This window comes from Variovorax sp. CAN15, from assembly GCF_030462475.1.
Taxonomy (GTDB): Bacteria; Pseudomonadota; Gammaproteobacteria; order Burkholderiales; family Burkholderiaceae_C; genus Variovorax.
Window position 1 is genome coordinate 1 of sequence record NZ_JASMRZ010000014.1, and the last position, 110,183, is coordinate 110,183.

109 protein-coding genes and 2 pseudogenes are annotated in these 110,183 nt (G+C 67.1%); 41 read left to right on the forward strand and 70 right to left on the reverse strand.

What is annotated here, in order from left to right; translation table 11 throughout:
- The 8 genes from QMO14_RS12320 to QMO14_RS12355 form a co-directional block, all read left to right on the forward strand.
- Window positions 1-495: inner membrane protein YpjD (locus tag QMO14_RS12320; RefSeq protein ID WP_301507498.1), on the forward strand; the 495-nt coding region annotated here is incomplete at its 5' end.
- 1 nt (window position 496) lies between these two features.
- The gene (locus tag QMO14_RS12325) at window positions 497-754 is read left to right on the forward strand and encodes a PP0621 family protein (RefSeq protein WP_301507499.1); all 258 of its coding nucleotides are present in this window, start codon (window positions 497-499) and stop codon (window positions 752-754) included.
- Window positions 751-2,448 (forward strand): nitrogen regulation protein NR(II), encoded by a 1,698-nt coding sequence (locus QMO14_RS12330; RefSeq protein ID WP_301507500.1) that lies wholly within the window; start codon window positions 751-753, stop codon window positions 2,446-2,448. The genes QMO14_RS12325 and QMO14_RS12330 overlap by 4 nt, the downstream gene beginning before the upstream one ends.
- Window positions 2,449-2,453: 5 nt before the next feature.
- A complete protein-coding gene (locus QMO14_RS12335) occupies window positions 2,454-4,031 on the forward strand; it encodes a sigma-54 dependent transcriptional regulator (RefSeq protein ID WP_301507501.1) in 1,578 nt (525 codons plus the stop codon).
- The gene (gene ampD, locus QMO14_RS12340) at window positions 4,018-4,629 is read left to right on the forward strand and encodes a 1,6-anhydro-N-acetylmuramyl-L-alanine amidase AmpD (protein WP_301507502.1); all 612 of its coding nucleotides are present in this window, start codon (window positions 4,018-4,020) and stop codon (window positions 4,627-4,629) included. The genes QMO14_RS12335 and ampD overlap by 14 nt, the downstream gene beginning before the upstream one ends.
- A 350-nt stretch (window positions 4,630-4,979) precedes the next feature.
- Window positions 4,980-7,898, forward strand: a complete 2,919-nt coding sequence (locus tag QMO14_RS12345; RefSeq protein ID WP_301507503.1) for a ribonucleoside-diphosphate reductase subunit alpha — start codon at window positions 4,980-4,982, stop codon at window positions 7,896-7,898.
- A 192-nt stretch (window positions 7,899-8,090) separates the two neighbouring features.
- Complete coding sequence (locus QMO14_RS12350) at window positions 8,091-9,338, forward strand: ribonucleotide-diphosphate reductase subunit beta (RefSeq protein ID WP_301507504.1); 1,248 nt, start codon at window positions 8,091-8,093, stop codon at window positions 9,336-9,338.
- 196 nt (window positions 9,339-9,534) lie between these two features.
- Window positions 9,535-10,047 (forward strand): histone H1-like DNA-binding protein, encoded by a 513-nt coding sequence (locus QMO14_RS12355; protein ID WP_301507505.1) that lies wholly within the window; start codon window positions 9,535-9,537, stop codon window positions 10,045-10,047.
- A gap of 90 nt (window positions 10,048-10,137) precedes the next feature.
- On the opposite strand, the gene QMO14_RS12360 is transcribed toward QMO14_RS12355, so the two are convergent.
- The 7 genes from QMO14_RS12360 to QMO14_RS12390 all read right to left on the reverse strand — a co-directional run bounded on the left by QMO14_RS12360 (window position 10,138) and on the right by QMO14_RS12390 (window position 16,776).
- Entirely contained in the window at window positions 10,138-11,040 is a 903-nt protein-coding gene (locus tag QMO14_RS12360) for a carbohydrate kinase family protein (RefSeq protein ID WP_301507506.1), read from the reverse strand.
- Window positions 11,041-11,100: 60 nt separating this feature from the next.
- Window positions 11,101-12,588: a zinc-ribbon and DUF3426 domain-containing protein gene (locus QMO14_RS12365; protein ID WP_301507507.1), complete on the reverse strand. Its 1,488-nt coding sequence runs from the start codon at window positions 12,586-12,588 to the stop codon at window positions 11,101-11,103.
- 85 nt (window positions 12,589-12,673) lie between these two features.
- Window positions 12,674-13,567, reverse strand: a complete 894-nt coding sequence (gene prmA, locus QMO14_RS12370; RefSeq protein ID WP_301507508.1) for a 50S ribosomal protein L11 methyltransferase — start codon at window positions 13,565-13,567, stop codon at window positions 12,674-12,676.
- Between the two features lie 19 nt (window positions 13,568-13,586).
- Window positions 13,587-14,936: an acetyl-CoA carboxylase biotin carboxylase subunit gene (gene accC / locus QMO14_RS12375; protein ID WP_125948340.1), complete on the reverse strand. Its 1,350-nt coding sequence runs from the start codon at window positions 14,934-14,936 to the stop codon at window positions 13,587-13,589.
- Between the two features lie 120 nt (window positions 14,937-15,056).
- Window positions 15,057-15,530, reverse strand: a complete 474-nt coding sequence (accB, locus tag QMO14_RS12380; protein ID WP_301507509.1) for an acetyl-CoA carboxylase biotin carboxyl carrier protein — start codon at window positions 15,528-15,530, stop codon at window positions 15,057-15,059.
- 100 nt (window positions 15,531-15,630) lie between these two features.
- The gene (locus tag QMO14_RS12385) at window positions 15,631-16,179 is read right to left on the reverse strand and encodes a TlpA disulfide reductase family protein (protein ID WP_301507510.1); all 549 of its coding nucleotides are present in this window, start codon (window positions 16,177-16,179) and stop codon (window positions 15,631-15,633) included.
- On the reverse strand, window positions 16,180-16,776 hold the full coding sequence (locus QMO14_RS12390) for a hypothetical protein (protein ID WP_301507511.1): 597 nt from the start codon (window positions 16,774-16,776) through the stop codon (window positions 16,180-16,182).
- A gap of 114 nt (window positions 16,777-16,890) precedes the next feature.
- Here QMO14_RS12390 and mpl point away from each other — a divergent pair, with 114 nt between their 5' ends.
- On the forward strand, window positions 16,891-18,294 hold the full coding sequence (mpl, locus tag QMO14_RS12395) for a UDP-N-acetylmuramate:L-alanyl-gamma-D-glutamyl-meso-diaminopimelate ligase (RefSeq protein WP_301507512.1): 1,404 nt from the start codon (window positions 16,891-16,893) through the stop codon (window positions 18,292-18,294).
- Window positions 18,291-18,809, forward strand: coding sequence for a cupin domain-containing protein (locus QMO14_RS12400; RefSeq protein ID WP_301507513.1), 519 nt, complete (start codon window positions 18,291-18,293; stop codon window positions 18,807-18,809). The genes mpl and QMO14_RS12400 overlap by 4 nt, the downstream gene beginning before the upstream one ends.
- A gap of 6 nt (window positions 18,810-18,815) precedes the next feature.
- Here the strand turns inward: QMO14_RS12400 and QMO14_RS12405 are convergent, their stop codons facing one another.
- The 6 genes from QMO14_RS12405 to QMO14_RS12430 all read right to left on the reverse strand — a co-directional run bounded on the left by QMO14_RS12405 (window position 18,816) and on the right by QMO14_RS12430 (window position 26,160).
- The gene (locus QMO14_RS12405) at window positions 18,816-19,934 is read right to left on the reverse strand and encodes a 3-deoxy-7-phosphoheptulonate synthase (protein WP_301507514.1); all 1,119 of its coding nucleotides are present in this window, start codon (window positions 19,932-19,934) and stop codon (window positions 18,816-18,818) included.
- Between the two features lie 240 nt (window positions 19,935-20,174).
- Window positions 20,175-20,705 carry a hypothetical protein gene (locus tag QMO14_RS12410; protein WP_301507515.1) on the reverse strand — a complete coding sequence of 177 codons (531 nt, stop codon included), beginning with the start codon at window positions 20,703-20,705 and terminating at the stop codon, window positions 20,175-20,177.
- A gap of 84 nt (window positions 20,706-20,789) precedes the next feature.
- Window positions 20,790-22,250: a metalloprotease TldD gene (gene tldD, locus QMO14_RS12415; protein WP_301507516.1), complete on the reverse strand. Its 1,461-nt coding sequence runs from the start codon at window positions 22,248-22,250 to the stop codon at window positions 20,790-20,792.
- A gap of 116 nt (window positions 22,251-22,366) precedes the next feature.
- Entirely contained in the window at window positions 22,367-23,521 is a 1,155-nt protein-coding gene (gene rodA, locus QMO14_RS12420) for a rod shape-determining protein RodA (RefSeq protein WP_301507517.1), read from the reverse strand.
- A gap of 32 nt (window positions 23,522-23,553) precedes the next feature.
- Window positions 23,554-25,407, reverse strand: coding sequence for a histidine kinase (locus QMO14_RS12425; protein ID WP_301507518.1), 1,854 nt, complete (start codon window positions 25,405-25,407; stop codon window positions 23,554-23,556).
- 6 nt (window positions 25,408-25,413) lie between these two features.
- Window positions 25,414-26,160 carry a response regulator transcription factor gene (locus tag QMO14_RS12430; RefSeq protein ID WP_301507519.1) on the reverse strand — a complete coding sequence of 249 codons (747 nt, stop codon included), beginning with the start codon at window positions 26,158-26,160 and terminating at the stop codon, window positions 25,414-25,416.
- Between the two features lie 386 nt (window positions 26,161-26,546).
- On the opposite strand from QMO14_RS12430, the gene QMO14_RS12435 reads away from it, so the two are divergent.
- From QMO14_RS12435 to QMO14_RS12455, 5 genes are all read left to right on the forward strand, one after another.
- Window positions 26,547-27,140 (forward strand): YqiA/YcfP family alpha/beta fold hydrolase, encoded by a 594-nt coding sequence (locus QMO14_RS12435; protein WP_301507520.1) that lies wholly within the window; start codon window positions 26,547-26,549, stop codon window positions 27,138-27,140.
- 136 nt (window positions 27,141-27,276) lie between these two features.
- Entirely contained in the window at window positions 27,277-29,346 is a 2,070-nt protein-coding gene (locus tag QMO14_RS12440; protein WP_301507521.1) for a ribonuclease catalytic domain-containing protein, read from the forward strand.
- Between the two features lie 49 nt (window positions 29,347-29,395).
- Window positions 29,396-30,250 (forward strand): energy transducer TonB, encoded by an 855-nt coding sequence (locus QMO14_RS12445; protein WP_301507522.1) that lies wholly within the window; start codon window positions 29,396-29,398, stop codon window positions 30,248-30,250.
- A 59-nt stretch (window positions 30,251-30,309) separates the two neighbouring features.
- Window positions 30,310-31,158 (forward strand): shikimate dehydrogenase, encoded by an 849-nt coding sequence (gene aroE, locus QMO14_RS12450; protein WP_301507523.1) that lies wholly within the window; start codon window positions 30,310-30,312, stop codon window positions 31,156-31,158.
- Entirely contained in the window at window positions 31,159-31,902 is a 744-nt protein-coding gene (locus QMO14_RS12455) for a transglycosylase domain-containing protein (RefSeq protein WP_301507524.1), read from the forward strand. It abuts the gene before it with no gap.
- Here QMO14_RS12455 and QMO14_RS12460 read toward each other — a convergent pair.
- Window positions 31,868-32,296, reverse strand: coding sequence for a DUF2809 domain-containing protein (locus QMO14_RS12460; protein ID WP_301507525.1), 429 nt, complete (start codon window positions 32,294-32,296; stop codon window positions 31,868-31,870). The genes QMO14_RS12455 and QMO14_RS12460 overlap by 35 nt on opposite strands.
- On the opposite strand from QMO14_RS12460, the gene QMO14_RS12465 reads away from it, so the two are divergent.
- Both QMO14_RS12465 and QMO14_RS12470 read left to right on the forward strand, forming a co-directional pair.
- Window positions 32,297-33,187 carry a lysophospholipid acyltransferase family protein gene (locus QMO14_RS12465; protein ID WP_301507526.1) on the forward strand — a complete coding sequence of 297 codons (891 nt, stop codon included), beginning with the start codon at window positions 32,297-32,299 and terminating at the stop codon, window positions 33,185-33,187.
- A 7-nt stretch (window positions 33,188-33,194) separates the two neighbouring features.
- Complete coding sequence (locus tag QMO14_RS12470) at window positions 33,195-34,184, forward strand: phosphatidate cytidylyltransferase (RefSeq protein ID WP_301507527.1); 990 nt, start codon at window positions 33,195-33,197, stop codon at window positions 34,182-34,184.
- A gap of 150 nt (window positions 34,185-34,334) precedes the next feature.
- Here the strand turns inward: QMO14_RS12470 and QMO14_RS12475 are convergent, their stop codons facing one another.
- On the reverse strand, window positions 34,335-36,413 hold the full coding sequence (locus QMO14_RS12475) for a hypothetical protein (protein WP_301507528.1): 2,079 nt from the start codon (window positions 36,411-36,413) through the stop codon (window positions 34,335-34,337).
- Window positions 36,414-36,563: 150 nt separating this feature from the next.
- On the opposite strand from QMO14_RS12475, the gene ruvC reads away from it, so the two are divergent.
- Window positions 36,564-37,127: a crossover junction endodeoxyribonuclease RuvC gene (gene ruvC / locus QMO14_RS12480; RefSeq protein ID WP_301507529.1), complete on the forward strand. Its 564-nt coding sequence runs from the start codon at window positions 36,564-36,566 to the stop codon at window positions 37,125-37,127.
- A 19-nt stretch (window positions 37,128-37,146) separates the two neighbouring features.
- Here the strand turns inward: ruvC and glyA are convergent, their stop codons facing one another.
- Complete coding sequence (gene glyA, locus QMO14_RS12485) at window positions 37,147-38,472, reverse strand: serine hydroxymethyltransferase (protein WP_301507530.1); 1,326 nt, start codon at window positions 38,470-38,472, stop codon at window positions 37,147-37,149.
- 116 nt (window positions 38,473-38,588) lie between these two features.
- On the opposite strand from glyA, the gene QMO14_RS12490 reads away from it, so the two are divergent.
- Window positions 38,589-39,539 carry a LysR family transcriptional regulator gene (locus tag QMO14_RS12490; protein WP_301507531.1) on the forward strand — a complete coding sequence of 317 codons (951 nt, stop codon included), beginning with the start codon at window positions 38,589-38,591 and terminating at the stop codon, window positions 39,537-39,539.
- A gap of 207 nt (window positions 39,540-39,746) precedes the next feature.
- On the opposite strand, the gene QMO14_RS12495 is transcribed toward QMO14_RS12490, so the two are convergent.
- From QMO14_RS12495 to dksA, 21 genes are all read right to left on the reverse strand, one after another.
- A complete protein-coding gene (locus tag QMO14_RS12495; RefSeq protein WP_301507532.1) occupies window positions 39,747-39,923 on the reverse strand; it encodes a hypothetical protein in 177 nt (58 codons plus the stop codon).
- An 18-nt stretch (window positions 39,924-39,941) separates the two neighbouring features.
- Window positions 39,942-40,865, reverse strand: coding sequence for a UDP-3-O-acyl-N-acetylglucosamine deacetylase (gene lpxC, locus QMO14_RS12500; RefSeq protein ID WP_301507533.1), 924 nt, complete (start codon window positions 40,863-40,865; stop codon window positions 39,942-39,944).
- Between the two features lie 318 nt (window positions 40,866-41,183).
- Window positions 41,184-42,398, reverse strand: a complete 1,215-nt coding sequence (ftsZ, locus tag QMO14_RS12505) for a cell division protein FtsZ (protein WP_301507534.1) — start codon at window positions 42,396-42,398, stop codon at window positions 41,184-41,186.
- A 170-nt stretch (window positions 42,399-42,568) separates the two neighbouring features.
- Window positions 42,569-43,798, reverse strand: a complete 1,230-nt coding sequence (ftsA, locus tag QMO14_RS12510; RefSeq protein WP_081270183.1) for a cell division protein FtsA — start codon at window positions 43,796-43,798, stop codon at window positions 42,569-42,571.
- A gap of 30 nt (window positions 43,799-43,828) precedes the next feature.
- Window positions 43,829-44,617, reverse strand: a complete 789-nt coding sequence (locus tag QMO14_RS12515) for a cell division protein FtsQ/DivIB (protein WP_301507535.1) — start codon at window positions 44,615-44,617, stop codon at window positions 43,829-43,831.
- A 2-nt stretch (window positions 44,618-44,619) separates the two neighbouring features.
- A complete protein-coding gene (locus QMO14_RS12520; RefSeq protein WP_301507536.1) occupies window positions 44,620-45,591 on the reverse strand; it encodes a D-alanine--D-alanine ligase in 972 nt (323 codons plus the stop codon).
- Window positions 45,588-47,063: a UDP-N-acetylmuramate--L-alanine ligase gene (gene murC, locus QMO14_RS12525; RefSeq protein ID WP_301507537.1), complete on the reverse strand. Its 1,476-nt coding sequence runs from the start codon at window positions 47,061-47,063 to the stop codon at window positions 45,588-45,590. The genes QMO14_RS12520 and murC overlap by 4 nt, the downstream gene beginning before the upstream one ends.
- Before the next feature lie 130 nt (window positions 47,064-47,193).
- Window positions 47,194-48,258, reverse strand: coding sequence for an undecaprenyldiphospho-muramoylpentapeptide beta-N-acetylglucosaminyltransferase (gene murG, locus QMO14_RS12530; RefSeq protein ID WP_301507538.1), 1,065 nt, complete (start codon window positions 48,256-48,258; stop codon window positions 47,194-47,196).
- Window positions 48,259-48,334: 76 nt separating this feature from the next.
- On the reverse strand, window positions 48,335-49,633 hold the full coding sequence (ftsW, locus tag QMO14_RS12535) for a putative lipid II flippase FtsW (RefSeq protein ID WP_301507539.1): 1,299 nt from the start codon (window positions 49,631-49,633) through the stop codon (window positions 48,335-48,337).
- Window positions 49,630-51,795, reverse strand: a complete 2,166-nt coding sequence (gene murD / locus QMO14_RS12540; RefSeq protein ID WP_301507540.1) for a UDP-N-acetylmuramoyl-L-alanine--D-glutamate ligase — start codon at window positions 51,793-51,795, stop codon at window positions 49,630-49,632. Before murD ends, ftsW begins: the two co-directional genes overlap by 4 nt.
- A 19-nt stretch (window positions 51,796-51,814) precedes the next feature.
- Window positions 51,815-52,993 (reverse strand): phospho-N-acetylmuramoyl-pentapeptide-transferase, encoded by a 1,179-nt coding sequence (gene mraY / locus QMO14_RS12545; protein WP_301507541.1) that lies wholly within the window; start codon window positions 52,991-52,993, stop codon window positions 51,815-51,817.
- 22 nt (window positions 52,994-53,015) lie between these two features.
- Window positions 53,016-54,452 (reverse strand): UDP-N-acetylmuramoyl-tripeptide--D-alanyl-D-alanine ligase, encoded by a 1,437-nt coding sequence (gene murF / locus QMO14_RS12550; protein WP_301507542.1) that lies wholly within the window; start codon window positions 54,450-54,452, stop codon window positions 53,016-53,018.
- On the reverse strand, window positions 54,449-56,008 hold the full coding sequence (locus tag QMO14_RS12555) for a UDP-N-acetylmuramoyl-L-alanyl-D-glutamate--2,6-diaminopimelate ligase (protein WP_301507543.1): 1,560 nt from the start codon (window positions 56,006-56,008) through the stop codon (window positions 54,449-54,451). The genes murF and QMO14_RS12555 overlap by 4 nt, the downstream gene beginning before the upstream one ends.
- Before the next feature lie 2 nt (window positions 56,009-56,010).
- Window positions 56,011-57,765, reverse strand: a complete 1,755-nt coding sequence (locus tag QMO14_RS12560; RefSeq protein WP_301507544.1) for a penicillin-binding protein 2 — start codon at window positions 57,763-57,765, stop codon at window positions 56,011-56,013.
- The gene (gene ftsL / locus QMO14_RS12565) at window positions 57,762-58,133 is read right to left on the reverse strand and encodes a cell division protein FtsL (protein WP_301507545.1); all 372 of its coding nucleotides are present in this window, start codon (window positions 58,131-58,133) and stop codon (window positions 57,762-57,764) included. The genes QMO14_RS12560 and ftsL overlap by 4 nt, the downstream gene beginning before the upstream one ends.
- A 1-nt stretch (window position 58,134) precedes the next feature.
- Window positions 58,135-59,058 (reverse strand): 16S rRNA (cytosine(1402)-N(4))-methyltransferase RsmH, encoded by a 924-nt coding sequence (rsmH, locus tag QMO14_RS12570; protein WP_301507546.1) that lies wholly within the window; start codon window positions 59,056-59,058, stop codon window positions 58,135-58,137.
- Window positions 59,059-59,066: 8 nt separating this feature from the next.
- Window positions 59,067-59,495 (reverse strand): division/cell wall cluster transcriptional repressor MraZ, encoded by a 429-nt coding sequence (mraZ, locus tag QMO14_RS12575; RefSeq protein ID WP_081270207.1) that lies wholly within the window; start codon window positions 59,493-59,495, stop codon window positions 59,067-59,069.
- 271 nt (window positions 59,496-59,766) lie between these two features.
- Window positions 59,767-61,089 carry an ATP-dependent protease ATPase subunit HslU gene (gene hslU / locus QMO14_RS12580; protein ID WP_301507547.1) on the reverse strand — a complete coding sequence of 441 codons (1,323 nt, stop codon included), beginning with the start codon at window positions 61,087-61,089 and terminating at the stop codon, window positions 59,767-59,769.
- Between the two features lie 2 nt (window positions 61,090-61,091).
- On the reverse strand, window positions 61,092-61,637 hold the full coding sequence (hslV, locus tag QMO14_RS12585; protein WP_007832466.1) for an ATP-dependent protease subunit HslV: 546 nt from the start codon (window positions 61,635-61,637) through the stop codon (window positions 61,092-61,094).
- Window positions 61,638-61,693: 56 nt separating this feature from the next.
- Window positions 61,694-63,367, reverse strand: coding sequence for an STAS domain-containing protein (locus QMO14_RS12590; RefSeq protein WP_301507548.1), 1,674 nt, complete (start codon window positions 63,365-63,367; stop codon window positions 61,694-61,696).
- A gap of 49 nt (window positions 63,368-63,416) precedes the next feature.
- Window positions 63,417-64,256 carry an RNA polymerase-binding protein DksA gene (gene dksA, locus QMO14_RS12595; RefSeq protein WP_301507601.1) on the reverse strand — a complete coding sequence of 280 codons (840 nt, stop codon included), beginning with the start codon at window positions 64,254-64,256 and terminating at the stop codon, window positions 63,417-63,419.
- A gap of 527 nt (window positions 64,257-64,783) precedes the next feature.
- On the opposite strand from dksA, the gene QMO14_RS12600 reads away from it, so the two are divergent.
- Window positions 64,784-66,280, forward strand: coding sequence for a YdgA family protein (locus QMO14_RS12600; protein ID WP_301507549.1), 1,497 nt, complete (start codon window positions 64,784-64,786; stop codon window positions 66,278-66,280).
- 138 nt (window positions 66,281-66,418) lie between these two features.
- Here QMO14_RS12600 and QMO14_RS12605 read toward each other — a convergent pair whose 3' ends face one another.
- The 13 genes from QMO14_RS12605 to QMO14_RS12665 all read right to left on the reverse strand — a co-directional run bounded on the left by QMO14_RS12605 (window position 66,419) and on the right by QMO14_RS12665 (window position 78,538).
- Window positions 66,419-67,474 (reverse strand): GTP-binding protein, encoded by a 1,056-nt coding sequence (locus tag QMO14_RS12605; protein ID WP_301507550.1) that lies wholly within the window; start codon window positions 67,472-67,474, stop codon window positions 66,419-66,421.
- A gap of 109 nt (window positions 67,475-67,583) precedes the next feature.
- Window positions 67,584-68,798, reverse strand: coding sequence for a class I SAM-dependent rRNA methyltransferase (locus tag QMO14_RS12610; RefSeq protein ID WP_301507551.1), 1,215 nt, complete (start codon window positions 68,796-68,798; stop codon window positions 67,584-67,586).
- A 13-nt stretch (window positions 68,799-68,811) separates the two neighbouring features.
- A complete protein-coding gene (locus QMO14_RS12615) occupies window positions 68,812-69,765 on the reverse strand; it encodes a tyrosine recombinase XerC (protein ID WP_301507552.1) in 954 nt (317 codons plus the stop codon).
- A 119-nt stretch (window positions 69,766-69,884) separates the two neighbouring features.
- Window positions 69,885-70,520, reverse strand: coding sequence for a YdcF family protein (locus QMO14_RS12620; protein WP_301507553.1), 636 nt, complete (start codon window positions 70,518-70,520; stop codon window positions 69,885-69,887).
- Window positions 70,517-71,221: a DUF484 family protein gene (locus QMO14_RS12625; protein ID WP_301507554.1), complete on the reverse strand. Its 705-nt coding sequence runs from the start codon at window positions 71,219-71,221 to the stop codon at window positions 70,517-70,519. Before QMO14_RS12625 ends, QMO14_RS12620 begins: the two co-directional genes overlap by 4 nt.
- Window positions 71,218-72,093 (reverse strand): diaminopimelate epimerase, encoded by an 876-nt coding sequence (dapF, locus tag QMO14_RS12630; RefSeq protein WP_301507555.1) that lies wholly within the window; start codon window positions 72,091-72,093, stop codon window positions 71,218-71,220. The genes QMO14_RS12625 and dapF overlap by 4 nt, the downstream gene beginning before the upstream one ends.
- Window positions 72,094-72,149: 56 nt before the next feature.
- Window positions 72,150-72,464, reverse strand: coding sequence for a GNAT family N-acetyltransferase (locus QMO14_RS12635; protein WP_301507556.1), 315 nt, complete (start codon window positions 72,462-72,464; stop codon window positions 72,150-72,152).
- Window positions 72,465-72,545: 81 nt separating this feature from the next.
- Window positions 72,546-73,367 carry an alpha/beta fold hydrolase gene (locus QMO14_RS12640; protein ID WP_301507557.1) on the reverse strand — a complete coding sequence of 274 codons (822 nt, stop codon included), beginning with the start codon at window positions 73,365-73,367 and terminating at the stop codon, window positions 72,546-72,548.
- Between the two features lie 58 nt (window positions 73,368-73,425).
- Complete coding sequence (locus QMO14_RS12645; RefSeq protein ID WP_301507558.1) at window positions 73,426-75,027, reverse strand: MFS transporter; 1,602 nt, start codon at window positions 75,025-75,027, stop codon at window positions 73,426-73,428.
- Window positions 75,020-75,418 (reverse strand): DoxX family protein, encoded by a 399-nt coding sequence (locus QMO14_RS12650; protein ID WP_301507559.1) that lies wholly within the window; start codon window positions 75,416-75,418, stop codon window positions 75,020-75,022. Before QMO14_RS12650 ends, QMO14_RS12645 begins: the two co-directional genes overlap by 8 nt.
- An 11-nt stretch (window positions 75,419-75,429) precedes the next feature.
- Entirely contained in the window at window positions 75,430-77,325 is a 1,896-nt protein-coding gene (locus QMO14_RS12655; RefSeq protein ID WP_301507560.1) for an amidohydrolase, read from the reverse strand.
- Window positions 77,326-77,429: 104 nt separating this feature from the next.
- Window positions 77,430-77,723, reverse strand: coding sequence for a DUF1427 family protein (locus tag QMO14_RS12660; RefSeq protein WP_301507561.1), 294 nt, complete (start codon window positions 77,721-77,723; stop codon window positions 77,430-77,432).
- 161 nt (window positions 77,724-77,884) lie between these two features.
- A complete protein-coding gene (locus QMO14_RS12665; protein WP_301507562.1) occupies window positions 77,885-78,538 on the reverse strand; it encodes a hydrolase in 654 nt (217 codons plus the stop codon).
- 190 nt (window positions 78,539-78,728) lie between these two features.
- Here QMO14_RS12665 and QMO14_RS12670 point away from each other — a divergent pair, with 190 nt between their 5' ends.
- From QMO14_RS12670 to QMO14_RS12680, 3 genes are all read left to right on the forward strand, one after another.
- Window positions 78,729-79,646 (forward strand): LysR family transcriptional regulator, encoded by a 918-nt coding sequence (locus tag QMO14_RS12670; RefSeq protein WP_301507563.1) that lies wholly within the window; start codon window positions 78,729-78,731, stop codon window positions 79,644-79,646.
- A 23-nt stretch (window positions 79,647-79,669) separates the two neighbouring features.
- Window positions 79,670-80,410: an AraC family transcriptional regulator gene (locus QMO14_RS12675; protein ID WP_301507564.1), complete on the forward strand. Its 741-nt coding sequence runs from the start codon at window positions 79,670-79,672 to the stop codon at window positions 80,408-80,410.
- 67 nt (window positions 80,411-80,477) lie between these two features.
- A complete protein-coding gene (locus QMO14_RS12680) occupies window positions 80,478-80,858 on the forward strand; it encodes a VOC family protein (protein ID WP_301507565.1) in 381 nt (126 codons plus the stop codon).
- A 73-nt stretch (window positions 80,859-80,931) separates the two neighbouring features.
- Here the strand turns inward: QMO14_RS12680 and QMO14_RS12685 are convergent, their stop codons facing one another.
- Window positions 80,932-81,561, reverse strand: coding sequence for a 2-hydroxychromene-2-carboxylate isomerase (locus tag QMO14_RS12685; RefSeq protein WP_301507566.1), 630 nt, complete (start codon window positions 81,559-81,561; stop codon window positions 80,932-80,934).
- A 104-nt stretch (window positions 81,562-81,665) separates the two neighbouring features.
- Here QMO14_RS12685 and QMO14_RS12690 point away from each other — a divergent pair, with 104 nt between their 5' ends.
- The gene (locus tag QMO14_RS12690; RefSeq protein ID WP_301507567.1) at window positions 81,666-82,853 is read left to right on the forward strand and encodes an MFS transporter; all 1,188 of its coding nucleotides are present in this window, start codon (window positions 81,666-81,668) and stop codon (window positions 82,851-82,853) included.
- Here QMO14_RS12690 and QMO14_RS12695 read toward each other — a convergent pair.
- The 5 genes and pseudogenes from QMO14_RS12695 to QMO14_RS12715 all read right to left on the reverse strand — a co-directional run bounded on the left by QMO14_RS12695 (window position 82,840) and on the right by QMO14_RS12715 (window position 85,869).
- A complete protein-coding gene (locus QMO14_RS12695; RefSeq protein ID WP_301507568.1) occupies window positions 82,840-82,983 on the reverse strand; it encodes a hypothetical protein in 144 nt (47 codons plus the stop codon). The genes QMO14_RS12690 and QMO14_RS12695 overlap by 14 nt on opposite strands.
- 254 nt (window positions 82,984-83,237) lie before the next feature.
- Window positions 83,238-83,720, reverse strand: a pseudogene (locus QMO14_RS12700) (DUF1016 N-terminal domain-containing protein); the annotation flags it as partial.
- Between the two features lie 213 nt (window positions 83,721-83,933).
- A complete protein-coding gene (locus QMO14_RS12705; RefSeq protein WP_301507569.1) occupies window positions 83,934-84,674 on the reverse strand; it encodes an anti-sigma factor in 741 nt (246 codons plus the stop codon).
- Complete coding sequence (locus tag QMO14_RS12710; RefSeq protein WP_301507570.1) at window positions 84,671-85,243, reverse strand: sigma-70 family RNA polymerase sigma factor; 573 nt, start codon at window positions 85,241-85,243, stop codon at window positions 84,671-84,673. Before QMO14_RS12710 ends, QMO14_RS12705 begins: the two co-directional genes overlap by 4 nt.
- A 50-nt stretch (window positions 85,244-85,293) precedes the next feature.
- Window positions 85,294-85,869: a DUF3455 domain-containing protein gene (locus tag QMO14_RS12715; protein WP_301507571.1), complete on the reverse strand. Its 576-nt coding sequence runs from the start codon at window positions 85,867-85,869 to the stop codon at window positions 85,294-85,296.
- Window positions 85,870-86,188: 319 nt separating this feature from the next.
- Here QMO14_RS12715 and QMO14_RS12720 point away from each other — a divergent pair, with 319 nt between their 5' ends.
- The 8 genes from QMO14_RS12720 (at window position 86,189) to QMO14_RS12755 (ending at window position 90,279) form a co-directional block, all read left to right on the forward strand.
- On the forward strand, window positions 86,189-86,743 hold the full coding sequence (locus tag QMO14_RS12720) for a PAAR domain-containing protein (RefSeq protein ID WP_301507572.1): 555 nt from the start codon (window positions 86,189-86,191) through the stop codon (window positions 86,741-86,743).
- Complete coding sequence (locus QMO14_RS12725) at window positions 86,740-87,675, forward strand: 3D domain-containing protein (RefSeq protein WP_301507573.1); 936 nt, start codon at window positions 86,740-86,742, stop codon at window positions 87,673-87,675. Before QMO14_RS12720 ends, QMO14_RS12725 begins: the two co-directional genes overlap by 4 nt.
- 24 nt (window positions 87,676-87,699) lie before the next feature.
- Window positions 87,700-88,089, forward strand: coding sequence for a hypothetical protein (locus QMO14_RS12730; RefSeq protein ID WP_301507574.1), 390 nt, complete (start codon window positions 87,700-87,702; stop codon window positions 88,087-88,089).
- A gap of 13 nt (window positions 88,090-88,102) precedes the next feature.
- A complete protein-coding gene (locus QMO14_RS12735; RefSeq protein ID WP_301507575.1) occupies window positions 88,103-88,573 on the forward strand; it encodes a hypothetical protein in 471 nt (156 codons plus the stop codon).
- Between the two features lie 28 nt (window positions 88,574-88,601).
- Window positions 88,602-89,045 (forward strand): hypothetical protein, encoded by a 444-nt coding sequence (locus tag QMO14_RS12740; RefSeq protein WP_301507576.1) that lies wholly within the window; start codon window positions 88,602-88,604, stop codon window positions 89,043-89,045.
- Entirely contained in the window at window positions 89,042-89,356 is a 315-nt protein-coding gene (locus QMO14_RS12745) for a hypothetical protein (RefSeq protein ID WP_301507577.1), read from the forward strand. The genes QMO14_RS12740 and QMO14_RS12745 overlap by 4 nt, the downstream gene beginning before the upstream one ends.
- A gap of 104 nt (window positions 89,357-89,460) precedes the next feature.
- Entirely contained in the window at window positions 89,461-89,826 is a 366-nt protein-coding gene (locus QMO14_RS12750) for a hypothetical protein (RefSeq protein WP_126021448.1), read from the forward strand.
- Between the two features lie 15 nt (window positions 89,827-89,841).
- Complete coding sequence (locus QMO14_RS12755; protein ID WP_301507578.1) at window positions 89,842-90,279, forward strand: hypothetical protein; 438 nt, start codon at window positions 89,842-89,844, stop codon at window positions 90,277-90,279.
- A gap of 83 nt (window positions 90,280-90,362) precedes the next feature.
- Here QMO14_RS12755 and QMO14_RS12760 read toward each other — a convergent pair whose 3' ends face one another.
- From QMO14_RS12760 to QMO14_RS12770, 3 genes are all read right to left on the reverse strand, one after another.
- On the reverse strand, window positions 90,363-90,653 hold the full coding sequence (locus tag QMO14_RS12760; RefSeq protein ID WP_301507579.1) for a putative quinol monooxygenase: 291 nt from the start codon (window positions 90,651-90,653) through the stop codon (window positions 90,363-90,365).
- Between the two features lie 155 nt (window positions 90,654-90,808).
- Entirely contained in the window at window positions 90,809-91,747 is a 939-nt protein-coding gene (locus QMO14_RS12765) for an AraC family transcriptional regulator (RefSeq protein ID WP_301507580.1), read from the reverse strand.
- 102 nt (window positions 91,748-91,849) lie between these two features.
- Window positions 91,850-92,164, reverse strand: coding sequence for a hypothetical protein (locus QMO14_RS12770; protein WP_301507581.1), 315 nt, complete (start codon window positions 92,162-92,164; stop codon window positions 91,850-91,852).
- A 386-nt stretch (window positions 92,165-92,550) separates the two neighbouring features.
- Between QMO14_RS12770 and QMO14_RS33380 the strand changes: the two are divergent.
- The 5 genes and pseudogenes from QMO14_RS33380 to dkgB all read left to right on the forward strand — a co-directional run.
- Window positions 92,551-92,742, forward strand: a pseudogene (locus QMO14_RS33380) (AAA family ATPase); the annotation flags it as partial.
- A 21-nt stretch (window positions 92,743-92,763) separates the two neighbouring features.
- Entirely contained in the window at window positions 92,764-93,867 is a 1,104-nt protein-coding gene (locus QMO14_RS12775) for an AAA family ATPase (RefSeq protein WP_301507582.1), read from the forward strand.
- Window positions 93,864-94,511, forward strand: coding sequence for a retron system putative HNH endonuclease (locus tag QMO14_RS12780; protein ID WP_301507583.1), 648 nt, complete (start codon window positions 93,864-93,866; stop codon window positions 94,509-94,511). The genes QMO14_RS12775 and QMO14_RS12780 overlap by 4 nt, the downstream gene beginning before the upstream one ends.
- 127 nt (window positions 94,512-94,638) lie before the next feature.
- Window positions 94,639-95,841: an MFS transporter gene (locus QMO14_RS12785; protein WP_301507584.1), complete on the forward strand. Its 1,203-nt coding sequence runs from the start codon at window positions 94,639-94,641 to the stop codon at window positions 95,839-95,841.
- Between the two features lie 41 nt (window positions 95,842-95,882).
- Window positions 95,883-96,701: a 2,5-didehydrogluconate reductase DkgB gene (gene dkgB, locus QMO14_RS12790; RefSeq protein ID WP_301507585.1), complete on the forward strand. Its 819-nt coding sequence runs from the start codon at window positions 95,883-95,885 to the stop codon at window positions 96,699-96,701.
- Between the two features lie 19 nt (window positions 96,702-96,720).
- Here the strand turns inward: dkgB and QMO14_RS12795 are convergent, their stop codons facing one another.
- The 3 genes from QMO14_RS12795 to QMO14_RS12805 form a co-directional block, all read right to left on the reverse strand.
- Complete coding sequence (locus QMO14_RS12795; protein ID WP_301507586.1) at window positions 96,721-97,275, reverse strand: hypothetical protein; 555 nt, start codon at window positions 97,273-97,275, stop codon at window positions 96,721-96,723.
- A 55-nt stretch (window positions 97,276-97,330) separates the two neighbouring features.
- Window positions 97,331-98,320 (reverse strand): patatin-like phospholipase family protein, encoded by a 990-nt coding sequence (locus tag QMO14_RS12800; protein WP_301507587.1) that lies wholly within the window; start codon window positions 98,318-98,320, stop codon window positions 97,331-97,333.
- Between the two features lie 189 nt (window positions 98,321-98,509).
- Window positions 98,510-98,764 (reverse strand): hypothetical protein, encoded by a 255-nt coding sequence (locus QMO14_RS12805; RefSeq protein ID WP_301507588.1) that lies wholly within the window; start codon window positions 98,762-98,764, stop codon window positions 98,510-98,512.
- A gap of 242 nt (window positions 98,765-99,006) precedes the next feature.
- Between QMO14_RS12805 and QMO14_RS12810 the strand changes: the two genes are divergently transcribed.
- Complete coding sequence (locus tag QMO14_RS12810) at window positions 99,007-99,561, forward strand: hypothetical protein (RefSeq protein ID WP_301507589.1); 555 nt, start codon at window positions 99,007-99,009, stop codon at window positions 99,559-99,561.
- Between the two features lie 25 nt (window positions 99,562-99,586).
- Here the strand turns inward: QMO14_RS12810 and QMO14_RS12815 are convergent, their stop codons facing one another.
- Genes QMO14_RS12815 through QMO14_RS12835 form a run of 5 tightly spaced genes read right to left on the reverse strand, consistent with a single transcriptional unit; the run spans window position 99,587 to window position 104,285 of the window.
- The gene (locus QMO14_RS12815) at window positions 99,587-100,081 is read right to left on the reverse strand and encodes a nucleoside deaminase (protein WP_301507590.1); all 495 of its coding nucleotides are present in this window, start codon (window positions 100,079-100,081) and stop codon (window positions 99,587-99,589) included.
- A 5-nt stretch (window positions 100,082-100,086) separates the two neighbouring features.
- The gene (locus QMO14_RS12820) at window positions 100,087-101,367 is read right to left on the reverse strand and encodes a cyanate transporter (RefSeq protein WP_301507591.1); all 1,281 of its coding nucleotides are present in this window, start codon (window positions 101,365-101,367) and stop codon (window positions 100,087-100,089) included.
- Window positions 101,364-102,566: an amidohydrolase family protein gene (locus QMO14_RS12825; RefSeq protein WP_301507592.1), complete on the reverse strand. Its 1,203-nt coding sequence runs from the start codon at window positions 102,564-102,566 to the stop codon at window positions 101,364-101,366. The genes QMO14_RS12820 and QMO14_RS12825 overlap by 4 nt, the downstream gene beginning before the upstream one ends.
- Before the next feature lie 31 nt (window positions 102,567-102,597).
- Window positions 102,598-104,073: a sodium:solute symporter gene (locus QMO14_RS12830; RefSeq protein WP_301507593.1), complete on the reverse strand. Its 1,476-nt coding sequence runs from the start codon at window positions 104,071-104,073 to the stop codon at window positions 102,598-102,600.
- The gene (locus tag QMO14_RS12835; protein ID WP_301507594.1) at window positions 104,070-104,285 is read right to left on the reverse strand and encodes a DUF3311 domain-containing protein; all 216 of its coding nucleotides are present in this window, start codon (window positions 104,283-104,285) and stop codon (window positions 104,070-104,072) included. The genes QMO14_RS12830 and QMO14_RS12835 overlap by 4 nt, the downstream gene beginning before the upstream one ends.
- Window positions 104,286-104,450: 165 nt before the next feature.
- Between QMO14_RS12835 and QMO14_RS12840 the strand changes: the two genes are divergently transcribed.
- Together QMO14_RS12840 and QMO14_RS12845 are read left to right on the forward strand one after the other, a co-directional pair.
- A complete protein-coding gene (locus QMO14_RS12840) occupies window positions 104,451-105,221 on the forward strand; it encodes a GntR family transcriptional regulator (protein ID WP_301507595.1) in 771 nt (256 codons plus the stop codon).
- A 74-nt stretch (window positions 105,222-105,295) separates the two neighbouring features.
- A complete protein-coding gene (locus QMO14_RS12845) occupies window positions 105,296-106,222 on the forward strand; it encodes a DMT family transporter (protein ID WP_301507596.1) in 927 nt (308 codons plus the stop codon).
- Here the strand turns inward: QMO14_RS12845 and QMO14_RS12850 are convergent.
- The 3 genes from QMO14_RS12850 to QMO14_RS12860 all read right to left on the reverse strand — a co-directional run bounded on the left by QMO14_RS12850 (window position 106,209) and on the right by QMO14_RS12860 (window position 109,388).
- On the reverse strand, window positions 106,209-107,216 hold the full coding sequence (locus tag QMO14_RS12850; RefSeq protein ID WP_301507597.1) for a tripartite tricarboxylate transporter substrate binding protein: 1,008 nt from the start codon (window positions 107,214-107,216) through the stop codon (window positions 106,209-106,211). The two genes, QMO14_RS12845 and QMO14_RS12850, sit on opposite strands and share 14 nt — an antisense overlap.
- Before the next feature lie 39 nt (window positions 107,217-107,255).
- On the reverse strand, window positions 107,256-108,329 hold the full coding sequence (gene add / locus QMO14_RS12855; protein ID WP_301507598.1) for an adenosine deaminase: 1,074 nt from the start codon (window positions 108,327-108,329) through the stop codon (window positions 107,256-107,258).
- 102 nt (window positions 108,330-108,431) lie between these two features.
- Window positions 108,432-109,388 (reverse strand): LysR family transcriptional regulator, encoded by a 957-nt coding sequence (locus QMO14_RS12860; protein WP_301507599.1) that lies wholly within the window; start codon window positions 109,386-109,388, stop codon window positions 108,432-108,434.
- A gap of 202 nt (window positions 109,389-109,590) precedes the next feature.
- On the opposite strand from QMO14_RS12860, the gene QMO14_RS12865 reads away from it, so the two are divergent.
- On the forward strand, window positions 109,591-110,183 hold a 593-nt coding region (locus QMO14_RS12865; RefSeq protein ID WP_301507600.1), incomplete at its 3' end, for a TorF family putative porin.

Here is a 110,183-nt window from a genome sequence, read left to right on the forward strand (position 1 = left end):
ATCCTGTTCCCCGGCACGCCGCTGCACGTGACGGCCTCGCCATGGCTGCCGTTGCACCTGGCGCTGGGCATCGCCTCGTACGGCCTGTTCGGCGCCGCCGTGGTGCATGCCTGGCTGATCACCCGCGCCGAAAAGCAGATCCGGCTGGCCACCGCCGAGCCGCAGGGCGGCGTGCCGCTGCTCACGCTCGAACGGCTCACCTTCCGTTTCGTCACCGCCGGCTTCGTGCTGCTGTCGGCCACGCTGCTGGCCGGGCTGCTCTTCAGCGAGCAGCTGTACGGGCTGGCCGGCCGTGCCTGGAAGTGGGACCACAAGACCATCTTCTCGGTGCTCGCCTGGATCACCTTCGCGATCCTGCTGATCGGCCGGGCCCGCTTCGGCTGGCGCGGGCGCACCGCGCGCCGCGTGCTCTATGCCGGCTCGGCGCTGCTGCTGCTGGCCTACGTCGGTTCGCGCTTCGTGCTCGAAGTGGTTCTCGCGCGCCCCCCCGTCTGAAATGAAATACCTCCTCGTCCTCGCGGTGCTCTGGGTCGCGATCTGGCTCTGGCGCAAGAACCGGCGCGAAGAAATGCGGGACGCCATGCGCGAGCGAACAGCCAAGGCACAACGCAAGCCCGCACCGGCCGGACCACCGCAGGCGATGGTGCGCTGCGCACACTGCGGACTGCACCTGCCGGCCACCGAAGCCGTCGCCGGCCCAGGCGGCGCGGTCTACTGCAGCACCGCGCACCGCGAAGCAGCCGCCAGGCAATGAGCACACCCCTCTGGTCGCGCGGCGAGCCGGTCACCGACTGGGACGTGCTCGACCAGGGCCCGGCCGAAAGCTCCGCGCTGGGCAGGCTCTGGCGCGGCTTCATGGGGGCGCGCTGCTTCGTCGCGCTGGTGCTGGTGCTGCTGCAGGGCGTGGCCTTCGCGATCGGGCAGACGATGCAGACGGCAGCCATCGCCGTCTCAGCCCTCTACCTGGCCGCGACCTGGCTGGGCATGCGCTACTCGCGCTTCCAGCCGCCGATCCGCGGCTTCACCACACCGTGGCTGATGACCATCGGCATCGACCTGGCGGCCTTCACCGCGCTGCAGGTGCTGCAGGGCGGCAACGTCAACTACACGCCGCTCTTCGCGCTGCCGGTGCTCATGAGCGCGGTGCTGGGCAGCATGATCGTGAGCCTGGGCACCACCGCCAGCGTCACGCTGCTGCTGCTGGCCGACGCGGGCTGGCACTGGCTGCAGCAGCCGGTTGATTCGTCGCCGCGCTTCGTGCAGGCGGCGCTCACCGGAACCGGCTTCTTCGTGGTGGCGCTGCTCGCCCACGAAATGGCCCGCCGGCTCGCGCGCGAGGAAGCGGTGGCGCAGCGCAACCGCAGCAGCGCGCAGATGCAGGCGCAGGTCAACGACCTGGTGATCGAGACGCTGAGCGAAGGCGTGCTGGTGATCGACGCCGAAGGCCTGGTGCACGCAGCGAACCCGGCGGCCGACGCCATCCTCGGCCAGGGCCTGGCCAGGCTGACGCTGCCCTTCCCGCTGCATGCCCAGCCTGCCTGGCATGCACTCGCAGCTCTGGCGCGCCAGACCTTCGCGCGCCGGGCGCCGCAGACCGAGGAAATCCCGGTGGCGCAGACGCGCGGCGCGGCGCGCGAGGTGCGCGTGCGCACACGGCTCACGCCCACCAGCGAGAAGCGCGCGGACAGCCTGTGCGTGATGTTCCTGCAGGACCTGCGCGAGCTCGAGGCCCGCATCCGCACCGAGAAGCTGGCGGCAATGGGCCGCATGTCGGCGGCCGTGGCCCACGAGATCCGCAATCCGCTGGCCGCCATCACGCAGGCCAGCGCGCTGCTCAACGAAGACCTGACCGACCCGGCGCACCGCAAGCTCACGAGCATGGTTCAGCACAACGCGCAGCGCCTCGCGCGCATCGTGGACGACGTGCTCGACGTCTCCCGCGCGCGCCAGCAGCGCGTGCTCTCGCTGGGCGAGCAGCTGGTGCTCGACCCGGCCGTGCAGGTGCTGGCCGAGGAATGGGTGCGCCAGACGCAGCGCAAGGGCGTGCTGGTGTCGCTCGATGCGGCCGCGAGCGAGGTGCGCTTCGACGCCGAGCACCTGCGCCGCCTGATCGTGAACCTGCTGGACAACGCATCGCGCTACGCCAGCACGCGCGAAGGCGCGATCCAGGTGCTGACCGCGATGCAGCGAGGCGGCGTCGCCCGGCCGAGCCTGATGGTGTGGAGCGACGGCGCGCCGCTCGAGCCCGCGGTGCAGCGGCACCTGTTCGAGCCCTTCTTCTCCTCCGAGAGCCGCTCCAGCGGGCTGGGCCTTTTCCTGTGCCGTGAGCTGTGCCGGCGGCATGGCGCCACCATCGGCTACGAGCGCCGCGCGCTGGTGCCGGGCGGGCCGGAGGGCAACGAATTCTTCGTCAGCTTCGCCCCCAGCGAAAACCGGCTGACACAATAGCGCCCGTGAGTACCCCCCCCTCTTCTTCCAGCCAGCGGCCAGCGCAGATCCTGGTCATCGACGACGAGCCCGACCTGCGCACGCTGTACGAACTGACGCTGCTGCGCGAGGGCTATCGCGTGGAGGCGGCAGGCAGCGTCTCGGAAGCCTGGCAGCACCTGGAGGCCGCGCGCTTCGACGCGGTGATCACCGACATGCGGCTGCCCGACGGACAGGGCATGGAGATCATCCACCGCATCCAGAAAGACCAGCGCAGCGAGCGCTGCGTGGTGATGACGGCCTACGGCTCCGCCGAGAACGCGGTCGAAGCACTGAAGGCCGGCGCCTTCGACTACCTCACCAAGCCGGTCGACCTGAAGCAGTTCCGCGCGGTCGTGGCTTCCGCCGTGCAGGCGCGAACGGCACCTCAGCCGGCGGCCAAGGCCGCGCAGGCCGTCCCCTCGAATGCTGGCAATGCCGCTGGCGAGGCGGCACCGGTCACGTCCGGCACCGGCATCGCCGCGCTCGACCGCCTCGTGGGCGAATCGGAGCCGATGCGGCTGGTCAAGTCGCGCATCGCCAAGGTGGCGCGCGGCATGGCGCCGGTGCTGGTGCGCGGCGAGTCGGGCACCGGCAAGGAACTGGTCGCGCGCGCGGTGCATGCCTGCAGCCAGCGCAGCGAAGGCCCGTTCGTCGCGGTGAACTGCGGCGCGATTCCCGAGAACCTGCTCGAGGCCGAGTTCTTCGGCGCGAAGAAGGGCTCCTACACCGGCTCCTCGCAGGACCGCGACGGCTACTTCCAGGCCGCGCGCGGCGGCACGCTCTTTCTCGACGAGATCGGCGACCTGCCGCTGGCCATGCAGTCGAAGCTCCTGCGCGCGATCCAGGAGCGCAGCGTGCGCTCGATCGGCTCGACGCAGGAAGATGCCGTCGACGTGCGCATCGTCAGCGCCACCCACAAGGACCTGCACGCCGAGGTGCAGGCCGGGCGCTTCCGACAAGACCTTTTCTACCGCCTCAACGTGATCGAGATCGCGGTGCCCGCGCTGCGCGACCGCCGCGAGGACCTGCCCGCGCTGTGCAGCGCCCTGCTCTCGCGCATCGCGCAGGACGGGGGCCTGCCGGTGCCGCACCTGTCGGACGAGCTGCTGCGCCGCCTCGCGCAGCATCCGCTGAACGGCAACGTGCGCGAACTCGAAAACCTGCTGCACCGCGCGGTGGCGCTGAACGATGGCGACGAGCTGCATCTGGATTTGATGGGCGGCTTCACGGCCGCGGCCGAAGCTGCTGCGTCTTCCACGCCGGCGCCGCTGTCGCCCATCGGTGCCGAGGCACTGGCAGTGCCGGCACCGGCGCCGAGCGCACCAGTGGTGGCACCGCCCAAGGCCGCACCGCCGCCGCTGCCTTCCGACCTGCAGGCCTACCTCGACCAGCAGGAACGCGAAATTCTCGTGCGCGCGCTGCACGAGAGCGGCTTCAACCGCACCGCGGCCGCCGCGCGGCTCGGCATGAGCCTGCGCCAGATCCGCTACCGCATCGCGCGGCTGGGCATCACCACGCCCAACGGCGACGATGGCGCGAGCAGCAGCCATGCCGACGAGTGAAGAAGCCCCCGCGGCGCCCGGCGACGCACTCTGGCAGGCCGGCTGGTACCGCTTCGCGAAGGCGCTGCCCTCGCCCAATTTCGGGCCCCGGCCGCAGGGCGCGCAGATCGACCTCATCGTGCTGCACTCGATCAGCCTGCCACCCGGCGAGTACGGCGGCGATGCGGTGCAGCGGCTCTTCACAAACCGGCTCGACTGGGACGCGCACCCCTACTTCCAGTCGATTCGCGGGCTGGAGGTTTCGTCGCACTTCTACGTGCGGCGCAACGGCGAACTCTGGCAGTTCGTGAGCTGCGACGACCGCGCCTGGCATGCGGGCGTGTCGTCCTGGCGTGGCCGCGGCAACTGCAACGACGACTCCATCGGTATCGAGCTCGAGGGCCTGGAAGGCCAGCCCTTCGAAGAGCCGCAATACGAGACGCTCGCCAGCCTGTGCGCCGCCGTCGCGCAGCACTTTCCGGTCGCGCACATCGCCGGCCACGAGCACATCGCGCCGGGCCGCAAGCAGGACCCGGGCACCGGCTTCGACTGGCGCCTGCTGCGCGAACAGCTCGGCTGGAATCCACAGATGTTTCCCGAGCAGGTGATCCGGCGCTAATTTTTTTCAATCGCGCAGCGCCTTGCGATGCGCCGCTCCCGCGCCGCAGCAAAGAGAAAGTTTCAGGCGCGCAATGCAGCAACCATGCGCCCTGCAGGCCCAAATCGGCCTGCAAGCCACGGCTCATGCGGGTTGCGGGACCATGGACCAGTATTCATGGGGCATCTCTGCAGGTGTTCTATTGCGGAAGTAATACCGGCAATCCTTGTATCCATTAGAAAACGCTACATCTAGTGGGTTGTATGCCCCCTGCACCCTAGATATAGTGTCCTCCGTCCGGCCCCATACACCGGCGCGGCGCCGGGCCAGGTGCCGCCATCCAACAAGAATTGCCAACCGAGAGGAAGCGAATGCAAACAGCCCTGAACCCCCAATCGACCCCGCGTGCCGTTCCCTCCACGCCATTGCAACAGCAGCGAGACACTGCTGGCTCCCCCGCCGGCCAGAACCTGGCCCACTACCAGATCATCCGCCGCAACGGCGCCGTCGTGCCCTTCGAGCCGAACAAGATCGCCATCGCGATGATGAAGGCCTTCCTGGCCGTGCACGGCACGCAGGGCGCGGCTTCGGCCAGCGTTCGCGAGACGGTGGACGTGCTCACGCAGGGCGTGATCCGCGCGCTGGTGCGTTCGCGTCCGGGCGGCGGCACCTTCCACATCGAGGACGTGCAGGACCAGGTCGAACTCGGCCTGATGCGCGGCGGCCACCATGAGATCGCCCGCGCCTACGTGCTGTACCGCGAACGCCGCACGCAGGAACGCTCGAAGCAGGGCGAGCAGGAAGTGCCGGCCGCTCCCGCGCTGCATGTGCTGGACAAGGGCGAGCTGGTCGCGCTCGACCTGAACGAGCTCAAGAGCCTGATCGAGTCGGCCTGCGAAGGCCTGGGCGACAGCATCACGGCCGCCCCCATCGTCGCCGAGACGATGCGCAACCTGTACGACGGCGTGCCGCTCGACGAGGTCTACAAGGCCTCGATCCTGGCGGCCCGCACGCTGATCGAGAAAGACCCCGACTACACCTTCGCCACTGCACGCCTGCTGCTGCACACGATCTTCAAGGAGATCGTCGGCCGCGAAGTGATGCCTGCCGAGCGCGCCACCGCGTACGCCGACTACTTCCCGCAGTTCATCAAGAAGGGCGTGGACAACGACCTGCTCGACGAGAAGCTGCTGCAGTACGACCTGCCCCGCCTGGGCGCGGCGCTGAAGGCCGAGCGCGACAACCAGTTCGACTACCTGGGCCTGCAGACCCTGTACGACCGCTACTTCCTGCACGTGCGCAAGACCCGCATCGAGCTGCCGCAGGCCTTCTTCATGCGCGTGGCCATGGGCCTGTCGCTGAACGAAATCGACCGCGAAGCCCGCGCCATCGAGTTCTATGAAGTGCTGTCGTCGTTCGACTTCATGTCGAGCACGCCCACGCTGTTCAACGCCGGCACGCTGCGCTCGCAGCTGTCGAGCTGCTACCTGACCACCGTGCCCGACGACCTGGACGGCATCTACGAGTCGATCAAGGAAAACGCGCTGCTGTCGAAGTTCGCCGGCGGCCTGGGCAACGACTGGACCCGCGTTCGCGCGCTCGGCAGCCACATCAAGGGCACGAACGGCGAATCGCAGGGCGTGGTGCCCTTCCTGAAGGTGGTGAACGACACGGCCGTGGCCGTGAACCAGGGCGGCAAGCGCAAGGGTGCCGTCTGCACGTACCTGGAAACCTGGCACCTCGACATCGAGGAGTTCCTGGAGCTGCGCAAGAACACCGGCGACGACCGCCGCCGCACGCACGACATGAACACGGCCAATTGGATCCCCGACCTGTTCATGCGCCGCGTGATGGAAAAGGGCACCTGGACGCTGTTCTCGCCCTCCAACGTGCCCGACCTGCACGACCTGTTCGGCGCCGAGTTCGAGAAGGCCTACGTCGCCTACGAGGAAAAGGCTGCCCGTGGCGAGATCAAGCCCGCGCGCACCATCCAGGCGACCGACCTGTGGCGCAAGATGCTCACGATGCTGTTCGAGACCGGCCACCCCTGGATCACGTTCAAGGACGCCTGCAACGTGCGCTCGCCCCAGCAGCACGCCGGCGTGGTGCACTCGTCGAACCTCTGCACCGAGATCACGCTGAACACCAGCGACACCGAAACCGCCGTGTGCAACCTGGGTTCGGTGAACCTGCTGCAGCATCTGAAGGACGGCAAGGTCGACCAGGAAAAGCTCAAGAAGACGATCTCCACGGCGATGCGCATGCTCGACAACGTGATCGACATCAACTACTACGCCGTGAAGAAGGCGCGCGACTCGAACCTGCGCCACCGTCCGGTCGGCCTGGGCCTGATGGGCTTCCAGGACGCGCTGTACGAACTGCGCATTCCCTACGCCTCGCAGGAAGCCGTGCAGTTCGCCGACGAGTCGATGGAAGCCATCTGCTACCACGCCTACTGGGCCTCGACCGAACTGGCCCGCGAACGCGGCAAGTACTCGAGCTACAAGGGCTCGCTGTGGGACAAGGGCATCCTGCCCATCGACTCGCTCGACCTGCTGGAAAAGGCACGCGGCGGCTACGTCGAGGTCGACCGCTCGGCCACCCTCGACTGGGACGCGCTGCGCCAGAAGATCAAGGCCGACGGCATGCGCAATTCGAACTGCGTGGCCATCGCCCCGACCGCGACCATCTCGAACATCATCGGCGTGGACGCTTCGATCGAGCCCTGCTTCGGCAACCTCTCGGTCAAGTCGAACCTGTCGGGCGAGTTCACCGTGATCAACCACTACCTGGTGCGCGACCTGAAGCGCCTGGGCCTGTGGGACGACGTGATGGTCATGGACCTGAAGCACTTCGACGGTTCGCTGCGTCCGATCGACCGCGTGCCGCAGGACGTGAAGGCGCTCTACGCCACCGCGTTCGAAGTGGAAACCACGTGGCTGGTGGAAGCCGCCGCGCGTCGCCAGAAGTGGATCGACCAGGCGCAGTCGCTGAACATCTACATGGCCGGCGCATCGGGCAAGAAGCTCGACGACACCTACAAGCTCGCATGGCTGCGCGGCCTGAAGACCACCTACTACCTGCGCACGCAGAGCGCGACGCACGCCGAGAAGTCGACGGTGCAGTCGGGCCGCCTCAACGCGGTGTCGTCGGGCAGCGAGTCATCCGCTTCCGGCATGAGCGCGCTCGAAGCCGCTGCTGCCGCTGCAAAGGCCCAGATGAGCGCGATCCCCGCCACCGACATCGCGTTTTGCGGCGTGGACGATCCGACCTGCGAAGCGTGCCAATAACGCGTCGATGCTCGCGACTGTGAATCAGTGAGGTGCATGCGAAAAATCGCGCGACGCTCATTCAATGAAGCCATTGACTGACATCGCGCGATGCATGCGAGCAACATAACAACCACATAAATGGCGTGCGATGTGAACGAGCACTTTGCAACTCACATCGTTACTCCGATAATTTGAGCATTGGATTTTTCTATGTTGACCTGGGACGAAGAAGTCAAGCCCTCCTTACCAAAGGATATGCAACAAGGTTTGCAGCACCACAGCGCATCGACCAGCGGCTTGCCCGCAGGCCGTTCGGTGGACGCTCCGACTTCGTCGATCGCGCAACCCGCCCTCCGCACATTCAGCACGCTCGATGACGGCGCTGCGGTGCGCCCGGTTGCCACCGCAGCAGCAACGCCTGCCGCCACCATCCAATCCACCCAGCGCGTCAAGGCTTCCGACAAGCGCATCATCAACGGCCAGACCGACGTCAACCAGCTGGTGCCGTTCAAGTACAAGTGGGCGTGGGAGAAGTACCTCGCCACCTGCGCCAACCACTGGATGCCGCAGGAAGTGAACATGACGCGCGATATCGCGCTCTGGAAGGACCCGAACGGCCTGAGCGAAGACGAGCGCCGCATCGTCAAGCGCAACCTCGGCTTCTTCGTGACCGCCGACTCGCTGGCCGCCAACAACATCGTGCTGGGCACCTACCGCCACATCACGGCGCCCGAGTGCCGCCAGTTCCTTCTGCGCCAGGCATTCGAGGAAGCGATCCACACGCACGCGTACCAGTACATCGTCGAGTCGCTCGGCCTGGACGAGAGCGAGATCTTCAACGCCTACAACGAGGTGCCTTCGATCCGCGAGAAGGACCAGTTCCTGATCCCGTTCATCGACGCCATCAGCGACCCCAACTTCCACACCGGCACGCCCGAGGCCGACCAGAAGCTGCTCAAGTCGCTCATCGTGTTCGCCTGCCTGATGGAAGGCCTCTTCTTCTACGTCGGCTTCACGCAGATCCTCGCGCTGGGCCGCCAGAACAAGATGACCGGCGCCGCCGAGCAGTACCAGTACATCCTGCGCGACGAGTCGATGCATTGCAATTTCGGCATCGACCTGATCAACCAGCTCAAGCTCGAGAACCCAGGTCTCTGGACCGCGGAGTTCAAGGCCGAGATCAAGGCGCTCTTCCTGCGCGCCGTCGAACTCGAATACAAATACGCCGAAGACACCATGCCCCGTGGCGTGCTCGGCATGAACGCCTCCATGTTCAAAGGCTACCTGCGCTACATCGCCAACCGGCGTGCACAGCAGATCGGCCTCGAAACGCTCTTCCCGAACGAGGAAAATCCGTTCCCCTGGATGAGCGAAATGATTGACCTGAAGAAAGAGCGCAATTTCTTCGAAACCCGCGTGATCGAATACCAGTCGGGTGGCGCGCTCTCCTGGGATTGAATCTTTCGACAAGAATTAATGAATTCAAGAATTGCTCTTGCCAACGATCGCGCCGAAGAGCGCGGCATGGACGAGAGCTCAGGTGTTCATGGTGCTGGAGCAAAGATTCCAACACCATGAATCGCTTCACGTTACCCAACGTGCGTGGAGTGCTTCAATAGGTTGATTTTTTCAACTTGATCAAGGAGAAATAGAAATGGCAACTGCAAAGAAAGCTCCGGCCAAGAAAGCCGCTGCAAAGAAGGCTCCGGCAAAGAAGGCCGTCGCCGCGAAGAAGGCTCCTGCCAAGAAGGTAGCAGCGAAGAAGGCACCGGCGAAGAAGGTCGCTGCCAAGAAGGCTCCTGCCAAGAAGGTAGCAGCGAAGAAGGCAGCACCGGCGAAGAAGGCCGCTGCCAAGAAGGCTCCCGCCAAGAAGGTAGCAGCGAAGAAGGCAGCACCGGCGAAGAAGGCCGCTGCCAAGAAGGCGCCTGCGAAGAAGGCCGCCGCCAAGAAGGCGCCTGCGAAGAAGGCTGCCGCCAAGAAGGCCCCTGCGAAAAAGGCTGCGGCCAAGAAAGCCGCGAAAAAGCCTGCTGCCAAGAAGCCTGCTGCGAAGAAGGCCCCCAAGGCCGCTGCCCCTGCCAAGGCTGCCGCCGTAGCGCCTGCCCCTGCGGCGCAAACGACGCTGAATCCCCAGGCAGCATGGCCGTTCCCCACGGCCAGCAAGCCCTGAGTTTCTCAGCGGCCTTGAAGGCAAAAAGCCCGGCACCTCACGGTGCCGGGCTTTTTTATCGCCCTTTCAGGCACTCTGTCAGAGGGAAGATCAGACGCCCAGCGCCTTGCGATCGATCTCGTAGTTCTGCGGGCCACGCTGCGCGATCTTGATCGCGCCGACCTTGTTGCCCAGCGCCGCGCACTGCGCGAGCGGCCAGCCCTTTTCCAGGCCGAAGAGCAACGCGCCGCGCCATGCATCGCCGCAACCCGTGGGCTCGACCACCTCGGTGGCTACCACGCCCGGCACGTGCTCGCGCTCGCCGTCGGTCCAGATCTCGCAGCCCTCGGCCGCCAGCGTGACCACCAGGCCGCGCACGCGCTTCGATATCTCGGCCAGGCTCCAGCCGGTGCGCTGCGACAGCATCTTTCCTTCGTAGTCGTTCACCACCACCCAGCTCGCCAGATCGACGAAATGGCGCAGCGCCTCGCCGTCGAACATCGGCAGCCCCTGGCCCGGATCGAACACGAAGGGGATGCCCGCGGCGGCGAACTGCTCCGCGTGCTGCAGCATCGCGTCGCGGCCATCGGGGGCGATGATGCCGAGCTTGATGTCCTCGCGCGCCGCCACCTTGGTGACGTGCGCCTGTTGCATCGCGCCGGGGTGGAAGGCGGTGATCTGGTTGTTGTCGACGTCGCTCATGATCATCGCCTGCGCGGTGAAGGTGTCGTCGAGCTGGCGCACGAACTCCGTGCTGATGCCCAGCGAGCGCATGCGCTCGAGGTACGTGGCACCGTCGTTGCCGAGCGTGGCCATGGGCAACGCCGTGCCGCCGAGCGCATTGAGGCTGTAGGCGATGTTGCCCGCGCAGCCCCCGAAGTCGCGCCGCAGCGTCGGCACCAGGAACGACACATTGAGGATGTGCAGCTGGTCAGGAAGGATCTGGTCGGCGAACCGGCCCTCGAAAGTCATGATGGTGTCGAATGCGAGGGAACCGCAAATCACTGCTGCCATGGTTAGCCGTTGGTTGTGTTGAGTGGATGAAAGCAAGAAGGACGCGCACGCGCGCCCCGCTCAGGGATAGAAAGCTTCGACGCGGTAACCCGCGACAGGCGGCAGCGCCGCGGCCTCCGAAGCGGACAGTGTCAGGGGCAGCGAGGCCGCGCGATCCGCACGCGCAGGCAGCACCGCCGGTGCGCCATAGTCCGCCGGCATCAGCACGCGGCGTACCACGGCACGCTCCTGCGTGTCGAGCAGCGAGAGTTCGACGGCCGGCATGGCGAGCGGCACCGTGGACCCATTGCGCAGGGTGAAGCTCAGGCGGTAGTCGTTGCCGCCGCTCTTCTCGCGTGCGAAGGCCGCGCCTTCGATCACGATGTCGCCGATCTGGCGCAGCGCTCCAATCTCGCAGCCCGTGTACTGGCACAGCGCAGCGAGCGCGGGACGCAGATTGGGCTGGCGCGCGACGATGCCATCGCGCTCATGGCGAACGATCTGGAACACGAGCAGCAGCACCGCAAGCGCCAACAGCAGGACCAGCGCCACGCGCACGCCCTTGCGCTGCCAGAAGCCCGAAGACCTCTCCGGCTGCTCGCCGTCTTCCGCGAAAGGATGCCCAGGCGGCGGCTCGAAGATCGGCGAAAGCACCGGGTCGGGCTCGCCGGGTCCGCTTTCGGTTTCGGTTTGCTCGCGGACCACCACGGCCGAGGCCTTCGCGGCGGCGCGCTCCTCGCGCGCCTTGGCGCTCGCGATCTTGGCCGACTTGGCGCGGGCGCGGCGCAGCGCCTTCTGCATCCGCACCTGGTCGTGGTCCTTCTCGAGCTGCTCGCGTTCGTCCGCCGCGCCGCCGTCCTCACTCTCGTCGCTCGCGCGCTCGATGAGTGCGCGCGTCTTGACGAGGCGCGGCTTGTCCAGCAGCGGCGGCGCCGGCGGTGGCGGCGCAGGCGGCGGAGACGCGAGATTCAGGTCGATGTTCGGAAACGGCGGCAGCGTGCTCGGCGGCGGCTTCCAGGCGGGCTGGGTGACGTCGAGGTCCGACCATGGCTCGTCGGCGGCAATGCCGTGCTCAGGCAAGGTCAGCGAGAAGGCAGGCAGCGGCGAGGCCGGCGCAGGGGGCGGCGACTGTGCCGGCGGCACGGTCTTCGGCGTGTGGTCGAGCACCAGTGCATCCGGCGCAAGCAGATGCTCTTCGTCCACAAGCCAATCCTTGCGCTGGCGCTGGTGCTCGGGCTCGTCGTCGAAGAAGTCGGCATCCTCGACGGATGACGACAGGGGTTGTTCCAGCTCTTCGCGTTCGGCTGGAGATGAGGGGGGCGGCGCCGATGGGGGCGAAGCGGAAGGCTGCTCGACCAGCCCCGGCATGAAGCCACTGCCTTGCACTGCAGGCGATACAGGCGTCACTGCGGTGCCGCCCGCCCCTTCCGATGTTTCGTGCAGGTCGAGCGTCGCGTCGAACACGTTGCTGCAGCGGCCGCAGCGCACCCAGCCGTCCGAGATGCGAAGCTGGTCGCGCACCACCTTGAAGGTGGTGGTGCAGGCGGGGCAGCGCGTGACGAGACTCATGACCGGGCGATTGTAGGGTTGAGCCCTCGCCATGCGAGGGGGCTCAGGGCCACGCAAGAAGCCGGCCGGGTGCTCCGCCGGCAGCTCAGCAGCGAGCGGTCATGAGGATCCAGCCGTCCTCGCTGTCGCTGACTTCGAGCGCCGCGTACGGCGCGTAGGCTTCTTTGAGTTCGTCGGCCTGGCGCTCGAGGATGCCGGCCATGACGAGCGATCCGCCCGCCTTCACATGGCCGCGCAGCAGCGGCGCGAGCAGCTTGAGCGGCGTGGCCAGGATGTTGGCCAGCACGATGTCGTACTCGCCCCTGGCGGCATCGGGCAGGCCGGCCTTGAGCTTCACGCCGTTGGCTTCGGCGTTGAGCACGGTCGAGGAGACCGCTGCTTCGTCGATGTCGACGGCGTCGATGTCCGTCGAGCCGAACTTCGCGGCGCCGATCGCCAGGATGCCGGAGCCGCAGCCGTAGTCGAGCACGCGCTTGCCAGCCAGGGCGCCTTCGCCGTGCGTCGCGATCCAGCGCAGGCACATGCGGGTGGTCGGATGCGTGCCGGTGCCGAAGGCCAGGCCCGGGTCGAGCCTGATGACCTGCTTCGCCTGCTCGGGCGGCTCGTGCCAGGTCGGCACGATCCAGAACTCGGGCGTGACTTCGACGGGCGCGAACTGCGATTGCGTCAGGCGCACCCAGTCCTGCTCGGGCACCGTTGCGATGCCGAGCACCTCGCAGCCTTCGTCGAAGAAGTCCTGCAGCGCGAGCACCGAAGCGGCGTCCCTGGCCTGCGCCTCGTCGGGAAAGAGCGCGATCACGCGCGAACGCTGCCAGCCCTCCTTGGGCGGCGGCATGCCCGGCTCGCCGAACAGCGCCTGCTCGGCATCGGTCTGCGCGTCGGCGTCTTCCACCGACACGCTCAATGCGTCGAGCGCATCGAGCGCTTCGCACAGCGTCTCGACCCGGTCTTCAGGCGCCATCAGGCGGAGTTCGAACATCGCGCTTTCGCTTTCCGTATCAGCGCTTGTGCGCGGCCAGCCACTCTTCGAGGTAGTGGATGTTGGTGCCGCCGCTCATGAACTTGGCGTCGACCATCAGCTCGCGGTGCAGCGGGATGTTGGTCTGGATGCCTTCGATCACCGTCTCGTTCAGCGCCGTGCGCATGCGGGCCATGGCCTGCTCGCGCGTGTCGCCGTAGACGATGATCTTGCCGATCATCGAGTCGTAGTTCGGCGGCACGAAGTAGTTGGTGTAGGCGTGCGAGTCGACGCGAACGCCCGGGCCGCCCGGCGGATGCCACATGGTGATGCGGCCGGGCGACGGCGTGAACTTCCAGGCGTCTTCGGCGTTGATGCGGCACTCGATGGCGTGGCCGTGCATCTGGATCTGGCGCTGCGTGAACGGCAGCTTCTCGCCGGCCGCGACCATGATCTGCGTCTTGACGATGTCGATGCCGGTGGTGAACTCGGTCACCGGGTGCTCCACCTGCACGCGCGTGTTCATCTCGATGAAGTAGAACTCGCCGTTTTCGTACAGGAACTCGAAGGTGCCGGCACCGCGGTAGCCGATCTTCTTGCACGCTGCGGCGCAACGCTCGCCGATCTTCTCGATCAGCTTGCGCGGGATGCCGGGCGCGGGAGACTCCTCGATCACCTTCTGGTGGCGGCGCTGCATGGAGCAGTCGCGCTCGCCAAGGTAGACGGCGTTCTTGTGCTTGTCGGCCAGCACCTGGATCTCGATGTGGCGCGGGTTCTGGAGGAACTTCTCCATGTACACGGCCGGATTGTTGAAGGCCGCGCCGGCCTCCGCCTTGGTCATCTGGATCGCGTTGACCAGCGCGGCCTCGGTGTGCACCACGCGCATGCCGCGGCCACCGCCGCCGCCAGCCGCCTTGATGATGACCGGGTAGCCGATCGCGCGCGCGATGCGCTTGTTGGTGGCGGCATCGTCCGAAAGCTCGCCCTCGGAGCCGGGCACGCAGGGCACGCCGGCCTTGATCATCGCCTGCTTGGCCGACACCTTGTCGCCCATGGTGCGGATGTTGTCGGGCGTCGGGCCGATGAACTGGAAGCCGCTTTGCTCCACGCGCTCGGCGAAGTTGGCGTTCTCGCTCAGGAAGCCGTAGCCGGGGTGGATCGCCTCGGCGTCCGTCACCTCGGCCGCCGAGATGATCGCCGGCATGTTGAGATAGCTCTGCGCCGAGGGGGCCGGACCGATGCAGACAGCCTCTTCCGCGAGCTTGATGTACTTCGCGTCGCGGTCGGCTTCCGAATAGACCATCACGGCCTTGATGCCGAGCTCGCTGCAGGCACGCTGAATCCGGAGGGCGATTTCGCCGCGATTGGCAACCAGGATCTTCTTAAACATGTGCGCCCCCGCGGCTGCATCGCCCGCACGCTGCGCGTGCCATGGCAATTTGACGGCCTTCGCCCGTCCGCGCCGAGGCGCGAGCCCCCCGGTTCACAACCAGAATCTTCTTGAACATGCTTACTCGATGATGAACAGCGGCTGTCCGTATTCGACCGCCTGGCCGTTTTCACCGAGGATCTGGGTGATGGTTCCGGACTTGTCGGCCTCGATTTCGTTGAGGATCTTCATCGCCTCGATGATGCAGAGGGTGTCGCCCTCGTTGACCTTGCTGCCCACCTCGACGAACGCGGCGGCGCCCGGGCTCGACGAACGGTAGAAGGTGCCGACCATCGGCGATTTCACCGCGTGGCCCGACGGCGCGGCTTCGGCCGCCGCAGCGCTGGCAACGGCGGGTGCCGCCACGACGCCGACCGCTGCGGCCGGCGCGGCGGCAGCGGCCTGAGGCGCTGCCAGGGTTTGCACATACTGCACCGGAGCGGCGCCGCCGCCCTTGACGATGCGAACCTTGCCTTCGGTTTCGGTGATTTCCAGCTCGGAAATATTCGATTCGGACACCAGATCGATCAGTGTCTTGAGTTTGCGCAGATCCATGGGACTCCAGTGCCGGCTGTGCCGGTCTTCAGGATATAACTTGTTCGAAAATCGTTGATTTTCGGCGTTCGGCGTCTAACGCCAGCGTAAGGAACTGATTCTAACCATGAACCAGTTCACGCCGCCAAGCCTCCAGGTCGGTCGCTTCGAGCTTGCCCATTTTACGGGCGGCCACCGAGCCGTTCGCGTTCAGGACCAGCGTGAAGGGCAAACCACCACCCGTGTTGCCCAGATTCTTGACCAGTTCCGTGCCCTGCAGGCCGGCCAGGCCGGTCGGGTAGGTGACCGGCGTGCGCTGCAGGAACTTGCGCACGGCGCTCGGCTGATCGATGGCCAAGCCGACCACTTGCCATCCGTTCGCGCTGTTTTGACGAAAGAAGGCGTCTATCATCGGCATTTCCTCGACGCAGGGCGGACACCAGGTCGCCCAGAAGTTCAGCAGCAGCGGCTTGCCGCGCAGGCTCGACAGGGCGAGGTCACCGCCCTCCGGGCGCTCGAAGCTCTGGGCCCAGAAGGCCGCGTCGAGCATCTCTCCCCCGCCCACGCCAATGCTGCCGCCCCGCTCCTTCCACCAGGCGCCGCCAAGCCCGGCGGCCGCAGCCGCCACGCCGGCATAGAGCATGCCGCGTCGGGTGGGCGAAGAAGTCATTCACTTGTCCTTTTCTCGTTCAATCAGTCGGCGCAATGCGGGCAGATCGCCGCGCGGCACGCGCCCCTGGGCATCGGGCTTCAGGGCCCCGCGCAGGTCGTCGAGGTCGTACACCAGCAGGTGCACGCCGATTTCCTCGCCAAGCGCGCGGCTCGGCGCATGCACGCTCAGAGCCTCGACCTGTTCGCCATGGAATCCGGTCACCATGCGCGGTTCGTAGTCCACGTGGTGATCGATCAGCGCTATCTCCGCCGATTTGGAATCATCGCAGAACAACTGAATATAAATGTCCGACAGCCGCGTTGCCGTTCCATGCCACACCGCACCGCCCACATGGGGCCGGAAGGCGGCCATCCGCTCCATCCATTCGAGCGCGAGCAGGCGCAATGCATGCAGTTCCTGCGGCTGGGTGTCTGCGCAGAAAAGCTCGATGTACTCGCGCACCTCGGCCTCGACCTCGTCGTTGTTAGGCAGCGCGGTGCGCGTCGAAAGGCCCAGGTCGCGCAGGGCGCGGCGTTTGGCCGGGCCGTACTCGAGCCCCTCCTCCACGACGAGGCGGGCTGCTGCGGCGGCGATTTCACGCTTGGACGAGTCCATCGGGGCATTTTGCCCGCAGTACGCGCCCCTCACATGAACATCAGTACGGCGCACGGGACAAACGCGCGGCCCCGTCAGGGGAAGCCTCCTGCATCGCTTACCTAGAATCGACCGATGCACATTCATATCCTGGGTATCTGCGGCACTTTCATGGGCGGAGTGGCAGCCCTCGCGCGCGAAGCCGGCCATCGGGTCACGGGCTGCGACGCCGGCGTGTACCCGCCGATGAGCGACCAGCTGCGCGCCCTCGGCATCGACCTGATCGAGGGCTTCGGCGCCGACCAGCTCTCCCTGGCACCCGACAGGTTCGTGGTCGGCAACGTGGTGTCCCGCGCCCGGCTGGCCGACGGAAGCCCCAAGTTCCCGCTGATGGAAGCCATCCTCGACGCCGGCAAGCCCTACACCAGTGGCCCGCAGTGGCTGGCCGAGCACGTCCTGCTGGGCCGCCATGTGCTGGCAGTGGCCGGCACCCACGGCAAGACGACCACCACCTCGATGCTCGCGTGGGTCCTGGAAAAGGGCGGCAAGACACCCGGCTTCCTGGTCGGCGGCGTGCCGCTGGACTTCGGCGTCTCGGCGCGGCTGGGCGACGGCCCCGCGTTCGTGATCGAGGCCGACGAATACGACACGGCCTTCTTCGACAAGCGCAGCAAGTTCGTGCACTACCGCCCGCGCACCGCCGTGCTGAACAACCTGGAGTTCGATCACGCGGACATCTTCGACGACCTCGCCGCCATCGAGCGCCAGTTCCATCACCTCGTGCGCACCGTACCGGGCACCGGCCGGCTGGTGGTGAACGCCACCGAAGAAAGCCTTCAGCGCGTGCTGACCCAGGGCTGCTGGAGCGAGCTCGCGCGTTTCGGCGCGGGCGGCGAATGGCAGGCGCGCGGCCCCCACGACGCCTTCGACGTGCTGCTTCGCGGCGAGGCTGTCGGGCGGGTCGAGTGGGAGCTTTCCGGCCTGCACAACCAGATGAATGCGCTGGCCGCCATTGCTGCGGCCGAGCATGTGGGCGTGGCGCCGGCTGACGCGGCCCGGGCGCTCGGCAGCTTTCGCAACGTGCGCCGGCGCATGGAGCTGCGCGGCACGGTCGAAGGCAGTGACGGCGCGATCACGGTCTACGACGACTTCGCACACCACCCCACCGCGATCCGCACCACGCTCGACGGCCTGCGCAGGAAGCTGGACGACGCCGGCAGGAAAAGTGAGCGCATCCTCGCTGCCTTCGAACCGCGCAGCAACACGATGAAGCTGGGCGTGATGGCTGCGCAGCTGCCATGGAGCCTGGAATCGGCCGACCTGTCGTTCTGCCACACGGCCGGACTCGACTGGGACGTCGCCGCCGCACTCGCGCCGATGGGCGAGCGCGCCCAGCTCGCCGGGGCGATCGAGCCTCTGGTGAAGCAGATCGTCGCCGCGGCCCGGCCGGGCGATCACATCGTCTGCATGAGCAACGGCGGCTTCGGCGGCGTGCACGACAAACTGCTTGCCGCCCTGCGCGCGGCGGCCGCATCATGACCGCCATGCCCATCGCCCGAGCCCGCGAACTGGTCGAGACGCTGCAGCTTCAGCCACATCCCGAAGGCGGCTGGTACGCCGAGGTGTTCCGCTCCGCTTCGAGCGTCACCCCGGCCGATGGACGCCCGCCGCGCAGCGCGCTGACCAGCATCCATTACCTGCTCGAGGCGGGCCAGCATTCGCGCTGGCACCGGGTGCTGTCCGACGAAGTCTGGGTGCACCTCGAAGGCGTGCCGCTCGCGCTGTGGACCTGCGACGCCGCGATGCGGACCGCGCCGGCCCACACGCGGCTGGGCCCGGTCGACATCCACGGCACTCGCCCTCAGCATGTGGTGCCCGCCGGCCAGTGGCAGGCGGCGCAGCCGATCCGCAGCCACAGTTCGGGCGACTACACGCTGGTCGCCTGCATGGTCGGGCCGGGCTTCGACTTCGCCGATTTTTCCCTGGTACCACCCGATAGCGACGAGGCTGCGTCGATGCGGCACCACTGGCCCGACCTGGCCGGTTTGCTCTAGGCCCGCTCAGCCCCGGCGGCGCTTGACCGCCTGCGAGAGCGTGTCCAGCACCTGAACCGAGTCTTCCCAGCCCAGGCAGGCGTCGGTGATGCTCTTGCCGTATTCGAGGCCCGAGAGCCGATCCTTGCCCGGCGTGAACTTCTGGGCACCGGGCTGCAGGTGGCTTTCGATCATCACGCCGAAGACGCGCTTGGAGCCGTCCGCGATCTGCCCGGCGATGTCCTTCGCCACGTCGATCTGCTTCTGGTGCTGCTTGGAGCTGTTGGCGTGGCTGCAATCGACCATCAGCGTGGGCGGCAGCTTGGCGGCTTCGAGGTCCTTGCAGGCGGCCTCGACGCTGGCGGCGTCGTAGTTGGGCGCCTTGCCGCCGCGCAGGATCACGTGGCAGTCGCGGTTGCCGTTGGTCTGCACGATCGCGACCTGGCCGTTCTTGTGGACCGAGAGGAAGTGATGGCCGCGCGCCGCCGCCTGGATGGCGTCGGTGGCGATGCGGATGTTGCCGTCCGTGCCGTTCTTGAAGCCGATGGGCGCCGACAGGCCCGAGGCCAGCTCGCGGTGCACCTGGCTTTCGGTGGTGCGCGCGCCGATGGCGCCCCAGGAGATCAGGTCGCCGATGTACTGCGGCGAGATCACGTCGAGGAACTCGCTGCCCGCCGGCAGGCCCAGGCGGTTGATGTCGATCAGCAGCTGGCGCGCGATGCGCAGGCCCTCGTCGATGCGGAAGCTCTCGTCCAGGTACGGGTCGTTGATGAGCCCCTTCCAGCCGACCGTGGTGCGCGGCTTCTCGAAGTACACCCGCATCACGATCTCCAGCGTGCCGGCGTACTTCTCGCGCTCTACCTTCAGGCGGCGGGCGTATTCGAGCGCGGCGGCCGGGTCGTGGATCGAGCAGGGCCCCATGATCACCAGCAGCCGGTCGTCCTTGCCGGCCATGATGTTGTGGATGCGCTGGCGGGTGTCCTCGATCAGCGTCTCGACCGCGGTGCCGCGGATGGGGAAGAAACGGATGAGGTGTTCGGGAGGCGGGAGCACGTTGATGTCCTTGATGCGTTCGTCGTCGGTCTTGCTGGTTTTTTCGACGCGCGCATACCAGCTGTCGCTGGTGGGGGAGTTGTTCGTGCTCATGGTGCTTCTTCCTTGTGTGCTGCTGGAGTTGGAATCGGGGGGACAAGAAAAAACCGCCGGGGCTTGAGGCCACCGGCGGTTTGAGGAGGGTATTCGTGTGTGCTGTTTACGCGCTCGCCTCTCGTCCGCCGGAAACCGGGAACCAAAAGTAGGCAAAAAAGTAAGCGCGGACGGCGGACATGGGGTGGCAATGTAGCACGGAAAAGCAAAACCCGGTCAAGGGACCGGGCTCGCCGTTGTTTACCGGTAGCCCGATTCGTTGGGGTTGTGGATGATCCAGATCAGGTTGCCGGAGGAGAAGTCCCCCATGCCGCCGCCAGCGAAGATCAGGCGTCCCTGGCCCTTGTAGGTCATCTCGAAGCGATGGCGGTCGCTGCCGAAATAGAAGGGAATGAAGGCCTTGCCGGTTACATATGCGCCCTGGTCCGTCGGCGGGCCGGCGAGGTCGGTGACCTGCTTGGCGCTCATGCCGATCTGCAGCCGTGCGAACTTGCTGTTGCGGGCCGGATTGCCGGTGATCTCGCCTTCGTAGCCGTTCAGGCCCTTCACGGTGCGGCCGCTGCCGGCCTCGACCTTGGACGAGTCGATCACGTTGCCCTGGGCGTCCATGCCGGCCTTGGCCCCGCCGCGCGCGGCGGGTGCCGCAGCGGCGGCAGGCGCCGCCTCGGGCTGGCTACCCGAGCCGCCGCGGGATGCGCAACCCGCGGTGGCCAGCGCCACCACGGCGGTCACGGCCCACAGCAGGGCGGGCGAATTGATCCTGTTCCCCATCGAGATGCTCCTTGAATGCGTTGTTCGCAAGAAAAGGAGCGCAGCTTAGCAACGGGAGGAAACGGTCCACAAGTGCCGAAAGTCCTAAGCCGTTCCACCTACAGTCAGGCCGTCGATGCGCAGGGTGGGCTGGCCCACGCCCACAGGCACGCTCTGGCCTTCCTTGCCGCAGGTGCCCACGCCCGAGTCGAGCGCCATGTCGTTGCCGATCATGGTCACGCGGGTGAGCGCGTCGGGGCCGTTGCCCACGATGGTCGCGCCCTTCACCGGATACTGGATCTTCCCGTTCTCGACCCAGTAAGCCTCGCTGGCGGAGAAGACGAACTTGCCGCTGGTGATGTCGACCTGCCCGCCGCCGAAGTTGGTGGCGTACAGGCCCTTCTTGATGCTGGCGACGATTTCCCCAGGTTCCTTGTCGCCGCCGAGCATGTAGGTGTTGGTCATGCGCGGCATCGGCACGTGTGCGTAGCTTTCGCGGCGGCCGTTGCCGGTGGGCTTGACCTTCATGAGGCGCGCGTTGAGCGCGTCCTGGATGTAGCCCTTGAGGATGCCGTCCTCGATCAGCACGTTGCGCTGGCTGGCGTTGCCCTCGTCGTCCACGTTGAGCGAGCCGCGGCGGTCGGCAATCGTGCCGTCGTCGAGCACCGTCACGCCCTTGGCCGCCACGCGCTGGCCGATGCGGCCCGAGAACGCGCTCGAGCCCTTGCGGTTGAAGTCGCCCTCCAGCCCGTGGCCGATGGCTTCGTGCAGCAGTATGCCGGGCCAGCCGGAGCCGAGCACCACCGTCATCTCGCCGGCCGGAGCCGGGCGCGCGTCGAGGTTGGTCAGCGCCGCCTTCACGGCGTGGTCGACGTACTCGGCGATCTGCTCGTCGGTGAAGTAAGCCAGGCCGAAGCGCCCGCCGCCGCCGCCGGAGCCGATCTCGCGGCGGCCATTCTGCTCGGCGATCACGGTGACCGACAGGCGTACCAGAGGCCGCACGTCGGCGGCCAGCGTGCCGTCGGCGCGGGCCACCAGCACCACGTCGTACTCGCTCGCCAGCCCCGCCATCACCTGCGCCACGCGCGGGTCGCGCGAGCGGGCGAGCTTCTCGACCTTCTCGAGCAGCTTCACCTTGGCGGTGCTGTCGAGCGTGGCGATGGGGTCGATGCCCTGGTAGAGGGAGCGGCTGGAGGCGATCTTGCGGGCCGCCGTCTTCACGCGGCCGGTGCGCCCGGCGGAGGAAATGGAGCGCACGGTGCGCGCCGCGTCGAGCAGCGAAGCCTCGGAAATGTCGTCGGAATAGGCAAAAGCGGTCTTCTCGCCGCTGACCGCGCGCACGCCGACGCCCTGGTCGATGCTGAAGCTGCCGGTCTTGACGATGCCTTCCTCGAGGCTCCAGCCTTCGCTGCGGGTGTACTGGAAGTACAGGTCGGCGTCGTCCACCCGGTGCGCGGTGATCTCGGCCAGGGCCCTGCTCAGGTGCGATTCGTCGAGGCCGAACGGCGTGAGAAGAAGCTGTTGCGCCGTGGCGAGGCGCTCGATGGTGGGTTCGCGGGAGATCATTGCGGGATTCTATGGCTCGCTCTCGGGCTGCGCGCACTTCGTGTCGCTTCGCCTTCCCCCTTCCGGGGGCAACACCAGCGGCCGGCAAAGCCGGTTCCGCGGTGTTCCTGGCATCCTCAGTTCTGGGCCAGCTTCCGGGCCCGCGCGATGGACATCAGGATGCCCAGCCCCAGCCCCAGCGTCACCATGGCCGTGCCGCCGTAGCTGATGAATGGCAGCGGCACCCCGACCACCGGCAGGATGCCGCTGACCATGCCCATGTTCACGAAGGCGTAGGTGAAGAAGATCATCGTTACCGCGCCCGCCAGCAGGCGCGAGAACAGCGTGCCCGCGTTCGCGGCGATCGCCAGCCCCCGGAAGATCAGCAGGATGAAGGCCGAGATCAGCGCCAGGTTGCCCATGAGCCCGAATTCCTCGGAATAGGCGGCGAAGATGAAGTCGGTGGTGCGCTCGGGAATGAATTCGAGGTGCGTCTGCGTGCCCTGCATGAAGCCCTTGCCGCCCACGCCGCCGGAGCCGATGGCGATCATGCCCTGGATGATGTGGAAACCCTTGCCCAGCGGGTCCTTGGTAGGGTCGAGCAGCGTGCACACGCGCTGCTTCTGGTAGTCGTGAAGCACGCGCCAGTCGACACCATCGGCGCACAGCCGCGACTCGAAGCTCACGATCAGCGTGATGGCCACCGCGCCGATCACCACCGGCGGCACGATCAGCTTCCAGGGCAGCCCGGCGAAGAAGATCACCGACAGCCCCGCCGCCAGCACCAGCAGCGAGGTGCCCAGGTCGGGCTGCTTCATGATGAGCCCCACCGGCACCGCCAGCAGCATCGTTGCCACCACGAAATCGAGAGGCCGCAGCTGGCCCTCGCGCCGCTGGAACCACCAGGCCAGCATCAGCGGCATGGCGATCTTCAGGATTTCGCTGGGCTGGATCACCACGCCCACGTTGATCCAGCGCTGGGCGCCCTTCTTGGTGATGCCGAAGAGCGCCACCGCAACAAGCAGCGCCACGCCCATGGTGTAGAGCGGCACCGCCGCCAGCATCAGCCGCTGCGGCGGCACCTGCGCCACCACGAACATGATGAAGCCGGCCAGCAGCATGTTGCGGCCGTGGTCGACGAAACGGGTTCCGTGGTCGTACCCAGATGAATACATGGTGAGCAGCCCGGCGAAGGCGAGCAGCAGCACGGCGAAGGCCAGGAAGCCGTCGAAGCCCTGGAAGACGGGCGCGATTCGACGCGCCAGGGAGGGCTGATTGAACACGGCGGACATGAGGGCGGATTATCCCAGCCCCGCCGGCCCCCTCAATCGAATTCGAGCTGAACGACCGTGCGCCCGGGTCGGCTTTCAACCGTCAGGCGCGCGCCGATGGCCCCGGAGCGCTCCGCCAGCGAACGCGGCATGTGCTTGGCGGTGTCGAAGCCCCTGCCGTTGTCGATCACCCGCAGCTGCACCGTCTTGCCCTGCATGCCGGCCTCGAAGCGCAGCACGGTGGCATCGGCGTGCCGCAGCACATTGGAGATCGACTCGAACAGCAGGAACTGCAGCTGCCGCATGCCGTGCGCGTCCAGCCCCTGCACCGGCTCCACCTCGTCCACCGCCCATTCGAACTCGATGCCCGAGGACGCCAGCCGCGGCTCCAGCCGGTAGCGTGCCGCCGCGAGCAGCGCACCCACGTCGCCCGGCGGCAGGTGGATGGAATCGATCTGCAGCTTGAGCTGGTCCAGCGAATCGCGCAGCGTGCGCAGCAGGTCGCCAGAGCTGCTCTGGCCCGACTGCAGCTGGCGGATGGCCGAGCTGATGTGCGAGCCCACGCCGTCGTGCATCTCGCGCAGGATGCGCTCGCGCTCGTGGGTGCGCGCCTGCACCTGCGCCGCGGCCTCGAGTTCGGCATAGGTGGCCGCCAGCTCGCGCTCGCGCTGTGCCACGCGCTCGGCCAGAGCCGCGACCGAGCCGCGCGCCTGCTGGGCTGCCGTGCGGAAGCGCCGCAGCACGATCAGGAGGAGTACCGCGCCGAAGAACACCGACGAATAGCGCACCCAGGTCGTTTCATCGTAGGCGTCGCTCAGGCGCACCACCAGCCAGTCACGCGCGGCGAAGGCCACCGTGACCAGCGCCGCGCCGGCCATCATCAGTCGGTCGTCGTTCGGGCGGCGCAGCGTGGCGAGGGCGAAGGCGGCGACGAAGGCGGCAACGAACACGAGCTCCACGGCAAGCCAGCCGGTGTACCACTCCGGCTCGTCCCGCTGCAGCGACAGCGTGCTGAACAGCAACGTGCCGGCCACGATGCCGGCCACCGGCCAGCGCACCCAGCGGTGGCGATGCTCGCTCGCCCAGCCCGCGAGGTGGTAGACGAACATCATGGAAGCGGCGGCCCAGCCGGCATAGAGGGCCGCCATCAGCACGCCCCACGCCCCCCACGATAGCGGCGGCTCGGCGACCAGCCCGTCGACCATGCGCACCGCCCAGAAGATCTCCGCCAGCGCGGCCCAGAAGTAGATGCCCACGCGCCGCGGCATACCGCTTGCATCGGCATCGAGCTGCGTGAGCCACAGCGCCAGCGCGATGCCGCCCACGATCAGGCTGAAGGCCATCAGCAGCACCGAGCCGGTGAAGCGCCATGCGTTGGCGCTCTCGAAGAGCTCGTTGCGCACCGAGGCGGCCGGCCCGATAACCACCTGCGAGAGCCCCGCGAGACGGGCGGAGTCTGCATGCAGCCGGATCTGCAGCAGGTTGTCACCCTTGCGCAGCAGCTTGCCGGGCACGGGCACGTAGATGGGTGCCTTGGCGTAGTCGGCGTCGTTGCCGCGCTTCATGTCGCCATAGGTCTGCAGCAGCGTGTCGTTGAGCTGCACCTCGAAGACGTTGCCCACGCGCGGGATGAAGATGCCCCACGGCGTCTCGGGCTCGGCCTCGAGCGTGAAGGGCAGCTCGAAGCTGGCGGTGCCGGGGCGTCCGTTGTGCTGCCGGTCCCAGTGGTAGGACAGCTCGACCGGCTCCGTGCGCGTGACGCCGTCCACCGTGGTCGTCACCGTGCCCTGGCGCAGCTCGATCGGCGCCTCGGCGGCGGCCGCGACGCCAAGGCCGAAAAGGCCGGCGAGGCCCATCACGAGCATCGCCAGCCATGGCATCAGCAGCGACACCCGGTTCGGTCGCATCTGCACTCAGCCCGGATGGGACAACAGGCCGAGACGCGTCGCTTCGAAGACCGCCTCGCTCTTGGAATGCACCGCGAGCTTTCCGTAGAGATTCTTGATGTGGGTCTGCACCGTGTGAACGCTCAGGCCCTTGAGCCTGGCGATCTCGGCATAGGAAAAACCGCGCGCGATCAGCGTCAGCACCTCGTGCTCGCGCGCCGAGAGCAGACCGCGGTCGGTTTCCTCGGCCGCTGCCTCGGGCACCGAGCCCGGTGCCGCGCCGGTGGGCGCCGCCGTCTGCAGGCTGCGGTACTTGGCGAGCACGCGCCGCGCGATCATGGGCGAGATCGGCGAGGCGCCGGCCTTCATCTCGACGATGGTCTGAGCGATGTCCTCGGGCGCCGCGTCTTTATGGATGTAGCCCACGGCACCGGCCTCGATGCTGGCGAGGACGTTTTCCTCGTCGCCGAAGACCGACACCACCAGCGGCTCGCAGCCCGGAAAGCGCGAGACGGCCTCGCGGATCACGTCGAGCCCGGTGCCGTCGGGCATGCCGAGGTCTACCAGCAATACGTCGGGAATGGTGGTGGTGCGGGAGAGCCAGCCCAGCGCTTCCTGCACGGTGCCCGCGCTGCCGAGCCAGAAAAGGCGCGGGCTGCGCTGCACGCTCGCCTCGAAAAAGGCGCGCGCGCGGCTGTCATCTTCGACCACGAGCACGCCCCAGCGGCGTAGCGTCGCGTCGTCCTGAGCCTCAATGTTCATTCCTCCGAGCATAAGCCTCGGCGCGCACCGGGAATCGGCACACACCTCCCCCGTTCATGGGATATGCCCGACAACATGCCTGCACGAAACTCTCGGCGCTTTTTTGCCGGGGATATCCATGCCCTCCTGCGCAGATGAAGTAGCCGGAATGTAGGTCATTCATGCCGTGCAGACCACGGCCTGAGTACTTTTGGATTCCAGATGCATGACGCGCTCCTGGCAAGGGCATGCGCAACACCGGCGTGCCCGGGGGCTCAGTAAGCTATGGCTTTACCGAAGAACCCGTACAGCCGGGTTTTTTGTATGTTGGAAGCGGCCTCGCGAGAACAGACCTCATGCAGAATTACCTGGTCCCGGCAAGCGAGGTGCGGCCACCGCACCTCCCTTCTTTTTCTCGCATGGATCCGCAAACCACTCACCTGCTCTACCTGCACGGTTTCCGCTCCTCGCCTCGTTCGACCAAAGCCCGGCTCGTCGCGGACCGCGTCGCGCGGCGGCATCCGAACCTGCAATGGTGGTGCCCGCAGCTGCCGCCGTCGCCGCACGACGCCATCGACATGGTGATGAAGGGCATCACGCACTGGCCGCGCAAGTCGATGGCGGTGGTGGGCTCGTCGCTCGGCGGCTATTACGCCACCTACGTGGCCGGCATGACGCGTTGCCGTGCGGTGCTGCTCAACCCGGCGGTACATCCCGCGCGCGACCTCATGCGCTACATCGGCGACCAGACAGCCTGGCACGACCCGGCCGAGCATTTCTACTTCCGTCCCGAATACATCCACGAGCTTCGCGCGATGGAAGTCGGCCCGCTCACGCGGCCCGAGCGCGTGTTCGCCATCATCGCCAAGGGCGACGAGGCGCTCGACTGGCACGAGATGTCGGCGCGCTACCCCGACAGCAACATCAAGCTGCTCGAAGGCGGCGACCACGCGCTGTCCGACTTCGAAAAGGCCCACCTCGACGACGTGATGGCCTTCATCAACCCGGTCTGAGCACTCCCCCAGGCTTCCCTCACTTCGTGTCGCTACGCCACCCCCCTCGCTGGGGGCGATGCCTGCGGCCCGGCAAAGGCGGTTCCGCGGCATCCCCGGAATGGGAGTGCCGGGTTCAGCATGGGACAATCTAGGGATGTTTGTATTGTTTGAAGAAGCCGGCAAGTACCTCGGCGGCCGCGTGCTGTCGGAGGCCGAAGCATCGGCGCAGGTCGAGCTCGACACCGGCAAGCGCGTCAAGGTCAAGGGCGCCAACATCGTCCTGCGTTTCGAGAAGCCCGCGCCCGCCGACCTGATCGCCGAGGCGCGCACGCTCGCCGCCGGCATGGACCTCGACCTCGCCTGGGAGTTCGCGCCCGAAGGCGAATTCGGCTTCGCCGAGCTGGCCGCCGAGTATTTCAGCGAGAAGCCCTCGCTCGCCCAGCAGGCCGCCGCCCTGTTCGCGCTGTTCGAGGCTCCGCACTATTTCCGCCGCGCCGGCAAGGGCCGGTTCAAGAAGGCTCCGGCAGAGATCGTCCAGCAGGCGCTGGCCGCCATCGAGAAGAAGAAGGCCATCCAGGCGCAGATCGCCGAATGGGCCGTGCAACTGGCCGAGGGCGTGTGCCCGGCGCCCGTGCGCGAGCAGCTCTACAAGATTCTCTTCCGCCCCGACAAGAACGCCGCCGAATACAAGGCCGTGGTCGAGGCGGCTCGCGCCACGCAGCGTGCGCCGCTCGACCTGCTGGAGCGCGCCGGCGCGATCGACTCGCCCTACCAGTTCCACTGGCGGCGCTTCCTGTTCGAGAACTTCCCCAAGGGCACCGGCTTCCCGGCGCTCGCGGCGCCCGCCATCGCCGACGACCTGCCGCTGGCCGAGGGCGTGCAGGCCTTCTCCATCGACGACTCGCAGACCACCGAGATCGACGACGCGCTCTCGGTGCAGGGCCTGGGCTCGGGCACCGTCACGGTCGGCATCCACATCGCCGCACCGGCGCTGGCGCTGACGCCGGGCAGCCCCATCGACAACGTGGCGCGCGCGCGCATGTCCACGGTCTACATGCCGGGCTACAAGATCACGATGCTGCCCGACGAGGTGGTCGACACCTACACGCTGCTCGAAGGCGGCGACCGCCCGGCCGTGTCGCTCTACGCGCGCTTCGACGAAGCCACGCTGGAGCTGCAGGGCACCGAGACGAAGCTGGAGCGGGTGCCCATCGTGGCCAATCTGCGCCACGACCAGCTCGACACGGTTGTCACGCAGCAGTGGCTCGAAGACGCCACCTTCAATGTCGACAACACGCCCGAGGCCGCGACCCGCATGCGCGCGCCGCTGTCTTTCCTGTTCCGCCTCGCAAAGCAGCTGAAGGCGCAGCGCGAGGTGATGCGCGGCAAGCCCGAGAACTTCAACCGGCCCGACTACAACTTCCGCCTCGTCGGCAACGACGGCGCGGAGCCCACCGGCAGCGAGCAGGTGCAGATCAGCACGCGCCAGCGCGGCGCGCCGCTCGACCTGATCGTGTCCGAAGCGATGATCCTGGCCAACAGCAGCTGGGGCGGCTGGCTCGGCGAACTCGGCGTGCCGGGGCTCTACCGCAGCCAGGCCAGCCTCGCGCCCGGCATCAAGGTGCGCATGGGCACGCGCGCGCTGCCGCACGCCGGCCTGGGCGTGAAGAGCTACGCCTGGAGCACCTCGCCGCTGCGCCGCTACACCGACCTGGTGAACCAGTGGCAGATCATCGCGGCCGCGCGCCATGGCAAGACCGCCGCGCTGGCCGCGCCGTTCAAGCCGAAGGACGCCGACCTGTTCTCCATCCTCTCGGGGTTCGACGCGGCCTACGCCGCCTACAACGCCTACCAGGGCGGCATGGAGCGCTTCTGGACGCTGAAGTACCTGCAGCAGCAGGGCGTCACCGAGCTGGAGGCCACCGTCATCAAGGACATGCCCAACGGCGCGCTGGTGCGTGCCGACACGCTTCCGCTGGTGTTCCCCGTGGCCGGGCAGCAGGAGCGCGGCGCGCGCCTGCGGGTGAAGCTCGGCGAGATCGACGAGATCGCCCTCGACGTGAGCGGCACGGTGCTCGAACGCCTCGACACGCCGAAGGCCGGCGAGGCCGCCGCCGAGGAGGAAGGCGACGACGGGGAAGAAGAAGTGGTCGCGGGCCCGATCGCCATTGCCGTCGACCTGAACGACAGCGAGGCCGCCCCCGAAGAAAAAACGCCTGCATGAACCCCGGCGGATCGTCCGGAGAAATGCGGCCCCTGGAGGAGTCTAGAGAATGAACTTCAAGGACCTCAGCACGCTGCAGATCGCTCTGGGCGTGTCGGTCGTTGTACACGCGGCGCTGCTCACGGTGCGCTTCGTCGATCCCGAATCCTTCAACAAGGTCTTCAGCGACACGCCGCTCGAAGTGATCCTGGTCAACACCAGGACCAACGACAAGCCCGACCCCGCCGCCCGGCTGCGCGCGCAGACCTCGCTCGCGGGCGGCGGCGACCTCGACAAGGGCCGTGCCACCAGCCCGCTGCCGCCGTCGAGCTTCACCACAGTGGGCGACTCGTTCGAGGACGCCCAGCGCAAGGTCGACGCCATGCAGGCCGAGCAGATGCAGATGCTCACCCAGCTCAAGCGCGACCTGGCCGCGATGCCCGCGCCCGATCCGCGCAACGCCGGCGATCCTTCCGAGGCCAGGGCGCAGGAGGAAAAGCGCCGCCAGATGATCAACCTGCTGGCCGAGATCGAGCGCCGCGTGAACGAGGAGAACGCGCGCCCCAAGAAACGCTTCCTGAGCCCCTTCACGCGCGAGGCCGCCTTCGCCACCTACGTCGATTCGCTGCGCCGCCGCGTGGAGGCGCAGGGCACGGCCAACTTCCCGACGCTGGCCGGCAAGAAGCTCTACGGCGAGCTCACGATGACCATCACCGTCAACTTCGACGGCCGCCTGCTCTCGACGGTGGTCGACGAAAGCTCGGGCGTGCCCGTGCTGGACAAGCGCGCCCAGGCCATCGTCGCGAGCGTCGGTAACTTCGGCACCTTCACCGACGCGATGCGCAAGGAGCACGCGGACCAGATCGTGATCCGGCCGCACTTCCGCTTCGCGCACGACGGCTCGGTCGAACTCTCCTCGCAGTAACCGGAATCCGGAAAGCAGCCGCACCTCAACGACAGGCGCAATCAGAAAAGGCAGACACCATGGACCTGTACTGTGTCATGGGCAACCCCGTCGAGCACAGCCGCTCACCCCGCATCCACGCGCGCTTCGCGCAGCTCTGCGGCCAGCAGATCGAGTACGGCCGGCGGCTGATTCCACTCGGCGCGTTCGCCGAAGGCATCGCGGCCTTCCGAAGCGAAGCCGCAGAACGCGGCGACGTCGCGCGCGGCTGCAACGTCACCGTGCCCTTCAAGTTCGAGGCCGCCGCGCTCGCGCAGCACACCAGCGAACGCGCCCTGCTCGCGCAGGCGGTGAACACGCTGCGCTTCGAGGCCGACGGCGGCATCCATGCGGACAACACCGACGGCATCGGGCTGGTCAACGACATCGTGCGCAACGCGGGCGTGCCGCTTCAGGGCAAGGCGCTGCTGCTGATCGGCGCGGGCGGCGCCGCTGCCGGTGTGCTGGGCCCGTTGCTCGACGCGGGCGCCTCGCGCGTCGTGGTCGCGAACCGCACCGTGGAAAAGGCCGTCGAGCTGGTGCGCCGCCATGCGGCCATCGCGTTGCGCCACGGCGCCTCGCTCGAAGCCTGGGCGCTCGACGAAGTGCCGGGCGCCTTCGACGTGGTGGTCAACGCCACCGCCTCCAGCCTCGCGGGCGACGCGGTGCCGGTGAAGGCCAGCGTGCTGCGCGAAGGTGGGCTCGCGGTCGACATGATGTACGGACCGGCTGCTGCGGGCTTCATGGCGTGGGCCAAGGCGCACGGCGCGGTGGCGCGCGACGGGCTCGGCATGCTGGTCGAGCAGGCGGCCGAGTCCTTCGAGATCTGGCGCGGCGTGCGGCCGCCTTCGGCGCAGGTGCTGGCCGAGATCCGCGCCGAGCTGAAATAAATGAAGGCCGTGCTGCGCCTCATCGCCTGCCTCGCGGTGGCGGGCGTGGCACTGCAGTTGTTCTTCGTGGTGCGCATCGCGGCGATGGCTGTGATCGATCCGCAGAGCACCGCCTTCCAGCGCTCCGAGGCTTTCCAGATCGCGGTTCATGAAGGCCGCGGCGGAGGCTGGCGCCAGGAGTGGGTGCCCTACGCGCAGATCAACGACACCCTCAAGCGAGCGGTGATCGCGAGCGAGGATTCCGGCTTCGTCGACCACAACGGCGTTGAGTGGGAGGCCATCGAGCGGGCACGCCAGCGCAACGCGAAGGCCGAGGAGCTGGCCGCCAGGCGGGCCGCGCGAGCCACGGCGCGCGGCAAGCCGGTGCGGCCCGTGCAGCTGCGCGGCGGCTCCACCATCACGCAGCAGCTCGCGAAGAACCTGCTGCTGTCGGGCGAGCGCACCATGCTGCGCAAGGGGCAGGAGCTGGTGCTGGCGACGCTGCTCGAGGTGCTGCTCGACAAGCGGCGCATCCTGGAGATCTACCTCAACAGCGTCGAGTGGGGCGAAGGCGTTTTCGGCGCCGAGGCGGCATCGCAGTACTACTTCCGCAAGCCGGCCTCGCGCCTGAGCGCCAACGAGGCCGCGCGCCTCGCGGTGATGCTGCCCAGCCCCAAGTTCTTCGAGAGGCGCCCCGGCTCGCCCTACCTGAGCGGGCGCGCCTCCACCGTCATGGCGCGGATGCCCGCGGCCGAGCTGCCCTGAGCGACGCGCCGCGCAGGCCTTCGATGGCCAGCACGGCGACAAAGCCGATGGTGTAGGCCAGCACGTCCCACCAGTCGGCCGTGCTGCCGAGCACGATGCGCAGCGCGCGGTTCGGAATGTGCAGGTGCCACGCCGCCGCGAAGTACTGCCCGAGTTCGACGGCAAGGCCCACGCCCAGCGCGGCCAGTGCCAGCGGCAGCACGCGCGCGCCGATCGCGGTCTTGAACACGAAGTACACCCACACCACGGCCAGCACGTCGCCGAAGAAGCTGCGCAGCCAGCCCCAGCGCGCGCCGGCGGTGGCCAGCAGCAGCAATACGAGAAACAGGGCCACCGCCCACGCCAGTGAAAGAGGATCGAAACGCCATCGCATGACCCGTATCATCGCGCCCATATGCTGGCAAAGCTCACGGGTTGGCTGCTTCTTGGGATCGTCCGCCTGCTCACGGGCGCGCAGGCGCGCTGGTACGGCTGTCCGCCCAAGGCCGAGCAGCGCATCTACTTCGCCAACCACCAGAGCCACGCCGACCTGGTGATGATCTGGGCGGCGCTGCCGGAAGAACTGCGCAGCATCACGCGGCCCATCGCGGCGCGCGACTACTGGGCCAACACGCCGGTCAAGCGCTGGATCACGACGGAGGTGTTCAACGCGGTGTATGTGGAGCGGCAGGCCACGAGCGCGCCTGCCGCAGCGCCCGCTGCACCGGCAACAGCTGCTGCTCCCGAAGCGCCGCCACCGGCGCCCGCCGCACACCCCGTCGCCCGAACACTGGACGATCGCATCGAGCCCTCGATGGAGCCGCTGCTGCCCCTGACCCCGCCGGCACCGCCCGCCGAGACCGTACCCGGCGCGCAAGGCCGGCTCGACCTGCCCGAGCCCCCTGCCCCACCGCCCCCGCCGCCAGCTGAACCACCACCGCCCGCGGCGCCCGAACCCGCGCCTGCACCGACTGCCCCTGCCCCCGACCCGCTCGCTCCGCTCGTCGAAGCACTGCGCAGCGGCGACTCGATCATCATCTTTCCCGAGGGCACGCGCGGCCATACCGGCGAGCCGCAGAAGTTCAAGTCGGGCCTCTACACGCTGGCCACCATGTTCCCCGAGGTGGTGCTGGTTCCGGCGTGGATCGACAACGTGCAGCGCGTCATGCCCAAGGGCGAGATCGTGCCGGTGCCGATCCTGTGCTCAGTCACCTTCGGCGCGCCGATCCGCGTGGAGCAGGACGAAGAACGCCGCCCCTTCCTCGACCGGGCGCGCGCCGCCGTGATCGCCTTGCGCGACGTCTGACGACGACATGAACCAGTTCCTGCGCAGCCTCAGCCCGACCCAGCAGGTCGCGGCGCTCTTTCTCATCGTCTTCGGCGTGCTCGCGATCGCGAGCACCGCCGCCCTCTTCCTGGGCTTCAGGGAAAGGCGCAACCCCGTGCACGACGCCGCCTGGCAGGCCGAGCTGGCGCATTTCCGCAAGCTGCTGGGCACCACCTGGTTCATGGTGCTGGTCTTCTGGATCGGCTGGGCGCTCGGCGAGACCGTGGCCACGGTGCTGTTCGCGCTCATCTCCTTCTTCGCGCTGCGCGAGTTCATCACGCTCTCGCCCACGCGGCGCGGCGACCACCGCAGCCTGATCCTCGCCTTCTTCGTGGTGCTGCCGATCCAGTTCTGGCTGGTGGCCACGGCGCGCTTCGACCTGTTCACCGTGTTCATCCCGGTGTACGTGTTCCTCGCGATCCCGGTGGCCAGCGCGCTGGCCAACGACCCGAGCCAGTTCCTGGAGCGCAACGCCAAGCTGCAGTGGGGCATCATGGTCTGCGTCTACGGCATGAGCCACGTGCCGGCGCTGCTGCTGCTGAGCTTTCCGGGCTACGAGGGCAAGAGCGCGTTCCTCGTGTTCTTCCTGGTGTTCGTGGTGCAGACCTCGGTGCTGGTGCAGCACCTGATCTCGCGGCGCATGCAGCGCGAGCCCTTCGCGCCCAACGTGAGCCGCAGCTTCAACTGGACCAGCTGGGCCATCGGCATCGCGGTGGCGAGCCTGGTGGGCGCGCTGTTCTCGTTCATCACGCCCTTCAGGTTCGGGCAGGCGCTGGCGGTGTCGGTCATCGCCTGCATCTCGGGCTCGATGGGGCACCTGGTGATGAAGGCGCTCAAGCGCGACCGGGGCATTCCGAACTGGGGCCGCAAGGATGCGGGCGTGACCGGCGCCAACGGGCTGCTGGATCGCGTCGATGCGCTGTGCTTCGCGGCGCCGATCTTCTTCCACTCGATCCGCTGGTACTTCAACGCATGAACTTGGCTAACCCCCAGGCTGCGCGCACTTCGTGTCGCTTCGCCAACCCCCTTGCAGGGGGCAATACCAGCGGCCCGGCAAAGCCGGTTCCGCGGTATTCCTGGAAGAACACCTGAGACAGCTCGACTCCGAGCATCGGAACGATTTGGTTCAGGCCTTGCGCCGCACCACGCGGCCGAAGACTTCCTTCGCCTTGCGACCCAGCGCCTTGGCCTTCAGCGCCTGCAGCTCGCGCGTGAGACGGGTGCGCTGCTCCGCCGAGAGCGCGGTGCCGAAGCGGCCCAGCGCGGCTTCGAGGGCCGCGCGCTGCGCCTCCACGCGCCCCTGGCGGCCTTCGGCTTCTGCGAGCCATTCACAGGCGTTGACCACGCGCTCGCGCAGCGCGGCGTCGCCCGAATCGCCGAAGCGGGCTATGAGAGTGCGATAGGCCTTGATCTGCCCGGCAGCGTCGCCCAGCTTGTCGAGCGCCCTGGCCTTGTTGATCATCGACTTGGCGGCCCAGAGTTGCAGCGAGCCTTCCCTCGCGCTGCTGGTGCGCGCGATGGCCTCGTCGTAGCAGGCCACCGCGGCTGCGAGCTGGCGGGCCAGGCGCAGCGTGGCGCCCTTGCGGAACAGCGCGCCCACCACGCGACCGCGCAGGTCGGGCAGCTCGGAATTGCCCCAGCGCGCGACGATCTCGTCGTGCACGCGCATCTCGTCGTCGTGCCGGCCGAGGCGTTCTAGCGCGGTGCTCTTGTACTGCAGGCACAGCGCGACGGTTTCCTGCATCTCGGTGGAAGGGTCGGCGCCGTAGCGAGCGTCCATGGCGTCGGCGGCGGCGATCACCTCGTCGAAACGCTCCAGCGCGACCAGGCAGAAGGACTTGTGGACCAGCGCCCGCGCGCACTGGCGGCGCAGCTCCGGATGCGGCGACGCGGCATGCGCGGCCAGCACCTCGTCGAACAGCGCGATGGCCTCGCGAGACTCGCCGGCGTCGCCGTGCCTGCGGCCCTGCCTGACCTTGTCGCGCACCTCGTCGCGAACCTCGAGCGGCAGCTCCGGCAGGTTGCCGTCGGCATCTGCCTTGCGCAGCTTCTTCAGGCAGGCCTGGCGGCCGGCGCTGGCCTTGGCGAGCGTGTCCTGCAGATCGGGCTCGGCCGCGCCCTGCAACTGCCTCGCGAGCTGCTGGTAGACCTCCAGCGCCTCTTCGGCACGGCCGAGCCGCTCGAGCAGCACGAAGCCCTTGTTGAGCAGCGCGCTCGCCACGGTGCGATGCACCACGGCGTCGGTGTCGGCGCCGAAAGTGGCGAGCAGCCGCTCGCAGGCGGCCAGCGCGGCCTCGCCGTCATCGGATTCGCGCAGGCCCACCGACCAGTCGTAGGCGCGCCGCACGGCCATGCGGCGCACCTGGGGCGAGTCATCGTGGCCGTAGCGCTCGAGCAGCCAGCCGACCAGCTCCGCGCGGTTCGCATGCTCGTCGATGCCGAAGCCGTCGAAGAAGAGCGTCAGCGCCCGCACGCCCTCGACGCGCAGCTCGGGCTCCGCAAGGGCCAGGCCGGCCTCGATCTGGTCGGCCACCGCGAGGCACATCACCTGTGCCTGCGCATGCTGCGCCAGTTCGCGAAGGTTCAGCACCGAAGCCAGGCGCGCACGCGCCACGCGCAGCACCACGCCAGGGTCGGTGCTGCTGTCGAAGCGCTCGATGACGGCCTCGAGCGTGGCCAGCGCGTCCTGCGGCAGGCCGCGGTGATGCTCGATTTCGGCCTTGAGCAGCCGGGCCTCCACGCGCCAGGCGTCGAGCGCGGCATCGGGCTGGCTGTCGAGCAGTTCACTCATGGCGTCGCAGGCTTCGCAGCGGGCGGCGGGCTCGTCGATCCACCATGTGCGCTGGTAGAGCGCATGCGCGATGTGCTCGCGGATCTCGGGCTCGGCGCGCTGGCCATGCGCCGCGATCAGGCGGTCGAGCGTGGCGAGCGCGTCGGCGCGGCGGTGCATCTGGCGCAGCATGTGGGCCAGCAGGCGCAAGGTCTGGCAGCAGGGCACGACCACGCCGGCCTCGGGCTTCGCCGCGAACTCGTCGAGCAGCCTCACGCTCGCGGCCACCGCTTCCTTGCGGCGGCCCAGATCGTCCAGCAGCTCGATACGGCGGAAGCTGGCGGCCGCGCGTTCGGCGGGATGCATCTGCAGGCGTGCGATCAAGGCTTGCACCTCGTCCAGTTGCTGCTGCGCGGAGGACTCGACTACATTCACATTCGCTTCCTTGAATGGCGCACCTCGCGCGCGGCGGGGCGGACGGTACGGACCGGGGCGCATTCTGCCCACGATCAGCCGGCTTTCGGCCCTCTCCTCGCAACTCTTTTGACAATCTTTTCCCGGGCTTAGTCCTTTACGTTTCCTTTCATGCGCATTCTCGGCATCGACCCCGGCTTGCAGACCACCGGCTTCGGCGTGGTCGATGCGGACGGCCATGCGCTGCGCTACGTCGCCAGCGGCACCATCAGCACCCGCCACCTGGGCACCGGCAACAACCTGCCGGCGCGGCTGAAGGTGCTGTTCGACGGCATCGCGGAGATCACCGCGCGCTACCAGCCCGATGCATCGGCGGTGGAAATCATCTTCGTCAACGTGAACCCGCAGTCCACGCTGCTGCTGGGGCAGGCGCGCGGCGCCTGCGTGACCGCGCTGGTCAGCAACAACCTCTCGGTGGCCGAGTACACGGCGCTGCAGATGAAGAAGGCGGTGGCCGGCCACGGCCAGGCCGCGAAGGCGCAGGTGCAGGAGATGGTGCGGCGCCTGCTCGAGCTGCCCGGCCTGCCGGGCGCCGATGCGGCGGATGCCTTGGGCATCGCCATCACGCACGCGCAGGTGGGGCGCTCGATGGCGCGTCTGGCCGAAGCGGCCGAGGCGTCGAAGAGTTCAGCGGCGCTGCCTGCCGGCACCTACCGGCAGGGGCGCTCGCGCTGAGCCGAAGCGGCTGCCTGCATCAGCGCACGACGTAGCGCAGCTCGCCAGGGCGCCTGCGGCGCTCGCGTACTTCGGCGGCCACCGAAGCGCCGTCGCCGTCGAGGGCACGCGCAATCCAGCCAGCGAGCTGCGGCATGTCCCCGGGCGTGAAGCCCAGCCGCACGATCTCGGGCACGCCGAGGCGCAGGCCGTTGATGTCGCCTTCCACGGGCGCGATCGGCAAGCCGATGCCGCACGCCAGCAGACCGCCCTGCGCGAGCTTCTTCGCTGCGTGCTGGCCGCCGCCCCAGCGCGCGGCCTCGACCGCGAACTGGTGCGACTGCGTGAAGCCGCGAGCCTTCGCGAACACGGGCAGCCCCAACTCATCGAGTTCGCGCGCCAGCACCTGCGCCGTCTCGCGCATCGCGGCCGCATAGGCGATGCCGTGTACCTTCCAGTCGAGCAGCCCACGAGCCAATGCGGCCGTGCGGCCCGTATCCGAGTTCGCCGTGAGGCCGGGGTAGGCGATGGCGTCGATGCGCTCCATCAGCGCCGCGTCGTTCGACACGATCAGCCCGCCCGCCGGCCCGCCCAGGCTCTTGTAGGTGCTCATGGTGATCGCATGCGCGCCCTGCTCGAGCGGCTGCGGCCACGCCTTGCCGGCCACCATGCCGGAGAGATGCGCCGCGTCGAACAGCAGCTTCGCGCCCACGCTGTCGGCGATCTCGCGGATCGCGGGCACCGGGTGCGGAAACAGGTTCAGGCTGCCGCCGATGGTGATGAGCTTCGGCTTCGCCTCGCGCACAAGCTTCGCCAGCGCGGCGATGTCGACCGTGTAGCCATCGGCATCCACCGGCGCGGAAACCGGCTTCAGGCCATAGAGCCCAGCGGCGCCCGCCGCATGGTGCGTGACGTGGCCGCCGATGCTGGGCGGCGGCACGACGATGGTGTCGCCGGGCTGGCAGGTCGCCATGAAGACGTAGAGATTCGACAGCGCGCCCGAGCTCACGCGCACCTCGGCGAACTTCGCGCCGAACACCTCGGCGGCCAGCTCGGCAGCGACCACCTCGATACGCTCGATGGCCTCCAGCCCCATCTCGTACTTGTCGCCGGGGTAGCCGAGCGAGGGGCGCGAACCGAGCCCGCGCGACAGCAGCGCCTCGGCGACGGGATTCATCACGTTGGTGGCGGGGTTGAGGTTCAGCCCGTCCACGTCGTGGATGCGGTGGTTGTCGGCCACCAGCCGTTCGATCTCGGCGGCCACGCCTGCGGCATCGCGGGAGGCGGCATCGGCGGCGATGGAAAGCACGTGGTCCTCGCTGGCAGCGGGAACCCAGGGGCGGCGTTGCAAGGCGGCGGCAGGCATGTGGCGAATCTCGCTATGAAAGGGGATGGCCGCATCGTCGCCCGCCATTCGCGTCGGGGCAAACCGGATAATCTGGCCCCGAGCTGTAGAAAAACTTGGCCTGAAGGACTCCTCCGATGCCGCTCGCACCGCCGCGCCCCCGCCTGCCGCCGCACACCGCCGTGCGCGCCTTCGAGGCGGCAGCCCGCCATGGCAGCTTCGCGCGCGCGGCAGAAGAACTCTTCGTCACGCCGGCGGCCGTCGCGCAGCAGATCAAGGCGCTGGAGACCTGGGCCGGCGGCGCGCTCTTCGAGCGCCACAGCCAGGGCATCCGCCTCAGCGCGCACGGGCGGCGCGCCTTGCCCGCCCTCAGCGCGGCCGTCGACCAGCTCGGCCTGGCCGTTCAGGCGCTACGCCACGAGACCCAGACTGCAGCGCGCCGCAGCACGCTGCAGGTGGCCGCGCTGCCGGCCGTGGCGCAGCTGTGGCTGTCGCCGCGACTTTCACGGCTGAAGGCAGAGCTGCCCGGTGTGCAGGTGTCTGTGACCGCGCTGGAGCAGCCGCCGAACTTCCGCCGCGAACCCTTCGATCTCGGCCTGTTCTATGCGCGCGCCGGCGAGCGCATCGAGAGCGCGGCCGGCGCACAGGCGATCCCGCTGGTGCGCGACCGGCTGCTGCCCGTGTGCAGCCCGCGCCTGCGCGAGCCCCTTCCCAGCGGCCGTCCGCGCACGCTCGAAGACCTTGCGCAGCTGCTGCAGCGCTGCGGCGGACTGCACGACACCGTCTGGCGCGACGACTGGCAGCGCTGGCTGCAGGCCGTGCGGCCCGGCTCCACAGCCGGCGAAGCCGAGGCGCTCGCGGCAGGGCCGGACTTCTCGCTCTACAGCCTTGCGCTCCAGGCCGCAGTGGATGGCGAAGGCGTGCTGATGGGGCGCGAACACCTCGTCGCACCGCTGCTGGCCCAAGGCAAGCTGCATGCCCCGTGGGGAAGGCCGAAGGCGCTGGGAGATACCGTGATGCTGCTCGTACCCGCGCATCGCAAGGGGCCGCTACTCACGCGGCAGGTGCAAGCCATGCAAGCGCTGTGAGAGCGAATCGGGAAACACCGAGGAACCGGCTTTGCCGGGCCTCAGGTGTTGCCCCCGGAAGGGGGTTGGCGAAGCGACACGAAGTGCGCGCAGCCTAGGGGTGAACCTGGAACACCGAGGAACCGGCTCTGCCGGGCCGCTGGTGTTGCCCCCGGAAGGGGGTTGGCGCAGCGACACGAAGTGCGCGAAACCTGGGGGCGAGCCTGGCTACGCGACCCGTTCCGCGATCAACACCGCGAAGAAACCGAAGGCCGCCAGCAACGTCCACTTCAGCACGACCCAGCCGATGCGGCGGTACTTGACCTGCCCCGTGCCCGCGTAGAACGCGAAGCACACGCCCGCCACCAGCAGAAGCAGCAGGATGGCCCAGCGAAACAGAAGCATGTGAGAGGAGCGAGCGGCCTACCAGGCCCGCGCGACTTCGCCGAAACCACTGGGGGCGCGCTTCTCGTCCTCGAAGGTCACGACCTCGTAGGCGTCGCTGTGCGAGAGCAGCTCGCGCAGCAGCTTGTTGTTGAGCGCATGGCCCGAACGGAACGCGGTGTAGGCGGCCAGCAGCGGTTTGCCGATGATGTACAGGTCGCCCATCGCATCGAGGATCTTGTGCTTCACGAACTCGTCGTCGTAGCGAAGGCCGCCTTCGTTCAGCACCTTGGTGTCGTCCATCACGATGGCGTTGTCGAGACCGCCGCCGAGCGCGAGGCCCTTGCTGCGCATGTACTCGACTTCCTTCGTGAAACCGAAGGTGCGCGCGCGCGCGATGTCGCGGCTGTAGGAGCCGGTGCCCAGGTCGAACTCCACGCGCTGGCCGGTGGAATTGACCACGCGGTGGTCGAAGTCGATCTCGAAGCTCAGCTTGTAGCCGTGGTAGGGCTCCAGGCTCGCCCACTTCTCGTTGGCGCCCTCGCCTTCGCGCACCTCGACCTTGCGGGTCACGCGGATGAAGCGGCGCGGCGCCTTCTGCAGCGCGATGCCCGCGCTCTGCAACAGGAACACGAAGGACGATGCCGATCCGTCGAGGATCGGCACCTCGTCGGCCGTGATGTCGATGTAGAGGTTGTCGATGCCCAGGCCCGCGCAGGCGGACATGATGTGCTCGACGGTCTGCACCTTGGCGCCGCCGGTGGAGACGGTGGAGGCCAGGCGCGTATCGGTGACCGACTCGGCGGTCATGCGGATCTCGGCCGGTTCCGGCAGGTCGACGCGGCGGAACACGATGCCCGTGTCGGCTGGCGCCGGCCGCAGCGTCAGCTCCACGCGCTGGCCGCTGTGGAGCCCCACGCCCACGGCGCGGCTGATGGACTTGAGCGTTCGTTGTTGCAGCACGGCCGGGATTTTAGGCGCGCGACGGCCGTGGCGGCCTATGCCCCTCGCTATGGCACCGATAGACATGGGTTCTGTGCAAATCCTTCGAATTGGCCCGGAATGGACGCAAAGGGCACGAGCCGAGCGCAGCGCCTAGAGCCAGCGGACGTCCCTTTCAGGTCGTCCCCGTGCCCCTTGCGCCCTCTCGTGCCCTCTGCGTCCGGCCGGTCCCTTCGCGAAACACCGCGGAACCGGCTCTGCCGGGCCGCAGGTGTTGCCCCCCGGTAGGGGGTTGGCGAAGCGACACGAAGTGCGCGCAGCCTGGGGTGCGAGCCAGGTTCAATCAGCCTGGCGACGCAGGAACGCCGGGATCTCGAAGTCGTCCATGCCGCCCGAGGACAGCGCGTCGACCTTCGCAGCGGCCATCGTGCGGTTGGTGCGCCACACGCTGGGAACGGCCATGCCGTCGTAGTTGGGCTGGCTGCCGCCCGCGCCGCCGGCGTGACCCACGCCACCGAGCGTCGGCACGGTGAACGGGATGTTGTCGGTGCCGGTGCGGATGACTTCCAGTGTCGGCTGCTGGCGGCGAGCGTCGGGACGCGAGAGGCCGGTGGCCACCACGGTCACGCGCATTTCGTCGCCCAGGCTGTCGTCGTAAGCGGCACCGTAGATCACATGCGCGTCCGGCGATGCATAGGCGCGGATGGTGTTCATCGCCAGCTTCGACTCGTTCAGCTTCAACGAGCCCTTCGACGCCGTCACCAGCACCAGCACGCCCTTGGCGCCGGAAAGGTCGATGCCTTCGAGCAGCGGGCAGGCCACGGCCTGTTCGGCGGCGATGCGCGCGCGGTCGGGGCCGGCGGCCGCGGCCGTGCCCATCATGGCCTTGCCGGGCTCGCCCATCACGGTGCGCACGTCTTCGAAGTCGACGTTCACGCCGCCGTACTCGTTGATGATTTCCGAGATGCCGCCCACGGCGTTCTTCAGCACGTCGTTGGCCTGCGCGAAGGCTTCGTCCTGCGTGACGTCCTCGCCCAGCACGTCGAGCAGCTTCTCGTTGAGCACCACGATCAGCGAGTCGACGTTCGCCTCGAGCTCGGCCAGGCCGGCGTCGGCGTTGGTCATGCGACGGCCGCCCTCCCAGTCGAAGGGCTTGGTCACCACGCCCACGGTGAGGATGCCCATTTCCTTCGCCACGCGGGCGATCACGGGCGCGGCGCCGGTGCCGGTGCCGCCGCCCATGCCGGCGGTGATGAACAGCATGTGCGCGCCGTCGATTGCGGCGCGGATGTCGTCCACCGCGAGCTCGGCCGCTTCACGGCCCTTGTCGGGCTTGCTGCCCGCACCCAGGCCGCTGGTGCCCAGCTGGATGATCTTGTGCGCGTTGCTGCGCTGCAGGGCCTGTGCGTCGGTGTTCGCGCAGACGAACTGAACGCCCTGCACGCCACGCTCCATCATGTGGGCGACCGCATTGCCGCCGCCACCGCCGACACCGATCACCTTGATCTGCGTGCCCTGGTTGAACTCTTCGACTTCGATCATTTCGATGGTCATTTTTAACTCCTTGAATCTTGCAGTTGCCGTTATGTGTCTGTGAATATTTCTTGTACGGTGACAGGCTCAACGATGAGACCGTCGCGATGGAGGACCTGTTCGTCGCCATCGCTCGTTGAAATGCATGGGAGGGCTGCCGCGCGCGAGCCAGAGTGGAGACTTGATCATGGCTAGAAATTCCCCACGATGAAGTCCTTGAAACGTCCGAATGCAGTCTTTACCGACCCATTCTTCTGCGCGACCTTGAAGCCGCGCATGCGCGCGAAGCGCGCCTCCTCGAGCAGGCCCATCACCGTCGCGGCGCGAGGCTGCGCGACCATGTCCGACAGCGCGCTCGAATACTTCGGGATGCCGCGTCGCACGGGCTTGAGGAAGATGTCCTCGCCGAGTTCGACCATGCCGGGCATCACGGCGCTGCCGCCCGTGAGCACCACGCCCGACGACAGCACTTCTTCGTAGCCCGACTCGCGCACCACCTGCTGCACCAGCGAGAAGATCTCCTCGATGCGCGGCTCGATCACGCCGGCCAGCGCCTGCTTGCTCAGCATGCGCGGGCCACGGTCGCCCAGGCCCGGCACTTCCACCTGCGTATCGGGGTCGGCCAGCAGCTGCTTGGCAAAGCCGTTCTCGACCTTGATGTCTTCCGCGTCCTTGGTCGGCGTGCGCAGCGCCATCGCGATGTCGCTGGTGATGAGGTCGCCCGCGATCGGAATCACCGCCGTATGGCGGATCGCGCCATTGGTGAAGATCGCCACGTCGGTCGTGCCCGCGCCGATGTCGACCAGCACCACGCCCAGCTCACGCTCGTCTTCGGTCAGCACCGCCTGGCTCGAGGCCAGCGGGTTCAGCATCAGCTGGTCGACTTCCAGGCCGCAGCGGCGCACGCACTTGATGATGTTCTCGGCCGCGCTCTGTGCGCCGGTCACGATGTGCACCTTGGCTTCGAGCCGCATGCCGCTCATGCCGATCGGCTCCTTCACATCCTGGCCGTCGATCACGAACTCCTGCGGCTCCACCAGCAGCAGGCGCTGGTCGCTGGAGATGTTGATGGCGCGCGCCGTCTCCACCACGCGGGCCACGTCGGCGGGCGTCACTTCCTTGTCCTTCACCGCCACCATGCCGCTCGAATTGATGCCGCGGATGTGGCTGCCGGTGATGCCGGTGTAGACGCGGCTGATCTTGCAGTCGGCCATCAGCTCGGCCTCTTTCAGCGCCTGCTGGATGCTCTGCACGGTGGCGTCGATGTTCACCACCACGCCGCGCTTCAGGCCGTTGCTCGGCGCGATGCCGAGGCCGGCCAGCTTCAGCTCGCCGCCGGGCAGCACCTCGGCCACGACCACCATCACCTTGGCGGTGCCGATGTCGAGTCCTACGACCAGGTCTTTGTATTCTTTGGGCATTGGGATATGTCCTCGATTCCTCGGTATTCGCTACTTGATTTTTCTTGGGGCCTCGGGCGAGACCGTGGTGACGCCGCGCAGCCGCAGGGCATACGCGTCGTTGTGGCGCAGGTCCGCGCCTTCGACGTCGGCCATGGTGCGGCGGTACTGGCCCGCGACCTGGGTCACGGTCTTCAGGAAGCGCTGCAGGCGGGCCGTCACCTCTTCGCTCTGGCCGCGGCCGAGCTCGATCTCCGCGCCGCTGTCCAGCACCACCTTCCAGCTGCCCCGGCTCGACAGTGAAAGCTCGTCGATGCTCAGGTCGTAGGGCTGGAACTGCGGCTGCAGCACGCGGTACATGCCCAGCACCTGGCCGGCCTGCTCGATCGGGCCGTCCAGGCGCGGCAGGCTGTCGTCCACCTCGGCCACGTTGGCCTCGAACACGTCGCCGAAGCCGTTGATCAGCTTCGAGCCGGCCTCGTCGCCCCAGGTGGCCACGGGCACCTGCTCGGTCAGCGTCACGCGCAGCTTGTCAGGGAACTCGCGGCGCACCACCGCGCTGCGCACCCACGGCACCGACTCGAAGGCCGCGCGCGCGCGGGCCAGGTCGATGGTGAAGAAGTTGCCCGACAGCTGCGGCGCCACGTTGGCGCGCAGCGTGACCGCGTTGTTGTGCGTGACCTCGCCGTCCACCTTGATGCCGGCGATGGGGAAGAAGGGCTGGCGCAGCACCCACCACGCGCCCGCCGCAAGCAGCATGAGCGCCACCGCCGCGAACGCAAGGTTGGCGACGATGTTCATGAGCTTGACGTCGAAGGGCGCGGGGATGCTGTCGGCCATGGCTATAGCGAGCCTCCCGTTGCGTCCAGCGTGGCGGAAGCCAGCACCCGCAGGCACAGCTCCTCGTACGGGATGCCCGCGGCGCGCGCGGACATCGGCACCAGCGAATGACTGGTCATGCCGGGCGAGGTGTTCATCTCCAGCAGGAAGGGCTTGCGGTCGCTCGCGCGGATCATCACGTCGGCGCGGCCCCAGCCGCGGCAGCCGAGCGTGCGGTAGGCGGCCAGCGTGATGCGCTGGATCTCGCGTTCCTCGGCCTCGGGCAGGCCGCTCGGGCACTGGTACTTCACGTCGTCGGTGAAGTACTTGTTCTGGTAGTCGTAGGCGCCCTCGGGCGCGGCGATGCGCACCACCGGCAGCGCGCGCGCGTCAAGCCCGTGGCCGAGCACGGCGCAGGTCACTTCCTCGCCTTGGATGAACTCTTCGCAGAGGACGTCGGCGTCGTACTTGGCGGAGAGCGTGACCGCGTCCTGCATCTGCGAGTAGCCCTCGACCTTCGTCACGCCGATGGACGAGCCCTCGCGCGGCGGCTTCACGATCAGCGGCAGGCCGAGCACGTCGGGCACGGCCATGACCTGCTCGCGGCTTTGCTGGTCGAAGGCCAGGCGCACGTACTTGGGCGTGGGCAGGCCGTCGGCCTGCCAGATGCGCTTGGTCATGACCTTGTCCATCGCCACGCTCGAGGCCATCACGCCCGAGCCAGTGTAGGGAATGCCGAGCAGTTCGAGCGCGCCCTGCACGGTGCCGTCCTCGCCGTGGCGGCCGTGCAGCGCGACGAAGCAGCGCGCGAAGCCTTCGCTCTTGAGTTCAGACAGGTCTCGCTGCGACGGATCGAAGGCATGCGCATCCACGCCGCGCGAGCGCAGCGCGTCGAGCACGCCGGTGCCCGACATCAGGGAGATTTCGCGTTCGGCGGAACTGCCGCCGAACAGCACGGCAACCTTGCCGAAGAGTTTGGGGTCCTGAAGGCTCATGAGGCCCTCCCTTTGCGCGAGCCGCGCTCGGATGTTGAAGGGGCGGCAACGCCGGTTGCGGCACCGGCCGCGCCGAGCTCGACCACCTTGGCAGGCACCGCGCCGATGGAGCCCGCGCCCATCGAGAGCACCACGTCGCCCGCTCGGGCGTTGTCGAGAATGGCGCGCGGCATGGCGGCGATGTCGTCGACGAACACCGGCTCGACCTTGCCCGCCACGCGCAGGGCGCGCGCCAGCGTGCGGCCGTCGGCCGCCACGATGGGCGCCTCGCCGGCGGCGTAGACCTCGCCGAGCAGCACCGCGTCGGCTGTGCCGATGACCTTCACGAAGTCCTCGAAACAGTCGCGCGTGCGGGTGTAGCGGTGCGGCTGGAAGGCCAGCACCAGCCGGCGGCCGGGGAAGGCGCCGCGCGCGGCCGCGATGGTGGCGGCCATTTCCACCGGATGATGGCCGTAGTCGTCGATCACGGTGAAGGTGCCCGTGGCCCCCTCGCCCTGCACCGCCACCTCGCCATAGCTCTGGAAGCGGCGGCCAACACCCTTGAAGCCGGACAGGCCGCGCTGCACCGCCTCGTCGGAAATGCCGAGTTCCACAGCCACGGCGATCACCGACAGCGCATTGAGCACGTTGTGCTGGCCCGGCAGGTTCAGCACAACGGGCAGGTCGGGCAGCGTCACGCCGTTGCGGCGCTGCGCGGTGAAGTGCATCTGGCCGCCGACGGCGCGCACGTCGATGGCGCGCACCTGGGCGTCCTCGCCGAAACCGTAGCTGGTGACCGGACAGGTCACGTCGGCCACGATCTCGCGCACCGCCGGATCGTCGGTGCAAAGAATGGCCACGCCATAGAACGGCATGCGGTGCAGGAAGTCGACGAAAGCCTTCTTGAGCTTCGCAAAGTCGTGCCCGTAGGTTTCCATGTGGTCGGCATCGATGTTCGTGACCACCGCCATCACCGGCAGCAGGTTCAGGAACGAGGCGTCCGACTCGTCGGCTTCCACCACGATGTAGTCGCCGCTGCCGAGCTGCGCGTTGGCGCCGGCGCTGTTGAGGCGACCGCCGATCACGAAGGTCGGGTCGAGCCCGGCGGCCGCGAGCACGCTCGCCACCAGGCTGGTGGTGGTGGTCTTGCCGTGCGTGCCGGCAATCGCGATGCCCTGCTTCAGGCGCATCAGCTCGGCCAGCATCAGTGCGCGCGGCACGACCGGAATTCGCTTCTCGCGCGCGGCCAGCACCTCGGGGTTGTCCGACTGCACCGCGGTGGAAGTGACGACCGCGTCCGCGCCGTCGATGTGCGCGGCCGCATGGCCCACGAAGGTGCCGATGCCCAGGCCCGCGAGCCGGCGCAGCGTGGCGCTGTCGGCCAGGTCGGAGCCGGAAATCTTGTAGCCCAGGTTGAGCAGCACCTCGGCGATGCCGCTCATGCCGGAGCCGCCGATGCCCACAAAGTGGATATGACGAATAGCGTGCTTCATGCCGGCACACCCCCAGTCTTCGCGCACTTCGTGTCGCTTCGCCAACCCCCTTGCAGGGGGCAATGCCTGCGGCCTGGCAAAGCCAGTTCCGCGGCATTCCCCGAAAGTCCATGGAACATCGACGGGAGCTTCATTTGGTTAACTCCTCGCAGGCGCGGACGACCGCCTCGACGGCTTCGGTCTTCCGCATGGTCTTGGCCTTCGCGGCCTTCTCTATCAGCGCGTCGCGCCCGGTTTTCTGTAGCAAGTCAGCCAGCAATTCAGGAGTGAGGTCGGCCTGCTGCACCAGCCATCCGCCGCCCGCGTCCACGAGGAAGCGCGCGTTGGTGGTCTGGTGGTCGTCGACCGCCGAGGGAAAAGGCACGAACAGCGCTGCTGCGCCGACGGCCGCGATTTCTGTGACGGTGCTGGCACCGGCGCGCGCGACGATCATGTCGGCGTCCGCATAGGCCTGCGCCGTGTCTTCGATGAAGGGCGTGAGCTCGCCTTCGACGCCTGCTGCCTCATAGTTGGCGCGCAGTTCGTCGATCTGCCTGGCGCCGCTCTGGTGCAGCACCTGCGGGCGCGCGGCCGGCTCGATGCGGGCCAGCGCCTGCGGCACCACGGTGTTGAGGCCGCGCGCGCCGAGGCTGCCGCCCACTACCAGGAGCTTCAGCGGCCCGGTGCGGCCCGCGAAGCGCTCTGCCGGTTCGGGCTTGGATGTGAACGCTGCGCGCAGCGGGTTGCCCACCCATTGCGCCTTCTTCAGCACATTGGGGAAGGCGGTGAACACGCGGTCGGCCACGCCCGCCAGCACCTTGTTGGCAAGGCCGGCCACCGAGTTCTGCTCGTGCAGCACCAGCGGCTTGCCCATCAGCACGCCCATCATTCCGCCCGGGAAGGTGATGTAGCCGCCCAGGCCCACCAGCACGTCGGGCTTCACGCGGCGCACCACGCCCAGGCTCTGCCAGAAGGCGCGCAGCAGCTTCAGCGGCAGCAGGAACAGCGTCAACGGGCCCTTGCCGCGCACGCCGCCGAACTGCACCGGCTCGAAGGCGAAGCCGCGCGGCGGCACCAGCTTCTCTTCCATGCTGCCGGGGGCGCCGAGCCAGTGCACCTTCCAGCCGCGCTCGCGCAGGGCCTCGGCCACCGCGAGTCCGGGGAAGATGTGGCCGCCGGTGCCGCCGGCCATGACGAGTGCGGTGCGGCCGGTCATACGCGGCCTCCTCTCATCAGCGGCGCATGCGCGCCGCAGCGCTTCGCGCAGACACGGTTTTGATGAAACCATGTCCTCATACGCGGCCTCCGCGCATGAGGACACGGTTTTCATAGTCGATGCGCAGCACGATCGCCAGCGCCACCATGTTCATCAGGATGGCCGAGCCGCCGAAGCTCATCAGCGGAAGCGTCAGCCCCTTGGTCGGCAACGCGCCGAGGTTCACGCCCATGTTGATGAAGGTCTGGAAGCCCAGCCACACGCCCACGCCCTGGGCCACGAGGCCCGAGAACACGCGGTCGAGCGCGATGGCCTGGCGGCCGATGTGCATGATGCGGCGCGTGAGCCAGAGGAACAGGCCGATGATCAGCAGCACGCCGACGAGGCCGAATTCCTCGCCGATCACGGCCAGCAGGAAGTCGGTGTGCGCCTCGGGCAGCCAGTGCAGCTTCTCGACGCTGCCGCCGAGGCCCACGCCGAAGATCTCGCCGCGCCCGATGGCGATCAGCGAGTGCGACAGCTGGTAGCCCTTGCCCAGCGCGTGCTCCTCGCTCCACGGATCGAGGTACGCGAAGATGCGCTCGCGGCGCCACGGGCTGCTCGCGACGATGGTGCCGAAGGCGACCACCACCAGCGCGGCGATCAGGAAGAACATGCGCGCATTCACGCCGCCCAGGAACAGGATGCCCATGGCGATCACGGCGATCACCATGAAGGCGCCCATGTCGGGCTCGGCCATCACCAGCATGCCGACCACCACCACCGCCACGCCCATGGGCAGCACGGCGCGGAAGAAGCGTTCCTTGATCTCCATCTTGCGCACCATGTAGCTGGCGGCGTAGAGCACCATCGCGAGTTTGGCCAGCTCCGAGGGCTGGAAGCGCATGATGCCCATCGGCAGCCAGCGACGCGCGCCGTTCACGTTGATGCCGATGTGCGGAATGAGCACCGCCACCAGCAGCAGCAGCGAGGCCACGAAGAGCCAGGGCGCGGCGCGCTCCCAGGTCTTCATCGGGATCTGGAAGGCCAGCAGCGCGGTGATGAACGCGAACACCACCGAGGCCGCATGCCGCGTGAGAAAGTACGAGGCGCTGTAGCCCGCGCGCGCGAAACGCGGGTTGTCAGGCAACGCGATGGAGGCCGAATACACCATGATCAGGCCCCAGGTCAGCAGCGCAACCGTGACCCAGACCAGCGCCTGGTCGAAGCCCAGCACGCGCATCGGCGTGGCTTTCGTCTGCGCGATGCCGGCGCCGCCCAGCCGCACGGGCAGGTGCACGGGCAGCGAGTCGATCCCGCTGCGCGCGCGCCTGAACCAGCCGCCGAAACGGCTGGTGGATGGGTTGGGCGTGGCGCCTGATGCGGCAGAGTTCAAACCTGCTCCTGCGTCGTCGAGTCGCCCAGGCCGCGCGGGCTGTCCTCGTAGGCCTGCACGGCCTCGCGGAACACCTCGGCGCGGTGCGCGTAGTCCTTGAACATGTCGAAGCTCGCACAGGCCGGTGACAGCAGCACGGCATCGCCAGGGTTGGCGCGCGCGGACGCGAGCTTCACGGCTTCGTCCATCGAGGCGGCATGCAGCAGCGAGACGCCGGTCGATGCCAGCGCGGCCTCGATGAGCGGCGCGTCGCGGCCGATGAGCACCACGGCGCGCGCGTACTGGCGAACGGGCGCGGCGAGCGGCTCGAAGTCCTGCCCCTTGCCTTCGCCGCCGAGGATGACGACCACGCGGCGTTCCTCGCCCAGGCCGGTCAGCGCGGCGGCGGTGGCGCCCACGTTGGTGCCCTTGCTGTCGTCGAAGTACTCGACCTCGTCGATGATCGCGACCGGCTCCACGCGGTGCGGCTCGCCCTGGTACTCGCGCAGGCCGTAGAGCATGGCGTTCAGCGGGCAGCCGGCGGCGCTGGCCAGCGCCAGGGCGGCAAGCGCGTTCATGGCGTTGTGGCGGCCGCGGATGCGCAGCGCGTCGGCGGGCATCAGCCGCTGAAGGAAGATTTCTTCCTCGACCACGGCACCGCGCTTGCGCTTCTGCGTTTCGTCGGCCTCCAGCGCACGCACCAGCCAGGCCATGCCGTTGACGCGCTCGATGCCGTAGTCGCCCGGGCGCAGCGGCATCGCGGAACCGAAAGTGACGTGCGTGCGGATCTGCGGACGCTGCAGCTTGACCTTGACGGGCGCGGGCAGCATGGCCATCACGCCGGCATCGTCGCGGTTGAGGATCATGAGCCCTTGCGCGCCGAAGATGCGCGCCTTGGCCGCACCGTACGACGCCATGTCGCCGTGCCAGTCCAGGTGGTCCTGCGTGAGGTTGAGCACCGTCGCGGCCGTGGGCTCGAAGCCCTGCACGCCGTCGAGCTGGAAGCTGGACAGCTCCAGCACCCACACGTCGGGCAGCGTCTCGGCATCCATGTGCGCCGAGAGCGTGTCGAGCAGCGTCGGGCCGATGTTGCCGGCCACGGCCACGGTCTTGCCCGCGCGCTCGACCAGCTGGCCGGTGAGCGAGGTGACCGTCGTCTTGCCGTTGGTGCCGGTGATGGCGAGCACCGCGGGCGTGTAGCCCTTGGGGGCCTCGGGCTCGACCGGAGGCGCCAGTTCGAGCTGCGGCGAAGGCTCTTCCTCGACGGCGGCCGAGGCCGGGTTGGTGGCGGAGAGCTCGGCGATGCGCGCGACGAACTCCGCAGCTTCCTTGGCTGCGGTCGGGACGTAGGGCTTGCCGGTGGTGGGCAGGCGCGAAATGGTCGCGGGCGCCGTGGCAGGCGCCGTTGCCGGAGCTTCGGGCGCTTCGGCAGCGAGGGCTTCCGGCGCTTCTTCGGCGCCGGTTGTTTCGGCGGTTTCCGGCGCCGATTCAGGCGCGGGCGCTGCTTCGGAGGCTGGTTCCGCAACGGCTTCGGCCGGCACGGCCACTTCGCCTTCCTGCGGTGGCGGCACGGCAACGCTGATCGACGGATCGCGCGGCATCGCTTCGGCCATCGCGGGGGTGGCCGGCTCGGGCTGGGCTTCAGCGGCCTCCGCTGTTTCTACTGGCGCAGGCGCTTCTGCAGGCTCGACCGGAGCTGCGGCCTCGGCAGGCGCGGGCTCTTCCAGCGCCAGCTCCGCCTGTGCTTCGGGCACGGCGGGAGCTTCGGCAACCGGCTCGGCTTCCACAGCAACGACAGCCTCCGGCTCCGGTTCGGCTTCGACCACCGGCACTTCCACCGTCCGCAGATCCAGCAGTGCACGCGCGAAAAGATCCAGCTCGCCGCCGACCGGCAGGCCCACGGCGCGCGCCGCATCCGCCACCGGCGCGATGGTCGCGGGCGACAGGCCCGGCGAGCGGTACACGGCGCGGATCGGCGTGCCCTCGACCAGCGCGGCCGAGAACGGCCCGCCGACGAAGTTCACGCCGGGCAGCTCCTCGCGCAGCTTCGGAAGCAGCGCCGGCGCCTCGCGCGTGTCGGCCACGGTCACGACCGCGCCGTGCCGCGCGCACCAGCGCGCCATCGCCAGCCCGGACGCGCCGAGGCCGAGGATGAGGACGGGGAGGTCTTTCAGGTGCCGCATGCTTTTCTTCTTTTCTCTTTCACCGCAGCTTCAGCGTCGAAAGGCCCACGAGGCACAGCAGCATCGTGATGATCCAGAAGCGCACCACGACCTGCGTCTCGCGCCAGCCGCTCTTCTCGAAGTGGTGATGCAGCGGCGCCATCTTGAGCACGCGCCGGCCTTCGCCGAAGCGCTTCTTGGTGTACTTGAAGTACGTGACCTGCGCCATCACCGAGATCGCCTCGACCACGAAGATGCCGCCCATGATGAAGAACACGATCTCCTGGCGCACGATGACCGCGATGGTGCCCAGCGCGCCGCCCAGCGCCAGCGCGCCCACGTCGCCCATGAAGACCTGCGCCGGGTGCGTGTTGAACCAGAGGAACGCGAGCCCCGCGCCGGCCATGGCCGAGCAGAACACCAGCAGCTCGCCGGAGCCGGGGATGTTGGGGAACAGCAGGTACTTGGAGTACACCGCGCTGCCCGTGACGTAGGCGAACACGCCCAGCGCCGAGCCCACCATCACCACCGGCATGATCGCCAGGCCGTCGAGGCCGTCGGTCAGGTTCACCGCGTTGCTCGCGCCCACGATCACCAGGTAGGTGAGGATGACGAAGCCGATGCCCCCCAGCGGATAGCTCACTTCCTTGAAGAAGGGCACCAGCAGGTTGATCTTGGGCGGGAAGTCGAGGTCGAAGCCCGACTGCACCCACGCGAAGAACAGCTGGATCACGCGCCAGTTGGAGCTCTCGGAGATGCTGAAGAGCAGATAGAAGGCCGCGATCAGGCCGACCACCGACTGCCAGAAGTACTTCTCGCGCGAGCGCATGCCTTCCGGGTCCTTGCGCACCACCTTGCGCCAGTCGTCCACCCAGCCGATGGCGCCGAAGCCCATGGTGACCCACAGCACGATCCACACGAACCTGTTGGAGATGTCGAACCACAGCAGCGTGGCGAAGGCAATGGAGAACAGCACCAGCACGCCGCCCATGGTGGGCGTGCCGCTCTTGGTGAGGTGCGTTTCCATGCCGTAGCCGCGCACCGGCTGGCCGATCTTGAGCGCCGCGAGGCGGCGGATCACGAAGGGGCCGGCCACCAGGCCGACCACGAGCGCCGTCAGCGCGGCCATCAGCGCGCGGAAGGTGAGGTACTGGAAGATGCGCAGGAACCCGAACTCGGGCGACAGCGTCTGCAGCCATTGGGCGAGGGTCAGCAGCATGTGGTTTCGCGCGGCTCATGCGTCATGACCGGCCTCCTTTTGTTGTTGTGTGTCGTTGTAGCTGTGCCTCGACGACCTGTACCACGCGTTCCATCTTCATGAAGCGCGATCCCTTGACGAGCACGCTGCCGACTTGCGGCAGGCGCGCGAGCACGGCCGCGGCGAGCGCGTCGAACTCTTCGAAATGGCGTCCGTCGGCACCGCCGAAGGCGGCGACGGTGTGCGCCGTCGCGGCGCCCAGCGTGTAGACGGACTCGATGCCGCGCCGGCGGGCATGCTCGCCGACTTCGGCGTGGAACTCCGGCGAGCGGTCGCCCACCTCGCCCATGTCGCCCAGCACCAGCAGGCGCGGGCCCGGCAGTGCGGCGAGCACGTCGATGGCGGCGATCACCGAATCGGGGTTGGCGTTGTAGCTGTCGTCGACCAGTGTGACGGCATGGCCGCCGGACAGCTCGATCTCGCTGGCGCGCGAGCGGCCCTTGACCGGCTCGAAGGCCGACAGGCCGGCGCCGATGGTCTCCGGCGGCACGCCGGCTGCCAGCGCGCAGGCCGTGGCGGCGAGCGCGTTGACGACGTTGTGCCGGCCCGCGATGTGCAGGCGCGCGTCGAAGGTGCCCACCGGCGTGCGGATGCTCGCGGCCCAGGCGCCCTGCTTCCATTCGGCGTGCTGCAGCGACACATCCGCGTCCTCGTGCTCGCCGAAGGTCAGGCAGCGGCGCGAGCCGCCGTCGTGCGCCATGTCGGTCCACAGCGGGGTGAACTCGTCGCCGCAGGGGAAGACGGCCGTGCCGTCTTCCGGCAGCACCGCGAACACGGCGGCGTTCTCGACGGCCACCGCCTCGACGGTGGCCATGAACTCCTGGTGCTCGCGCTGCGCGTTGTTGACCAGCGCGATGGTCGGGCGCGAGATGGCGGCCAGCCGCGCGATCTCGCCCGGGTGGTTCATGCCCAGCTCGAGCACCGCGCGCTGGTGCTGCGCGCGCAGGCGCAGCAGCGTGAGCGGCACGCCGATCTCGTTGTTGAAGTTGCCGGCCGTGGCGAGAGAGCGCTCGGCGCGGAAGGCGAAGAGCACGGCCGCGATCATCTGCGTGACCGTGGTCTTGCCGTTGCTGCCGGTCACGGCGATCAGCGGCAGGTCGAACTGCGCGCGCCAGCCCGCGCCGAGCGCGCCCAGCGCAGCCAGCGAGTCGGGCACCTCGAGGCCTGCGAGGCCCGCGGCTTCCAGGCCGTGGTGCGCGATGGCGGCCACGGCGCCCTGCGCCTTGGCCTCGACCAGGAAATCGTTGGCATCGAAGCGCTCGCCCTTGAGCGCGACGAACAGGTCGCCGGGCGCGAGCGTGCGCGTGTCGGTGTGAACGCGGGCGATGACGATGGAGCCGTCGCCCACCAGGCGCGAACCCGGAATCCATTGCTGGATCCGGGACAAGGTGATGTCGAGGGGCGTCGTGATGCCGGTCATGCCGCGGCTCCCCTCTTTGCCAGCGCCTGCAGCGCATGGGCCTTGTCCGAGAACTCGATGCGCTGGCCGGCTATTTCCTGCCAGGCCTCGTGGCCCTTGCCGGCGATCAGCACGACATCTTGCGGGGCGGCCTGCGCGATCGCGTCGGCAATGGCGGCCGCGCGGTCGGGCTGCACCTGCGCCGCGTCGGGGCGCGAGAAGCCTCGCAGCACCTGGCTGATGATCGCGTCGGGCTTTTCGCTGCGCGGGTTGTCGCTGGTGACGATCACGCGGTCGGCCTGGCGCTCTGCGACGGCGGCCATCATCGGGCGCTTGATCGGGTCGCGGTCGCCGCCGCAGCCGAACAGGCACCACAGCGCGCCGCCGCGCTGCTTTGCCAGCGGGCGCAGGCCGATCAGCGCCTTGTCGAGCGCATCGGGCGTGTGGGCGTAGTCGACCACGGCCAGCGGGGCGCCTTCGCCGGTGCCCGCGCGGTCCATGCGGCCGGGCACGCTGGTGAGGTTGGCGCAGGCGGCCACGGCTTGCGCCAGCGTGAGGCCCAGCGCGCGCAGCGTGCCGAGCACGCCCAGCAGGTTCGAGACGTTGTACTGGCCGATGAGCCCGGTCGGCAGCCGCTCCACGGCCGGCGAGCCCTGCTCGGCCACCGAGAATTGCAGGCCCTGCGCGTCGTAGCCGATGTCGCGCGCCATGAGGCGGGCCGGCTTGCCGGCGGCCGAGACGGTCCAGACGTCGAGCGCGCCGATGCCGGCGTCGATCAGGTTCGCGCACAGGCTGGCGCCGTGCGTGTCGTCGATGTTGATCACCGCGGCGCGCAGGCCTGGCCAGCGGAACAACTCGGCCTTGGCCTGCCAGTAGGCGTCCATGCTGCCGTGGTAGTCGAGGTGGTCCTGCGTGAAGTTGGTGAACACGGCCACGGCGATCTGCGCGCCGTCGAGCCGGCGCTCGGCAATGCCGATGGACGAGGCCTCGATGGCGCAGGCGCCGAAGCCGCGCGTGACCAGTGAGCGCAGTTCGCGCTGCATCATCACCGGGTCGGGCGTGGTGAGGCCGGTATAGGCCAGATCGGGCGGCACGCCGATGCCGAGCGTGCCCATCACCGCGCAGGGCGACGGCGCGTCGCGCTGCATGGTGCCGTCGGGCGTCATCACGCGCACGCCGCCCGCCGCGCGCAGCGTGGAGAGCGACTCGGCCAGCCACCAGGCGGTGGAGGTCTTGCCGTTGGTGCCGGTCACGGCCAGCACGTCGAGCAGGGCCGAGGGGTTGTCGTAGAAGGCCGAGGCGATCGGGCCGGTGGCGGCCTTCAGGCCGGGGTAGCTCACGATGCGGTCGTCGCCTTCAAAGCCGAAGGCCTCGACGCCCTCGTGCTCCACCAGGCAAACCGCCGCGCCCTGTGCCAGCGCGGCCGCCACGTGCTTTCGCCCGTCGGTGGCAGCGCCCGGCCAGGCGATGAAGACGTCGCCCGCGCCCACGGCGCGGCTGTCGGCGTGCAGCGCGGCCTGCGGCGCGCGCTCCTTCAGCCAGGCGGCGACCAGTTGGGGGGAAGTGAAGGTCAGCATGTTCAGAAGCTCTCGTCGACGCCCTGCGTCATCACAAGCGGTTTGACCGCCAGATCGGGCGGTACGTTCATCATGCGCAGCGTCTGCTGCACGACCTCGCTGAACACGGGAGCGGCCGCCAGGCCGCCGAAATACTGCCCGTCGCTGGGCTCGTCGATCATCACCGCGACGATGATGCGCGGCTTCTCGATAGGTGCCATGCCGGTGAACCAGGCGCGGTACTTGTTGCTGGCGTAGCCCTTGCCGACCTGCTTGTGGGCCGTGCCCGACTTGCCGCCGACCGAATAGCCCACCGTCTGCGCGCGCGTGCCGGTGCCGCCGGGGCCGGCGGCCATCTGCAGCATCCTGCGCACCGCCAGCGCGTTGGAGGGCGAGAACACGCGCACGCCGACCGGCGGCTCGGAGTTCTTCAGGATGGTCACCGGAATCAGCGAGCCGTCGTGCGCGAACGCGGTGTACGAATGCGCCATCTGGAACAGCGAAGCCGACAGGCCGTAGCCGTAGGCCATGGTGGCCTGCTCGACCGGCTTCCAGGTCTTCCAGGGGCGCAGCCGGCCCGTGACGGCGCCGGGGAACTGGATCTGCGGCTTCTGGCCGTAGCCGAGCGCGGTGTAGGTGTCCCACATCTCGTGCGGGGTCATCTTCTGGGCGATCTTGAGCGCGCCGACGTTGCTCGACTTCTGGATCACGCCCTCGACCGTCAGCGTGCCGTAGTTGTGCGTGTCGCTGATGGTGAAGCCGCCGATCTGGTAGCGGCCGGGGCCGGTCTCGATCAGCGTCGATGGCTTCACGCGGCCGGCTTCCAGCGCCATGGCCACGGTGATCGGCTTCATGGTCGAGCCGGGCTCGAAGGTGTCGGTGAGCGCTCGGTTGCGCAGTTGCTCGCCGCTGAGATTCTGGCGCTTGTCAGGCACGTAGCTCGGGTAGTTGGCCAGCGCCAGCACCTCGCCGGTGACGGAATCGAGCACCACCACGCTGCCGGCCTTGGCCTTGCGCGCGGTCACTGCGTCGCGCAGCTTCTGGTAGGCGAAGAACTGCACCTTGCTGTCGACGCTGAGCTGGATGTCCTTGCCGTCCAGCGGCGGCACGGTCTCGCCCACGCCCTCGACCACGCGGCCCAGGCGGTCCTTGATGACGCGGCGCGAACCGGCCTTGCCGGCCAGGTCCTTGTTGAAGGCCAGCTCGATGCCTTCCTGGCCGTTGTCTTCCACGTTGGTGAAGCCCACCACGTGCGCGGCTGCCTCGCCCTCGGGGTACTGGCGCTTGTATTCCTTGCGCTGGTAGATGCCCTTGAGGTTCATGGCCGCGATCTGCTTGGCGATGGGCTCGTCGACCTGGCGCTTGATCCAGACGAAGGTCTTGTCCTCGTCTTCCAGCTTCTTGTCGAAGTCCTTCTGCGGCATCTCCAGCAGCTTGGCCACCTGCTTGAGCTTGGCGCGCACTTCGGGGTCGTCGCGCTCGATGTCTTCCGGAATGGCCCAGATGCTGGGCGCCACCACGCTGGACGCCAGGATGAGCCCGTTGCGGTCGAGGATGCGGCCTCGGTTGGCCGGCAGTTCCAGCGTGCGCGCGAAGCGCACCTCGCCCTGCCGCTGGAAGAAGCTGTTGCCGATGACCTGCACGTAGGCCGCGCGGCCGGCCAGCACCAGGAAGCCGAAGGCGATGCCCGCGACGATGAGCTTGCTGCGCCACACCGGCGTCTTGCTCGCGAGCAAGGGGCTGGTGGTGTAGCGCACGCTGCGGTTGCCTCGGCTCATCGCGCGGCCCTCGCTGCCGTGGCCGGCTTGGCCGCCGGCTTTGCTGCCGGCTTGGTCGTGACGGCAGGCATGGGCGCCACTGGTGCAACGGCGGGGATCACCGAGCCATCGGGACGCACGTACTGCGTGATCGCCGGCGAGGTGGTGCGCATCTGCAGCTGCTCCTTGGCGAGCTTCTCCACGCGCAGCGGCGTGGCTTGCGCGCGCTTCTCGACCTGCAGGCGGTCGCGCTCGGTCTCGAGGCGGCGGGCGTCCTGCTGCGCGCGGTCGAGCTCGGTGTAGAGCTGGCGCGACAGGTACTGGGTGTGCACAAGGTACAAAGCCGTCGCGATGACGGCCAGCAGGAGGAGCAGATTTACGCGGGCCATGTCAGTCGGCCCCGGTACGTTCTGCCACGCGAAGAATGGCACTTCGCGATCGCGGATTGCCGCTCACCTCGGCTTCCGAGGGCTTGATGCGCTCCAGCGCGCGCAGCTTCATGGCCTTCGGCGCGGCGAAGGGCGCGCGGCGGTCGTAGACCTCCTTCGAGTGCTTGGCAATGAACTGCTTGACGATGCGGTCTTCCAGCGAATGGAAGCTGATCACCGCGAGCCGCCCGCCGGGCTGCAGCACGGAAAGGCTGGCTTCTAGCGCCTGTTGCAGCTCTTCAAGCTCGGCGTTGATGAAAATCCGAAAAGCCTGAAATGTGCGCGTTGCAGGGTTCTGGCCCGGCTCGCGGGTTTTGACCGTGCCAGCCACGAGCTCGGCCAGTTCGGTGGTGGTTGAAATTGGGCCCCGTTCTTGTCGGCGAGCAACAATCGCCTTTGCAATCTGAACAGCAAACCGTTCTTCGCCATAGTCACGGATCACCTCTGCAATCTGCTGGAGTTCGGCCGTTGCCAGCCACTCGGCCACGCTCTCGCCGCGCGTGGTGTCCATGCGCATGTCGAGCGGGCCGTCGAAACGAAAACTGAAACCGCGCACCGGGTTGTCGATCTGCGGCGAACTCACGCCCAGGTCCATGAGCAGGCCGGCGACGCTCGCGTCGGGCAGTTCGCCGATCGAGCGGAATCCCTGATGGCGGATGGAAAAACGCGCATCCGGGATGCGCGCTGCTTCGGCCACTGCTTCCGCATCCTTGTCGAATGCGATGAGCCTGCCTTCCGGCGCCAGCCGCGCGAGGATCGCCCGCGCGTGCCCTCCCCGTCCGAAGGTGGCGTCCACGTAGGTGCCGGTAGCCGCAGTGCTGCCGGATAGAAGAGCTTCCACCGCCTCGCCGAGCAAGACGGTCGTGTGGGTCCAGGGCGTGTTCACGGTGCCCCTCAGAACGCGAAGTCCTGGAATACGTCCGGCATCTCGCCCTGGGTGGCCTCGGCCTCCTTGGCCTCGTAGGTGGCCTTGTCCCAGAGCTCGAAGTGGTTGCCCATGCCCAGCAGCAGCGTCTCGCGCGTGATGCCGGTGGCCGCGCGCAATTCGGGCGACACGAGGATGCGGCCGGTGCCATCCATCTCGACGTCCATGGCGTTGCCCAGGAAGACGCGCTTCCACCACTGCGCCGACATCGGCAGCGCGGCGATGCGCTCGCGGAATTTTTCCCATTCGGGACGGGGGAACACCATCAGGCATCCGTGCGGATGCTTGGTGATCGTGAGCTGGCCGCCTGCCGTCGCGCTCAGGACGTCACGATGCCGGGTCGGCACGGAGAGCCGCCCCTTGGCATCCAGACTGAGCGATGAAGCGCCTTGAAACACGACCACGAAACCCCTGTGTTGGGAGTGCTGCGGCACCCGAAAGGGGCACTACCCGCACTTTTTCCCACTTAACTGCACTTTTTTGCACTGTAGCAGGAAACACTTCGGAAGCAACTGGCCGTTTGGGCTATTTTTTGTAATGGAATCAACGACTTAGCGCCGATTCCAAATCCTTGGAATCGGCGAATTTCGTTGAAAATGAAGTACTTAGCTCACGCAGTGAAAGTGATGCGTGAAGGATTCCCGCGTTACAGCGGAAGGAGAAGCGGCTTCAGAGGATGAAGCGCGAAAGGTCTTCGTCGTGACTTAGTGCCGCGAGGCGCTGGTCGACATAGGCGGCATCGATGCGGATCGATTGCCCTTCGAGGCGGGTCGCGTCGAAGCTTACCTCATCCAGCAGCCGTTCCATCACGGTAGACAAACGGCGCGCGCCGATGTTCTCGGTACGCTCATTCACCTCGAAGGCGATGGCTGCCAGCCGGTTCACGCCCTCGGGGGTGAATTCGAGCGTCACGCCTTCCGTCGCCAGCAGCGCCTGGTACTGCTTCACCAGCGACGCGCGCGTCTGTGTGAGGATGCTCTCGAAGTCCGCCACCGAGAGCGACTGCAGCTCCACGCGGATCGGAAAGCGCCCCTGCAGCTCGGGAATGAGGTCGCTGGGCTTGCTCAGGTGGAAGGCGCCGCTCGCAATGAACAGCATGTGGTCGGTGCGAACCACTCCGTACTTGGTGCTGACGGCGGTGCCCTCCACGAGCGGCAGCAGGTCACGCTGCACGCCCTGGCGCGACACGTCGGAGCCCTGGGACTCGCTGCGGGTGGCAACCTTGTCGATCTCGTCGATGAAGACGATGCCGTTCTGCTCGGCATTGGCGATGGCCTGTGTGCGGATCTCGTCCTCGTTGACCAGCTTGGCGGCTTCCTCGTCGGTCAAGAGGCGCAACGCTTCGGCGATCTTGAGCTTGCGCATCTTGCGCTTGCCGCCGCCGAGCTGGCCGAACATGCCGCGCAGCTGCTCGGTCATTTCCTCCATGCCGGCCGGGCCCATGATCTCGAGAGGCGCGCGGGTCTCGGCGAGGTCGAGTTCGATTTCCTTGTCGTCGAGCTGGTGCTCGCGCAGCTTCTTGCGGAAGGCCTGGCGGGTGGCGTTGCCGGAGTCGGCGGCAGCACCGTCGGCACCGCGCGCGGGAGGCAGCAGCACGTCGAGGATGCGCTCCTCGGCCGCGTCCTCGGCTCGCGCGCGCACCTTCACGCTCTCCGCCTCGCGGGTCTGCTTGACGGCTATCTCGGCGAGGTCGCGGATGATCGAATCGACGTCCTTGCCCACGTAGCCCACTTCGGTGAACTTGGTGGCCTCGACCTTGATGAAGGGGGCGTCGGCCAGGCGCGCGAGGCGGCGGGCGATCTCGGTCTTGCCCACGCCCGTGGGACCGATCATGAGGATGTTCTTCGGCGTGATCTCGTGGCGCAGCTTGTCGTCGACCTGCTGGCGGCGCCAGCGGTTGCGCAGAGCGATGGCCACGGCGCGCTTGGCCGCCGGCTGGCCGACGATGTGGTTGTCGAGCTCGGAGACGATCTCCTGGGGGGTCATGGACATGGTCAGAGCGCTTCCACCGTGTGGTTCATGTTCGTGTAAATGCAGATTTCTCCGGCGATCGCCAGCGATTTGCGCACGATCTGCTCGGCCGAAAGCTCGGTGTTCTCGATCAGCGCCTTGGCCGCCGACTGGGCATAAGCACCGCCCGAGCCGATGGCGATCACGCCGTCTTCGGGTTCCAGCACGTCGCCGTTGCCTGTGATGATGAGGGAGGTGGTGGCGTCGGCCACGGCGAGCATCGCTTCGAGCTTGCGCAGCACGCGGTCGGTGCGCCAGTCCTTGGTGAGCTCGACCGCGGCGCGGGTCAGGTGCCCCTGGTGCTTCTCGAGCTTGGCTTCGAAGCGCTCGAAGAGCGTGAAGGCGTCGGCCGTGGCGCCGGCAAAGCCTGCGAGCACCTTGCCGTGATAGAGGCGGCGCACCTTGCGCGCCGTGCCCTTGATGACGATGTTGCCGAGAGTGACCTGCCCGTCCCCGCCGATGGCGACCTGATCGCCCTGGGGGGTCTTGCGGCGCACGCTCACGATGGTGGTGCCGTGAAACTGTTCCATCGCAGCCATCTGGGGATGCGCGCCGGCAATGCAACCGCCGCAAGGCGGTGCGAATTTCAGTTTTTCCTAACAGCCACCGTGGCGTGATCGGCAATGCCTACCAGGTTGAACAGGGCCGCGATGAGCCGGTGCGCATCAACGAACTGCACGCGCTCGCCATTGGCATCGCGCGCGCGCACCCAGCTCAGCAGCGTGCCCGCGGCAGCGAGGTCCATGCGCAACAGCGCCGCGCACGAGATGACAGGCGCCGTGGTGTGGCGCAGGTGGTTGTCCAGCCGCTGCCAGTTCGACAGCGACTCGCCCCGCAGGTCGCCCGCCAGCGCGGCAAAACCGCTGTCGGTGGAAGGAAAGCTCTCGGAATCGCCACCGACGGACAGCAGAGACCACACCGAGCTGGGACGGCTCGCGGGCGGCGCGGCCAGCGTGGTGCACTCGCCCTTCGGGTCTGCCCAGGCGGGCGGCGACACCTCATAGGTGATGCAGTAGTTGAGCGCCACCAGCTCGAAGTCGTCGGGCAGGTGCATCATGCGCAGCGCCGCCAGGTGCAGCTGCCACCAGATGTCGTCGGTGCCCCGCTCGTTGTTGGGCGCTGCCTCGGACAGCACGGCCAGCAGTTGCGCCGAGCCCATGAAGCGCAGTTGCACCGGCGAATCGGCCCAGTGCGTGAAGAGCACGCGCAGCGGCGCGGCAGCCTCGGGCTCGATGGCATGCAGGCCGCGCCAGTCGAGCGTCCACACCGAGCCTGCCTTCGACAGCGCGCGGGTGAGGTCCATGAGGCCGTCGCGCGCCAGGCGTGCGGGGCAGACCCAGTCGGCGGAAGCACCACCTTCGGCGATGCCGGCAGCCTCCTCGCTGGCGGTGACGGCCTTGACGCTGCGCGCAAGCTCCTCCAGCGAGACCCAGTCAGGGCCCATGCGCCGCATGCGCTGCGCATAGCGCATGCGGGCGGCGGCGAACTTGGCGGCATCGCCAGTGGCACGGTACAGGTCGAAAAGCGCCCGCCAGCGGCTGTCGTCGCGCTCGGAGGCCGCGTCGGACGCGCTTTCGACGGGCGACACGCTGTCGGGTGGGGAAGCCAGCGCCTGCAGCAGGATGGCCTCGGCGCCGATGTCGTCGCCGTGGGCGAAGCGGATCACGGCTTCCTCGAGCGCGCCGTCGTGCGCAAGGCGCGACGAGAGCAGCGGCACGGCTGCCACGGCCGGAGCGGCAGCAGCCTCGTCGCCGCCCTGGGCCACCTCGACCGCCAGGGAGGGCGGCGCAGGCTCTGAAAGCAGCTCGTCGGTGTCCACCGGGGGCAGGGTCTCCGCGCCGGCATCGGGCGGCGGGTTGACCAGCGTTTCGCCGTTCGGGCCGCGCCCCTTCCACCACTGCTGCGACATCTGCTGCTCGATCTCGTCGATCTTCTTGAGCGTGAGCGCGCGGCCCTCCGATTTCCCGGAGGAGCTGTTGACGTTGAAAGAAGACGGCGTGACCGTCGCCTCGAAGGCATGCGCCGCGGCCTCGCGCTGGCGCAGCTTGCGCAGCATGTCGAACTCTCGCCGACGCACGAAATCGTTGCGCTGGCGCCGCTCGATCATCTCCTTGAGCATCTCCCGGCTGTAGGTCTGCGCGGGGAGCGAGGAGTCCGAACCGGAGGAGGAAGGCGCGTCCAGCTCCGACCAATCCTTCAGGGGATTGCGGACAAACTTGGCCACCTTCGAGAAAAGGCGCCCCGATTCTTCCTTTGGCATTCGGCGAAGGCTATCGAAGAGACTGGCTTTTATCTACCTTGGTCCCGTTTCAATCCCCGAACATCTTCTGCTTGAGTTCGCGGCGCTGCTGCGCCTCGAGCGACAGCGTGGCCGTCGGGCGGGCCAGCAGGCGGCCGACGCCGATGGGCTCGCCGGTCTCGTCGCAGTAGCCGTAGTCGCCGGCGTCGATGCGCTGGATCGACTGCTCGATCTTCTTGAGCAGCTTGCGCTCGCGGTCGCGGGTGCGCAGCTCGAGGGCGTGTTCTTCCTCGATGGTGGCGCGGTCGGCCGGGTCGGGCACGACCACCGTGTCTTCACGCAGGTGCTCGGTGGTCTCGCCGGCGTTCTCGAGGATGCCGCGCTTGAGTTCTTCGAGCTTCAGGCGGAAGAACGCCATCTGCTTTTCGTTCATGTACTCGTCGTCCGGCATGGCGATGACTTCGGCATCGCTCAGTTCGGCGGGCGACTTGGTCTTCCAGTTGTTGGCCAGTTTCGGGTCTTTCTTGATGGCGAGGGGCGGCGGAGGCACCAGCGCGTTGGAATGGCTCTGCGAGAAGGTGGACTTGGCGGCCGTCGATGCCACCGACTGCGGCATCGAGGGGACGGTCAGTTGCGACAGCCGGGACACGCGGCCACCACGCGCGGCGGGAGCGGGCGTGGCGGTTTGAGCGGGCATCGAGGGTGTCGCCGGGGCGGAAGTGGAGGCGGCAGCCGTTTTTTTCATGGGGATCGAGGGGACAGAGGAAACAGCCGCAGGACGGCCGACGGGTTTGGATGACGATGAGCCCACGCCCGCGGTCTTCGTCGCGGCGGTTGCAGGCTTGGCGGACTTCTTGGTCGCAGCGGTCGCGGCCTTGACCGGTGGTGCTGCGGGCTTTTTGGACGGCACGCCTTTCTCGTTGGTCACGGAGCCGGAAACCTTCCTGGCCACGGGTACAGCCTGCTTCGCAGCCGGCGCCTTTTTCGCGGCGGGCTTGGTTGCTGGCGTGGCCTTGGCGGCGGGTTTCTTCACGGTGACTGGCTCCTTGGACGAACTGGAACGCGCTTTCACTGGGTGTCTCCTCCCATCGGAGCCCTTTGCAGCCTCCAGGCCGCACAGGCTCCCGTTGTCGGGGTGCCCGCCAAGTGGCGAACCCCGGGGTTATACCCCCGAAAGCCTGCCAGAAACGTACGGCGCCCCGTGCCGGAAGTCACATCTTGTCCTCGGGAGCAGGACGTGGCTTGCGAAACAGGCGCGCGATTGTATAGAGAACTCGAAGGCGCGGGACATGTTCCGGCGTGCTGTCCGACTCCGTTAGCATCGCGCGGCGCCGCCGGAGGGGGCGGCGCGCGGCCCCGGCTTTTGCCCATATGGCGCCGGGGGCCTATCCGATCATTCCGATCAATCGCAAGACAGACACAAGAAAGCAACAAGCCTTGAACAAGAAAGCAGTTTTGGGAGTCCTGGCCGCGGCCATCGCCGTCGCCTACGGCGGCAGCACCTGGTGGGCCGGGTCGCAGATCAAGTCGCGCTACGACGCCGCGCTGGACGAATTGCCGAAGCAGACCGCGCTGGTGCGCGTGACCGAGCGCAAGTACGAGCGCGGCTTCCTGGGCGCCGTCAGCACCGTCACGCTGGAGATCGGCTGCGCGGCCGATGCCGCGGCAAGCGCGCAGCAGCCCGCCGCCGACCGGACGGGAGATGAAGAAGAACAGGCCGAGGAAGACGACGGCTCCGCCATCAAGCCCCCGAAGCAGCTTCGCCTGACCATCCGCGACACCATCCACCACGGCCCGCTGGCCGGCGGCACCCTGGCGGCCGCCACCATCGACAGCGAACTGGTGCTCGACGACAAGGCGCAGGCCGAGGCCAAGAAGCTGTTCGGCGAGGCCAAGCCCCTGTCGGCGCGCACCAAGGTTGGCTTCGACGGCGCCTTCACCACCGATCTGACGGTCGCGCCCGCCAGGCTGGCCGAGGAAGGCAAGGGCCGCCTCGACTGGCAGGGCATGAAGGTCCGCATGGAAGTCAACGCCGCACGCACCCAGGCCCGCTACGACCTGAGCATGCCCGGCCTCGACTTCAGCGACACGAAGAGCGGCGCGACCATGAAGATGGGCAAGCTCACCGCCAAGGCCGACATGGACAGCAGCGCCGGCTTGTTCCTGGCCACCGGCAAGACCGAGGGCAAGCTCGACAGCCTCGAATTCGCCGTGCGCAAGAAGCCCGCCGAGGACGGCGCCGCGCCGCCCAAGGCGCTGCCCACCGTCGTGCTGCAGGGCATCGACCTGGTGGGCGAGGCGAGCATCAAGGACGGCCTCTACGCCTCCACCGGCACCCTCAAGGGCACCGGCAAGATCGGCGAGACCAGGATCGACAGGTTCGAGCTGACCAGCGGCGCGCGCCGCATTCACGGCGCCGGCTACAGGAAGCTGGCCGACGCCTGGATGCAGTCCAGCGCCGCCAGCGGCTGCGGCAAGGGCGGCAGCAAGGCCTCCCAGGCCGCCATGCAGGCGCTGGCCGAACAGCTCGCGCCCGATCTCAAGGCCATGGCCAAGTACGCCCCCGAGGCCGGCATCGACAAGCTGGTGGTCGAAATCGACGGCAAGCGCGCCGAACTCGGCTACTCGGTCGGCATGGCCGGCGTGACCGACGAAGACCTGCAGTTGCCGGGCACGGCGCTGATGATGAAGCGCGGCGTGCTCAAGGCCCACGCGCGGCTACCCATGAAGTGGCTCGAGAAGCTGGCCGAGACCGGCGCCGAGAGCGGCCAGACGCCCCCGCCCGAAATGGTGGCCGGCCTGGTCGAACAGGGCGAGGAAAGCGGCTTCGTGAAGCGCGACGGCGACGACGTCACCGCCCAGGCCGAGTTCAGCGACGGCAGCCTGAAGGTCAACGGCAAGCCGCTGGGTGGCATGGGCAGCGCGGGCAAGTAAGCCGCGGTGTTTCTCCCTCCCCCGCTGGGGGAGGGCCGGGGTGGGGGCACGACGGCCGCCGAAGAAATCGCAGCGTCAGATCGAAGGCCTGCCCCCATCCCAACCTTCCCCCAGCGGGGGAAGGAGCAAGTCAGGGCCTCAGACCAGGCACTGCTCCAGGCCCTGCTCCAGAATTTCGCGCGGCAGCTCGATGCCGATGAACACCATGCGGCTCTGGCGCGCCTCGTCCTTGCCCCATTCCGGGCCCAGGTCGCTGCCCATCAGCTGGTGCACGCCCTGGAAGATCACCTTGCGCTCGGTGCCCTTCATGTTCAGCACGCCCTTGTAGCGCAGCATGCGCGGGCCGTAGATGTTGACGATCGCGCCCAGGAAGTCTTCCAGCTTGGCCGGGTCGAAGGCGCGGTCGGCCTTGTAGACGAAGCTCTTGACGTCGTCGTCCGTGTGGTGATGGTGGCCATGGCCGCCCTCGTGCTTGTGCGAGGGATGGTCGCAGTGCTCGCCATGCGCGTGGTCATGGTCGTGATGATCGTGGTCGTCTTCCTTGAGGAAGTCGGGGTCGATGTCGAGCTTGGCGTTCAGGTTGAAGCCGCGCAGGTCGAAGATGTCCTTCAGCGGCACGTCGCCGAAATGCGCCTTCTGCTGCGGCGCGCGCGGGTTCATGTGCTTCAGGCGGTGAATGAGCGCCTCGGTTTCCTCGGCCGACACCAGTTCGCTCTTGCTGATGAAGATCTGGTCGGCGAAGCCCACCTGGCGGCGCGCTTCCTGGCGGTCGTTGAGCTGCTGCGGCGCGTGCTTGGCGTCCACCAGCGTGAGGATCGAATCGAGCAGGTAGCTCTCGGCGATCTCGTCGTCCATGAAGAAGGTCTGGGCCACGGGGCCGGGGTCGGCCAGGCCGGTGGTCTCGATCACCACGCGGTCGAAATCGAGCAGGCCCTGGCGCTTCTTGGAGGCCAGCAGCTGCAGCGCCTCGCGCAGGTCTTCGCGGATGGTGCAGCAGACGCAGCCGTTGCTCATCTGCACGATCTGCTCCTTCGACTCGGTCACGAGGATGTCGCTGTCGATGTTCTCCTCGCCGAACTCGTTCTCGATGACCGCGATCTTCTGGCCGTGGGCCTCGGTCAGGATGCGTTTGAGCAGCGTGGTCTTGCCCGAGCCGAGAAAGCCGGTGAGGATGGTCGCGGGAATGAGGGCCATGGGGAAAGTGCTCCGGAAGCGGAAAACGGGAAATGGGGGCCGTGGACGGCGCGGCCCGGCAGTTTAGCCAATGCCACTGAGTTGCGTTGGCGGCAGGGTCAAGCCCGCTTCAGGCGGGCTTCCTGACCACCACCAGCCCTTTCAGGTACTCGCCTTCCGGGAACTCGATGGTCATCGGATGGTCCGGCGCCGCGCCAAGCCGCTCGGCGATGTAGCCGTCCACGCCCGCGTCGAGCCCCGCCGAGGCCACGATCTTGTGGAACAGGTCTGCGCTGATGCCGCCCGAGCACGAGAAGGTCAGCAGCACCCCGCCCGGCTCCAGGATCTTCAGCGCAAGGCGGTTGACGTCCTTGTAGGCCCGCGCGGCGCGCTCGGCATGCGCCACCGTGGGCGCGAACTTGGGCGGGTCGAGCACGATGGCGTCGAAGGTGCGGCCCTGGTCGATGAACTCGCGCAGCACGGTGTTGACGTTGGCGTCGAGGAACTCGGTCTCGATGCCCTGCCCCTCGAAGCCATTGAGCGCCAGGTGCCCGCGCGCCCGCTCCAGCGCCGGCAGCGAGGAATCGACCGACACCAGCTGCGCGCCCTCGAGCGCGCCCGCGGCCTTGAGCCCCGCCAGCGCCGCCACCGTGAATCCGCCCGTGTAGCAGAAGCAGTTCAGCACGCGCCTGAAGCGCCGGTGCTGCGCCAGTTCGGCAAAACGCTGGCGGCTGTCGCGCTGGTCGAGGTAGAAGCCGGTCTTGTGGCCGGTGGCGATGTCCAGCGACAGCTTCCAGCCGTGCTCGCGGATGACGATCTCGGTCGGCCCTTCGCCGCGCAGCCAGCCCGTGACCGGCTTCAGCCCCTCGCGCTCGCGGCCGCTGGCGTCGGAGCGCTCGTAAAGCTTCGTGAGGCCCGTGGCCTTGAGCAGCGCATCGGCCAGCGCGCCCTTCCAGCGCTCCACGCCGGCCGAGAGGAACTGCGCCACCAGCGTGTCCCCATAGCGGTCGACGATCAGCCCCGGCAGGCCGTCGGCCTCGCCATGGATCAGCCGCACGCCGTCGCTCTGCAGATCGAACAGGCCCCGCGCATTCACGGCACGGGCGCACAGCGAGGCAAGGAAAGCTGCATCGATGCGCTGCGTCTCGACGAAGCTCCAGGCCCGCGCGCGGATCTTGGAAGTCGGGCTGAACGCAGCCCACGCGAGGAAGGCGCCGTCGTGCGACTCGACGCGCACCGTCTCGCCGGAATCGGCGCCGCCGCGCGCGATGGCGGATTCGAACACCCAGGGATGGCGGCGCTGCAGCGAGCGCTCCTTGCCGGGTTTGAGGCGAAGGGTTTTCATTGTTTCTTGTTGCTCACTTGTCTTTGTCTTCGCGGGCCTTGGCGCGCGGATGCGCCGCGTCGTACACCTTGGCCAGGTGCTGGAAATCCAGCCGCGTGTAGACCTGCGTGGTCGCGATGTTGGCGTGGCCCAGCAGCTCCTGCACCGCGCGCAGGTCGCTGCTGGACTGCAGCACGTGGCTCGCGAAGGAGTGGCGCAGCATGTGCGGATGCACCGGCGCCGCGAGGCCGGCCTTGAGGCTGCGCTCGCGCAGCAGCTTCCACACCGCCTGCGACGACATCCGCATGCCCTTGGCGCTGATGAAGAGCGCGGCCGCCGCCTGCGGGTCGCGCAGCCGGGCCGTCGTCAGCCCGGGGCAGTCGCCGCGCACCGCGAGCCAGTCGCGCAGCGCCTCGGCCGCCTTGCTGCCCATGGGCACGATGCGCCGCTTGCTGCCCTTGCCGAGCACGCTGGCCTCCATGGCGTCCAGGTCGACCCAGCCGCGCGCCGTGCCGCTGGCCTGCGCATCGAGGCCGGTCAGCTCGCTCACGCGCAGGCCGCAGCCGTAGAGCACTTCGACGATGGCGCCGTCGCGCGCCTCGGTCCACGGGTCGGCCTCGGGGTCGTACAGTTCGGCGAGCCGCACCGCGTCGTCCACGCCCAGCGCCTTGGGCAGCGGCCGGCTGGCCTTGGGCGCGTGCACGTCCTGCACCGGGTTGAAGCCGACCAGCCCTTCGTGCCCCAGCCAGCGGTAGAAGCTGCGCCAGCACGACAGCACCAGCGCGATGCCGCGCGGCTCGCGCCCGGCGCTGTGCAGCTGCGCCATCCAGCGGCGGATGTGGGCGGTCTGCACCCGGTCCAGCGGCAGCTTCGCCTCGGCGGCGTGCTCGCGCAGGGACTGCAGGTGGAAGGCATAGAGTTCGACCGTGCGCGCCGCGAGCTGGCGCTCGACGCGCACGTGCTCCAGGTATTTCTCGATCCAGTCCATTTGCTCAGCGCAGGGTATGGCTCGGGAATACCGCGGAACCGGCTTTGCCGGGCCGCGGGTATTGCCCCCGGCGAGGGGATTGGCGAAGCGACACGACGTGCGCGAAGCCTGGGGGCGCACTAGAACAGGTAGCCATGGCCGGCATTGTTGATGATGGCTGCCGGCTCGCGCAATGCGCCCTTGGAGAACGGTCCGAGCGCCTGCCAGCACGAGGTGGGCGCCGCCGCGTACTGCACCTCGAAGCTCCGGTCGAAGCCGCTCATCTTCACCAGCCGCTCGACGCGCCACAGGTGGAAAGGCTCCGACACGATGACCACCCTGCGCACACCGGCCGCCAGCAGCAGCGGGCGCGACAGCGACAGGTTCAGCCGCGTGGATGTCGATGCGGGCTCCAGCAGCATCGGACCCGAGAAGCCCGAGGCGATCGCGTGTTCCCCCATCGTGATGGCCTCGATGCGGCTGTCCTCCTGATCCACGCCGCCCGAAAAGGCCAGTTGCCTGACCAGCCCGGCCTTCGCCAGCGCCAGGGCCGTATCGACCCGCCCGGTCAGGCACGGGTGCGGCTTGCCGTCGAGGTATGCGCGGCTGCCGAGCACCAGCGCCGCATCGGCCTGCTGCCGCGGCGGATTCGCGAGCAAATATTCGGAATGCCGCCAGATGAACGCCCCGATGGCCGCATACACCAGCGCCACAGCCACCAGCCCGAAGGCCAGCACGACCTGCCAGGGCCGCCTCAGCCAGCGCGGACGTTTCAAGGACGCAGCCGCGAAAGCGCGCCCGAGGCCAGCTCGGCGATGCGCTCCAGGAAGTCTGTGCCCATCTCGGCATTGAAGCGCTGCGCGTCGGGCGAGGCCAGCACCAGCAGGCCGAAGGCCGGCGACTCCGGGCCGGGGCGCAGCGGAATCAGCGCGAGCGACATCGCGGCGTGCGGCTCGGGCAGCCAGCTGGCTGCTTCGAAGCCCGAATTGAGCCCGCAGTACGGCGAGGTCAGCGAGGTGGCCAGCGCCTTCACGTCGTCGCTCACCCACTGGGCGTAGGCCTCGTTGAGGTATTCGCTGCCGCAGTCCCACACCTTGATGGCCGTCTGCGGCACCAGGAAGAGCGACTGCAGGTCGACCGCGATGCGGTACGGCAGGCTGCGCGGGTCGCGCGTGGTCAGCAGGCCCGTGGTCCAGCGCTGCAGGCGGTCGGCGATCACGACGTTCTCGGTGCCGTGGCGCATCATGTCCATCAGGCGATGCTCCAGCGCCTTGATCTTCTCGCGCAGCATCTCGGCCTGCCGCTCCTGCAGGCTCACGGCGCGGTTGCCGTGCGGGCTGGTGAGCTGCACCTGCGCCAGCAGCTGGGCATGGCGCTCGAAGAAGTCGGGCGTGTTCGCCAGGTAGTTGGCGATGTCGTCTTCGGTGATCGGGTTCATGGCGTTGGCGTCGTTGTTGTTGCTCGTGAAGTTGGTCATGGCAGCTCCGGCACCTCGATGTCTCCCTCGAAGACCGTGACGGCCGGCCCGGTCATCAGCACCGGCTGGCCCTCCCCCTGCCACTCGATCGTGAGAACGCCGCCGTGCGTCTGCACGTCCACGCGGCGCTCCAGCAGCCCGAGGCGGACGCCCGCCACCACCGCCGCGCAGGCGCCGGTGCCGCAGGCCAGCGTTTCGCCGGCGCCGCGCTCGAACACCCGCAGCCTGATGCTGGAACGGTCGAGCACCTGCATGAACCCCGCATTCACCCGCTGCGGAAAGCGCGGGTGGTGCTCGATCTGCGGGCCCTGTTCGGCCACCGGAGCGGTGTCGACGTCGTCGACCACCTGCACCGCGTGCGGGTTGCCCATCGAGAGCACAGCTACCGAAACGATAGCGCTGCCGGCCTGGGTGCCCAGGGCCAGGTGCCACTTGTGCCACGCGCCCTCGGGCAGAGGGTCGAGCCCCGCGGGGTCGAAGGGCACGCGGGCGGGTTCGAAGATGGGAGCGCCCATGTCGACCGTGACGCGGCCGTCGGCGCCCATGCGGGGTTCGATGACGCCGGAGAGGGTCTGGACGCGCACCTGCCTCTTCTCGGTCAGGTGGTGTTCGCTGACGAAGCGCATGAAGCAGCGCGCGCCGTTGCCGCACTGCTCCACCTCGCCGCCGTCGGAGTTGTGGATGACGTACTGGAAATCGATGCCTTCGCCCGGCGAGGGCCGCACGGAGAGGATCTGGTCGGCGCCGACGCCGAAATGGCGGTCGGCCAGGAAGCGGTATTGAGCGGCGCTGAGGCCCAGCGTGCCGCGCGTTTCGTCCAGCACGACGAAATCGTTGCCGGCTCCCTGCATCTTGGTAAAGCGGATTCGCATCCGGGGATTATCGCCACGGGCATCGCCCCTGGCGACCGGAGGGCTCATGCCCTGCCTCAAAGACCGAGCAGCTTGCGGCCTTCGTCGGCCAGCAGGTCGTGCGTCTCGGGGTGCTTGCGCATGTAGGCGGCGAACACGGGGCACTGCGGAATGACGCGCAGGCCACGCTCGCGCGCGGACGCCAGGCCCGCGAGCACCAGTTGCCTGGCGACGCCCTGACCCTGCAGCGCCTCGGGCACCAGGGTGTGGACGAAAGTGATGACATCGCCCGCAAGGGAGTAGATCGCGACCGCACGTTCGCCCTGCGATGCGAATTCGAATCGGTGCTTCGATGGATTGTCTTGAACGACGGGGGGAAGAGGCGTGGTCATGAAGATGGTCTCGAAATGGAGAAGGAGGCGTCCGCGCATGCGCGGCGGACGCCACGGACGCCACAGGCGTCCGACGACCGATCAGGCCCGGATGAACGCCAGCAGATCGGCGTTCACCTGGTCAGCGTGCGTGGTGCAGGTGGCATGCGGCGCACCCGCGTAGACCTTGAGCTGGCTGCCCTTGATCATCTCGGCCGCAAGCTTGCCGGTGGCCTCGAAGGGCACGACCTGGTCGTCGTCGCCGTGGATCACGAGCGTGGGCACGTCGATCTTCGCCATGTCGGGGCGGAAGTCGGTTTCCGAGAACGCGGTCACGCAGTCGATGGTGGCCTTGATCGAGGCCTGCAGCGCGATCTGCAGCGTCTGCTTGAAGACGCCCTGCGACACCTTGGCGCCGGGGCGGTTGGTGCCGTAGAAGAGCGTGCTGAAGTCGTCGAGGAACTGCGGGCGGTCAGCGGCCAGTCCGGCACGGATGCCTGCGAACAGCGAGGCGTCGGGGCCCACGGGGTGGTCGGCCGTCTTCATGAACAGCGGCGTCACGGCGCTGATGAGCGCCAGCCTGGCCACGCGCGAGCTGCCCTTGCGCGCGATGTAGCGCGTCACGTCGCCGCCGCCCATCGAGAAGCCAGCGAGGATCACGTCCTTCAGGTCGAGCTTCTCGATCAGCTCCGCGATGTCGTCGGCGAAGGTGTCGTAGTCATAGCCCGTCCACGGCTGGCTCGAGCGGCCGAAGCCACGGCGGTCGAACGCGATCACGCGGTAGCCGCGTTCCGCGAAGAACAGCATCTGGGCGTCCCACATGTCGGCGCTGAGCGGCCAACCGTGGCTGAAGAGAATGGGCTGGCCCGAGCCCCAGTCCTTGTAGTAGAGCTCGGTGCCGTCGCGCAGTGTGAGAGTGGTCATGATTTCTCCAGTGAAGTGAATAAACGAACGAATGAAGGGAAGAAGGAAAAAACGGAACTCAGATCGCAAGAAAGTGATGCACCTCGGGCTTGCCCGGCCCGATGTGGAAGCGCAGCGCCTCGCTCTGCAGGTCCGCGTCGGCGTGCGATACGCGGTGATGCTGGCGCAGATGCTCAGCCCACGACTCGACGAGGAACCACTCCATCACCCGCTGCGCGTCGGCCGTGTGCTCGTGCACGCCCCAGGCATAGGCGCCGTCGCGGCGGCGCTCCAGCGACAGGCGCTTCATCACGGCCAGGAACGCGGGGCGGTCTTCCTTGCGGATGCGGTACTCGACCTGGATCATCACCGGCCCGCGGTCGTGCGCCACCGGCTCGGCCAGCAAGGGCTCCGGCCAGTGGTTCGATGCCTGCAGATCGGCCTCGCCGGCCGGAAGCCGCACGCGGTGGAAGACCAGGCCAGCCACCACCAGCCCCACGGCACCGGCCACCAGCGTCATGGGCACGCCAATCTGGTGCGCCACCAGGCCCCAGCCCAGGCTGCCGGCCGCCATCGCGCCGTTGAACACCGTCAGGTACACGGCCAGTCCGCGTCCACGCACCCAGTTCGGCAGGATCGACTGCGCCACGCCGTTGAGCGTGGTCAGCGCCACGATCCAGCCCAGGCCCAGCACCAGCAGCAGCGCCACCGCCAGCCACTTCGGCGGGGCGAAGACCAGGCTGCCCATCACGGCAGCCGTGAGCAGCGAGGCCAGCAGCATCATTCCGTCGGCGTCGAGCCGGGCGCGCAGCCTCGGCATCACCAGCGCGCCGCCGATGGCGCCCGCGCCCACCGCGCCGAGCAGCACGCCGTAGAAGCCGGCCGAGCCGCCGAGCATCTGCCGCGCCACCAGCGGCAGCAGCGCCCATACCGAGCTTGCGAACAGGAAGAACACCGCCGCGCGCAGCAGCACCACGTGCAGCTCCTTGCTGGCGCGGGTGTAGCGCAGGCCGGCACGGAAGGCGCCGAGGAAGTTCTCCGTGAGCGCCGTGTCTTCCGCCGGCGGGCGCTTCCACCACAGCAGCGCCGCGATCACGAACACGTAGCTCAGCACGTCGACGCCATAGGTGGCCGCCGCGCCGAAGCTCGCAAGAATCAGCCCGCCCGCCGCCGGCCCGATGGAACGCGCGATGTTGATGCCCAGCGAATTCAGCGCCACCGCGCCCTTCAGGTCGGATCTAGGCACCAGCTCGGGCACGATCGACTGCCAGGTCGGCCCCATCAGCGCCGCGCCGATGCCGCCCACGAAGGTCAGCGCGATCAGGTACTCCACCGTGAGCGAGCCGGTGTGCGAGAGCACCAGCAGCGCGCCGCTGACCGCCGCGAGCACCAGCTGCACGAAGATCAGGAAGCGCCGCCGGTCGAGAATGTCCGACAGCACGCCCGCCGGAATCGCCAGCAGGAAGATCGGCAGCGTGGCCGCCGTCTGGATCAGCGCCACCGCCGTCGGGCTGGCCGACAGGTCGGTCACCAGCCAGGAGCTGGCCACGTCGCGCATGAAGCTGCCGATGTTGCCAAGCACGGTGGCGGCCCAGAGCACCGCGAAGACCGGCTGGCGCAGCGGCGCGAAGGCGCCGGGTTGCGCCGCGGGCGCGGTCGTGCCTTGCGAGGTTTCAGACATGTGCACGCTCCTTCAGGTCGTGCCAGGCGACGAGCAGGAAACCGCCGACCAGGCCCAGATGCTCGAAGAAGGAGTTTGCCGCCATGAAACGCTCCTGCCCCACTGGCATCTGCCAGAAGCGCAGCGCCACGAAAGTCGCCATCAGCGTGAATCCGCCGAGCGCCAGCGCGCCGAGCCAGCGCAGGCGGCCGGTGAGGATGAGCGCCGAGGCGCCCAGCTCCAGCACGATGACAGCCACGGCCAGCGGGCCGGCGGGCGAAAGGCCGAAGTGGTTCATCTCGGCAAGGGCCGCGTCGAAGTCCATCGCCTTGTTCAGGCCGCCTTGCAGGTAGGCGGCGCACAGCAGCAGCAAGGCGATCCAGCGCAGCAGGGGTGCGGTTGACCAGCGCATCGTCATCCTCCTCAGACCGCCCAGCAGGCGCAGCCGAGAGCGCCCCAGAAGCTCTTCAGGTCGCCAACGGGCAGCTTGCTGCTCCAGGCCGTGGCGTGGCTGTGGCCGTGCACGTTGCAGTTGTTGGCGCAGCCGCAGGACATGGCTGCATTGCGCATGACCTTCTGCAGCGGCGCCCCCTCCTTCTTGTCGGCCCAGCCGGCGTAGCCGCCGAAGGTGCGCGCGGGGGACCAGTCGGGCATGGCGGGCGGCGGCGCGCCCTCGTCATGCGCGGCGAAGGCGCCGACGCCCCAGACCACCTTGCCGCCCACCATGGTCAGCAGCGCGGTCGTGTCTGCGATGTCCGATTCGGGGCAGGCGAAGAAGTCGCGGTCGGGCACCACCAGGTCGGCGAGCTGGCCGGCCTGGATGCGGCCCTTCTTGCCCTCCTCGTTCGAGAACCAGGTGACGTTCTCGGTCCACATGCGCAGCGCCTGCTCGCGGTCGAGTAGGTTGCGCTGCGGCGTGATCTGCAGGCCACCCACCGTCTTGCCCGTGACCAGCCACGACAGCGACACCCACGGGTTGTACGAGGCCACCCGCGTCGCGTCGGTGCCGGCCGAGACCTTCAGGCCGCGCTCCAGCATGCGCTTGACCGGCGGCGTGGCCTCGGCCGCGGCGGCGCCGTAGCGCTCCACGAAATACTCGCCCTGGTAGGCCATGCGGTGCTGCACCGCCACGCCGCCGCCCAGCGCGGCGATGCGGTCCATCGACTTTTCCGAGATGGTTTCGGCATGGTCGAAGAACCAGTTCAGGCCGGCCAGCGGCGTCTCTTTGTTGACCTTTTCGAACACGTCGAGCGAACGGCTGATGGTCTCGTCGTAGGTGGCGTGCATGCGCCAGGGCCAGCGGTTCTGCGCCAGGATGCGGACCACGCCTTCGAGGTCGCCTTCCATCTCGGGCGCCATCTCGGGGCGCGGCTGGCGGAAGTCTTCGAAGTCGGCGGCCGAGAACACCAGCATCTCGCCCGCGCCATTGTGGCGGAAGTAGTCGTCGCCCTGCTTGTACCTGGAGTTGGCGGTCCAGTTCAGGAAGTCTTCCTTCTCCTGCTTGGGCTTCTGCGTGAACAGGTTGTAGGCCAGGCGGATGGTGAGCTGGCCGTCGTCGGCGAGCTTGCGGACGACTTCGTAGTCGTCGGGGTAGTTCTGGTTGCCGCCGCCCGCGTCGATGGCGCCGGTCACGCCCAGGCGGTTGAGCTCGCGCATGAAGTGGCGCGTGGAATTGAGCTGGTAGTCGAAGGGCAGCTTCGGGCCCTTGGCCAGCGTGGCGTAGAGGATGGCCGCGTTCGGCTTGGCCAGCAGCAGGCCGGTGGGGTTGCCGGCGCTGTCGCGCACGATCTCGCCGCCGGGCGGCGCGGGCGTGTCCTTGGTGTAGCCCACGGCGCGCAGCGCGGCGCCGTTGAGCAGCGCGCGGTCGTACAGGTGCAGGATGAAGACCGGCGTGTCCGGCGCCACCGCGTTCAGTTCCTCGATGGTCGGCAGGCGCTTCTCGGCGAACTGGTGTTCGGTGAAGCCGCCCACCACGCGCACCCACTGCGGCGCGGGCGTGACCGCCACCTGGCGCTTCAGCATGCCCATGGCATCGGCCAGGCTGCGCACGCCGTCCCAGCGCAGTTCCATGTTGTAGTTCAGGCCGCCGCGGATGATGTGCAGGTGGTTGTCGATCAGCCCCGGCAGCACGCGCTTGCCCTGCAGGTCGATCACGCGGGTGGCGCCGCCGGCCAGCGGCAGCACCTCTTCGGCGCGGCCGACGCGGGTGAAGCGGCCGTCCTTGATGGCCACTGCATCGGCCATCGGGTTGGCGCGGTCCAGCGTGGTGAAGCGGCCGTTGTGCAGGATCAGGTCTGGGGTTTCGGTGTTGGTGGACATGGTGTCGGAGAAGGAAGCGACCGCAAGGCCGGGAGCTGCGAGGGTGGCGCCGAGCGCTCCGAGAGAGCCAAGGAGACGGCGGCGGTTGGAATCTGCGGATGGGTTCATGCGTCGCGCCTGCCGGAGGACGGTGCCTCCGACTTGTTCACCGCCGTCGGCTGCGCACACTTCGGGAGTTCGCCGAACACATGCGGCTTGACCTGGTGGTGCAGCCACGAGGTGGCCACCGCATCGGGCCTGATCACGCTCTTGATGAGCGGCGGGATCTGCTCGCCGAGCAGGATCCCGAGAAGCCCCACCAGGGCGATGACCGGCGGCGCCGGCGAGCGCACCTGGAAGAGTGCGTAGATCACGCCGACCAGCAGGCCGAGCGCGAGGGAAACAACGTAGGTCTTCATGGTCAGCTTGTCCTTGACGAAGTTATCGAAAGCGCGACGCGAGGCGCGAAGAAACCGTAGCGAGCGCTCCGAGGTCGCGCCGAGGACCGCAGCCGTACCCAGGTACGGCGAGGACCGCAGGTGCGAGATCGGGGCGCGCAGTAGGTTTATTCGTGCCTCGATCAGCCTTCGTGGGCGCCGAACATGGTCTTGGCGTAGGTCACGCCCAGGCCGTAGGCGCCGCCCACCTTCTTCGCGATGCCGGTGGTGAGCTCGTAGGTCTCGCCGCGGGCCCAGTCGCGCTGCAGCTCCAGCAGGTATTGCAGCGAGGTCATCGGCTGCGCGCCGGCCTGCACCATGCGCTCCATCGCGCGGTTGTGCGCCTCGGTCGACACGTCGCCGCAGGCGTCGGCGATCACGTACACATCGAAGCCCTGGTCGAGCGCCGAGAGCGCCGGGCCGACGATGCACACGCTGGTCCACAGGCCCGCCAGCACGATGCGCGGCTTGCCGATCTGGTTCACGCGCTCGATCACGGCGGCGTCTTCCCAGGTGTTCATCGAGGTGCGGTCCAGCATCTTCTGGCCCGGGAAGGCGTCGGTGATCTCGCTGAACATCGGGCCCGAAAAACTCTTCTCGGCCACCGTCGTGAGGATGGTCGACACGCCGAAGCCGGCCGCCGCCTGCGCCACCAGCGCGGCGTTGTTGCGCAGGTTCACGGCGTCGATCGAATGCGTGGCGAAGGCCATCTGCGACTGGAAGTCGATCATCACCAGCGTGTGATCGGTGGGGGTCAGCAGCTTGGAACCGGCGGTGGGGGTGGCTTTGATGGACATGTGAAAAACTCCTGCGGGTTGGTTGAATGTTCGATCTGATTCACAATCGCTTCCGGAGAGAAATCTCCTTGGCATGGAACGAATCATCGAGGCCCCAATGGTCGTCATCGACGAAACTTTTCATCGCCAATGATCGAATTTTTCGAACATTACCCCTCCACCCCTTCTCCACCCTCTTGCAGGCCACCGCATGCTCAAACTCAGCCTGGAAGCCATCGAGATCGTCGACGCCATCGCGCGCCACGGCTCCTTCGCCGCAGCCGCCTCGCATCTCAACAAGGTGCCCTCCACCATCTCCTACGCCGTGGGCAAGCTGGAAGAGCAGCTCGGCATGCTGCTCTTCGAGCGCAACGGCCCGCGCGTGAGCCTCACCGCCGCCGGAGAGGAAATGCTCAAGGAAGGCCGCTGGCTGCTCGGCGCCGCGAGCGACCTCGAATCGCGCATGCGCCAGATCGCCACCGGCTACGAGTCGGAAATCCGCTTGGTGCACGACTCGCTCATTCCCACCCAAGCCCTCATTGGCGACATCTGCGCCTTCGAAGACCTGCGCTGCGGCACGCGGCTGCGCATCGGCTGCGAGGCGCTCACCGGCAGCTGGGAGGCGCTGCGCGAGGGCCGCGCCGACATCGTCATCGCCGCGGGCGACGGCCCGGCCGGCGGCGGCTACCAGGCCGTGACCGTGGGCAGCCTCGACTTCGCCTTCTGCGTGGCGCCCACGCACCCGCTCACGCGGCTGGGCCGGCCGCTGCAGCGCGGCGACCTGCTGGAGTGCAACGCCATCGTGGTCGGCGACAGCGCACGCACGCTCTCGGAGCGCACCGTCGGCCTGCTGGCCGGACAGCCGCGCATCACCGTGCCCTCGATGCCCGCGAAGATCGCCTGCCAGGTGGCCGGCCTGGGCCACGGCTTCCTGCCGCGCGCCTGCATCGTGAACGAGCTCAAGCGAGGCACGCTGGTCGAGCTGCCGACAGAAGAGCCACGCCCGCCCGAGGCCTTCTGGCTGGCGTGGAAGACCGGCGCGCAGGGGCAAGCGCTGCGCTGGTGGCGCGAGCGGATGAATCGCAAGCTGATTCCGGCGCTGCTGCCGCGGTCGTCAGTCGGGTTGTGAGCGGGAACGAACGCCGGTGCCGCATGTACGACCCAATTCAAGATGGCATAGAGAAGACCGCGCGCGCGGTCCGTTACACGGAAGCTAAGCCTCCGGCGCATTTTTCCGGCCTGGTGCATTGCTACTGGGAGCTCAAGACGGAAAGCCCCCTTGCGGACGACTTCTGCCTCCACGCCATGCCCGACGCCTGTGTGAACATCCTGTTCAACCAGATCGACACCGACATTGCCGGAGTCACCGCACTGCGCACGAGACACGAGGTACTCAACCTCGGGAGATCGTTTCACTATGTCGGCATACAGCTGCTGCCAGGGGTGTGGCGAGGCAATCCGCAGGAAATTGCCGATCAGTTTGTCGGCACTTCCTACCTCGGGGAACTGCCTCTGGTTGCCACGAGCAGGGAGATTGCTCCCTGCGACTTTTCCGCCAAGCAGCAAGTCATGTCAGCGCTGGTGCAGTGGTTCATCGACGCAGGAATGGCCGTAAGCAACCCTGTCACAGAAAGGATCCTGGCGAAGCTCGACAGCATTCGCACGGTGGCCGACATGGCGACAGTTGCATGCCTCTCGCCGCGCCAGCTGCAGCGCACATTGAAGACAACAACGGGCTTTTCACCACACGACCTGCTCAAGGTATTGCGCATCCAGCAATCGTTCAAGCGGCACTATCTGGACCTGTACGCCGACCAGTCCCACTACATCCATTCATTCCGCCGGATCACCGGCTACACCCCCGCCAAGTACGCGGGGAAGTTCGATGTCTGACTTACACAATACATGCAGCTGACAGCCTCCTAAATTGAGCGCTTCTTCATCAACAAAGGAGTGCCTCATGGCAAAGTCGAATGCAATCGGGTGGTTTGATATCTACGTCCATGACATGGATCGGGCCGTCACCTTTTACGAGGGCGTGCTGCGCCAGAAACTCGAGCCCATCGGCGACCCGACCGGCGAAACCCGGATGATGAGTTTCCCTACGGACATGGGTATCTATGGCGCGGGCGGCGCCTTGGTGAAATCCAGCCATGCCCGCCCAGGCGTGGGCGGCACTTTGGTGTACTTCAGCGTGGACGATTGCGCGACAGAAGAGTCACGCGTCGTCGCAGCGGGCGGCAAGGTGGCGCGGCCCAAGTTCTCCATTGGGGAGTTCGGCTGGGTCAGCCTGTTCGAAGACACCGAGGGCAATCTGGTTGGCCTCAGCTCCATGAAATAGCCGAGCAAGCACTCGGCCGGAGCGCGGCCTGCAACAAGCTCTGTTGCGGTGCCGAGCCCTTGTCCGTCCCCTCTCAGCCCGCCGTGCGCAGCTTGTCCAGCGCCCGGTCGAGGAACGCGAGCCGGTCCTGTCCCCAGAAGCGTTCGCCGTTCAGGATGAAAGTCGGCGCGCCGAACACGCCCGCTTCCACCGCTTCGGCACTGTTGGCGCGGTACACCGCCAGCACTTCCGCCGACTGCTCCATCGCCTGCAGCGAGGCGCCGTCGTAGCCGTTCTCGTCGGCCACGGCGATGCGCACCTCGGCCTTCGACGTGTCGCGCTCCTCGGCCCACAGCGCGCGCAGCAGCGCGTGCGACAGCGGCTGGGCATCGAGGCCCTTGAGTTGCGCGGCGATCACCATCCAGCCCGGGTACTTGTTCCAGTTCGGGTCGGTCGGCGCGCCCTTCGGGTAGTGCGCGGGCTCCAGGTTCATCGGCATGCCGAGGTAGTCGCTCCAGCGCGCGAGCTCGAGCGCGTGGTACGTGCGGCGCGGCTCGGGTCGCGTCTTCAGTGGAATGCCGCCGGTCTGCGGCACCACGGCCTGGAAGTCGTAGGGCTTGAGCACGAGCCGCACGTGGTGGCGGCGCACGATGTCTTGAAGTTGCGGGCCGCCGAGGTAGGCCCAGGGGGAGGAGAGGCTGTAGTAGCAGTCGAGTGCGATCATGGTTTCGATTATCTTCAGCGCATGCCCGCCAGTGCAGCGTTCCTCGCGCCCCTCACCCTTCTCCCCTCGGGGTCTGCGCAGGCTCGCGCCGTGACTGCGGCGCGATGAAGTTCCCGGCCTTTCTCTTCTCGCTCTTCCTCTCCAGGCTCGCCGACCAGATCCTGCTTTTCCTCGTGCCACTGGTCGTGTTCCAGGTGACGCAGGACGTGGCGTGGTCGGGCTATGCCTTCGCGGCGGAGACGCTGCCGCGGTTTCTCTCGTTTCCCATCTGCGGCGCGCTGTGCGACCGGGTGTCGCCGCTGAAGCTGCTGCGCGGCAGCCAGATTCTTCGCGCGCTGGTCTGCGTGCTCGGCGTGCTGGCCAACGAAGCCATGGGCGGCATCGGCTGGCTGGTGGGCCTCTCGGCGGTGTGCGGCGTACTCACCACGCAGGGCGTGATGGCGCGCGAGGTGATCCTGCCGCAGATCGCCAACGGCAACCGCTTCGACAAGGTGCTGGCCTACGCCCAGACCGCCGAGCAGACCGGCACCGTGCTCGGCCCGCTGGTGGCCGCGGCGCTGTTCGCGCTGTGGCCGTGGCAGGCGGTGGTCGGCGCGGCGGCCGGCTTCTTCCTGCTGGCCGATGTCGCGACCTCGTACTGGCGCCGCGGCAACCGCATGGAGCTGCACGAACCGCAGGGCGAGCCGGGCCACATCCTGCGGCCCATCGCGACCGCGCTCGGCCACGTGCTGAGACTGCCGGGCCTGCTTCGGCTGACCATGCTCACCTCGGGCGTGAACCTGATGCTCGGCACCACCCTCGCCTCATCCGCCGCGATGGTCACCGGGCTGCACCAGCGCTCGGCCACCTACTACGCGACGCTGCAGACCCTCGGGGCCGTCGCCACCATCGCGATCCTGCTGGCGATCATCCGCGGGTCGATCCCGCTCAGGCGCATGGGCGTCACCGCGTACGCGCTGATCTTCTGCGGCGGCCTGCTCACCGCCGCCAGCGCCAGCCATTGGGGCTACGCGGCTGGCTTCCTGCTGGTGGTCGGGTTCGACAAGATGTTCAGCATCTACATCCGCATCCACAGGCAGCGGATCATTCCGGCGCACGACTACGGCAAGACCACCGGGGTGATCGTGCTGCTGAACAACCTGACGCAGCCGCTGGCGGGGCTGGCCGTGGGGGCATTTTCGGATTCGGTGCACGCGCGCGGGGTGATATTTGCGCTGTGCATGGTGGTGGGAAGCATTGGCCTTGCTGCTGCCGTGGCAAACAGGCGAAAGCCTGCTGCTACCGGATCTTGACGGCGCGGACGACGTCCTGCAGTTGCCGTGGCGAGGGAAGCTTGCCTTTCATCTCCGTCGGCAACTTGCCCTGCAATTGGTATTCGGCCACCCCGATCGGGTTCGACTTGCTCTTGAGCGCGAACTCCACCTCCAGGCAATCCTTCTCTGCGCACAGGATGATCCCGATGGAAGGGGCGTCGTCCGGCGCACGCTACCTCTCATTGCTCGCCTGATGCCCAGGAATTCGAGGTTGTAGCTGCTCTTCAATGCTTCTTCGGCCTGCTCCGCCAAGTGGCCCGGCAGCGCAAGCGAGAAGTTGTGGCTCTTCCGGTCGGCGAGCGAGCGTTCGTACGCCTGAGCCTTGATCTGGTTGAGCAGCACGTTGCGACTCCAGCCCAACGCGGCGATCGCCCGCAAGTAGAAGAGTCGCTGCGCCGCAACTCCCAGCTTGCTCAGCAACAGCAAGTGATGGCCCCATGGAATTTCTGCGACAAGCCGTCGCACAAGCTCTTCAGCCCAATCGGGAAACAGCGCCACCGCAGACCGTCTCGGCGGGCGCTTGCCGCTTTCTGCGACAAGCTGTCGCAGAATTTCCGGGCTCGTGTATTCCTCGTACAACCGCCGCATGTCCCAGACGTTCCGCGCGGAAAAGCCTTGGGTGCCTGGGAACGATGCACGCAAGTCCCGGGCAATCTGCTCAACCACCGACTGCCCCCAGCCCCGAGTGCGTTGCTGCTCGACGATGGCCTTGCCGATATCCCAGTAAAGCGCGATCAGCTCGCGGTTCACCGCACGTGCGGCCGACAGGCGCGCGGCGGCTACGCGCGATTTCAACTCACTGATGAATGTGGCGTAGTCGTTCGAGATCTCGTTGCGGCGATTCATCGTTGGCACTTTAGGCGAGGCCTTCGCGCGCCCCGCCAACCCAACCGCAAAACTGCAGCTTGCGTGAGAAATTCCTGGCCGATCGATACTGGTCCACAAAGTCGACACATGCCTGCGTCGCCAACGGATCACTCCGGCGAACGACTGCCACAAGGCAATGGGGCGGAGACACCATAGGCATCACCGCCGCGGCCAGCAGTCAGAAGGCGGCCGCTACAACACCTTGACCGCACGCCCGATGAACTGGATCGGCCCGGTCGGCCTGTCGATGGGCGAGCCGTTCTCGGGCTCCAGCGTGAGTTCGAACAGCTGGTTCGGCTCCAGCGGCGGCAGCTTGTCGATGGGAATGCGCAGCGTCTGGCCCTGCTTGACCAGCCCCAGCGACACCGGGCCGCGCCATTGATCGGCCTTGGTCCAGAACTGCAGCGTCTTCTGCGGCGGCACCTCGATCGTGCCCAGCGGCACCAGGCTCAGCTGGCGCGACGACGTGGTCTGGATCACCCAGCCGGGCGACTTGTCCTGCGGGGCGACCAGCACCACCATGTACTGCGGCGTGGGCAGCGGCCGGGTGACAAGCACCGCCACCATCAGCGCAGCGGCCGCAAAGCCGCCCGCAGCCAGGCCGCGCCAGAGCTGCAGATTGTTCCACCAGCTCGCGAAGCCCGATGCACGCGCCGGCTGCCCGGCCTTCGGTGCGGCGGCGGCAGCGCTGCCCAGCGTGCGCTCGATGCGCGACCACAGCGCGGGTGAAGGATCGACCGGCGCCGCGAGCGAAGCCAGCGGCAGCAGCCGTGCCTCCCATGCCTGCACCGCCTCTCGCAGCGCGGGCTCGCCGCGCATGCGGGCTTCGACCGCCGCGCGTGCATTGGCCGACAGCGTGCCCAGCACGTACTCGCCGGCCAGCGCGTCGATGTCATCGAAGTTGCCGAGGCTGGAGGAAGCGGTGCCGCTCATGCCATGCACTCCCGCAGCGCGCGCATGCCGCGCTGGATCCAGGCCTTGACCGTGCCCAGCGGCGTCTGCAGCCGCTCGGCGATTTCGCCGTGCGAGCAGCCTTCCACATACGCATAGAGGATGCAGTCGCGCCGCGCCGGCTCCAGCCCGCCCAGGCAGCCTTCGAGCCTGCCCAGGTCCGCGCGCAGCTCGAACGGATCGGCGGAGGTGGCGTAGGCCGCGAGCGCGGCCTGGTCGTCGATGGCCTCTGCCGCGTCTTCGCTCACGTCCACCTGGCGTGCGCCGCTGCGCACCATGTTCAGCGCGGCATTGCGCACCACGCTGTAGATCCAGCCCCGGCCTTCGCCGCGCGCCGGGTTGAAGGTTTCCGCACGCTGCCAGATGCTGATGAAGGCGTCGTGCAGCACGTCTTCGGCCTGCTGGCGCTGGCGCACGATGCGCAGCGCCACGCCCAGCAGGTAGCGGCTCTCGCGCTGGTAGAGCTGCTGCAGGGCCTGACGGTCACCGCGTGCGCAGGCCATGAGGGCAGCGTCGTAGTCGAAGGGCGAAATGGGTGGCGGGTTCTGCACGGCCCGATGGTAGTGGAGCCGGCGGGCCCGCCGCCGAATCGCCCCCCCGATCAGGACGCCTTCCAGAAGATGTAGTCGGCCTGGTACTGCACCACCTGCTTCTGGCCCTTGGTGGCCGGCGTGCAAGGCACGGCCGCCGGCGCCACGCCGCCTTGCAGCGCCACGCGCTGGATGTAGGTCACGCCCGTCATCGCGCCGCTGCCCGTGGCCGGGTTGGCCTTCACCAGCTGGAACGGCAGGCTGGTCGGGCCAGAGGGCGCGACCGCCAGCTGCGTGGCCGTGAGCTTGGAGCCGTCGTTCGACTCCCAGGTGGCCGGCGGGCCGTAGTACTTGCCGACCTGCTTGCCGCTGCGGTCCCACAGCTTGGCGTCGGGGCCGACGAACACCCACTCGGTCTGGCCTGGGGCGTTGGCCTTGTCGCGGCATTCGTAGGTGATGTCGCCCTTGCCCACGGTTTCCATCGCGACCTTGTTGCCGGCCGGCACCTGGATGGTGGGGGGCAGGCTGGACTGGTTGAAGGCGGGGGTCATCGCGCCCGAAGACATCGAGCCACAGGCCGTCAGGAACGCTGCGGCGGAAACGGCGCCGAGAACGGCGAGCGAACGGGTGGAACGAGAGGTGTGCATGGAATTTCTCCTGGGTTGTAGAAGGTCAGCAGCTCCTCGCTGCTGAGGGGTCTACACGCCAGGGAGAGGTTTGGATGCAGGGGGGCGAAGTTTTCTTAGGCGCTCGTCTTTTATCGAATCCGAGTCGGATCGTGAAATACGAGCAGTCGATTGACGATAGACAACAGTGTTTTCAGCGACGCCCACGTACAACGCGCCGTCATCTATCCGAAGCGTATCGAATGAAACAAGGAAATTTCGTGAGCGGCGATCCGCCGAGCAACGGAGGCCGGGCGTTGCCCTGTCAGACATCAATCGCACTGATCAAGGGAGCGTAAAGATGGGAGAGATACTTTCAATCATCAGGCTGGGCGACAGGACTACGCACGGCGGGACAGTGGCCGAAGCATTCCCGATCGGAAGAGCAGACGTCTATGAAATCCCCGCGGCAGGGCTCGGCCACTTGACCATTTGCCCTCTCCATCCGGGACCACATCGCATAGCAGAAGGTGTTTCTTCGTACACGGTTGACGGCATTCCTGTTGCCGTCGAGGGCATGCTTACCACTTGTGGAGCGGCATTGATTCCTTCGCAGCACACCGCGAGAGTTGAACGAGTCAGCACAGCGGTCATCGCAGACTCGGATGAATTCCATCAAGATCATGCGGGCTACTGGCACTCGGGTCCCGCCCCCAAGATTCCTCACGACGAGCAATTCGTCTTGCTGGACATGAAGTCAGCAAGGCCTCTGGCCAACATGACCTACCAAATCAAGACCGAGTCGGGTGAGATCATTTCCGGCGTGACCGATTCAGAGGGAAAAACTCAACGCGTCACGACCACATTGCCAGAGCAACTTGTGTTCAGCATCGTTCATCAAGGCGTCAAGCAATGACTGAACAAGTTGCCGCAGTCGGCACGGGCGCCACAAACCAGACACCCGGCTCCACAGTTGTTGTATCGGTCGCCGATCTCACACTCGCATGGGAGATCCAGAGCAACACAATCAACAACGACAAGTTGCCGATCATCCCGACGGCGTCGCGGGTTCAGAGCGGCCAGATCCTTTACCGTTTGAAGATCAAGGCCACGGTAACCAGCATCGGCAGGAACGCGCCCGAGGCCGGGCACGCATTGACCGTCTCGAGCGACAGAGGGGGTGACACCATCAGGACCTCCTCTGCTGCGACAGATGCTGCAGGCACCGTGATCGTGACCTTGGAGAGCCGAGAAAAAGGAAAACTCAAACTGTCGATCTCGGAGAGGGACGTCACCTTTGTTCCGCTAGAGATCACTTTGTCGGATGCCTGGTATGAAAGTCCCTTCCTGCTGACGGGCTACAACGTCTGCAACGAGTCCGATTTCAACGGAGCAATGGTCACGGCGAACGGACTTTCAAATCAGCATCGCGATGACTTTCTCTTCGGCGCCAGAGGCGTCGTGATGCAGGGCACAGGAATGGCTCTCAATGGTCAGTACGTTCGGCCAACTCGTGTCGGTTCGACATGGGCAACAAATTCCCGGGGCCATCCAACCCGAATGGCAAACCCTGGAGGCGTCACGTTTGCCTACACGGCCGGAGTCCATGGCGCTTTTGGAGCAGTCACGGCGGGGCGGTCAATTGCGGTGGACCCCAGAGTTATCCCACCCCACGGGAAGGTAGAGATCGACTCTATCGGCACGCGATATGCGGACGATCGCGGAAGCAGAATTCGGGACTATCACATCGACAACTTCCTAGGTGCTGGAAACAGCGTGGTGCAAGCATGGCAAGCGAGCGGTTTCAACAGCACCCAACGCAAGGTCAAATTCATAGGAGGCCTCTAACCCATGAAACCACGATACGGCTCAATGCTCATCGCGCTCGGCGCACTTCTCTCGGCCGCACCGGCAGCTTGGGCCGACGGCACTGTCAGTTTCGAGCAGGACGTGCTGCCCATGATCAAGGTCAGGCCGGAGTTCGAAAAATTCCTGCTCGGGACACTCAAGGTCACCGATGCCGGATCAGGTACGCGCATCTCCGAACAGGCAATGCCTCACCTCGGTGGCGCTCGCATGGGGCCCTACGAGTTCAGAGCGACTTGGCGCAGTTCCAACGGCGACGTTCCGGTCACGCTCATCATCGACACCAACACCAAATTTTTCGACAGGGCTGGTCGGGAGATCAGGAACGGCAGCCTGAAGAAGGCAGTCAGCGTGAAAGAAACGTTCGACTCCATCGAGATCGAGCAACCTCGTTGAGCACCGCAGCCGCATGAAATACCTCAACGCCATCATCCCTCTTGCCTGCGCCCTGGTGCCCACGTGGACCCTCGCTTGCTCATTCGGCGGCCTCGAACACGACGTTCAGTTCGCCCCCGCAAGCACAAATCTCGAATCGCAGCAGGTCGTCTCGCTGACGAACTGGTTTGTCGAGCAGCAGAACCCGAAAAGGGCGACCGGAGGCATCTACCGTGCCGACATCCATGCAAGCGCCATCAAGGACGATGCCGCTTCGTTGAAGAAAGCGAACCTCCGGCTTGCCGAGATCGCCGATCTGTTGAAAACCTTGAGCACCACGGCCTCCGTCGAAGTGCAAGGGCACATCGATGAGTTCGAAAGCCAGGCGATAAGGCACCCGGAGCGTCTGGATGTTCTGAACGCAACCGTTCAACCCGCGTGCGCCAAAACAGTCTCGTGCTGCAAATGGTCAGAAGGATCTGCAGCGCCGCCCAAGCAGCAGTAAGCCGATGCACCGACGAATTCTCTGGGCTTTGGCCGCCATCCTCGCTGCGGGGCAAGCAACAGCATGCAGCTACATCGTGGCAACTCAGATCAGCTTTGAGAGCGGCTCTGCGGATCTGGACCGATCGCAGATCATCAAGCTCTCGGAGTGGCTGAACCGTTCCTACGCAGTCTTTCCCACGTACACGGGCGCAGGAGTAGAAACCGGGGCTTTCGGAGCCGTTCCCAGCGAGGCCAAGGCGTTGGCTGAACTGCGTGCGGCCAACACAGTGAGAGCGCTGCGCGTGTTGCTGCGCGCCGACCTTCCTGTGGAGACGCACTCCCAGGCATACCGCTCTCCAAAGAGCCCATTCGGTGAGAGCAACGATTTCGCTTCAATTCACCTCTATCCCGACGTTGAGGGACTGACGCTACTGAACTGCCGTCCGGCCCCAGCCCCGACGCCGAGCGTTGACGCAAAGGCCTCACCGTGAACAACCATCGGCGCAACGTGCTTGGATGCCTGAGCGTGCTGGCATGGTTCCTGACGATGCCGGCTGTATTCGTAGCCGTTGGGGCCTTGGACCAGCGCAAGTTCCAGTCGATCTCTGACAACATCGCGCCGATCATCGCCACGATTCTCTTTGCGTGGGCGATCTGGATTTACTGGCGCTTCGTTCCGGGCGCTCCCCGGATCTGGCAGCGAATCGGCTATCTGGCTGCTTTCCTGATGGGGATATGTCTGCTGGGGGTGAGCGCAATGTGGGTGACCTTCTGGGTCATGATGGCGATCCACGGTGCTTAGCGGACGTACGCCTGTACCAGACCGCCGAGGTATTCGGGACGGGGAGCAATTTCGGAAACCATCTGGAACATCAACATGCAAGATCGATTAGCCGCAAAGACGATATGCACGAACTGATTGAGCGGTGGCACAAATTTGCCGGGCAGTCCAAAGAGGAAATTGCCGCCCAGTTCAATGACGAGACCCGCGCGCTCTTCGCAGAGTTTTTTACGAAGAGCTTCCATGACACCGGCCCCCAAGGTGCCCGATGGGCCTCGGCTGATGAATTTGCACAGTACGTTCTTGAACTCAGAGCCAACGAGAGGGCTTGGTCACGATACCTGGGTGACACCATCCTTCGAGCGCACGATCTCATGGAGGAAGGCCGGCTGGACGAGGCCAAGCAGGAATTGCGCACCTTCCAGGATATTTGTCCGTGGATCTTCTTTGCAGGCGTCGCCGAAACACAGTTGCAGAGCTTGCCCGACTAACCTATGCCCCTTCTCTTGCGCTACTCCCGCCTTCCGCTTTTCTGCCTGATGGCGCTCAGTTCTCTGGTGCACGCTGAAGATAAAAATTGCGATCTGGCAGCCCCGCCAAAAAGCGCCGCCATCAACAGCGTCCACGGGTACTTCATATTCATGTTCCCCCGGAGCATCGCCTCGAACTACACCGGCTGCCGAACCATCTGGGGTGAGCGAGGAGAGGTGTTCATGACGGTGAAGTACGAGAACGGCCTCCCCTACACCCTGACGCAGTTCAATCCTGAAGATCGCAAGCCCGTACTTGAGTGCCGGTACAACAACAAGACGTTGAAGACGGCGCGGAAAGGTTGCCCGTCCTATGCGCGGATGGTTGAAGACGCCGCAAGAGAATGGCCACCGGTGGAAGAGAGCCAGCTGCTGCCTCTGCCAAGACCGGAGCAAGATCCGCGCAGAGATTGAGCCGGAGGCGTTGGCCTCAAGAGCACCTCACCCCACGGGACAAGGCATCGCCAACTGCGTCTCCGGCGCAACCGCCGCCCCCATCAAAGCTCATTGCAATAACAACTGACAGGCGCCCCAGCCAGCTCAGCCGCCATCGCATCCCAAGCACCTGACGCCACCACGCCCGCGATATGAGCCTCATGCTTGCTACGTGACTCCCACGACTCGACCAGCGTGAACACGCAGTCGTTGTCGGCGCGCCCGAACAACTGCACGCCACGGCATCCATCCGCCGATGGCAGCGACTGCTTGACCTGCTGCATGAGTTCGGCGAACGCGGATGCGCGCTCGGGCTTGGCTTCGAAAGTGATGATGACGTTGATCGGGTTCATGGAAATTTCTTTGTCGTTGGCTTGAAGAAAAAGGCAGACGGCAGGTTAGCCAGCCCCCTCCCCCGCGCCAAGGCGCGAAGCTGCGAAGAAATTGACCATGGCTGCGAAAGACGCAGCCGCCCCCACGTCGGTGAGTCAATCAGTCGGTCAGTCAATCAGCCCGACTGAACGCGCCGCACGTACTCGGCAGGCGTTGCCTCGAACCGCCTGCGAAACGCGCGATTGAAATGCGCCGCGCTCTCGAACCCCACCTTCGCAGCCGCATCGCCGGGCCGCAGCCCCGCGCCCAGCATCAGCATGCGCGCCTCTTCCAGGCGCAGGTCGCGAATGCAGCGCATCGGCGTGACCCCGGCCACCTCGCGAAAACTGTGCGCGAAGTGCGAAGGGCTCATGTGCACGTGGCTGGCAATTTCGGCCACCGACAGTGGCCGGCCCAGATGGCGGCGCATGAAGGCGATGGCCGTCTGTATGCGTGCACCGGCCTTGGTAACGGCGCCCGCGCTGCGGATGGCGGCCGCGGCCTCGGAGCGCAGCAGCCGCAGCACGATTTCTTCAACCGCCAGCGGCGCGAGCGTGCGGCGGTCCACCGGGTCGTCGGCCGCCAGCAGCAGTCGGGCGAAGGCCTCGACCACCTCCGGCCCCACCGCAGCCGTGAAGTTCTCGGTCACGCGGGCGGGCTCGGCCAGCGTGCCGCTTTCCGCCAGCGCGACAAAAGACTTCACCAGCATGTCGGGCGGCAGGTCGAGATGAATCGCGAGGTACGGATGCTCGGCGCTCGCCGCGACGACCGTGCCGAGGCACGCGACCTCGGCCCCGAGCACCAGGCACTGCGTGGCGCCGTAGTCGAGCGAACGACCGTCACCACCGAGGTACGCGGTCTTGCGGCCCTGCAAGACCACCACCACGCCCGGCGTGAGGCACTGGGTTTTCTCGTAACGCACAGGGCGCGAGAACCGGTAGCAGCGCAGCCCCGGATACAGCGCGTCGGTGCGGCCATCCGCAGGGGTTCGCGCCGCGACCATGTCGCGCAGATGGGCCCAGGCGGCGGTGGGAATGGCCTCGGGCTTGTTGTCGGCGACGGGCGCGGCTGGCATCGGCTTTGTTGTGGGGAGAAGAAGAGAAAGAAGAAAGCAAGCGCGATGCGCAGCGTTGCCAGTCGACCGGCGCGTGCCCGTTGCCGGGGCACGCGGCTGGCGCTATTGGGTGCTGCCGACGTTCTGTCGCAGCGCCTCGCGCACTGCGCTGGTGGCGCCGTTGACGGTATCAATGCGCGCCGTCAGCGCGTCGTTGAGCACACCGAGCAAGGCGCTCAGCTCGGTGCGGCTGGGGGTGAGCTCCTCGCTGTCGTTCAGGGCGCTGGTGTCGACGAGTTTCCTGAGCGCGGCGTAGGCGCGCATCACGTCGTTGAGGTTGTCGGCGTCGTCGCAGGCTTGTAGGGCGAGGTCGTCGAGGTTGGGGGATGCGGGGTCCGGGGCACAGGATTGTGCGGACACGCGAGCGGATGCAGCCATGAGAGGCCTCCCAAGGGATTTTGGTTTGCTACAACCGCCGCCCCCGCTTCCAAACGATGGCGGCAGCTCGAACAGGTTGGAAGACCGGAAAACCCCTTGAAGAGAAACCGGCAGGGCTCGCGCCCTCCCGTTCGAGCCGCCTAAAAAAGCAGCGCGAACGAAAAAGCCGCAGACCATGTGCGGTCCTGCGGCTCTCGTCGCAGGGGTTTTGGCGGGCTTCCAAACCCGATCGCGCTTTTTTTTGCGCGACGGGGCAGTATATCGATGTACGGCAAACTAATCGACACTCCAATGCCAAGCCCGATCCGGGCACGTCCCGAGCCCATATATTGCCGAGCAATACGACGCAGATAATCTCTGCAAGCGCAGAAAACATAAGGACCATTATGAGAATTGACTCGATACGGCTGGTGAACTATCGATGCCACCAAGACCTTCCAGTGGACTTTTCTCCTGGATTCAACGTTCTCGTGGGGGCCAACGGGAGCGGGAAGACTACGATCCTGAAAGGTCTTCGTGACTGCTTGGGAGGACTCACGATGTACTTCAATCTAAGGCGTGGTCAATCAAATCCACTCTTGGACCCCGGAGACGCAAGAGTGAGCATTGCAGAGGTTAAAAAACGTCGGCGCTTTGAGCCCTGCTATCCCATTGAGTTGATTGCGACGGGACAGGCTTTCGGCACTCCAATCGAATGGTCATGGAAGAAGGCTGGCTCCATTGAACCTCCTCTGATTTCGGGAAATCCCCCCGGACCACTCTGGGTATCACAGCGCCAGCTCCCGAACTCGAGCGATGAGACGCTTAGCAAAACATTGCCGATTGCAGTGTTTTATGGTGCGAATCGCAGATGGCTACAAGAAGCACCGAGTGAGTTAGAAGCTGCAACGGAGCGTCACGCAAGAGCAGACGGATACGAGAGATGGTGGGAAGCCTCCCTAGATTCGTCGGCTTTGGCAGGATGGATGATCTCCAAGAGCCTAGAGCGCCTTCAAACAGCAGCCGAGTTGAGGCACTCGTTTAATGAAGTCTTCGATGACGAACTAGGCCTAGTCAACTCAGCATTGGCAGGTGCTGTCGAAGGCCTAAAAGGCATTCGATATGACATGAAACAACGAGGGCTTCTTGTTGAGTGGGACGAAGGTCTATCCAAAGAACGCGCCCCTACGCTGTATGAGAACCTGAGTGATGGTCAGCGCTCCGTGATCTCTCTTGTTGCAGACATCGCTCGCCGAATGTGCCTTCTAAACCCACACCTTGGTCAAAGTGTGCTGAGAGATTCACCAGGCGTAGTGTTGATCGACGAGCTCGATATGCACTTGCATCCCAAGTGGCAACGGATGATCACCAATGGGCTGAAGGCCGCTTTCCCCGCTGTCCAGTTCATCGTCGCGAGTCATTCGCCGCAGGTACTTGGAGAGCTCATGCCAAATGAGATTATCTTGCTCAGCCCCAACGGCATCACGCACCCCAAGGTCAGCTATGGAGTTGATTCGAGCCGCGTTCTTGAGGAAATCATGGGGGCTTCTGCTCGCCCCCCAATCATTGAAGAAAAGCTATCCGAATTATTTGCTGCCTTGGAAAGGAATCAGCTGGAGCTAGCACGGGAGAAACTCAAAGCACTACAAAAAGAAGCTCCAGGTCTCGCGGAGCTTGCTGGTGCAACTGCGTTGCTAAAGAGGAAGGAGATCATTGGGAAATGAGATACGTGAACAAGAAATCCGCTCCTGAACTTTTTCAGCAATGGATGGAGCTTGAGAACGAAGACTGGCAACCGAGCTACGGTGACCTGCAGAATCCTCAAAAGCACGCCCTGCACGAATCGCTTCTATCCGAGCAAGGTTGGACTTGCTGCTACTGTGGGCAATCAATCGACTTCGACAGCAGTCACATTGAACACTTTCGCCCACAGGAAAGCCACGAGAATTTGGCTCTGCACTACGGGAATCTCTTCGTTTCCTGTGGAAGAAAATTCGAAGTGACAACGCCATCGCACTGCGGGCATGCCAAGAGCAATCAGTTCGACGAGCACCTGCACATATCGCCGCTGGACCAGACATGTGAAACTAGATTCCTCTATACGCTAGACGGGCAAATCTGCGCAAACGATCCTGCTGACGCAGGCGCGGACTACATGACTAGCTTGCTCAAACTAGACATCCCATTCCTGCGCAATCGACGTGAGGAAGTAATCAAAAGAGTTTTCGATGAAGACTTTATGAGCACCGCGACAAACGAGTCCTTGCTGGAGTTGAGCCGAGCCTTTCGCGCGCTAGACAAAGAAGGTAGAGCAGACGATCTAGGGCATGTTGTTGCGCGCTTCGCAGAGCAACAGGCGACAGGATGAAAGCTAGTTTGCAACACCAGCCTTTTTCTATTTATTGACTTGTAGTCAAATATTTTCTCTCTCAGCCGCTATTTATCCGCAAAGGTAACCGCAAGACACTCCCTCTCATCCCAGAAGGAGTGCCCTCATGCCCATCGCCCTACTAGCGCTAACCCTCAGCGCCTTCGCCATCGGAACGACCGAGTTCGTCATCGTTGGCCTCATCCCCACAGTCGCAGCCGACCTCCACATCGGCCTCCCCTCCGCCGGCCTGCTGGTCAGCCTATACGCACTGGGCGTCGCCATCGGCGCGCCGGTGCTCACCGCGCTCACGGGCAAGCTGCCGCGCAAGGCGCTGCTGCTCGGGCTGATGGCGCTGTTCACGGTCGGCAATCTGCTGGCGTGGAAGGCGCCGAGCTATGAATCGCTGATTGCCGCCCGCGTCCTCACGGGGCTGGCGCACGGGGTGTTCTTCTCCATCGGCTCGACGATTGCCACCGGCCTGGTGCCGAAGGAAAAGGCGGCGAGCGCCATCGCGATCATGTTCACGGGCCTCACGGTGGCGCTGGTCACGGGCGTGCCGCTGGGCACGTTCATCGGGCAGCACTTCGGCTGGCGCGAGACTTTCCTGGCGGTGTCGGCGCTGGGCGTTATCGCCTTCATCGGCAGCTGGATCTTTGTGCCCAGCAACATCCGCCACACGCCGCCGGCCTCGCTGGCGCAGCAGGCCAAGGTGCTGGCCGAGCCGCGCCTGTTGCTGGTGTATGCGAAGACGGCCATCGGCTATGGCGGCTCGTTCATTCCGTTCACGTTCCTGGCGCCGATCCTCACCGACGTGTCTGGCTTCAGCGCGGGCGCTGTGGGCTGGGTGATGCTGGTGTACGGCATCTCGGTGGCGGTGGGCAACATCTGGGGCGGCAAGCTGGCCGACCGCATGGGCCCGATTCCGGCGCTGAAGGTCATCTTCGCGCTGCTGGCCGCGGTGCTGCTGGTGTTCAACTTCGCGGCGCCGCACAAGTGGCTGGCCCTGCTGGCGGTGCTGATGTGGGGCGCGGTGGCTTTCGGCAACGTGCCGGGGCTGCAGGTGTATGTCGTGAAGCAGGCCGAACGCTTCACGCCGCAGGCAGTGGACGTGGCCTCGGGCCTGAACATCGCGGCTTTCAACCTGGGCATTGCCGGCGCGGCCTGGGCCGGTGGGCTGATCGTGACGCACCTTGGGCTGATGCACACGCCGTGGATTGGCGCGCTGGTGGTGCTTGTCTCTCTGGCTCTCACGCAATGGAGCGGATCGCTTGATCGGCGTGCAGGCATTCCGGTTCGCGCTTCGGGGCCGGTGCCGGTCGGTCACTGAACCTCCCCTCTTTTTCTCAACACACAAGGACAACACACATCATGAACACGAGCAACAACACCATTCCCGCCTTCGGCCTCGGCACCTTCCGCCTGAAGGGCCAGGTGGTCATCGACTCGGTGAAGAACGGCCTCGACGTGGGCTACCGCACCATCGACACGGCGCAGATCTACGGCAACGAAGCCGAGGCGGGCCAGGCCATTGCCGAAAGCGGCGTGGCCCGCAGCAGCCTCTTCATCACCACCAAGATCTGGACCGACAACTACGCCAAGGACAAGCTGGTGCCCAGCCTGAAGGACAGCCTCGCGAAGCTGCGCACAGACCATGTCGACCTGACGCTGATCCATTGGCCCTCGCCCGGCAATGCGGTGCCGGTGGCCGAATTCATGGGCGCGCTGGCAGATGCCAAGGCGCAGGGGCTCACGAAGCACATTGGCGTGTCGAACTTCAATATCGCGCTCATGAAGGAAGCCATCGCGGCCGTGGGCGCGGAGCAGATCGCAACCAACCAGATCGAGCTGCACCCGTATCTGCAGAACCGCAAGGTGGCCGAGTTCGCCAAGAGCGTTGGCATCCACATCACGTCGTACATGACGCTGGCCTACGGCAAGGTGCTGGGCGACCCGGTTGTCGAAGCGATTGCCAAGGCCCACGGCGCAACCACCGCGCAGGTGGTGCTGGCGTGGGCGATGCAGCTGGGCTACGCGGTGATTCCGTCGTCCACCAAGCGCGCGAACCTCGAAGGCAACCTGAAGGCGCTGCAGCTGAAGCTGTCGGACGCCGAGATGGCGCAGATCGCGGCGCTCGAGCGCAATGAGCGCCTGACAGACCCGGCCGGTCTGGCGCCGGCCTGGGACTGAGCCCCCTGAGCAATGCTCTTCAGCCCGCGTTGCCCACGGGCCTGAAGCCCCAGGCCTGCGCGCGGAACCCGGTGAAGCTGATGGGGCCGGCCACGGCGCCAGCCTCCGACTTGTTGTCCGTGAGCCCGATGACGAGCGGAGCATTCGAATTGCTCGCCCCCAACTTGCACTGGATGTACCAGTAGCCGGGTTCCTCGGTGGACAGAAGGCTCCAGAGTTGCCTGTCGGCATCGTCCAGGCCGGGAGGCATCATCACGAGGGGTGTGGGCACGCTCGTGGAGTCCGGCTTCAGCGTCAGGACGAACCCGGTGCCCATCTGCGTCTGCAGATACCACCAGCCCGGCGCCTGGGGCGAGGGAACGAACAGCCATTGCTGGTTGCCGGCCTGCGGCAGCTTGAGCGTGTAGCCGATGACCCCTGCGCCCTTGGCCGGGCTGTTGCCGTTCACGTCCAGCACGTAGTGGCCGTCGGGCAGGTACTGGATGTTGTACGGACCGAGATCCAGCTTCTCGATGGGAATCGCGGGTGAGGATGCGGGTGCTGGCGCTGCAGCACCTGTTGCGGTGATCGACATCGTCGTTTCTCCTTTCCTGGAATGCGTTTTCCTGCTTGCAGGTGGTGCTCAGTGCTCAGCCGAGCGCGTGTTCGACCCAGTACTTCCGCACCAGGGCCTCGGCATACGCGGTGTCCGCGTTGGCGCCTTTGTCCTGCAGCAGCTGCAGGGCCTGCGGGTAGACCGTGTTCTCCGGCACGAAGAAGGGCAGCGTCGGGTTGATATTGGTGTAGCGGTCGCCCAGCAGCATCTTGGCGAGCATCGGCATGAGCTCGGTCGAAGTGCCGTTCAGGCTCATGTCGAGCACAGGCGAAGACTTCGTCTGGTTCATGAGGAACGGCGGCGAATTGTTGAAGGGGTTCGCCACGCCGTTCATCCATTGGTCGGCGCCCCACTCGTGGGTGTCGCTGGCGACCCAGTCGGGCATGTAGCCGGTGCCGATGGTGATGGCCGCGATGTCTTCGAGCGCATGGCCCGCCTTCACCGCCAGCGCAATCGCCGCGACCGTGGGGTCGTGGTTGAAGAAGCAGCCGTCGACGTTGCCTTCGAACGAACCCAGCTGCCCCGGCATCGCACCGCTGGAAGTGGCCGCCTTGGCGATCTCCACGTCGCCATGGTCGGGGATCATGTTGGTGTACATGACCGGCTGCCAGGGTATGGCCGTCTGCACCGAGTTCTTCACCTCGAGCCCGCCGACGTTGAAGGTGACGAAGAGCACCTTCCTCGTGACGATGTCCTGGACCTTCGTGGTGCCATGCAGCGCGACCTGCGAGGCGTAGACCTCGTCGATGGGGTACGCGGGCCGCTTCGGATCGGTGTTCATCTTTTCGTAGAACCCGATCTCGCCCTTCTGGCTGGTGAAAAGGTTGATGAGGTCCTGCGGCGACTTGCCCGCCAACAGCTCGCTCGTGATGATCGAGCCGGTGGAGCACCCCGCGATGAGGTCGCTGTTGGCGATGATCTGCGGGTACTTCTGGTAAATCTTGTTCAGTACCGATACCGACATCAGCCCCCGTATGCCACCGCCTACGAACGAGAGGATGGTGAATTTCTGCGTTTCCGCCATAGCCAACTCCTTTCAAGAGAAATGACTTCCATGAAATGACTTCCCGGCCGGGGAAGCGGAGTCTGGGCGCGTCGGGCGTTTGCCGCTACGAGTGGAATCCCGTTCAATCCAACTCTGTAATTCCGCAAACCGCGCAAGCATTCGCAATGAAACCTTGCGCGGCAAAACTTGCTGCGAAGGTAGTCGTCTTCACGCCGCGGTCTCGCAAATCGAATCGAGCGCGTACCTTAGTTCGCGCTCTTCTTCCGGGGTCATCGCGAGCACGAGGTTGCGGAACTCGGCCTTGTAGCAAGGCAGCATCAACGCCGCGGTGAGCGAGTGAACGCCGCTGCCGCGCGCGATGTGGTCGTGGCATGCGATGACGCTGCGATAGGTTTCGAGTGCGCGTGCGACTCGGGTTGAGGTTCGGGTTGCAGTGCTCTCATCGCTTCTGTTGAAGATCATCGGCGGCTCCTCTTGGCGCACGATCAGTGACGCCGTGAAGTCACTCTATTCAGCGACGGAAAAAACGGTGAGTAACAACATCGTCGCGAATCGGACGGCGCACTCCCTAGGCCGCACCGGGAATCAGCGCCGAGTCGTGATCCGTGCTTTTCGTGAGAAATTTCTGAGCGTTTGACGATAGACAACAGTGTTAGCGCGCTCGGCCTCATACAACGCCTCGTCACAAGACGGGAGCGTATTGAATGGAACGAAAAATTCTCGTGGTCGGAGATCCGCCCATGCCTGGCGGCCGGGTGCTGCCCTATGACGGGCCCTTGCTCGATCTATTTCTGCGCATTCTGGCTCTCGCCCTTGCAATGCTCAGCCCGGTCGCCGCGCTCGCATGCAGCCCTATCAAGGTCTTCTATGTGTACTTCGAGCGCGACTCGGCGACGGTATCTCCCGATCAGATACTGAAGCTTGACGCCTGGATGCAGGAGCTTCGAACGCGGTACGCCAACCACGAAGCGATCTATATCGGAGCATCAGTCAACCCGGAAGAACGAGACCACGATCCCAAAGGCCTGGGCCTGGACCGGGCACGCAACGTGGCTCTCGTTCTTCGAGAAGAACTGCGCTTCAATGCCAGGATCGCCCTTCCCAAGAGCGGCTACGTCGCCGACCCTGCGTCCCTTTCAAACGGACCCGCCGAAGACTCACGAGTTCTTGGAGTGCAGCTCGACTTCCTGCCGGCTTGCCCGCATGAATGCACCTGCCAGTTGGGCGATCCGCTCCATACGCAGCAGACTCCTCGCTGACCGCGCAGCGATCCGTCCAGGAGACTCAGGAAGCCCTGCGCGTCGCAGCCCAGTCCGAAAGAATCCCCACCGCCTCACGATCCATCTTCTGCTCCGCAGACAAGCTGCGCTGCGCCAGCGTCGCACCGGCCTCGATGCGCAGCGCCTCCACATCGATCGGATGCCGCGCCGCCACGGTCACTCCTTCGAACGCCTCCCCCGACTGCGCCAGTGAGGCCGCGTAGTAAAGCTTCGCAATGCCCGCGATGTGCATCGCCGCCACGCACATCGCACATGGCTCGCACGAGGTGTAGAGCTCGCAGCCCGACAGGTTCACGGTGCCCAGCTTGCGGCAAGCATCGCGGATGGCCTCGACCTCGCCGTGCGAGGTAGGGTCATGGTGCGCGACGGAGTGGTTGAAGCCTTCGCCGACGATCACGCCGTCCTTCACGACGACGGCGCCGAAAGGCTCGGTGCCGGGCTCCTGCAGAGCCTGGGCAGAAAGGGCCAGCGCCCGTTGCATGAAGTGTTCCTGGTACATCGTGTTCAGACCTTTCTGGTGGCCGCGCCGTCCAGCGCGGTGAGAGATGGTGCACCGGAATGCGCGGCGCGCGCATCGAACAGGCCCGCGGTAGCGGCGGCATAGCGACGCGGATCGAAACACAGCATGAGCGGCAGCAGCGCCACCACCACCGCTGCGAGGTAGGCCCATGCGAGCGTGAAGCCGCCGGTGTGCTCGCGCACCCAGCCGGTGACGAAGGGCGCGACGGCCGCAATCATGAAGCCGACGCCCTGCATGAAGCCCGCAAGCGCGCCGGCCTGCGCCGGGTCGGGCAGGTGGTCGAGCGCGAGCACCATGCACAGCGAGAACGCGCCGCCGAGGCCGAAGCCCAGCACGACGGCGATGGCGACTGCCGGCACGGGTGCGTCGAAGGTCAGCGCGCAGAAGCCGGCGAGCTGCGCAACGAGCGTGAGCACCAGCCAGGGGCGCAGATCACGGCCGCGACTGCGGGCGATGGCTGGCATCGCGAGTGCTGAAACCACCTGCGCGGCCGTCATCAACGCGAGCACCGATCCGCCCTGCTGCGCGGTCCATCCTTGTTGTGCATAGAAGTGCGGCAGCCACGCGACGAGGCTGGTGTAGCCGCCGTTGATGAGGCCGAAGCACGCGGCCAGCAGCCATGCACGGCGGCTGGCGAAGCAGCGCAGCCACGAGAGGCCCTGCCTTGGCGCGTCGGCAGTGAATTCCATGCGCCGCATGTTGAGCCAGTACAGCAGCGCGAAGACGGCGAGCAGCGACCAGATCGACAGGCCTGCATGCCAGTCGGGCTGCGCGCCGCCGAATGCGTGCGCCACCCACGGGCTGGCCATGGCGCCGAGGCCGCCGCCGCCCATGATGGCGGCGGAGTACAGCCCCGTCATCACGCCGATGCGCGCCGGATACGCCTGCTTCACCACGCCGGGCATCAGCGCCTGCACCAGGCCCACGCCCGCGCCGGCGAGCGCGGCGCTCCACAGCAGAGCTGCCGCGCCATCAGCCACGTATCGGCTTGCGCAAGCCAGGGCGATGGCCGCCAGCCCGAGCGCGACGCCGCCGCGCGCGCCGATGCGCTGGCCGACCGCCGCGCCCAAGAGCGAAGTGGCACCCATCGCGAACATCGGCAGCACGGTGAGCAGCGCCACCGCATGGAAGCCGATGCCGGTCGCGAGGCGGATGGGTTCGAGCAGCGGGCTGCTCGAAGTGAGAAAGGCGCGCAGGTTCAGCGCCACCAGCACGATGACGATCGCGAAGGCGATGCCTCCGTCATGACTGCGCCCACCCCTCACAGAGACGCCACATCCGCCAGCAGCACGCCGTTGCGCGCCACGACGCGGCCGCCCGCCACCACCAGCTTGCGCACGGGGCGCGAGACCACGGCGTGCGCGACGGTCTGTGCGTCGACCAGCACCAGATCGGCGCGGCAGCCCGCCTCGAGCCCGTAGGCTTCGAAGCCGCAGCCGCGCGCGCCCGAGTGGGTGACGGTGTCGAGCGCCACGGCGATCTCGTCGTCGCGGCGCAGGTTGTAGCGCAGGCCGATGATCATGGCGCGCTCCAGCATGTCGGGGCTGCCGTAGGGCGACCAGGTGTCGCGGATGCCGTCGTTGCCGCCGAGCACGGTCACGCCGGCCTGCCTGCAGGCGATGAGCGGCGGCACGGTGCGCGAAGGCGGCGCGCTGGTGACGAGCACCACGCCGAGCTTCGCCATTCGCGCGAGCAGCGTCTCGCGCTCGCGTTCGCTCACGTCGCCGAGGCAGAAGCCATGGCTGATGGCCACCTTGCCCTGCATGCCCAGCGCTTCTGTGCGCTGCAGGATCAGGTCGAGCGAGAAGGCGCCCATGGTGCCGGGCTCGTGCAGGTGGATGTCGACCGGGCGCTGGTGCCTGTGGGCAATGCCGAACAGCACGTCGAGCGACTTGACCGGGTCGCCGTCGATGGCACAGGGGTCGAGGCCGCCGAGCACGTCGGCGCCCATCGCCAGTGACTGGTCGAGCAACTCGGCCGTGCCCGGACGGTCCAGCAGGCCCGATTGCGGGAACGCGACGATCTGGATCTGCTGCAGCTTGCGCAGCGCCTCGCGCGTGCGGATGGTGCCTTCGAGATGGCGCAGGCCGGCCTGGGTGTCGACGTCGACGTGCGTGCGCAGCCGCGTGGTGCCGAGCGCCAGGAAGGCCTTGGCCAGCACCAGCGACTGCGCGGCCGCGTCATGCCCGCTGGCATGGCGAAAGGCGCGCTCGTTCTCGATCTTGTCGATGAGGTTCACGCCGACTTCGTTGCGATACCAGTCCATGCCCCACATGGTCTTGTCGAGATGCGTGTGGCCTTCGACGAGGCCGGGCAGCAGCAAGGCGCCGTGGCCTTCCTCGACGGCGGCGCCGGCCGGCGCGGCAAGCTCCGCGCCGAGCGCGGCGATGCGGTCGTCCTGCACCAGCACGTCGAGGGGGGAGGCGCCCATGGGGCGCACGTTGCGGATCAGGAGCGATGGCATGTGGGGCGGTCCGTTTCTCTATCTATGGCTGTCAGGCAGGCTGAGCGGCGATGGCGCGGCGGGTCGTGTTCGGGGTGAGCAGCGCCACCACGACGAACACCAGCGCATTCGTCGCCAGCGCCACGAGCCCGGTGTTGAGCGACTTGAACACGACCGGCGCGGCCGGGAACAGCGTACCCAGGTTGGAGCCGGTGGTCATCATGAAGCCCAACACCGCACTACCCGCCAGGATGCCGGCGAAGGCGGCGTGCCTGTTGCCGAAGGGCTTCTTCATGAGGCTGAAAAGCAGCGAGGGCAGCAGCTGCGTGAGCAGGCTCGAAGCGAAGATGGCCACCGACACGATGGTGGTGCCGCCGCGCAGCACGAAGTAAACCGCCACCAGCGCGAACACCGGCAGCACGCCGCGCGCCACACGCGACACCTGCCTGTCGGTGGCGTTGGGCGCGAAGCCTTCCTTGTAGACGTTCTTGCCGATCACGGTGGATGCGGTGAGCAGAATCATCGAGCCCGGCACCAGCGCGGTGAGCACGCCGGTTCCGCCGATCACGCCGACGAACCACGGGTCGAAGGTGTGCTTCACCAGGCCGAAGAGGGCCAGGTCGACGTCGGAGCCCTTGAGCCCCGGCACCTGCAGGATGGCCGCGAAGCCCACGAGGAACAGGAAGGCGATGACCACCTGGTACAGCGGCATCAGGATGGTGTTGCGGCGCACCGCGCTCGCGCTCTTGGCGGCGTACACCGAGGTGAGGTTGAACGGGTAGAGGTAATAGCCCAGCGCCGTCAGCAGGATGGTCGAGTTGTACCAGGTGAGGTTCAGGCCCTCTTTCGGGAACTCGAAGAAGCTGGGGTTCGCCGCCTGGATGGCGGTGAACATCGGCGTGACGCCGCCGTAGTAGTGCCACGGCAGGTAGATGCCGAGGAACACGGCGAGCGCGAGGATGAGGATGTCCTTCACGATGGCGATGCTGGCCGAGCCATGGATGCCCGAGAACAGGATGTAGCTGACCATGACCAGCGTGCCGATCCAGATCGCCACCTGCGGCGCGATGGAGCCGTACGAGGCCTCCGACACGATGATGCCGAGCCCGCGCAGCTGGATGGTGAGCAGCGCGACCATGCCCATGAGCGCCACGATGGACACCAGCACGCCCAGCGCACGGCTGTCGTACTTGTGAGCGAAGAAGTCGGAGAACGACACCAGCTTGTTCGCCGTGGCGTAGCGCCAGATGGCCGGCAGCATCCAGAAGGCCATCAGGTAGGCCAGGCCGCCGTAGGCCAGGATGTAGAAGGCCGGCGTGCCCTTGCTGTAAGACCAGCCGCTCGCGCCCAGGAAAGTGAAGGTGGAGAACGACTCGCCCGCCATCAGCAGGAATACCATGATGGCGCCCAGCCCGCGCCCGCCGAGCGCCCATTGCTCCAGGCTCATGGTGCGGCCGCGCCGCGCGAGCACGGCGAGCGCCAGCGCGCCGGCGACGAACAGGGCGATGACGCCGAGTGCCGCGTTCATCGCGCGTCTCCAGCGGAAGAAGAAGGCGCGTCGATGTCGCCTTCGGCGCGGTCGATGACCACCATGATCAGCGAGGTCAGCACCAGCCAGCTGACGTTCCACACCATCAGGAAGGGCATGCCGAGCACGAAGGTGGGGGCGACGGAGGACAGCCATCCCCCGCTGAAGAAGGCGGCGACCGGCAGTGCGGCAAGCCATTTGGCGGATTTCATGGAGGCCTCGATTCTTGTCTCGGGTTGGGATTTTCTGTGATTTTGGTTAACCATACAAATTAATTTGGTTAACCAAACGGAGGCGGATGGTACGGAGCACACGGGGCCGAGTCAATCCGGGGGCTTTCCCTGAGGGGTGGCACGCAGGCAATAATCCGGCTGCCTATGCCCTCCGCCGCCCGCAAATCCCCAGCGACCGCCCCCTCCCCCGAACTCACGGAAGCCGACGACGCGAACGTGGACGAACGCGTCTACGGCGCCGTCTCCAAGGCCTTGCTCAGCGGCAAGCTGCGCCCCGGCACGCCGCTGCGCGAACGCGCGCTGGCCGAGGCGCTGGGCTGCACGCGCGGCGCGGTGCGCAAGGCGCTGGCGCGGCTGGGTTCGGRAAAGCGGCTGGTGCTGGAGCACAACCGCGGCGCCTTCGTGCCCAACCCCTCCATCGACGACATGCGCGGCATCTACCGCGCGCGCCGTATCGTGGAAGCGGGGCTGGTGACCACGCTCTTCGGCAATCTCTCGCGCGAGCAGGTGGCCTCGCTGCGCAAGCACGTGCAGGCGGAGCAGAAGGCCTTCAAGGAAGGCCGGCGCGAGGACGCGGTCCGGCTGGCGGGCGACTTCCACCTGCTGCTTGCGGAGATGGCGCAGAGCGAGGAGCTGCTGTCGTACATCAGGCGGCTGATTTCGAACACCGAGCTCTACAAGGCGCTCTACGACTCCGCCGAGGCAGCGAGCTGCGCACCGCGCGAGCATGAGCAGATCATCGAGGCGCTGGCCACGGGCAAGTCGCTCGACAAGGCATTGGAAGTGGCGCTGGAGCACCTCGACGAGCTGGAGCAGCGCGTGATCGCGGGCGCCGCGGCCGAGCAGGAAGTGGACCTGGCGACGCTGCTGAACGGCGGCAAGAGCGGCGGCAAGCCGCACGCGCACGAGCACTGACAGCGCGCTGGGGCATCCACGCTTCGCCCGCGGCCGAAGTGTGGCCGCGCCGGCGGGGGAATGATCGGCGCACCATGCACGCATCCACACCCTCCTCCATCGACAAGCCCCGCGCCAGCCCGGCCTTCGAATGGGCGCTGCTCGCGGTGCTCGCCACCTGCTGGGGCGCCTCCTACACCTTCATCAAGATCGGCGTGGCGACGATCCCGCCCGTCACGCTGATCGCGGCGCGCACGCTCATTGCCGGCTTGCTGCTGCTCGCGGTGCTTCGCATGCGCGGCGTGAAGCTGCCGGCGGAGCCCGCGATGTGGGGCCGCTTCGTGCTGCAGGCCTGCCTGAACAGCGTGCTGCCGTTCACGCTCATCGCGTGGGCGGAGCGCAGCGTCGATGCAGGCTTGGCGACCATCCTCAACTCGACCTCGCCGATCTTCATCTTCTTGCTGGGGCTGGGCCTCGGCGGCTCCGACAGGCCCACGATGCGCCGCCTGTTCGGCGTGGGTGCGGGCCTCGCGGGCATCTGCCTGATCGTGGGCTTCGAGGCGCTGAACGGGCTCGGGCATTCGCTGCTCGCGCAACTCGCCCTGGTAGCGGCCGCCGTCTGCTACGGCTGCGCCGCGATCTTCGGCCGCGTGTTCAAGGGCCTGGACCCGATGGTGCCGGCCGCCGGTTCGCTGCTGAGTGGCGCGGCCATGCTGCTGCCCGTGAGCATCCTTTTCGACAGGCCGTGGACGCTGGCGCCATCGGCCGCGTCGATGGCGGCGGTGCTGGCGCTCGCGGTGCTCTCCACGGCGCTGGCCTTCACGATCTACTTCCGGCTCATCAGGACGCTGGGGCCGATGTCGACCGCCGCGCAGGCCTATCTGCGTGTGCCCGTCGGGGTGCTGATCGGCGTGGTGTTCCTGGGCGAGCGGCTGGCGCCCACGGCGTGGGCCGGGCTGGCGTGCGTGGTGGCGGGAGTCGTCGCGATGACGATGCCCGCGCGCCGCCTCATTCGGCCTTGATGCCTCCCTTCGTGACGATCGCGCCGAACTTTGTCTCCTCGGTCTTCAGGAACGCGGCGAATTCCTTCGGGCCGATACCGATGGGGGTGACGCCGCCGTCCTCGAAATTCTTTCGCACGCCGGGGTTCGCCAGAACCTGAACCAGCGCGGCGTTCAACTGCTCGACGATTTGCGGCGGTGTTCCCCTGGGCGCGAAGATGCCCTGCCACACGGACACGTTCGCACCGCGCCATGCCGGCACGCTCGCCAGCGGCAGTGCCTCGGGCATGACTGCCGAGGGCTTGTCCGACATCACGCCGTACACGCGCAGCTTTCCCGCCCGTGCCTGCTGCATCACCATGGACAGGGGCAGCACGGCAAGATCCAGCTGGTTGCCGCTGAGGTCGCTGATGATCTGCACGCCTGTGCGGTAGGGCACATGCACGACGTCGACGCCACCCTGCTGCTTGAGCAGCTCGCCGCCCAGGTGCAGCGAGGTGCCGACGCCGGAGCTGGCGTAGCTGTACTTGCCGGGCGCCGACTTCAGCTCGGCGTACAGCGTTTCGGTCGTCTTCGGCTGCATCGCCGGCTTGCCCACCAGCGCCAGAGGCTGGGAGCCCAGCAGGGTGACGGGCACCAGGTCCGCCAGGCCGTCGTAGCGCACGGTGGAGGGCGTGACCATCTTCGCGATGACGACGGTGCTCTCGACCGACAGAAGCAGGGTGTAGCCGTCAGGCCTGGCGCGCACCGCCTTCTCGGTGCCGATGACGCCTCCGGCGCCCGAGACGTTTTCGATGATCACCGGCTGGCCGAGGCGCGTAGACAGCTCGGGTCCGATCCACCGTGCCATGACGTCCACATTGCCGCCGGCGCCGTAGGGCACGATGAGGGTGATGGCGTGCGCGGGCCATGCGCCTTCGGCAGTGGCCGGCGGTGCCGAGGCCACGAATGCGGCGAGTGCGAGTGCCGCGAGCAGTCTGCGGCGGCGGGTTCGTTCAGCTGTTGCGGGTCGCATCACGGTTCCTTGCTTTCGGCTTCGATTGATTTCGGGGGCTCATTGCGTTGCGGCCGGCGTGCCTTCGAGCGCGGCGATCTCCCGCTCGAACTCGGCGCGCAGCGCCCGCCTGGCCGGCTCGTCGAGCCAGCAGGCGTCCACCCCCGCCAGGCTGAAGGCGCGCGCCTGCTCCCATCCCCAGCCGCAGCCTTCCAGCACGGTGGCGTAGGAGTGCGCGAGGTCGGTGTGGAACATGGCGGGGTCGTCGGTGTTGAGGGTGACGGGCAGGCCGGCATCGACCATGCGCTTCACCCCCTCGATGCGCTGGCGCTGGCGCCGCACCACACTGGTGACGCCGCAGACGCAGAAGTACACGCCACGCCCGCGGGCGCGCCGCAGGGCGTCGTCGCTGGCCAGCAGGTTGTAGCCATGGTCGAGCCGGTCGCAGCCCAGGAGCTCGATGCATGCGTCCACGTTGGTAGGCGGCGCCTCCTCCAGTGTCTGGTTGTCTTCGCAGACATGGGCCGTGCGCCGCAGGCCGGCGCGGCCGGCGCGCTGGAACAGGGCCGCGAACTTCGCCGGAGGACCTTCGCGTTCGGGGCCGTCCAGGCCCACGCCGACGACCGTGTCGGAACGAAGGCCGACGATGTCGTCCATCGCGCGCTCGGCGCTGTCCAGCGGCAGGCCGCGGTCGAGCGAGGCAATCAGCAGGCCGGAGCAGCCGAAGTCGCGCTGCGCCGCCTGCAGCCCGGCGGCCAGGCCCTCGACCTGCACCCGGTACGCCACCCCGGTGGGCATGAAGTACTGCGGGTTGAAAGACATCTCGACATGGCGCGCGTTGCTGCTGCGCGCCGCGTCCTCCACGGCCTCGTAGGCCACGCATTCGAAGTCCTCGCTGCTGCGCACCGCCTGCGCGGCGATGCGCAGCACATCGATGAAGTCGTAGAAGTCGCGATAGGTGTAGAGCGTCTCGACCGGTCTCGGCAGGGGCAGGTCGTACTTGCTCGCGAGCCGGGCGAGGGTTGCCGGGCGCAGGGTGCCGGCCATGTGAAAGTGCAGGTCGACCTTGGGAAGCCGGGCGACCCGGGCAAGCAGCCCGGTCGAGAGCGGCGCGGAGGAAACGGCGTGGGGCATGGGCGGCGCGGTGTCGGTTGGATTGGAATGTGTGCCGCCACCTTATCCACGGCCGCCGGTGCCGCCCAGCGCCGCGATGTGCAGCAGGTTATGACGCCGCTGTCATGACCTGGGGCGCTGGGCCAGTTCGCGGGCGGCTGCCATCAGCTCGCCGCGCATCCACGCCATGGCCCGGTTCTTGTGCGTTCGTTCGTGCCAGACCAGGCGGTAGCGGTGCGGCTTGATCCTGGCGGGGAACGGCACGAGCGCCAGCGGGTACTGCTCGGCAAAGTCTTCGGCCAGCAGCCGCCCGGTCGAGAAGATGAGGTCGGAGCGCGCGAGGATCGCGGGCGCCATGCCGAGAAACTGGGTACGCATCGCCGTGTGCACCGAAACGCCGAGTTCCGCGAGCTGCACATCCACGATGGAGCCCTGTCCCGGAACGTGCTCCAGCGAGGACAGGTGCCGCGCGCGGCGGTAGTCGTCCAGCGTCATCGGCCGGCCCGCCAGCGGATGGTCCCTGCGCATCAGGCACACCATGGGCTCGGTCAGCAGGCTGGCCGCGCGCAGGTGGCCCGGCAGTTCGGGCCAGATGGAGATGACCATGTCGACCTCGCCGTCCGCGAGTTGCCGGTAGTGCTCGAAGTGGGACCCCAGCCCGCGCACGACCACATCGCATTCGGGCGCCTGCCGGCCCACGCGTTCGACGATGTCCGCGAAGAAGCGCCGCGGCAGGAAGTCGTAGGTTGCGATGCGAAAGCTCTGGCGAAGCTCGCCGGGTTCGACGGGCCCGGCCTCCGAGGTGAGCAGCGACATGTCGGCCAGGATGCGCCGGGTGGGCGCGACGAGAGCCTGCGCCCGCTCTGTGAGCACCATGCGGTTGCCCACCCGTATCAACAGTTCGTCGCCCGTCAGCTGGCGCAGCACCTTGAGGTGGCGGCTCAGCGCGGATTGCGCGACGCCCAGCTTCGCCGCCGCCTGCGAGACGCTGGCCTCGGCCAGCAGGGCATGGAGCGAACGCAGCAGCGGTTCGTCCAGCCGACGGTCATGTTCGCCAGTTTCCAGGGACACAGTGTTCACGCTGAAGAGGTGGTTGGAGGGCGCCGGTTCGACGTGCCAGGCGCGGCGCGTCCGATTCTGCCCCCAAGCGGCGGCAACGCCAGGCCACGGCACTTTGCGAATTTTTTGCACCGCACCGTGCGTTCTTTATACGGCCTTGAGATGCTGCCTTCTACGCTCGCGGTCTCCTCAATTCGCGAGCTTCTTTCGAAGCCTCTTCCCGATGAACAGATCGATCCGCGCCGTGTCGACGGCGCTCGCCCTCCCTGCCCTGGCTGCCACCGTCATTGCATCGCCCGGTGCCGCGTTCGCGCAAGCGAGCCCGGACGCAGCTGCCGCACCTGCCGCACCGGCCCTCACTGGCAACGTCTCGCTCACCACGAACTACAAGTTCCGTGGCCAGGACCAGGACATGATCGGCAAGAACGACTACGCCAAGACCAAGGGCTTCAAGCCCGCGATCCAGGGCGGCCTGGACTATGCCTTCGGCGACAGCGGCTTCTACGTTGGCAACTGGAACTCCAGCGTCAACTGGCTCAAGGGCAACAGCATCGAGAGCGACATCTACGGCGGCTACAAGTTCAAGGCCGGCCCGCTGGACATGGACGTCGGCGCCCTCACCTACATCTACCCGGGCAACTCGTCGGGCAACACGACGGAGCTGTACGGCAGCGCGGGCTACACCGACGAGACCATCGGCTCGTTCACGCTGAAATACTCGCACACGGTGTCGAAGGACTACTTCGGCTACGCCGGCAACAAGGCCGGCTCGGGCCTGAAGGGCACGAACACGGGCTATCTGAACCTGTCGTACAG

Coding starts and splice junctions, on each gene's coding strand:
- QMO14_RS12325 (WP_301507499.1), top strand. CDS start 497: ATGAAATACCTCCTCGTCCTCGCGGTGCTCTGGGTCGCGATCTGGCTC.
- QMO14_RS12330 (WP_301507500.1), top strand. CDS start 751: ATGAGCACACCCCTCTGGTCGCGCGGCGAGCCGGTCACCGACTGGGAC.
- ampD (WP_301507502.1), top strand. CDS start 4,018: ATGCCGACGAGTGAAGAAGCCCCCGCGGCGCCCGGCGACGCACTCTGG.
- QMO14_RS12345 (WP_301507503.1), top strand. CDS start 4,980: ATGCAAACAGCCCTGAACCCCCAATCGACCCCGCGTGCCGTTCCCTCC.
- QMO14_RS12350 (WP_301507504.1), top strand. CDS start 8,091: ATGTTGACCTGGGACGAAGAAGTCAAGCCCTCCTTACCAAAGGATATG.
- QMO14_RS12355 (WP_301507505.1), top strand. CDS start 9,535: ATGGCAACTGCAAAGAAAGCTCCGGCCAAGAAAGCCGCTGCAAAGAAG.
- QMO14_RS12360 (WP_301507506.1), bottom strand. CDS start 11,040: ATGGCAGCAGTGATTTGCGGTTCCCTCGCATTCGACACCATCATGACT.
- QMO14_RS12365 (WP_301507507.1), bottom strand. CDS start 12,588: ATGAGTCTCGTCACGCGCTGCCCCGCCTGCACCACCACCTTCAAGGTG.
- prmA (WP_301507508.1), bottom strand. CDS start 13,567: ATGTTCGAACTCCGCCTGATGGCGCCTGAAGACCGGGTCGAGACGCTG.
- accC (WP_125948340.1), bottom strand. CDS start 14,936: ATGTTTAAGAAGATCCTGGTTGCCAATCGCGGCGAAATCGCCCTCCGG.
- accB (WP_301507509.1), bottom strand. CDS start 15,530: ATGGATCTGCGCAAACTCAAGACACTGATCGATCTGGTGTCCGAATCG.
- QMO14_RS12385 (WP_301507510.1), bottom strand. CDS start 16,179: ATGACTTCTTCGCCCACCCGACGCGGCATGCTCTATGCCGGCGTGGCG.
- QMO14_RS12390 (WP_301507511.1), bottom strand. CDS start 16,776: ATGGACTCGTCCAAGCGTGAAATCGCCGCCGCAGCAGCCCGCCTCGTC.
- mpl (WP_301507512.1), top strand. CDS start 16,891: ATGCACATTCATATCCTGGGTATCTGCGGCACTTTCATGGGCGGAGTG.
- QMO14_RS12400 (WP_301507513.1), top strand. CDS start 18,291: ATGACCGCCATGCCCATCGCCCGAGCCCGCGAACTGGTCGAGACGCTG.
- QMO14_RS12405 (WP_301507514.1), bottom strand. CDS start 19,934: ATGAGCACGAACAACTCCCCCACCAGCGACAGCTGGTATGCGCGCGTC.
- QMO14_RS12410 (WP_301507515.1), bottom strand. CDS start 20,705: ATGGGGAACAGGATCAATTCGCCCGCCCTGCTGTGGGCCGTGACCGCC.
- tldD (WP_301507516.1), bottom strand. CDS start 22,250: ATGATCTCCCGCGAACCCACCATCGAGCGCCTCGCCACGGCGCAACAG.
- rodA (WP_301507517.1), bottom strand. CDS start 23,521: ATGTCCGCCGTGTTCAATCAGCCCTCCCTGGCGCGTCGAATCGCGCCC.
- QMO14_RS12425 (WP_301507518.1), bottom strand. CDS start 25,407: ATGCGACCGAACCGGGTGTCGCTGCTGATGCCATGGCTGGCGATGCTC.
- QMO14_RS12430 (WP_301507519.1), bottom strand. CDS start 26,160: ATGCTCGGAGGAATGAACATTGAGGCTCAGGACGACGCGACGCTACGC.
- QMO14_RS12435 (WP_301507520.1), top strand. CDS start 26,547: ATGGATCCGCAAACCACTCACCTGCTCTACCTGCACGGTTTCCGCTCC.
- QMO14_RS12440 (WP_301507521.1), top strand. CDS start 27,277: ATGTTTGTATTGTTTGAAGAAGCCGGCAAGTACCTCGGCGGCCGCGTG.
- QMO14_RS12445 (WP_301507522.1), top strand. CDS start 29,396: ATGAACTTCAAGGACCTCAGCACGCTGCAGATCGCTCTGGGCGTGTCG.
- aroE (WP_301507523.1), top strand. CDS start 30,310: ATGGACCTGTACTGTGTCATGGGCAACCCCGTCGAGCACAGCCGCTCA.
- QMO14_RS12455 (WP_301507524.1), top strand. CDS start 31,159: ATGAAGGCCGTGCTGCGCCTCATCGCCTGCCTCGCGGTGGCGGGCGTG.
- QMO14_RS12460 (WP_301507525.1), bottom strand. CDS start 32,296: ATGGGCGCGATGATACGGGTCATGCGATGGCGTTTCGATCCTCTTTCA.
- QMO14_RS12465 (WP_301507526.1), top strand. CDS start 32,297: ATGCTGGCAAAGCTCACGGGTTGGCTGCTTCTTGGGATCGTCCGCCTG.
- QMO14_RS12470 (WP_301507527.1), top strand. CDS start 33,195: ATGAACCAGTTCCTGCGCAGCCTCAGCCCGACCCAGCAGGTCGCGGCG.
- ruvC (WP_301507529.1), top strand. CDS start 36,564: ATGCGCATTCTCGGCATCGACCCCGGCTTGCAGACCACCGGCTTCGGC.
- glyA (WP_301507530.1), bottom strand. CDS start 38,472: ATGCCTGCCGCCGCCTTGCAACGCCGCCCCTGGGTTCCCGCTGCCAGC.
- QMO14_RS12490 (WP_301507531.1), top strand. CDS start 38,589: ATGCCGCTCGCACCGCCGCGCCCCCGCCTGCCGCCGCACACCGCCGTG.
- QMO14_RS12495 (WP_301507532.1), bottom strand. CDS start 39,923: ATGCTTCTGTTTCGCTGGGCCATCCTGCTGCTTCTGCTGGTGGCGGGC.
- ftsZ (WP_301507534.1), bottom strand. CDS start 42,398: ATGACCATCGAAATGATCGAAGTCGAAGAGTTCAACCAGGGCACGCAG.
- ftsA (WP_081270183.1), bottom strand. CDS start 43,798: ATGCCCAAAGAATACAAAGACCTGGTCGTAGGACTCGACATCGGCACC.
- QMO14_RS12515 (WP_301507535.1), bottom strand. CDS start 44,617: ATGGCCGACAGCATCCCCGCGCCCTTCGACGTCAAGCTCATGAACATC.
- QMO14_RS12520 (WP_301507536.1), bottom strand. CDS start 45,591: ATGAGCCTTCAGGACCCCAAACTCTTCGGCAAGGTTGCCGTGCTGTTC.
- murC (WP_301507537.1), bottom strand. CDS start 47,063: ATGAAGCACGCTATTCGTCATATCCACTTTGTGGGCATCGGCGGCTCC.
- murG (WP_301507538.1), bottom strand. CDS start 48,258: ATGACCGGCCGCACCGCACTCGTCATGGCCGGCGGCACCGGCGGCCAC.
- murD (WP_301507540.1), bottom strand. CDS start 51,795: ATGCGGCACCTGAAAGACCTCCCCGTCCTCATCCTCGGCCTCGGCGCG.
- mraY (WP_301507541.1), bottom strand. CDS start 52,993: ATGCTGCTGACCCTCGCCCAATGGCTGCAGACGCTGTCGCCCGAGTTC.
- murF (WP_301507542.1), bottom strand. CDS start 54,452: ATGACCGGCATCACGACGCCCCTCGACATCACCTTGTCCCGGATCCAG.
- QMO14_RS12555 (WP_301507543.1), bottom strand. CDS start 56,008: ATGCTGACCTTCACTTCCCCCCAACTGGTCGCCGCCTGGCTGAAGGAG.
- QMO14_RS12560 (WP_301507544.1), bottom strand. CDS start 57,765: ATGAGCCGAGGCAACCGCAGCGTGCGCTACACCACCAGCCCCTTGCTC.
- ftsL (WP_301507545.1), bottom strand. CDS start 58,133: ATGGCCCGCGTAAATCTGCTCCTCCTGCTGGCCGTCATCGCGACGGCT.
- hslU (WP_301507547.1), bottom strand. CDS start 61,089: ATGTCCATGACCCCCCAGGAGATCGTCTCCGAGCTCGACAACCACATC.
- hslV (WP_007832466.1), bottom strand. CDS start 61,637: ATGGAACAGTTTCACGGCACCACCATCGTGAGCGTGCGCCGCAAGACC.
- QMO14_RS12590 (WP_301507548.1), bottom strand. CDS start 63,367: ATGCCAAAGGAAGAATCGGGGCGCCTTTTCTCGAAGGTGGCCAAGTTT.
- QMO14_RS12605 (WP_301507550.1), bottom strand. CDS start 67,474: ATGGCCCTCATTCCCGCGACCATCCTCACCGGCTTTCTCGGCTCGGGC.
- QMO14_RS12610 (WP_301507551.1), bottom strand. CDS start 68,798: ATGAAAACCCTTCGCCTCAAACCCGGCAAGGAGCGCTCGCTGCAGCGC.
- QMO14_RS12615 (WP_301507552.1), bottom strand. CDS start 69,765: ATGGACTGGATCGAGAAATACCTGGAGCACGTGCGCGTCGAGCGCCAG.
- QMO14_RS12625 (WP_301507554.1), bottom strand. CDS start 71,221: ATGACCAACTTCACGAGCAACAACAACGACGCCAACGCCATGAACCCG.
- dapF (WP_301507555.1), bottom strand. CDS start 72,093: ATGCGAATCCGCTTTACCAAGATGCAGGGAGCCGGCAACGATTTCGTC.
- QMO14_RS12635 (WP_301507556.1), bottom strand. CDS start 72,464: ATGACCACGCCTCTTCCCCCCGTCGTTCAAGACAATCCATCGAAGCAC.
- QMO14_RS12640 (WP_301507557.1), bottom strand. CDS start 73,367: ATGACCACTCTCACACTGCGCGACGGCACCGAGCTCTACTACAAGGAC.
- QMO14_RS12645 (WP_301507558.1), bottom strand. CDS start 75,027: ATGTCTGAAACCTCGCAAGGCACGACCGCGCCCGCGGCGCAACCCGGC.
- QMO14_RS12650 (WP_301507559.1), bottom strand. CDS start 75,418: ATGCGCTGGTCAACCGCACCCCTGCTGCGCTGGATCGCCTTGCTGCTG.
- QMO14_RS12655 (WP_301507560.1), bottom strand. CDS start 77,325: ATGTCCACCAACACCGAAACCCCAGACCTGATCCTGCACAACGGCCGC.
- QMO14_RS12660 (WP_301507561.1), bottom strand. CDS start 77,723: ATGAAGACCTACGTTGTTTCCCTCGCGCTCGGCCTGCTGGTCGGCGTG.
- QMO14_RS12665 (WP_301507562.1), bottom strand. CDS start 78,538: ATGTCCATCAAAGCCACCCCCACCGCCGGTTCCAAGCTGCTGACCCCC.
- QMO14_RS12670 (WP_301507563.1), top strand. CDS start 78,729: ATGCTCAAACTCAGCCTGGAAGCCATCGAGATCGTCGACGCCATCGCG.
- QMO14_RS12675 (WP_301507564.1), top strand. CDS start 79,670: ATGTACGACCCAATTCAAGATGGCATAGAGAAGACCGCGCGCGCGGTC.
- QMO14_RS12680 (WP_301507565.1), top strand. CDS start 80,478: ATGGCAAAGTCGAATGCAATCGGGTGGTTTGATATCTACGTCCATGAC.
- QMO14_RS12685 (WP_301507566.1), bottom strand. CDS start 81,561: ATGATCGCACTCGACTGCTACTACAGCCTCTCCTCCCCCTGGGCCTAC.
- QMO14_RS12690 (WP_301507567.1), top strand. CDS start 81,666: ATGAAGTTCCCGGCCTTTCTCTTCTCGCTCTTCCTCTCCAGGCTCGCC.
- QMO14_RS12705 (WP_301507569.1), bottom strand. CDS start 84,674: ATGAGCGGCACCGCTTCCTCCAGCCTCGGCAACTTCGATGACATCGAC.
- QMO14_RS12715 (WP_301507571.1), bottom strand. CDS start 85,869: ATGCACACCTCTCGTTCCACCCGTTCGCTCGCCGTTCTCGGCGCCGTT.
- QMO14_RS12720 (WP_301507572.1), top strand. CDS start 86,189: ATGGGAGAGATACTTTCAATCATCAGGCTGGGCGACAGGACTACGCAC.
- QMO14_RS12725 (WP_301507573.1), top strand. CDS start 86,740: ATGACTGAACAAGTTGCCGCAGTCGGCACGGGCGCCACAAACCAGACA.
- QMO14_RS12730 (WP_301507574.1), top strand. CDS start 87,700: ATGCTCATCGCGCTCGGCGCACTTCTCTCGGCCGCACCGGCAGCTTGG.
- QMO14_RS12735 (WP_301507575.1), top strand. CDS start 88,103: ATGAAATACCTCAACGCCATCATCCCTCTTGCCTGCGCCCTGGTGCCC.
- QMO14_RS12750 (WP_126021448.1), top strand. CDS start 89,461: ATGCACGAACTGATTGAGCGGTGGCACAAATTTGCCGGGCAGTCCAAA.
- QMO14_RS12760 (WP_301507579.1), bottom strand. CDS start 90,653: ATGAACCCGATCAACGTCATCATCACTTTCGAAGCCAAGCCCGAGCGC.
- QMO14_RS12765 (WP_301507580.1), bottom strand. CDS start 91,747: ATGCCAGCCGCGCCCGTCGCCGACAACAAGCCCGAGGCCATTCCCACC.
- QMO14_RS12770 (WP_301507581.1), bottom strand. CDS start 92,164: ATGGCTGCATCCGCTCGCGTGTCCGCACAATCCTGTGCCCCGGACCCC.
- QMO14_RS12780 (WP_301507583.1), top strand. CDS start 93,864: ATGAGATACGTGAACAAGAAATCCGCTCCTGAACTTTTTCAGCAATGG.
- QMO14_RS12785 (WP_301507584.1), top strand. CDS start 94,639: ATGCCCATCGCCCTACTAGCGCTAACCCTCAGCGCCTTCGCCATCGGA.
- dkgB (WP_301507585.1), top strand. CDS start 95,883: ATGAACACGAGCAACAACACCATTCCCGCCTTCGGCCTCGGCACCTTC.
- QMO14_RS12795 (WP_301507586.1), bottom strand. CDS start 97,275: ATGTCGATCACCGCAACAGGTGCTGCAGCGCCAGCACCCGCATCCTCA.
- QMO14_RS12800 (WP_301507587.1), bottom strand. CDS start 98,320: ATGGCGGAAACGCAGAAATTCACCATCCTCTCGTTCGTAGGCGGTGGC.
- QMO14_RS12805 (WP_301507588.1), bottom strand. CDS start 98,764: ATGATCTTCAACAGAAGCGATGAGAGCACTGCAACCCGAACCTCAACC.
- QMO14_RS12810 (WP_301507589.1), top strand. CDS start 99,007: ATGGAACGAAAAATTCTCGTGGTCGGAGATCCGCCCATGCCTGGCGGC.
- QMO14_RS12815 (WP_301507590.1), bottom strand. CDS start 100,081: ATGTACCAGGAACACTTCATGCAACGGGCGCTGGCCCTTTCTGCCCAG.
- QMO14_RS12825 (WP_301507592.1), bottom strand. CDS start 102,566: ATGCCATCGCTCCTGATCCGCAACGTGCGCCCCATGGGCGCCTCCCCC.
- QMO14_RS12830 (WP_301507593.1), bottom strand. CDS start 104,073: ATGAACGCGGCACTCGGCGTCATCGCCCTGTTCGTCGCCGGCGCGCTG.
- QMO14_RS12835 (WP_301507594.1), bottom strand. CDS start 104,285: ATGAAATCCGCCAAATGGCTTGCCGCACTGCCGGTCGCCGCCTTCTTC.
- QMO14_RS12845 (WP_301507596.1), top strand. CDS start 105,296: ATGCACGCATCCACACCCTCCTCCATCGACAAGCCCCGCGCCAGCCCG.
- QMO14_RS12850 (WP_301507597.1), bottom strand. CDS start 107,216: ATGCGACCCGCAACAGCTGAACGAACCCGCCGCCGCAGACTGCTCGCG.
- add (WP_301507598.1), bottom strand. CDS start 108,329: ATGCCCCACGCCGTTTCCTCCGCGCCGCTCTCGACCGGGCTGCTTGCC.